The organism is Microbacterium wangchenii (assembly GCF_004564355.1).
Taxonomy (GTDB): Bacteria; Actinomycetota; Actinomycetes; order Actinomycetales; family Microbacteriaceae; genus Microbacterium; species Microbacterium wangchenii.
In genome coordinates this window covers 788,242-902,506 of sequence record NZ_CP038266.1, presented here as the reverse complement: position 1 = coordinate 902,506, position 114,265 = coordinate 788,242, and the positions used below count along the sequence as shown (strand labels likewise).

Here is a 114,265-nt window from a genome sequence, read left to right as displayed (position 1 = left end):
CGACCAGGGCTGGCGCCTGCAGCTGCGCTCCCGCCCCGAGCTGACCGCCCGCGCGGCGGGCACGGCGGTGGGCGGGGACGACGGCGGCTTCTACACGCAGGAGGACTACGCGCGGATCCTCGCGCACGCGGCATCCCGGCACGTCACGATCGTGCCCGAGATCGACATCCCCGGTCACACGCACGCGGTGGGCCTGGCCTACCCCGACATCGCCGCCGACCCCGTTCTCACCGACGAGGTGCGCGCCGACGCAGAGGCGGCCGGCGCGGCGGTGCCCGTCGCCGGGCAGCCCTACACCGGCATCGCGGTGGGATTCTCGTCCCTGCGGATCGGCGACGCACGCACCGACGCCTTTCTCGCCGACGTGTTCGGCGAGCTCGCAGCCCTCACTCCGGGCCCATACCTGCACCTCGGCGGCGACGAGGCACTGGGGACCGACCGCGCCGACTACGCCGCGGTCATCGCGCGCACGGTCGGCATCATCGCCGCCGCCGGCAAGACCGCGATCGCGTGGCACGAGGCCGCCGCCGTCGAGCCGCTGCCGGCCGGGCTCGTCGCGCAGTACTGGGGCTTCGTCACCCCGAGCCCCTCGACGACGGCCGCCCGGGCGTCGTCGGTGATCCTCTCCCCCTCGGATGCCGCATACCTCGACATGAAGCCCGATGCCGACTTCCCGCTCGGCCTGATGTGGGCGGACGGCCCCACGAGCGTTCAGCGCGCCTACGAGTGGGAGCCGGCGGGACTCCTGCCGGGGGTGGAGCCCGGCGACATCCTCGGGGTCGAGGCGCCGCTGTGGACCGAGACGGTGCGGACGCCGGCCGACATCGATGCACTCGTGTTCCCGCGCCTGGCCGCCGTCGCCGAGATCGGCTGGTCCCCCGCCCCGTCGGCGAGCGCCGCACGCACGTGGGAGTCGTTCCGCGCGCGTGTGGGCGGCCTGGGGCCGCTGTGGTCGGCGCTGGGGATCGCCTTCACCGCCTCGCCCGAGATCCCGTGGCAGAGCGAATGAGCACGATCGTCCATTCCGCGTCGCTCATCGACGGCGGCACGCGCACGGATGCGGCGTGGGTGCGCTTCGCCGACGGCCGCGTCGCCGAGCACGGCACGGGAAGCACGTGGCGCCACGCCCCCGCCGACACCGTCGTGGATGCGGCGGAGCTCGCCGGCCCGGGAGCGATCCTCTCCCCCGGGTTCGTCGACATCCACGGGCACGGTGGCGGTGGGTTCGCCTTCGACGACGGGGCCGACGCCATCCGCGCCGCCCGCGCGCTGCACCGCCGCCACGGCACGACGAGCGCCGTCGTGTCGCTCGTGACCGCTCCCATGGAGGACCTCGTCCGGCGCACGCGCCTGATCGCCGAGCTCACCCGCGCCGATGGCGACATCCTCGGCTCCCACCTGGAGGGCCCGTTCCTCGACCCCGGCCACCGCGGTGCGCACGACCCGGCCGCCCTGGCCTCCCCCGTCGTCGTCGACGCCCTGCTGGCGGCGGGCGAGGGCACCGTGCGCCAGATCACGATCGCCCCCGAGCTGCCCGGCGCCTTCGACGCCATCCGCGAGCTGACGGCGGCCGGCGCGGTCGCCGCGATCGGGCACACCGGCGCGGATGCGGCGCTGACGGCTGCTGCGTTCGACGCCGGCGCCCGCATCCTGACGCACGTGTTCAACGCGATGCCGGGTCTGCACCACCGCGCGCCCGGACCCGCCGGCGCCGCCCTGACGGATGAGCGTGTGACCGTCGAGCTCATCGCCGACGGGGTGCACGTGCACCCCGAGCTCGTCCGGATCGCGTTCGCGGCGGCGCCGGGGCGGATCGCCCTGGTCAGCGACGCGATGGCCGCCACGGGGGTGGGCGATGGCCGGTACACCCTCGGCGGGCTCGACGTCGAGGTCTCCGGCGGCGTCGCGCGCCTGGCCGACGGTGGCGCGATCGCGGGGTCGACCCTCACGCAGGACCAGGCGGTGCGCACGGCGGTGGCAGCCGGAGTGGGACTGGCCGACGCGCTGCGCGCGGTCACGGCCACGCCGGCCCAGGCCATCGGCGCGCCCGAGGTGGGACACCTGCGCCCGGGTGCCCGCGCCGACGCCGTGCTCCTGGACGCCGACCTGACCGTGCGCGCGGTGTGGGCCGCCGGGGCACCCGTCCCCTGAGCGTTCGCGCGGCAGGCCCGCCGTAGAATGAGGGCCATGACCGACACCCCGTACGTGCGTCCCGAAGCCCCGGCAGAACCGGGCACGCGGCCCGCCGTCTCGGTCGTGGAGGTCATCTCCGTCCTGTGCGGCCTGGTCGCCTTCGGAACCCTCGCCCTGTGGGGCTTCACCGCCTGGGCCTTCCCCTGGAACCTCGTGTTCGGCATCGGCGCACCCGTGGTCGCGATCCTGATCTGGGCGCTGTTCGTCTCCCCGCGCGCCGTGCTGGCGGTGCATCCCTTCATCCGCGCCGTGGTCGAACTGCTCGTGTACCTGTCGGCCACGATCGCATGGTGGAGCATGGGGCAGCCGTGGATCGGGCTCGGCTACGGCGTCGTCGCCGTGGCGTTCGGGCTGGTCATCGGACGCCGGCGCCTGTCGTGAGCTCCGACGTCGTCGCGCGGCTCGTCGCCGAGCTGGGCGACCGCGTCGACACGACGCCCGACGCGCTGCACGCCGCCCGCGCCGACAAGTCCGGGCACGCCGCCGCCGGCCTGCCGCTGGCCGTCGTGCACGCCGGATCGGTCGCCGACGTGCAGGCGGTTCTGCGGATCGCCTCCGCGACCGGGACGCCGGTGGTCCCCCGCGGCGCGGGGACGGGACTGGCCGGCGCCGCCAACACCGGTGAGGGCGAGATCTCCCTGTCGCTGCGCGGAATGGACCGCATCCTCGAGGTGCGCCGTGACGACCTGCTCGCCGTCGTCGAACCGGGGATCATCAACGCCGATCTGAACGCGGTCCTCGCCGAACAGGGCCTGTGGTGGGCGCCCGACCCCGCCAGCCGCGACATCTCCACCGTCGGCGGCAACATCGCCACGGGCGCCGGCGGGCTGCTGTGCGCCAAGTACGGCGTCGTGCGCGACGCGGTCCTCGGCGTCGACCTCGTGCTCGCCGACGGACGGCTCCTGCGCCTCGGCCACCGCAGCGTGAAGGGCGTCACGGGTCTCGACCTCACGTCCCTCGTGATCGGATCGGAGGGCGTGCTGGGCGTCGTGGTCGCCGCGACGCTGAAGCTGCGGCGGCTCATCCCCGGCGAGGTGCGCACGCTGTCTGCGACCTTCCCCGATGTGCGCACGGCCGCCGTCGCCTCCGCCGCCGTGACCGCCTCGGGTGTGCAGCCGGCGATCATGGAACTCATGGATGCGACGAGCCTCGCCCGCACCCACGCCTACCTGGGGCTGCCCGCCCCCGCCCCCGGCGCCGCGCAGCTGCTCGTGCAGACCGACGGTCCGGCCGCGACGGCCGAGGCCGACGCGATCGCGGCGACGCTCGTGGCAGCCGGCGGCGTCGTCGTGGTCGCCGCCGACGAGGCGCAGGCCGCTCACCTCCTCTCCATCCGCCGCTCGATGCATCCGGCGTGGGAGACGGCGGGCACGACGCTCATCGAAGACGTCTCGGTGCCCCGCAGCGCGCTGCCGGCGATGTTCGACGTGATCGCCGATCTGGAGCGCCGCTACGGCATCGCGATCCCCACCGTGGCCCATGCCGGCGACGGCAACCTGCACCCCAACTTCGTCGTCCCCGGTCCCGAGGTGCCCGAGGAGATCTGGCAGGCGGCGGGCGAGCTGTTCCAGGCCGCCCTCGCCCTGGGCGGCACCCTCACCGGCGAGCACGGCGTCGGCGTGCTCAAACGGCGGTGGCTCGCCGACGAGCTGGGCGGGGATCAGTGGGAGCTGCAGCGGCAGATCGCCCGCGTGTTCGATCCGGCCGGCATCCTCAACCCCGGCAAGGTCTTCGCCCCCTGACCGACGCGCCGCCGGAGCGTCAGAGGCCCTGCCAGGCCGGCTTGTGCGCGTAGGTCTCGCGGTAGTAGTCGGCGAAGCGGAGCCCCGCGGCGGCCTCCTCGTCGATCACGACGGTGACGCGGGGGTGCAGCTGGATCGCGGAGCCGGGCAGCGACGCGGTCACGGGGCCCTCGACGGCTCCGGCGACCGCCTCGGCCTTGCCCGACCCGAAGGCGAGCAGCACGAGGTGGCGCGCATCCAGGATCGTCCCGAGTCCCTGCGTGATGCAGTGCCGCGGCACCTCGTCGACGTCGTCGAAGAAGCGCGCGTTGTCCTCCCGGGTCTGGCGGGTGAGGGTCTTCACGCGCGTGCGGGAGGCGAACGACGACCCCGGCTCGTTGAACCCGATGTGGCCGTCGGTGCCGATGCCCAGCAGCTGGAGGTCGATTCCGCCGGCGGCGGCGATGGCCTGCTCGTACTTCTCCCCCGCCTCCGCGATCCCCTCCACCGATCCATCGGGGACGTGCACGCGCCGCGGGTCCAGGCCCAGCGGCTCGACGACCTCGCGCCGGATCACCGAGCGGTAGCTCTCCGGATGCTGCGGATCCAGGCCGACGTACTCATCGAGGGCGAACGCCTGCATGCGGGAGAGGTCGACGCCGTCCAGGCGCTCGCGCAGCGCCTCGTACACCGGCAGCGGGGTCGAGCCGGTGGCGACTCCCAGCACGGTGTCGGGGCGCTCGCGCACGAGCCGCGCCACCTCGTCGGCCACGAGGGCCCCGGCGGTCCGGCGATCGGGGACGATCACGACTTCAGCCACGACTGAGTACCTCCACTTCTGTGCCGACCAGCGCGGCACCCACCGCGGCCGCCGGCGATCCGGCCGGCAGCACCCTCAGGCGCTCGGCCACCCCCACCGACCGCAGGAACTCCGACCCCGCAGCGCTGTCGTGCAGCGCCGCGGCGACGTCGTCGGTCAGGCGCGGGCCGAGTGCGGTGAGTCCGCCGCCCAGAACGACCGTATCGGCATCCGTGGTCAGCACGAGAATCCGCACCGCCGCCGCGATCCCGGCGACCACGTCGCGGCGCAGCGCGCGAGCGCGTTCGTCACCGGCCTCCGCCGCGTCGAACACCGCCCGCACGGGATGCGCCGCGGCCGTGCCCCACCGTGCGGCCACGGATGCTCCACCGGCGAGCGCTTCGATGCATCCGCGCTGACCGCACGCGCAGGGCGGCCCCGCGGGGTCGACCGAGACGTGGCCCACCTCGCCGGCGGCCCCGCGGGAGCCCCGCCACACCGCCCCGTCCACGATGAGGGCGGCGGCGATGCCCGTGCCGACGTTGAGGTAGGCGAGCGTCTCCCTTCCCCCGTGCAGGTGCCACGCCCCCGCCGCGGCCGCCTTGACGTCGTTCTCCACGCGTACCGGCACGCCGAGCGAGCCGCCGACGCGTGCGGCCAGGTCGAGCCGGTCGATGCCGAGGTTCACCGCGTGCACGACGCGTGCGCCGTCGGCATCCACCTGCCCCGGCACGCCGATGCCGATCGAGGCGACAGTGCGACCGGCCATGCGGGGATCCGCCGTCAGCTCGGCGACGGTGGCGAGGATGCCGCGGACGGTCGCCTCGGCGCCCCATCCGCTCGCGTGCCGCACGCGCGCGAGCACCGAGTCGTCGGCGGCGAGCGCGACGGCGTCGGTCTTGGTCCCGCCCACGTCGAGGCCGATGCGGATGCGGGAAGCCGCCTCCGCCGGTGCGTGTGCCGGCATCAGCCCTTGACCGCCCCGGAGACCAGGCCGCTGGTCATGCGGTGCTGCACGAGAAGGAAGAACACCACCACCGGCACCGCGACGAGCGTGGACCCGGCCATGAGCTCGGCCCAGTTGATGCCGCCGTTGGGGTCGAGGAAGGTGCGCAGCCACACCGGCAGCGTCATCGCGTCGGGACGGGGATTGAGCACGAGGGCGAAGACGAACTCGTTCCAGGCCTGGATGAAGCCGAACACGCCCGTCGCGACGAGCCCCGGCGCCAGGAGCGGGAAGGTCACGCGCCAGAACGCCTGCGCGCGGCTGAGGCCGTCGACCATGCCCGCCTCCTCCAGCTCCACCGGGATCCCCTGCACGAATCCGCGCAGCGTCCAGATCGTGAAGGGGAGCACCGTGGCCACGTACACCGCGGTCAGGCCGATGACGGAGTTGAGCAGGTGCCATCCGTCCACCAGCCGGAAGATCGAGATGATCATCGCCTCGGCCGGGATCATCTGCACGATGAGGATCGCCACGAGGAAGGCCGCGCGGGATCGGAAGCGGAACCGCGAGACGGCGAGGGCTGCCAGGAAGGCGACCACGAGCGCCACGAGCACCGTGAGGAGGGTGACGGCGAGCGAGTTGCCCAGCGCCGGCAGGAACGGCGCGCGGTCGGCACGGAAGATGACGCCGAGGTAGTTCTCCAGCGTCGCGTTCTCCGGCCAGAACCGCAGCTCGCTGCCGCGCACCTGCCCATTGGGCTGCAGTGAGGTGTTGACCATCCAGTACACCGGGAACGCCGAGGCCACGAACACCGCGATCGCCGCGATCCCGGCCGCGATCGAGCCCGCGCGCCGGCGGAGGCGGGGGGTCACAGCGTCTCCTCCTTCACGGTGCGGCGCACGTAGAACGCCGACAGGGCCACCAGCAGCAGCACGACGAGCACCGAGATGGCCCCGCCGACGCCGAAGTCCCCCGACCCCAGGGACACGCGGTAGATGTACACCCCGAGCGTGTTGGTCTGATCGGCGATGCCGCCGATGGACTGCAGCGAATAGATCTGCGTGAACACGCGCAGATCCCAGATCACCTGCAGGATCGTCACGATCGTCAGGAGCGGCCGCAGATACGGCATCACCACGAGCAGGAACCGCTGCGTCGATCCCGCACCATCCAGCTGCGCCGCCTCCATCACCTCGTCGGGCACCTGCGTGAGGCCGGCGTAGACGGTGAACGCGACGAAGGGCACCGCGCCCCACACGATGATGACCGTCGCGACGAGGAAGAAGCTCTCCGGCGCGAGCAGCCACGAGTGCCCCTCGAACGGCAGGCCCAACCAGCGGCTGAGGATGTGATTGAGCACGCCGTACTGCGTGTCGAAGATCCAGCCCCACACGATCGTGGCCGACAGCGGCGGCATCGCCCAGGCCAGCAGGAGGCCGACGGACACGAGCGTGCGCAGCGCCGTCCCGAGGCGCCGCATGAGCAGTGCGACGAGCACGCCCAGGACCATCGTCAGCACGACGCACACCGCCGCGAACGCCAGCGAGCGCGACAGCACGCGCCAGAACTCCGGATCCGTCAGCACCGCGACGTAGTTGCCGGCACCGATGAACTCTGCCGGCGCGCCGAAGACCTGCGCGCGCCCGAACTCCTGGAACGACATGATCACCAGTTGCAGGAGCGGCCACGCCGACAGCGCCGCCAGGACGATGAGCGCCGGCGTCAGCAGCGCGTACGGGGTCCATCCCCCGCGCCTCCCGCGCCGCCGGGCGGGAGAGGCGCGGGGCGTGGGGGCGACCAGCCGCTCCCCGTCCACGCCGCTGACGGCGGGGGCGGGGGCGGTGTGCACACGTGGCATGGCGAGTCCGATGTCGGGTGCGGGGTCAGCCGTTGAGGATGTCTTCGATCTTGGTGTCGACCGCTTCCGCCAGCGCGGGGAGGTCTCCGCCCTGGGCGACCTGGACGAAGAAGTCCTCCAGCACGCGGGAGGCTTCCACCTCGGCCCAGTTCGGCGACGCGGGGGTGAGCTTGGCATTGGCGGCGGCGGCCGTGAAGGCCTGGGCCTCCGGGCTGTCGCCCAGCGTCGCGGCGAGGGACTGCTTGGCCGGGATGAGGCCGTTCTCGCCGTAGATAGTCTGGAACTCGTCGCTCAGGATGATCTGCAGGGCGCTCTTGGCCAGGTCGGGGTTGGCCGAGTTGGCCGAGATGCCGATGTTGGATCCGCCGGCGAACGCCTGCGCGACGTCGCCGTCCGCGCCGGGCAGGGCGTACACGAGCGGAGCGGCGGGCGGGTCGTCGGTCTCGCACTCGCTGGCCAGGCCGAGTGCCCAGTTGGGCGCGGAGAACTGGATCGCCGCCCCCTCGCAGTACGGGGTCCACGGTTCGGCGTTGTCGCCGTCCTTCGGCGCCGTCGAGGCGGTGGTCATGAGCTGCTGCACCTGCGTGAGCCCGGCGAGGGATTCCGGTGAGGAGAACTGCGCATCCCACTCCTCGCCGTCCGGCACGGCGATCTCGCCGCCGTGCTCCCAGATGAACGGCAGTGCGTTGTACCAGTCCTGTCCGGCGAAGTACACGCCCGACATGCCCGGGTTGGCCGCGGCGAGCTCCATCCCTTGGGCGACGTACTCGTCCAGTGTCGCGGGCGGCTCGGACACGAACGCCGGGTCGGCGAAGACGACGCGCGCCCCCGAGTACAGCGGCGCAGCGTAGAACGCCCCGTCGAACGACCCGGCCTCGACGAAGCCGGGCAGCAGGTCGTCCCCGCCGAGGTCTTCGTAGATGTCGGAGATGTCCAGCAGCGCACCCACCGACGTGAAGGCAGGCGCCTGCGTGTTGCCGAACTCCACGATGTCGGGGCTGTCGGAGCTGGACAGACTCGTCGTCAGCTTGTCCACGAGGCCGTCCCACGTCTGCTCCTCGATGACGAGGGTGCTGCCTGGGTTCTCCTCTTCGAAGGTCTCCACGAGATGGTCCCTGGCCGCCTGCGGGGTGTCGGTTCCGACGAGCCACACGCGGATCTCGGCGCCGTCGCCGCCGCCGCCTCCTCCTCCGCCGGCGCAGCCGGCGAGCGCGAGCGCCGACGCGCCGGCGAGAGCGAGGGACGCGAGCTTTCTGTTCATGATGCCTTCCTTCGTCGTTGATGGTGCACGGTGGGAGTGGTCGGGTGAGTTCAGGAGACGCCGAGGCGCGCGGAGAGGACCATGACGGCTGCCCCGCGCAGGACGATGTCGTCGCCGTGCGCGGTCATCCGCACCCGCACACCGTCGTGGAACTGCGCGAGCGTGCGCCCGCGGAGGGTCGATGCGGCCGATTCGGCGAGGGGACCGGCGAGGAGCTCGACCGGCCCCGAGAGCACGATCTCCGACAGGTCGAGTGCTCCCACGACCGGCGCGAGTGCGATGCCCAGGCGCTCGCCGGCGTCACGCAGGACGCCCTCGCGCGCGGAGCCCTGCGCCGACTCCAGCCGCGCCGACAGGGCGGGCACCGACAGCCACGCCTCGAGGCATCCGAGCTTCCCGCACACGCAGCGGGGCCCGCCGTCGGTGCCGACCGTGACGTGGCCGATCTCCCCCGCGGCGAAGCGTCCGCCGCGCAGGGGCCTGCCGCCGGCGAGGAGGCCCGAGCCCACGCCGCGCCCCACCTTCACCAGCAGCACGTCGTCGTGCGCGCCGCCGAAGGTGTATTCGGCCAGCACCGCGGCATTGGCGTCGTTGGCCACCAGAACGGGAAGACCCAGCGCGCCCGTCAGGCGCTGCTGCAGGTCCATCCGCTCCCAGCCGAAATTGGGAGCGGTCAGCACGACGCCGGCGTCGTCGACGACGCCGGGCGAGCCCACCCCCACCCCGAGGACGGGCGCGTGGGAGTCGGCGATCAGTTCCCGCGCAAGGCCGGTGACGACCTCCACGACATCCGCGTCCGCACCGGGGACGGGCACCTCGCGCCGCGCGACGATCTCCCCGCCGAGGGTGAGGACGGCGCCGAGGATCGCGGTGCTGCCGGAGAGGTCGATGCCGACGATGCGGTGGCCGGCGCGGTCCACGTCGACGAGCATGCCCGGTTTGCCGGGACGGGCGCTTTCGCGCATGCCGATCTCGGTGACGTAGCCCTCGGCCATCAGCGCGGCCACGAGGTCGGAGATCGTCACGCGCGTGAGCCCGGTCTCCCGCGCCAGGTCGGCGCGGGACATCGCCCCATCGGAGAAGAGCGTCTGCAGCACGAGCGACCGGTTGTGCGCGCGGGCCTGCTCGGGCAGCACCTTCGCCCGGGGACGCAGGGCGCGCCCCGCTCCGAACGGACGGACGGCGGCACCCGGGATGGTCATGTTTGTTAGTAGACCTTACGAACTAACCCTGGCGCAAGGACTTTCGTCACGCGCGAGCGCGGATTTACCCAGTCGTTATCACCAACGCCGGCCGCCCGCCCGCCGTCACGCCTAGGGTGGTGCACTCCTGGACCGAGGAGACCCCATGCGCCGTCGCCCTGCCCTCCGCGCGCTCCCCCTCGCGGTGGCGATCGCCCTGACCGCGGCGCTCGCCGGATGCACGGCGCCGGCCGCCGACGACTCCCCCGCGGCATCCACGCCCGCCGCCGACGCCGCCGGCAACGAAGGTCAGTCGACGTCCGACGCGTGCGCCATCGTCCAGGAGTCCATCGACGGCGCCACCGCCACGTTCGCCTCCGCCGACCCGTCCGACCCGGCATCCGTCGTCACCGCACTGGAGTCCGCCTCCGCCGAGCTCGGGACGATCTCCGCACAGGTCACGAACGACGACGTCGCAGCACTCCTCCCGCCCCTGCGGGACATGTTCGCGCAGGCGGCGGAGGCGATGGCCGCCATGGCGGAGGGCGACGTCTCCCGCGCGGGCGATATCTCCGCGCTGAGCGCTCGGTTCCAGGAGTCGGCCGCCGCATACCAGGAACTGTGCGAAACGGGATGACCGTGACCGGAATGTTGCGTCCCCGAACGGGCCGCTCCCTTACCATGGAATGACGAGAAGGGGTGCCACGACATGACGGATCTCGCCACGAGACCCGACGCCGACGAAGAGCGCGCGCACGACGCCGCCTCCTCGACCGGCGACGGTGACGCTTCCGAGTACCAGTGGGCCCCGGCCGAACCGGCTGCGCCCAAGAAGCGTGCGCTCCTGTGGATCGGCCTCCCGGCCGGTGCCACCGCCGTCGCGCTCGTGGCCGCATCCCTCGTCCTCATCGCCCCCGGCACGACCGTGGCCGGCGTGAACGTGGGCGGCTTCACCGCCGGCGCCGCCGCCGACGCCATCTCCGAACGCCTGGCCGAGACGACCCTCGTGCTGGAGGGTCCCGCGGGGGAGTTCCAGGTCACCGGCGCCGACCTGGGGGCGACTGTGGACGCCACCGCCGCCGCGGAGGCCGCCTTCTCCGAGCACCCCCTGTGGAATCCGACCACGTGGTTCCCTGCCGGCATCGACGTGCCCGTGACGCTGGACGAGTCCCGCGCGACCGAGGCGCTGCGCGCCGTCGCCGGCGACCTCTACGTCGACCCCGTGGATGCTGCGGTGTCGTTCGATCCGGCGTCGGCGAGCTACGTCGTGACCGAGGCGCAGACCGGCGAAGGCATCGACCTGACCGCCGTCCAGGAGGGTCTGCAGGGAGCATTCGACTCCGGCGCCACCACGACTTCGCTCGAGGCCGCCATCGCCCCCGTGGAAGCGGCCGCCACCACGGAGGAGGCCACCGCGATCGCGACGAGCCTCAACGACATGCTCGATGTCGTCGGCTTCTACGTCGGCGAGGAACGCACGGTCCCGGTCGACCGCGCGGTCGCCGCGTCGTGGCTGAGCGTCACCGCCGAAGACGGCGCCTTCGCCATCGCCGCCGACCCTGCCGCGATCCAGCCCGTCGTCGACGCGCTGCCGGCCGCCGTCAACCGCGAGCCGGTCAACGCGACCGTCATCACCGACACCGCCGGCGAGGTCCTGCGCGAGCAGACCGCCGGCGTGACCGGCCGTGCCCTGGGAAGCACCGACGGGATCGCCGAGCAGTTCGCCGGCATGCTCAACGAGGGCCAGGCCGTCTTCCCCCTCACCGTCACCGAGACCGAATTCGCCACGACGGCGCTCGTCCGCCGCATCGACGTGAACCTCAGCGCGCAGCGCACGACCCTCTTCGAGAACGACCAGGTCGTGCAGTCGTGGTCGATGTCGTCGGGCCTGCCCGGCTCCCCCACGCTTCCCGGCAGCTTCCGCATCGGCTGGAAGACGCCGATGCAGGACATGGGTTGCTTCCCCGGCGCCCCCTACTGCACCGAGAACGTGCCGTGGGTGTCGTACTTCAACGGCGATCAGGCCTTCCACGGTGCGTACTGGCACAACAACTTCGGCAACGTGATGAGCCACGGCTGCGTGAATCTCCCGGTCAGCGCCGCGAAGTTCATCTACGACTGGGCCCCTCAGGGCACGCAGGTCTCGGTTCACTACTGACCCGCTTGCAGCGCGCTATCGTGGCGGGATGCCGCGATTCGACCTGCCGCTGAGCGAACTGGAGCAGTACCGGCCGGAGGTCGCCGAGCCCGACGACTTCGACGCCTTCTGGGGCCGGACGCTCGCCGAATCCCGGGCCGCCGGGGGCGAGGTCATCGTGGTCCGCGCGGCCACGATGCTGCGCACGGCGGACGTATGGGACGTGACGTTCCCCGGCTTCGCGGGCGACCCCGTCAAGGCGTGGTACCTGCGCCCCGCCGGCCGGGCCGAGCCGCTTCCGGTGGTCGTGGAGTTCCTCGGCTACGGCGGCGGCCGCGGGCTGCCCGTCGACCGCCTCGCGTGGTCGGCCGCCGGCTACGGCCACCTCGTCATGGACACGCGCGGCCAGGGGTCAGGCTGGGGCAGCGGCGGGGACACGGCCGATCCGCACGGCGCGGGCCCCGCCACCCCCGGATACCTCACCCGGGGCATCGACGACCCCATCGACCACTACTACCGCCGCGTCTTCACCGACGCGGTGCGCGCGGTCGACGCCGCCCGTCTCCTGCCCGGTGCCGATCCCGACCGCATCGCCGTGACCGGCGGCAGTCAGGGCGGCGGCATCGCGCTGGCCGCGGCAGGGCTGTGCACGGGTCTCGTGGGGGTCATGCCGGATGTCCCGTTCCTGTGCCACTTCGAGCGGGCCGTGGGGCTCACCGATCGCGACCCGTACCACGAGGTCGTGCGGTACCTGGCGGTGCACCGGGGGGCGGAAGCGACCGTGTTCCGCACCCTGTCCTACCTCGACGGGGTGAACTTCGCCCGGCGCGCCGACGCGCCCGCACTCTTCTCCACGGCCCTGCTGGATCAGACGTGCCCGCCCTCGACGGTCTTCGCGGCGTACAACGCCTACACCGGACCCCGCGAGATCGACGTGTTCCCGCACAACGACCACGAGGGCGGTCAGGCGTACCAGCTCACCCGCCAGGTGGCGTGGCTGGCCGAGCGCCTCTCCTGACGAACGCGAAGAGCGGATGCCCCGGGGCATCCGCTCTTCGTCGTACCGGCTCAGGCGATCGCGTCGACGATCTCGTTGAGAGTCGCGGACGGGCGCATGACCGAGACGACCTTGTCGGCGTCGGGGTGGTAGTAGCCGCCGATGTCGACCGGCGAGCCCTGCACGGCGAGGAGCTCGTCGACGATCTTCTGCTCGTTCGCGGCGAGGGACTCCGCCACCGGGCCGAAGACGGCCGCGAGGTCGGCGTCCGCCGTCTGGCGGGCCAGCTCCTGCGCCCAGTACAGGGCGAGGTAGAAGTGGCTGCCGCGGTTGTCGATCGTGCCCAGCGCACGCCCGGGCGACTTGTCGTTCTCCAGGAACGTGCCCGTCGCCGCATCCAGCGTGTCGGCCAGGACCTGCGCCTTGGCATTGCCGGTGGTGGTGGCCAGGTGCTCCAGTGACGCGGCGAGGGCGAAGAACTCCCCCAGCGAGTCCCACCGCAGGTAGTCCTCGGCCACGAGCTGCTGCACGTGCTTCGGCGCGGAGCCACCCGCCCCCGTCTCGAAAAGCCCGCCGCCGGCCAGCAGCGGAACGATGGAGAGCATCTTGGCGCTCGTGCCGACCTCGAGGATCGGGAACAGATCCGTGAGGTAGTCGCGCAGCACGTTGCCGGTCACCGAGATGGTGTCCTCGCCGCGGCGCATGCGCTCCAGCGAATAGCGGGTGGCCTCCACCGGCGGAAGGATCTCGATCGTGAGGCCCTCGGTGTCGTGCTCGGCGAGGGTCGCCGTGACCTTCTCGATGAGCTGCGCGTCGTGCGCGCGGGAGGCGTCGAGCCAGAACACCGCGGGCGAACCCGTGGCCCGCGCGCGGGACACGGCGAGCTTGACCCAGTCGCGCACCGGCACGTCCTTGGTCTGCGTCGCACGCCAGATGTCGCCCGGCTCCACCGCGTGCTCGATGAGCACGTTCCCGGCGGAGTCGCGCACCTGGACCACGCCGGGGGCGGAGATCTCGAACGTCTTGTCGTGGCTGCCGTACTCCTCCGCCGCCTGCGCCATGAGGCCGACGTTGGGGACGGTGCCGATGGTCGCGGGGTCCAGCGGGCCGTGCGCGTTCACGTCGTCGATGACCGCCTGGTACACGCCCGCGTAGGACGAGTCCGGGATGACCGCGAGGGTGTCGTCCTCGCCGCCGTCGGCGCCCCACAGTTTGCCGCCGTTGCGGATGAGGGCCGGCATCGAGGCGTCGACGATGACATCGGAGGGGACGTGCAGGTTCGTGATGCCCTTGTCGGAGTTGACGTAGGACAGCCGCGGACCGCGCTCGATGTCGGCGATGATCGCCGCGGCGATCTCGTCGCCGCCCTCGACCGACGACAGACCCGACAGGATCGCGCCGAGGCCGTCGTTCGCCGTGAGGCCGGCCGCCGCGATGGCGTCTCCGTAGCGGTCGAACACGTCGGAGAAGAACGCCCGGACGACGTGACCGAAGATGATCGGGTCGCTGACCTTCATCATCGTGGCCTTCAGGTGCACCGAGTACAGGACGTCGTCGGCCTTGGCCTGCTCGAGCGTGTCGGCGAGGAACGCATCCAGCGCCTTCGCGGACAGGAACGTGGCATCCACGATCTCGCCGGGAAGCACCTTCAGGTTCTCCTTCAGGACCGTGACGGTGCCGTCGGCGGCGACGTGCTGGATGCTGAGGACGTCGTCGCCGGCGATCACGACCGACTTCTCGTTGGAACGGAAGTCGTCGTGCCCGAGCGTGGCGACGCGGGTCTTCGAGCCTTCGGGGAACGCCTTGTTGCGGTGCGGGTGCTTGCGGGCGTAGTTCTTCACCGACAGCGGCGCGCGGCGGTCGCTGTTGCCCTCGCGCAGCACCGGGTTCACCGCGGAGCCCTTGATGCGGTCGTACCGCGCGCGGATGTCCTTGTCCTCGGCCGAGGCCGGCTCATCCGGGTAGTCGGGGATGTCGTAGCCCTGCGCCTGCAGTTCGGCGATCGCGGCCTTCAGCTGGGGGATCGAGGCGGAGATGTTGGGCAGCTTGATGATGTTCGCCTCGGGCAGGGTGGCCAGGCCGCCCAGTTCGGCGAGGGCGTCACCGACCTGCTGCTCGGGCGCGAGGCGCTGCGGGAAGGCGGCGAGGATGCGGCCGGCGAGGGAGATGTCGCGCGTTTCCACGTCGACTCCCGCCTGCCGCGTCACGGCCTGCACGATGGGCAGGAACGAAGCGGTCGCCAGGGCCGGAGCCTCGTCGGTGTGGGTGTAGATGATGGTGGAGTCGGGCACGTGTCGTCTCTCCAATGGGGCGTCGCGGGGTTGCGCTCAGCCTATCGCACGACGGCAAGATATCTTGACGTCGAGATACTTCTGCCGCGCGGAGTAACGCGCTTTCCTCCGCGCGCGCTTCCCGGCTAGCCTGTGCCTATGGCCGCCCTCCGCCTCGAAGAACTGTCCGCCGCGACGATCGTCGCCGTGAACACCCTGTCGCTCAAGCCGGGGCAGGAACAGTTCCTCGCACCGCTGAGCTACGGCATCGCCGCGACCGTGGTGAATCCGCAGACCTCGTGGCAGCGCGTCATCCTCGACGGCGATGAGGTCGTGGGCTTCGTCAGCGCGAACTTCGACCCGGATGCCCCGCAGGAGCACTTCCGCTCCGTGCTGTGGCGCATCAACGTCGACGCCGACGACCAGGGCCGGGGCATCGGCCGCTTCGCGGTGGAGAGCCTGCTCGCCGAGGCCCGCAACCGCGGTATGGACCATGTCGACGTCATCTACGAGCCCGGCGAGGCCGGCCCGGAGGCGTTCTTCCGCGCCGTGGGCTTCACCCCCACGGGCGAAACGGAGTACGGCGAGGTCATCGCCGAGATCCGCCTCTAACCCCCCGCCCGGCCTCCCTCCGCCCCGTCCGCGCCACCGCGGTCGGAGAATCGCGCCGAGGTCGGAGCATCCGGCGTGCATCGCCCGACCTTGGTGCGATTCTCCGACGCTCGCGCGGCATCATGTCTCCTCCCCAAGGTGCGCCGGGACGCGCTCATCCCCAGGATGCCGCCGGATGCGGCGGACCGGACGTCGTTGCGGCGACGATGGGGCCATGCAGGATCTGGCGGCGTGGCTGCGCGGGCAGGGCGGCATCGCGCACCGCGAGACGGCGCTGGATGCGGGATTCTCCCCCGCCCGGCTGCGCGCCGCGGTGGGCCCGCACACCGGCATCACCCGCGTGCGACGCGTGTGGCTCGCCCTGCCCGAGGCGCCGCCGGCTGAGCTGACGGCGGCTCGGATGGGTGGACGGATCGCGTGCGTCTCGGTCGCCCGGCGCCGGGGCTGGTGGCTGACCGACGACGCGGCCGGAAGGATGCACCTGGCCCTGCGTCCCCACGCCAGGTCCGACGGCCTCAGCGGATTCGACGGCGTGGTGCACTGGGCGGCGCCCATCGCACCGGTGTCGGCCTACGCCCTGGAGGAGTCGGTGGAGGACGCCCTCGCCCACGTGGCATCCTGCCTTCCCCGTGCTGATGCCCTGGCCGTGTGGGAATCGGCGGTGCGGATCGAGAAGCTGCACGTGGAGGCCCTCGCCCGCGTGCGCTGGAGCACGCGGGATGCGGCGTGGTGCGCGAGCCGCGTCACGGGCCTGTCGGACTCCGGGCTGGAGACCTTCTTCACGTACCGGCTGAGCCCGTGGGGCGTCCTGTTCCGCCAGCAGGTGGTCCTCGCGGGGCGTCCGGTCGATGTCCTCATCGGCGAGCGGCTCGTGGTGCAGGTGGACGGGCATCGCTTCCACTCCAGCTCGGCCGACCGCACGCGCGACGTCGCGCATGATGCCGAGCTGCGCCTGCGCGGCTACACCGTGCTGCGCTTCACGTACGCCCAGATCATGCACGACTGGCCCGCGGTGGCGCGCACGGTCGCCCGCGCCATCGCCGCCGGCGCCCACCTGGCCGCCTGATCGCCCGCCGCCGCGTCGGAGGATCGCACGAAGGTCGGAGGATGCCGGGCGCATCGTCCGACCGAGGTGCGATCCTCCGACCTTCGTGCGGCGCAAACCGCACGTGACGCGGGGGCGTGGGTCAGACGAGAGACTCGCGCCACGCGGCGTGCAGCTGCGCGAAGCGACCGGTGCCCGCGATGAGCGTGTCGGGCTCGTCGTCCTCGATGATGCGACCGTGCTCCATCACGAGCACGCGGTCGGCGATCGCGACCGTCGACAGACGGTGGGCGATGATGATCGCGGTGCGGTCGGACAGCAGCGTCTGCAGGGCGTCCTGGATGAGGCGCTCGCTCGGGATGTCCAGCGACGCAGTCGCCTCGTCGAGGATCAGCACGGCCGGGTCGGCGAGGAACGCCCGCGCGAACGAGATCAGCTGCCGCTGCCCCGCCGACACGCGCCCACCGCGCTTGTTGACGTCGGTGCCGTACCCGTCGGGCAGCGCCTCGATGAACTCGTGCGCGCCGACTGCGCGGGCCGCGGCCTTGATCTCCTCCAGCGTCGCGTCGGGCTTGCCGAGGGCGATGTTGTCGGCGACCGTGCCGCTGAACAGGTACGCCTCCTGGGTGACCATCACGATCGCGCGGCGCAGGTCCTTCGGATGCAGCGCCCGCAGGTCCACGCCATCCAGCGTCACGCGTCCCGACGTGGGGTCGTAGAAGCGCGCGACGAGCTTGGCGAGCGTCGACTTGCCCGCGCCCGTCGTGCCGACGAGCGCGATCGTCTGCCCGGCCGGGATGTCGAGGGAGAAGTCGGGCAGGATGACGCGGTCGCCGGAGTAACCGAACACGACGTCTTCGAACCGGACGTGTCCGCGCGCCTTCCACAGGTCGATCGGCGACGTCGGGTCGGGCACGGTCGGCTGCTCCTCGAGCACGCCGGAGACCTTCTCCAGCGCCGCGGTGGCCGACTGGTAGGAGTTCAGGAAGAACGCCACCTCCTGCATGGGCGCGAAGAAGTTGCGCACGTACAGCACGGCCGACAGCAGGAATCCGAGCGCCAGCGCGCCGTCGAGCACACGCAGCCCGCCCCACAGCACGACGACGCCGAGGGTCACCGATGCGACGGCCATCAGGCCGGGCTCGAACGTGCCGAACAGGCGGATCGAGCGCATGTTGATGTCGCGGTAGTCGCTCGCGAGCGCACCGAACTCCTCGTCGTTGCGCGGTTCCTTGCGGAACGCCTTGACGGCGCGGATGCCGGTCATCGTCTCGACGAACTTCACGATCACCTTCGCGCTGATCACGCGCGACTCGCGGTAGACCACCTGCGAGCGCAGGTAGAACCACCGCATGAGCAGGAACAGCGGTACGCCCATGACCAGGAGGATGACGCCGGACTGCCAGTCCAGCAGCAGCAGCGCGATGAGGGTGAACCCGCCGTACAGCAGCCCGGAGACCAGCTCGTTCAGCCCACCGTCGAGCAGTTCGCGGATCGTGTCGAGGTCGCTGGTCTGACGCGAGATGATGCGCCCCGACGTGTACGACTCGTGGAACTCCAGGCTCAGCCGCTGCGTGTGCAGGAAGATGCGCTTGCGCAGGTCGAACATGATCGCCTGCGTGAGGCGCGCGGCCACGACGGCGTACCAGCCGATGAGCGCCGCCCCCGCGATGCCGGTGACCAGGTAGACGGCGACGACGAGGATCGCCGGCATCCAGTCCATGCGGTCCACCACGGCGGGCAGAGCCGTGGTGATGCCGTAGCCGACGAGGGCGGGCCCCGCCACGCGCAGCGCGGTGGAGACGATCAGCACGACGCCGGCGAGCACGAGCTGCCACTTCAGCGGCGACACCAGGGAGCCGAGCAGCCGCAGCGAGCGGCGGCGGATGGCGCGGCTCTCCTCGCGCGTGTAGTCGGAGCGGTCTTCGCCGCTCGTGCCGGTGACGGTCGTCGCGCTCATCGGGCCACCTCCTCCTGGGTCTGGATGCGTCCGGTCTCGGCCTTGCGGAGGGCCTCCACCTCGAGGCTCGAGATGACGTGGCGGTAGTGCTCGCTCTCGCGCAGCAGGTCCGAGTGCGTGCCGACCGCGGTGATGCGGCCGCCCTGGAGCAGCGCGACGCGGTCGGCGAGCATGACGGTCGAGGGACGGTGCGCCACGATGAGCGCCGTGGTGTCGGCCAGCACGCGCCGCAGCGCCTCCTCGACGAGGGCCTCGGTGTCCACATCCAGCGCCGACAGCGGATCGTCCAGCACGAGCACGGCGGGCCGCGCGGCGACGGCACGGGCCAGCGCCAGCCGCTGACGCTGCCCGCCGGACAGGCTCAGCCCCTCCTCGCCGATGACGGTGTCCAGGCCCTCCGGCAGATCGTGGACGAAGCCGGCCTGAGCGACCTCGAGCGCCTCGCGCAGCACCGCCTCGGCCTCGGGAGAGCCGGGTACGAGCTCCTCGCGCCCGAGGAGCACGTTGTCGCGCACGGAGGCGGAGAAGAGCGTGGCGTCTTCGAACGCCATGCCCACGTGCCGCCGCAGCTCCCGCAGCTCCAGGTCGCGCACGTCCACGCCGTCGAGGGTCACGCGCCCGCCGGTGACGTCGTAGAGCCGCCCAGGAAGGGTCGTGAGGGTGGTCTTGCCCGAGCCGGTGAGGCCCACGAGCGCCATGGTCTCCCCCGGCCGCAGCACGAGGTCGATGCCGTCGAGGAGGTCGCGACTGGCGGCCGGCGCATCCTGGTACCGGAAGTGCGCGTCCTCGAACGCGAGCTCGCCTCGGACCTCGGCGATCGTGCGGGGCTCCGCCGGATCGGTGATGGTGTTGCGCTCGTCGAACACCTCGAAGATACGGTCGGTGGCGGTGCGCGCATCGACGAGGAACGAGAACAGGAACCCGATGGACTCCACCGGCCACCGCAGGATCGTCGCCATCGCGAAGAACGCGATGAGCTGGGCCACTTCGAGCTGGCCGAGCTGGACGAGCACGATGCCCGCGCCCAGGCACACCGCGAAGGCAATGTCGGGCAGGAGTACGAGCCAGAACCAGATCCAGCCGACGGCGCGGGCCTTGGCCAGCTCGGTCTCACGGAGGGTCTCGGCCTGGCGGGCGAACTTGTGCAGGGCATGCCGGCCGCGGCCGAACGCCTTCAGGACGCGGATGCCGTGGACGCTCTCCTCGACGGAGGTCGCGAGGTCACCGGCCTGGTCCTGGCTCTGGCGCGACAGCATCCCGTAGCGCTTCTCGAAGAGGTAGCCGGCGATCCACAGCGGCAGCGCGCACACGACGAAGATGGCGCCGAGCACCCAGTGCCACGTGAACAGGATGGCCGAGCCGGCGAGGATCGTGAGGAGGTTCACGATCAGCAGGATGAGGCCGAAGGCCAACCAGCGGCGGATGACGGAGATGTCCTGCATCATGCGGCTGAGCAGCTGCCCCGACTGCCAGCGATCGTGGAAGGAGACCGGGAGGCGCTGCAGACGTGAGTAGAACTCGGTGCGCAGCTCGTACTCGACCTGCGTGGCCGGTCCGAGCACGAACCAGCGGCGCGCCCACACCAGGAGCGCCTCGAGCAGTCCGAGCAGGAGGATCGCGCCGGCGCCCACGGCGATGAGGGCGGGGTCACCGGAGGTGATCGGCCCGCTCTCGCCGACGATGACCTCGAGCACGAGCGGGATGCCCAGTGCCAGGAGGCTCGCCAGGAGCGCGCTGACCGCGCCCAGCGACAGGCGCCCGAGAACCGGCGTGGCGAAGGGCAGGAGCCGCGCGAGAGAGCGGATCGTGGAGGGGGCGGGGGTGGAAGAGCGGGTCATGATCCTCGAAGGGTGGGAGCCGGACGCCGGACCGGGCGTCGAAAGGGGGCCGAGCGTGCTCGACGAGAGGCGGCCGTCAGCCGCATACAGGATGGAACGGAAAGGCGGGCGGCGTTATGCCGCGGATGCTGCGGGGAATGCCCATCCGGCGGTCAGCTCCATGCGCCCGCGGAAGCGGATGCGCAGGGCGACCGGCTGTGCAGCGGAAACGGTCGTGTCCATGGCAACCTCCTCAGGCGGGGCGAGATCGTGCCGCACCTCCGGCGCGACAGCCGCCCAGCTTAACCTGAGAATCTGCTGGGCACAACCGTTCCGCTCATGTGATCGCTTCGCGCGCGAGCAGGCTCCGCTTGACCGGGAGACCCCACGCGAACCCGCCCAGCGAGCCGTCGGTGCGCAGGACCCGGTGGCACGGCACGAACAGCGCGGGGGCGTTGCGCGCGCAGATGGATGCCGCCGCCCGCACCGCGGCGGGCTGCCCCAGCGCGGCGGCGAACCCGGTGTAGGTCAGCGGGTCCCCCGGCCGGATGCGGCGGAGGGCCGCCCAGCCGGCGTTCTGCAGGACGGTGCCGAACTGACGGACCGGCACGTCGTCGATCGCCGCGACGTCCCCGTCGTAGTAGGCGCGGACGGCGGTGGCCGCATCCGTCGTGCCCTCGACCACACGGGCGGGGCGACGGAGTCCGGGCAGCCGGGCGACGACGGCGTCGGCGTCAGGCGTCCAGCCCGAGGCGAGCACGTGACCGGACTCGTCGGCGAGCAGCGTGAAGGCCCCGTCGGGGGTCTGGAGGGTCTGGATGATGGCGGTCGTGGTCATGCGAGGACCTCCTCGGTATCGGCTCCGGCGGACGTGGGCAGCCGGGACGGTTGTTCGGAATTCAGGAGATCCGGCACCTCCGGCGCCTCCCGGAGCCGCCGGACGGCGGTTCTTCCTGAGTTCTGCGCACGAGTCGGGCGGACCGGCGCCGCGCGCCACAGGTGGGCGGTGAGGTACGTGCGCCACGGTGCGACCCGCGCCGACCACGCCGTGAGTCCGGCCGGATCGGCGGGGAGCCCCGCGGCGGCGGCGCCCGCGCGGGCGGCGACGTCGCCGGGCAGCAGCACGTCGGGGTCTGCCAGCACGCGCATGCGCACGTAGTCCGCCGTCCAGGGGCCGATGCCGGGCATCGCGAGCAGCGCCGCGCGCTGCCCGGCACGGTCGTCGCCGCTGGTGAGGACGAGATCCCCTGAGGCGAGCGCGGCGGCCGCGCCGGTGATCGCGCGGATGCGGGCCGCGGGTCCGCGCAGCACCTCGGAGCCGTGTTCGGCGATCGCCGCCATCGTCGGGAACAGCACCGAGGTGCCCTCCACATCGGCGACCCGCTCACCCAGGGCGTCGGCGAGCGCGCTCAGCGCTGTACGGGCGGCAGCCACGGTGATCTGCTGCCCGACCATGGCGCGGATGAGCATCTCGTGCGGATCGGCCGCTCCCGGAACCCGGATGCCGGGGGTCTTCGCTACGAGCGGGGCGAGCTCGGGATGCTGCGCGAGCGCGTCATCGATCGCGACCGGGTCGGCGTCGAGATCGAACAGCCGACGGGCCCGGGTCACCAGCGTCGAGAGGTCGGACAGGCGGGCCAGGCGTGCGCGCAGCCGCACACGTCCGACCTCGTCCACCCGCAGCGCGAACCAGCCCGGGCCGCCGGGAAGGCGCAGCGCGCGGGCGAAGTGCGCAGCATCCGCCGTCTCGACGCCGGGCAGGGCGCGCGCCGCCATCCACGCGAACAGCCCGTCGGCATCCAGCGGACCGCGGTGCGGGAGGACGAGATCGATCGCCCCGCCCACAGAGTCGGTCGACCGGCGGCGGGCGCGCAGCTGCAGCGGCGGCATGCCGAACACCTCCCCGACGGTCTCGTTGAACTGGCGGACGCTGGAGAACCCCGCAGAGAACGCGACGTCGGCGGCGGGCAGATCGGTGCCCACCAGCAGCATGCGCGCGGTGTGCGCGCGGTGCGCGCGACTGAGGGCGAGCGGGCCTGCGCCGAGCTCCGCCGTGAGCAGCCGCGTGAGGTGCCGCGAGGAGTATCCGAGACGCCGAGCGAGGCCCGGCACGCCTTCGCGGTCGACGACCCCCTCGGCGATGAGACGCATCGCACGAGCGGTGACGTCGCCGCGCACGTTCCACTCCGGCGAACCCGGCGCCGCCTCCGGCAGGCAGCGCCGGCAGGCGCGGAACCCGGCCTCGTGCGCGGCGGCCGACGTCGCGAAGAACGTGACATGCGCGGGCTTCGGGGTGCGCGCCGGGCAGCTCGGCCGGCAGTAGATGCCGGTCGTGCGGACGGCGGTGACGAACTGACCGTCGAAGCGGCGGTCGCGCGACTGGATGACGCGATACCGCTCGTCGAAGGTCATTCCGGTGCCCATGCCTCCATCCTGCCACTCCCCGCCCCCACCGGCTGGCGGAATTCGGACATGGCGGCGCGGCGGCTCCGCGGGTCAGCGCGTCGCGATGGCGAGTCCCCCAGGCGGGAGGACGATCGTCGTCCGGCCCTCGTAGGGGTGCGTGCGCAGGAGGGCGCCGTCGTCGTCGTAGACGCGCACGATCCCGCCCCCGTCCACGGTCGCCGGCTGCGGCAGAGCGGCGCTCGAGTGCACGAGCTCCGTGCGGCCACCGGCCCCCTCCACCACGAGTCGCGACACGACCGGGCGCACGATCATCCCGTCCAGCACCACGTCCCCCGACAGCACGTCGACACGCAGGCGGGATCGGTCGCCCAGCACCGGCGCCTGCAGCGACTGGGGCAGCAGCGCGCCGGGGGTGGGCGAGATGCCCTGCTCCGGGCCGGTGAGCCGCAGGAGTCCGCTCGGCAGCCCGCCGCCGCGCCACAGCGACGTGGTGCGCTGACCCGGGGACGACCACACGACCGGCTCGACCCAGCGGCGCGTGGCGTCGGTGCCGATGTCGAACACCGCGCGCTGACCGCGCGTGAGGGTCAGCGCGTCGCCCGACCAGCCGGACTCCCCCGTCCACGACTCCGGCGTGCTCAGCGTCCCGTTCGTCTCGGTCGTGCTCTCCGCCTCGACGAATTCCAGTCCGTCGCGCGCCGTGATCTCGGTGACGGACGTGGCCCGTTGCGCCACGTCGGGCCGCGCGTCGAGGGCGAGGGCCGTGAGCAGCCCGTGGATGGTGGATTCGGCGCCGCTGTTGCGGTTGACGTCGCCGTTGGGCTGCAGGCCGTCGAACGTCACGCCCGTCGCCGGGTCGTACATGCGCGTGCCGGCATGATTGGCTCCGAAGAACCATGCCGCCTGGATTCCGGCGAGCTCGGTGAACGCCGTCGATCCCGTCGCATCCGCCACGGCCAGCAGGGACTGCACGCGCGAGTCCGCGCCGTACGCGATCTGCACGCGGTCGGTAGGCGTGGGGTTCCAGCCGTTGTCGGGACCGCCGGCGGTCAGCAGGGTCGGGGTGAACACGGCGGCGTCGGCGATCGCCGGCGCCGCGAGCGCCGGGTCGCCGAGGGCCTCGGATGCCGCGGCCAGCGCCGCCGGCATCTGCGAGCCCCACGCGTGCCAGATCGCGGGCGACTTCGCCCACGGCAGGATCGCACGGTACGGCCACGCGCGCGTCGTGCCGGAGGCCATCGCGCCGATGCCTTCGGCCAGCTGGCGCAGGGCTGTGGCGGCGGCGGTGTCATCGGGTCGGGCCTGGACGCGCGCGGCCAGTCCGAGCACAGCCTCGGCCGAGGCATCCGCGCCGTCGACGATGAGCCACGTGGGCACGCGCATGCCGTCGGCGGTGGACCACTGCCCGTAGCGCGACAGCACATCACGCTGGAGCGCCGTGAGGGAGAGCGCGAGGCGCTCCTCCAGGAACGCCGCGAAGGCCGGATCGGCGTCGGCGAACGCGGCGTAGCCCTCCCCGAGGGCCCAGATCGTGCGCGCCAGCCAGTAGCTGGGCCCGCTGTCGGAGGGGTCGGGGAGTTCGACCGGCTCCGCGGACGGGTTCAGGGTGCCGTCCGGCTGCATCCACAGCACCACGTTGCCGGCGTTGGGACCCTCGGCGGTCTGCAGGTAGGTGAGCGAGCGCAGCAGCTCGTATGCGGTCTGGCGGCTGTCATCCGCGCCGGTCAGCCGCCAGTGGCGCAGGTAGACCACGGCGGCGCGGGCGGTGTCGTCGGCGTTGAACGCGCCCTGGCCCCACGTGCCGGTGGCGGGATCGAGCGGTCCGCCGCCGACGCGTTCGAACGTGCCGCCGTCACGCGCGTCGGCGTAGGTCCACGGCTGGATCAGCTCCGGCTCCTCCGCGAGCCGGTAGGTCGTGTGGCCGGCCACGCCGGCGGGCGGGGCGGCCGTATCGAGCAGGAAGTCGAGGTGGGCGAGGTTCGCCAGCGGCGCCGCGCCGGCCGTGGCCGCGGGGACCGAGGCTCCGGCCGTGGTCGCGGGGACCGAGGCGGCGGTGTGGGCGGCGGCCGAGGCGGGGGCTGCGACGAGCAGCGGAACGGCGAGCGTGAGGGCGCCGATCACGGCGGTCGCGCGCGCACTCCATCGTGCGGGCATGAGGGGGTGTCCTTCCGGGTCAGGGGGATGAGGTGGCATCGGAGCGTTCCAGCAGCGCGACGCCGATCTTGCTGTCGGCCATGCCGTAGAACACGAAGTGCCGGCCGTCGATCTGCTCGATCGCGGTGGGGAAGACGACGTTGGGCACGATGCCGCTGCGCTCGTCGGCCGTCTCCGGAGCCAGCAGCGGCTCGCTGGTGCGCGCGAGGACGCGGCCCGGGTCGGCCGCATCCAGCAGGAGCGCGCCGGCGGCGTAGTTGACGTTCTGCTGCTGCGCGAACGCGTCGTCGATGACGCCGGTGACCCCGTGGTGCAGCACGAGCCAGCCCTCCGGGACGCGCAGCGGGGGCGGCCCGCCGCCGATCTTCAGCTCCTCGAAGGCGAACTGCGGACCGGCGACGAACCGGTGATGCTCCCACAGCGTGAGGTTGCCGACATCGGCCAGCACGGCGGCCAGCGGCACGTAGCTGATCCAGACGGACTGGCGGGGGTCCTCGACACCCGCCGGCAGCCGGACGCCCTGTCCCGGGCGCGTCTCGCCCAGATCCCACATCGGCCGGTGCAGGACGGCGAGCGCCTCCGTGCCGTCGGGGGCGCGGACCGGCTCGGGGAAGAACACGGTGTCCTTGTTGTGGAACAGGTTCAGGTCGGTGTCGAGGTCGTCCTGGTAGCGGAACAGCGCCGGTCCGAGCCGCCGCCACGTGCGCAGGTCGTCCGACACCGCGAGCGCCGTGCGCGGCCCGAGGGGGCCGAACGCGACGTAGGTCATGACGTGCAGCCCGAGCACGTCGATCCACGTGATGCGCGGATCCTCCACCCCGGCGTGATCGGCGCCCCGCTCCCAGCCGCGGTCCGGCGCCAGCACGACGCCCTCGCGGACCACCCCGACCGGCACGCCGCCCTCGACCACGACGCGTGCCAGGCCCACGCGCGAGACGTTGCCGGCGGCGACCAGGCGCGGCAGGAGGTACAGCTCCCCGTCGGGTCCGCGGCCCGAGCCGGGGTTGAGCACGCCCTCCGCCTCGTTCGGGTCGCCGGGGTCGGGGGTCATCACGATCCCGGCGCGCGTCAGCCGGTAGGGCACGGCACGGGTCATCCCTTCACCCCCGATCCGAGGTCGTTCGAGGTGAAGTACCGCTGGAACACCAGGAACAGGGCGACGGCGGGGGCCGCCAGCACGACAGCACCGGCCATCATCGCGCCGAACGGATTGGACGTGGAGGCGGCGATGTTGGAGATGAAGTTCGCCAGCGACACCGCCAGCGGCTGCATCGACGCCTCCTTCGTGATGAGGAACGGCCACAGGAACTCGTTCCACGGCCCGATGAAGGTCAGCAGCACGACCGTGAGCAGCGCCGGTCGCACGAGCGGCAGCGCCACGTTCCACAGCAGCCGGAATTCCCCCGCCCCGTCGATGCGCGCCGCGTCGAAGAGCTCTCGGGGCAGCTGCATGAAGTACTGCCGGAAGATCACGACCGCGGTGGAGCTGATGAAGAACGGCAGGATCATCCCGAGGTAGCTGTCGGACAGACCGTAGTCGCGCGCGATCATGACGTACAGCGGGATCATGAGCAGCTGGAACGGGATCACCTGCACCAGTAGCGCGAGCGAGAACACCGCGCCGCGGCCGCGCCACTGCAGCACGGCGAGGGCGTACCCGGCGAGCACGCCGAACACGACCGTGCCGAGGATGACGCCGCCGGCGAAGATCCCGGAGTTCACCAGACCACGAAGCAGGTTGATCCGCGCGTTGATGGCGACGTAGTTCTCCAGCGTGAGGTTCGCCGGGTTGGGGAAGGCCCCGGCGGGCGTGGGGTCGACATCCGTCTGCAGCGACCCGATGACCATGTAGTAGAAGGGGAAGAGGAAGGCCACGGCGCCCAGCGACAGCACGACGTACATCGCGACCTTGCCACCCAGTGCGCGTCTCATCGCTCCTCCCCTCCCACGAAGCGCCGCTGGACGGCGGCGATGATCAGCACGAAGAAGATGAGGATCACGCCGATGGCGGCGGCGACATCCGGGTTCTGCTGCTCGATGCCCTTCTGATAGATCAGCAGGACGGGCGAGGTGGACGCCCCGTTCGGGCCGCCCCCGCCGGTGAGCAGATACGGCTCGGTGAAGAGGTTGGCGCCCGTGATGGTGGCCAGCAGCACCACCAGCAGCGTCGCCGGGCGCACCCCCGGCACGGTCACGGAGAAGAACTGCCGGATGCGGCCGCCGCCGTCGACCGAGACCGACTCGTACAGCTCCTTGGACACGTTCTGCAGTGCCGCGAGGTACAGCAGGATGTAGAAGCCCAGCCCCTTCCACGTGACGAAGAGTGCGATCGTCGGCATCGCCAGGGCGGAGTTCACCAGCCACGACGGATCGGGCGCGAGCGGCCCGAGGACGTTGTTGACCAGTCCGTTGTTGGAGAAGAGGAACAGCCACACCGCCACGACGGCCACCGATGCGCTGACGTACGGCACGTAGTAACTGACGCGGAAGAACGTGCGCGCCTTGACCACGCGGTCCAGCGCCGTCGCGAGCAGAAGCGACAGCATCACCGTGAGGGGCACGTTGATGAGAAGGAAGATCCCCACGTTGAGGAACGACCGCCACACCGCGGGGTCGGTCACCGCCGTGACGTAGTTCGCGAACCCGACGAACGGACGATCCACCACCGCGCCGGGCGCGGCGAAGAAGTAGTCCTGGAATGACATCCACACCGCGAAGACGATCGGGTACGCGAAGACCACCGCCACGAACACGATGTAGGGGGCGGAGAAGAGGATCCCCAGCGGGTTCTCCCCCAGCAGTCCGCGCCGGCCACGGCGCTGTCGGCCCTCGCCCGCGGGAACCGCCGGGGCCGCGGCGGCCGGGGCCACCGGCCGCCCCGGCACGACCTCGGTCATGTCAGTTACCCGCCGCCAGCTCGTTGATCTGCTCGGCGCTATCGGTGAGGAAGGTCTGCACGTCGTCCTCGCCGAAGATCACCGCGCGTGAGTACCCGTCGCGGAACGCCTGCCAGATCTCCACGGAGTTGGGCACGTTGGGCACCTCCACCGTGCGGGCGGCCTGGTCGCCGAACAGCGCGTAGGCGGGGTTGGCCTCGAAGAAGTCGGCGTAGGTCTCGCTGAGGTCCTGGCGCAGCGGCATCTGCCCGGTCTCCTCCAGCCAGATGCCGTCCTGCTCCTCACTGGTGGCGAACTTCAGCACGTCCCACGCCGTGGCCTGGTTCTCGCACGCGGTGAACATGCCCACGTTCTTCGCGTCGCTGAAGGTCCACGTCTCTGCGGGGTCGGTGCCGTCCTGGGTGGGTACGGGAACGGCGCCCCAGTCCACATCCTCCCCGTACACGTTGATCGCCCACGGCCCGACGATCGCCATCGCGGCGTACCCGTCGGCGAACGCGTCGCCCTGGTACTGCTCGTTGCCGGCGAGCTGCTCGGCGTACAGGGTGCGCCAGAACTCCGCGACGGCGGTGCCGTTCTCGTCGTCGAAGGTCGCCTCGCCCTCCTCGACGAGCTGCGTGCCGCCGGTCTGCGCGGCATACAGCGGGTAGAAGTCGAACCACGACTGGAAGAACTCGCTCGTGGGAGCGGGGTTGATCGCGAAGTCCGCGACGCCGGACTCCTTGAGAGTGCGCGCCGTCTGCAGGAACTCGTCGTAGGTGGACAGGGCGGGATTCTCCGGATCGAGGCCCGCCTGTTCGAACAACGCCTTGTTGTAGAAGATCACGACGGGGTTGGATTTCCACGGCATCTGGTAGAAGTCGCCGTCCTCCGAGCGGTACTGCTCGGCGACCTCACCGCTGCGCTCGGTGATGTAGTCGTCACCGTCTTCGAACTCCGACAGGTTCACCAGGCCCCCCTGACGCTGGAAGCCGGGCACGGCGGCGGGCGAGGTGTTGAAGATCAGGCACGGCGCGTTTCCGGCCGTGATCGCCGCGCCGATCACCTCTTCGCTGGAGGAGCCGGCCGGGATCTCCTGCGCGCGGATCTGCTCGTCGGGGTTCTCGCTGTTCCAGGCCTCCACCATCTGCTCGCCCCACGCGATCTCCGACTCATTGTTGGAGTACCAGATGGTGATCTCGCCGCGGCCCTCCGTGCCGCCCCCGCCACCGCCGCCCCCGCCGCAGGCGGTGAGAGCGAGGATGCCGGTTGCCGTCGCGGCGGTGATCAGGATGCGTCGTCGCATGTCAATCTCCTTCCAAAGGTGCGGCCGAGGTCGCGGTGTCCGAGGGTGAGCAGGTCGAGGCCCGGGTGACCAGGCGCGGGTCGGGAAGCGTGAGGTGCTCGGCCGCGCCGCCGGCGACCGCCACGAGCAGCGTGCGCGCGACGATCGCGCCCCAGCCGCGCACATCCGTCGCCACGCTCGTGAGCGAGGGATGGACGTGCCGGCCCATCTCGGTGTCGTCGAAGCCGGTGATCGACAGGTCGCGCGGCACCGAGAGCCCGCGCTGCTGGGCGACGCCCATGCCGGCGAGGGCCATGCTGTCGTTGGAGTACACGACCGCCGTGGGTCGCTCCGGGCGGTCGAGCACGTGCGCCGTCGCCCTGGCGCCGTCTGCGGCGCTGAAGTCGGTCTCCACGACGGAGGCACGCAGTCCGAGCCGGGTGGCGGCGACGTCGAAGGCTGCGCGCCGCCGGGCGGCATGGAGGAGTTCGGCGGGACCGGCGACGTGCGCGATGTCGCGATGGCCGAGCGCGGCGAGGTGCTCCACGGCCAGGCGGATGCCTACACCGTCGTCGACGCACACCGAGGAGAACGGGCTCGCTCCGTCGGGCCGGCCGAGGGTCACGGCCGACAGGCCGAGCCCCTCGACTAGGGAGATGCGCGGATCCGCCACGCGCAGGTCGGTGAGGATGACCCCGTCCACGCGCCGATCGGCGGCGAGCCCCCGGTAGGTCTCGGCCTCGTGGCGGCCGGGTGTGGCGACGGCCAGGACGAGCGCCTGACCGGAGACGGAGAAGGCGTCTTCCAATCCGGCGATGAAGGCAGGGAAGAAGGGGTCGGCGGCGATGACGTCGGGGCTGCGGCCGATCACCAGTCCGCACGCGAACGCCCGCCCGACGCTGAGCGAGCGGCCGCGCACGCTCGGAGACCAGCCCAGTTCGCCGGCGGCGGCGAGGATGCGCGTGCGCGTTTCGGGTGCGACACCCGGGCGGTTGTTCAGCGCGAAGGACACCAGGCCTTTGCTCACGCCCGCCCGCCGGGCGACGTCGGCGATCGTGGCTCGCTGGCCGTGTCCCATCCGCACTCCTTCGTGACCGGGCCCGGATCCGCGCGACGGACCCTCGACGCAGTTGATCTAAACCGGTTCAGAGACGCGCCGACAGGCCTTGACAAACCCCGGGATCGCGGATTCCACGGGTAGGGACCCCCGCCGCCGTGGCGCGAGTAGCGTGTCGGGCATGAGTGCGCGCGAGTACGACGTCATCGTGGTCGGGGCAGGACCGGTGGGCGAGAACGTCGCCGACCGTGCCGTGCAGGGCGGGCTGTCGGCCGTGCTCGTCGAGGCCGAGCTCGTCGGCGGCGAATGCTCGTACTGGGCGTGCATGCCCTCCAAGGCGCTGCTGCGCAGCGGCGCGGCCCTGCGGGCGGCCCAGGCGGTGGATGGAGCGAAGCAGGCCATCACCGGCACCCTCGACGTCGCCGCGGTGCTCGCCCGGCGCGACCGCATGGTGCACGACTGGAACGACGACTCCCAGGTGACCTGGGTCGACAAGGCCGGCATCGACCTCGTGCGCGGCCATGGCGCGCTCGCGGGTGAGAAACGCGTGCGCGTCACGGCCGACGACGGCGCGGTCACCGACCTCGTGGCCCGTCACGCCGTCGTAGTGTGCACGGGCTCGGCCGCGCTCCTGCCCGACATCCCCGGGCTCCGCGCCATCCAGCCCTGGACCAGCCGCGAGGCGACCGCCGCGCAGACCGCGCCCGAGTCGCTCGCGATCCTCGGCGGCGGCGTCGTCGCGACGGAGATGGCGACGGCCTACGCGAGCTTCGGCACGCGTGTGACGGTGCTCGCGCGATCGGGCCTGCTGACGAACGAGGAGCCGTTCGCGGGTGAGCTGGTCGCGGCATCCCTGCGGGATCTCGGCGCGGACGTGCGCACGGGCGTCACGATCTCCTCGGCACGGCGCGACGGCGAGAGCCCCGCACGGCTGGAGCTGTCAGACGGCACGACGCTCGAGGTGGAGGAGGTGCTCGTCGCCACCGGCCGCGTGCCGCGCACGGGCGACCTGGGGCTGGAGACGGTGGGCCTGGAGCCGGGCTCGTGGCTCGACGTCGACGACACCCTCCTCGTCCGCGGTACCGACTGGCTGTACGCCGCCGGCGACGTGAACCACCGCGCGCTCCTGACGCATCAGGGCAAGTACCAGGCCCGCGCGGCGGGCGACGTCATTGCCGCGCGCGCGAACGGCGCACCCGTGCAGGATGCGCCGTGGGGGGCGCACGTGGCCACCGCGGACCATGCGGCCGTGCCGCAGGTGACCTTCACCGATCCCGAGGTCGCCTCGGTGGGTCTGACCGCGGCGAGGGCCGAGAAGGCCGGCATCCGCACGCGCGTGATCGACTACGACCTGTCGTGGGTCGCGGGCGCGAGCGAGTGGTCGGACGACTACCGTGGCCAGGCCCGCGCCGTCGTGGACGAGGACCGGGGGGTTCTCGTCGGGGTGACCTTCGTGGGTCCGAGCGTCGCGGAGCTGCTGCACTCCGCGACGATCGCGATCGTCGGCGAGGTCCCGCTGCACCGGCTATGGCACGCCGTTCCGTCGTACCCGACGGTCAGCGAGGTGTGGCTGCGGTTCCTTGAGACGTACGGCCGCGACAGCGCGTCGCACTGACCGCCCGCCGCGGACCGTGCATCAGGATGGGAGCCGCTTTCCTGCACCGCCGCTCCCCCGCACTGCCGCTTCCCGGGTTCCCCGCTTCCCGGGTCCCGCCGCTCCCCGGGTCCTCCGCTTCCCGAACTCCTCAACGATGAGCCGGAGGCGGCCGCTTCCTGCCGGAACCGGGCTGTTTCAGCGCAGTCTTGAGGAGTTCGGGCAGCCGGCGAGGCCCTGACCCCGAGCCTCGACCCTGGCGTGGACCTGGACCCGGGTAGGGACCTGCAACCCGACGTGCGGAGACGGGATAGGAGCTGCGAACGGCGCATCTCAGCTGCTGGCTACTCCCGCTTCCCGAACTCCTCAACGATGAGCCGGAGGCGGCCGCTCCCGGCCGGAACCGGGCTGTTTCGGCGGAGTTTTGAGGAGTTCGGGCAGCCGACGATGCTCCGGGACGGCACACCGCACCCGAACCTGGGCGCGGACGCGTCGAGCCGACGCGGGCGCGGCTCAGCGGTACTCGAAGGTCAGGAGCCCCTTCACTGCTGCGAGAGCTTCCTCGGACAACTCCGGGTGTCGATCGTGGACACCCGCCACCAGCGCGTCGCCCCACGCCGAGAGCTTCTCCGCGGTCCGCGGATCGGCGTCTGCGTCTGCTTCGGCGATGATGTCCAGAACGTGTTGCCGTAGCTTCGGGTCGTCGATGCGGGAGGGGAAACGTCCAGGGACCGCGGCGGCCCGGTCGTATCCGACATACGTCAGAACCGCTGCACTCAGGGTGTCGTCAGCCACTCGCGTTCCTCTCGATCCACGGCCCCGTCCACCGCAGAGCATCGAACTCGGAGAGGTGAGTACTCCGGTGGGATCATGTCGCCTCGGCCTCGTCACGACCAGGCGTGGAGGAACGGAGCTCGCGCCGACGCGCCAGCGGGGCGTCCGCGATGGAGCCCTGTGCCCGAAGCTCGTCGGCCGAGTACACCGCATAGCGGGAGAACGCCGCGGCCGCGATGTCGCTGGAGAACCATATCTGTGCGCCGTCAGGCCCCGTGAGGAGAACGCCGCCCTCGTCGCCGCTCCGTAGATTCCACCCTTCCCTGACCACCGCAGTGCCCTCTGCGTCCAACTCCACCAGTGGCGCCAGCCGACTCAGCCCGCGCGATTCGCGCGCGGATCCCAGGTAAAGCATCACCACGTAGCGCTCAACGTCCTGCCACCGGCGTGAAGACACCTCCCTGAGCGGCTTCGCGTCGCGCAGGCTCCTGCTCAGCACCCATCCGTCGCCTGTCCGATCGATGCGCACACGCGATTCGCCATCGTCCAGGAGGAGATGCGCGTCTTTGGACGGCAGCAGTTCGAGACCTTCGTCCGTCAACCACCGCGCGAGCTGGGCGCATGAATCGGCCGTCTGGCCGTTACGCTCTTCGTGCTCGGCCATGTCTGCGTGTCTCCCCGTTGCACTGCCTGGCCGGGCGGCAATCTACCTCACTGAGGCGGCGACACCCGGCCGGTCACGACGATCTGACCCGGCATGTCGATCACCCGCAAGACCTCCCAGTCCAACCCGCGCGCCAGCAGCAGCGTACCCGGCTCTCCCGGGAGCGACGCATCCTGATAGAGGGCCGGCACGCCGGCCGGTACGTGGAGTTTCACGACCACCTCCGCCTCGGGAGGAAGGACGTCTTGGCCGGCGAGCAGCGAAAGGAGATACGCCGGTTCGTGGATGCGCGTTCCCATCGTGAGGTCGGTGGGCAGCGAGTCCCGAGAACGGACAAGCGTCACGACCACCGGCTCCGGTGTGGGACGAACCTGAAGAGCCGAATCCAGGGCGCGCACGCTCTCTGCGATGCGGGGCGCCAATGCACCCCCCGCTCGCAGAGCCGCGTCGATCTCGGTCCGCTCGGGCCGTTTCGCTTCGGGTTCGTTCCGCCGAGGCGCATCATCCCTGCGCGGTTCGAGCGCTTCCCGTGCGGAGGCCTTGCTCTCGAAGCTCTCGAAGGACGTGTCGGCTGCTCCAGCGTATGCAGGGCCGGCGGTCCCCGCGAGGGAAGCAACGGCTTCGGCAGCGGGCACTCCGTCGTCGTGGCGTCGACGCAGCTCCTCGATCCAATAACCGGATCCCTGTGGTTGGAAGTCGCCCTCGCGACGGGAGATCAGACCGGCTGCATCCTTCTCGTCGCCGTCCACGCCGTGGAACAGGTATGCCTCGACGACCCCCTCCCGACGGATGGCGACGGCACGAATCGGTCCACGCGGCCCGGCATGGTAGGTAGGCAGGTCTCCTGAGACCTTTCCTGAGAAGTCCTCGTCCGAGAACACGCTGGCGATCATCCGATCCTCCCGAAAACATGCCACTGTCCGTCGATCAGAACGGAACGGGTCGCGGTCCACGATAGACCCCTACCCAAGAGCAACTCTCGCTCGGAGCCACCGAACGCCGACACCGACTCCACCCACATCGCCGGGGTCTTCTCCGGCACAGAAAGGTGCAGGACGACATCCTTGCCCTTGAACGAGTCCGCGACACCGCCCAGGGAGGTGGACAGGTAGGACGATTCGTCGAACTTGGTCCCTGGCGCGCTTTGGGGCGTCACCGGCCAGTGGTCCACGTTCATGGCGCGCGTGACGACTACTTCAGAGGGAAGCGGCCGGGAGTTCATGGCAGCGTCGATGTTCTGGATGTGAGGCTGGAGATGAGCGGGGTAGGGATCCCCGGCTCGCAGCGCTCCGTTGATCTCCCGATAGGTCACCCCGCTGGTACCGGGCGCCTCACGGGTGTAGTCCAGCACCGCATCCCGCTGCGTGTCCGTCAGGTCATCCTTGATCCCGGCCCAGTGCTCCTGACCGAACTGGGTTGCCGCAGCATCGTCAGCGAACGTCCGTCCACCCGAGATCTCGTTCATCGCCGCGTCATACTGCTCCTGCGGCGTGAGCTTCGCGAACTCCTCAGGGGTGAGCGGCGCGGAGTCCGGTGCGTCCGCCGGATCTGCGCCTCCTGCCGGCGCATCGCCGGCGTCGGTCGGGTTGCCCGACGGGTCACCCGGCGTGGCCGGGGAGCCGCCCGCGTCCGGCGCATCTCCCGTCACGGGCACGCCATCGGCATCCGGCGTGTGCGGAGCCGGATCGGCACCGCCGTCGGCATCACCCGGGCGGCCACCATCGGCATCACCCGGGCGTCCGCCATCGGCATCACCCGGGCGTCCGCCATCGGCATCACCGGGGCGTCCGCCATCGGCATCACCGGGGCGTCCGCCGTCGGCATCACCAGGGCGTCCGCCGTCGGCATCACCAGGGCGCCCGCCGTCGCCATCGCCCGGGCGTCCGCTGCCGGCAGTCGGCGCGTCGGGATCGCTCGAGGCCGGAGCAGAGTTGCCGGCTCCGCCGGATGAAGCCGGGAATCCGTCGCCGTCGACATCCATCCCGAGGTCGTTCTCGACGTCGTGGAAGATCGGCGTCTCGGGGTCGTACCCGCCCGGGTTCTGGGAGCCGTTACCCGAGCCGGAGCCCGGAGGCAGGCCGTTCCCGCCGCCACCGCCGGTGTTGACCGGCGGGGTCGGGACATCGACCGGGTCGTTGCCGCCACGCGGGCCGCCCCCACCGTTCCCGCCCGGTGAGGGGATACCCTCGCCGCCGGTCGGTGTGGGTGCTTCGCCTTCGGGCACGCGCGGACCGCCGCCGCCGTCGCCACCGCCGCCACTGACCTCGTTGCCGCCCGTGACGTTAGGGCCCTCGTAGTCGGTCGTGCCGGCGGGACCGCCGTCGCCACCGCCGCCGCTGACCTCGTTGCCGCCGGAGACGTTCGGACCCTCATAGTCCGTCGTACCGGGGCGGCCACCGCCGTCGGGGCCGCCGCTGTTGGCGTTGTTGCCGCCGGTGACGACCGGCACGTTCTCGTTGACGTCGATGTTGCCCCGACCCGGGTCGGCAGCCGACGACGAGCCGCGGCCGGAGCCGCTGCGCGATCCTCCGCCGGAGGTCACCACGCCGCCCAGACCACCGATCACGACAGAGCGGGGGTCCACGCTGCCGTCACTGATGAGACCGTCGGTCGCGGCACCCGCCGCTCCCCCGCCGCCGCCGGCAAGAGCCCTGACGACGACATTCTCGCCGTACCGACCGAACGGCCTGGCGATGACGTCCGATACCGCGCCGCCGACGAGGCTGGAGCCGAGAACCGCGAGGAGGTTCGCGTCGCCGCGCTTGACGACCACCTCCGCGGTCAGCGCAGCCGCCGTCCCGGCGGCGAGATCGATGGCGGCCTGGACCTGGCGCTTGTGGCGCAGCGCGAAGGGGATGAGGCTGGCTCGGATGGCGCGGATGCGCACGGCCACGCGGGCAGCCGTACCCCCCACGCGGGTGAGGATCGTGAGGATGCGACCGCCGATCACGGCGATGCGCGCGGTCATGGCTGCAGCGCCGGCAGCGGCGCTGGCGCCGAAGGTGAACGCACTCAGCGCGGCGCTGATGGCCACCGTCGCGGCGATCTCGATCGCGAGCTGCACGAGCATCTCGATGACTTCCTTGTGCGCTTCACGCACGTCATCGGCGTAGTCGCTGCACTGGGTCCCGAGGTCCTCGATGAGGTCGGCCACGTCACCGATGTCGGTCGCGAAGTCGCTCACCTCAGTGCGGGCCTTGACGAGTTCGACGCTGTCCAGGGAGGCCACGGGGTTGTCGCCCTGACGCACGTCCGTCGCCAGGCGGCGGACGTCGCGGGCGATGTCCTTCCACGCCCGTGCGGCGTCGTCGAGCTTGTCGGTGTCGGCATTGGGCCACATCATCCCGACGACGTCCATCACCAGATCCCAGCCCGTGGGCTCGTTGGTGCTGCCGCCGAAGGCGGAGGGGGGCGGTGCGACGCTCTGCGGGCTGCGCGGCGGCCGGAGCGTGAAGCTTCCGGCGTCGAAGGGCTGCCCGGATGCGACCGCCTCCGCCGACGCGGCGTTGCCCCCGCTGGCCATGAAGAGGCGGTCCAGGCTGTTGGCGCGCACGCCGATGTCGAAGATGTTCTGCAGCGCGGCGCCCGCGACATCGTCGTAGGCGCCCGCGAACTGCTCGCCGCCGGGGTCGGAGCCGGCCATGCTCGCAAAGCCATTCGCGGAGGAGCGGGCGGTGCTGCCGACCGTGTCGGCGGACTCGGCCACCGCGTCGAAGGCGTCGGCAGCCTGCACGTACAGGGTCGGGTCGATTCGTCTCGTCGTCATGCGCTGGCCCACATCGTGCGATTGTTGTTCTGGGCGGCCTCGTAGACCGATGCGGCCTCACCGACCCACTTCTTCAGGTCTTCGGCGTGCGTCTTGATCGCCGCCGCGCCGAGCTGCCACGTGCCGACGAGCCCGAGGAACTCCACGCTGGCCACGCCCGCCCACTGGGCGTTGGCTGCGGCGGTGGCGCCGGCGGCGTGCGTCTCGAGGTCGGTGCAGTAGGTGATGAGGTTGTCGAGCGCCGTCTCCAGCTCGCGCAGCTGCGCGAGGTCGAAGGTGTGCAGGCTCACGCGGTTCCCCCACCCTGCCGGCGTGTGCCGACGGTGGATGAACGGGATGCGGCGGTGACCTGCATCTCCGTCATGGTGTAGCCCGTCTCCGCGCCCTGCACACGGGCGGCGATGTCGGTGAGGGCGTCGCGGACCAGACCGGCGTTGGTCTGCCACTCCGCCCAGCTCTCCGCGAACTTCTCCGCGGCGTCGCCGCTCCACGATGCACCCACGATGGATGTCACCACGCCGGAGATCTGAGACACGTGCCCGTCGAACTGGGCGACGGCTCCGACCATCGCCGAGGCCGAATACCCCAGGGCCGGTGTCGATACCGAGAATTGCCCCATCTGCTGCTCCTGCTCCCTAAGCTCTTCCGCCGCCCACCCACGACAGGGGGCGCCGTCAGCCGGCGCCCCCGACGATCATGCTCAGGCGCGGAAGCTGTTGCTGATGTTGTTCTCCGACTCCTCGTAGGCCAGCGCGGCCTTCGAGAGCTGGTCGCTGATCCCGGTGAGGGATTCCTTCAACTGCAGGCCCGCTGCATCCCACTGCTCGTACAGCTCGTTGAACGACTGCGAGGCTGCGCCGCCCCAGTCGCCCGCGATGAGTCCCTGCACGAGCGACTTCAGGTTGCTCAGCTGCGACTCGATCGAAGCGGCTCCCGAAGAGAGCTGGTTCGCGACGCCCGAGAGCGACTCCGAGGTGACTTTGATGTCCGCCATGTGATCCTCCGTGGTTCAGGGCGATCAGCCGCCCGGGTCATAGGTTCCGCATAGTTCTAACACATATACGGCGGTCCGAATATAGCTATTGCGCTTCGGGTGTCAAGTATGAAAGGAAACTCATGTCACGCGTCCCGCCGCATGGGCCGGCCAGTGGCCATGGAGGCGGCCGCGCGGCCGACGCGACGGGCGTCATCGGTCTCCAGGTAACGGACGATTGCCCCCTCCGCCAGCGCGCGGAACGACCCCGCGAGCGCTCTCAGTTGGACGTCGCTGAGGGCCGTGTCCACGGGCAGCGTGAAGCCGCCGAGATCGAACGACGAGCTGAGATACCGCGTGAGCCCGCCGGCGGCCCCTTCACGGAACCGCTTCGGCCGGGCGACGCCCACGACGAGCGTGACCTGGGAACCGCCCGCGCGGTAGGTGAGGCGCTTCATCCAGCGCCCGATCCCCCCGCCGGATGACAGGTTCGCCCGCTCGTCGCAGTAGACGACGCCCAGCACGTCCGCCCACGGGATCGGCGGGATGCCGGCGAAGACGAGCGCGTGCGGGGAGAGCAGCAGCAGCGGATCACCCGCGCGCAGGAAGGTCTGCAGCCGACGGCGGAGGCGCAGGCCCAGCACGACGCTGGCCAGCAGGACGAGGAGGAAGATGCTCAGGAGGAAGTAGGTCGCGAGCCGTCCGATGCCGCTCATCGCGAGGGCGACGATGCCGGCTCCCACGAGCGCGACCAGCGCAAGGTACACCGCGACGTAGACGGTGTTGCGGCGCAGCGCAGCGCGCAGCTGGCCGCGGTCGGCGTCGAACGCGACCGCTTCGGTCAGTCTCTCGGCGGGCGCGCTCTCCGTCATGGCGACGAATCTATCGCGCCGTCCCCACTTCGACCACGACGTCGCCGAGGATGAGGCGGTCGCCGGCGTGGATGGCGATGGGGTCGCGAGGGCGCAGCGGATGCCGCGCACCGCCGCGCTCGAGGAGGGTGCCGTTGCCCGAGCCGGCGTCTTCGGCCGAGGCCTCACCAGGGCCGGAGGGACGCACGATCAGATGCACGCGCGACACCGAGCGCGTGGGGTCGGCCACCTCGATCGGCGCGCCGCCGTGATCGGCCGCGCGTCCGGCGGGGTTGCGTCCGAGGACCAGCACCTGGTCGATGGCGACTTCGGCGCCCTGCGGCATGCGCAGCGCCAGCGCGGCCGGAGCCACGGGCGCCGGCGGGGCCACGGCGGCCGGCCGGGCCACGGGCGGGGCGAGGTCGGGCAGCGGGACGGGCGCCACGGGCTCGGGCGGCGCGACGGGTGCGGCGACGGTCTGCGGTTCGCGCGTGCCGCCACCGGTCGTGCGGAAGGGCGGCGGGAGGACGCTGGCGGTCGCCGCGGGCGCATCCGCCACCACGATCTGACCGCACGACGGGCAGAACATCGTGTTCGGCCGGACGGCCGCACCACAGAACCGGCACTGCGTGCTCATGAAGCGCATCCTCGCATCGGAATGGTGCGGACCCCCGTCCGCACACAACCCCCCCAGCTTACGCGCGCGGGAAGCCGGTTGCGGCCACGGGTCGCGACCGGGTCAGGCGCGCAGATCGGGCACCTGCACCGCGCTGTAGCCACCCGTCGCGAACAGCACGCCCGACCCCGGCGCCCCGCGGCCGACGAAGGGCCGAGGGATCTGCGTGCTGAACAGCTGGGTGCCCAGGATCGTCGACGTGGGCGAGAGCACGAGGCCCGTGCGCCCGCGCTTGGCGTCGGTGACCACACCGCTGATCGCGGTGCCGGCGGAGTCGGCGCCGAGCGAGATGATGAAGCGCAGGCGCGTGCGGGCAGCCACCAGCGCACGCTCGAGCACCGAGTCGCGGATCGCTTCGGCGTCGTCGACGATCACGGTGACCAGGCCCTCCCCCGCGAGAGCCTCCTCGATCTGCTCGGCGGTGGCCGCCGAGGTCAGCACGGGGACGTCGTGGGCCGCGGCGACCTCCGCCAGCACGGATCCGGCGGCGGCGACGACCGCCATCGGCGTGCCCGCCCATCCGAGCTGGTGGGCGATGAGCGCGAGCGCGTCGGTCTTGCCGCTGCGGCGGTCGCCGACGACGATGAAGCCGCCGACTTCCGGCCAGTCGATCGTGAAGCGCGACAGCGTGTCGCCGCCCACGCCGACCACGGGGGTCTCCGCCGCATCCGGCTCGGCCAGCGGCAGCAACGCAGCATCCGACAGTCCGATGTGCGAGGGCAGCGGGTCCACCCTCAGGGCGGAGGGCAGCTCGGCCAGCTGCGGGAACCGGGCGAAGTGCGCGGCGGCGTGCTCGACGGTGCCGCGCAGGTTCGCCGCCTGAGCCTCGCCGGACGTGTCGGCCGACACCACGGCGATCTGGCCCTCGGCTCCGTCGGCGCCGAACAGGACGCGGCCGGCCGGCATGTCGGCCGGGATCTCGCGCACCATGATGCCGGCGCCGCGGTAGTCGTTCACGTCGCGCATGGGGAGTGCATACTGCGTGTCGATGAAGCTCGCGATGCGGTCGGATGGGATGCTGCGGTCAGCCGTCACGACCACGCGGATGCCGACAGCCGGACCCTCGCGCAGCAGGCGCAGCATCTGGTCGCGCACGCTGACCATCTCGTCGGGGCTGAGGGAGGCCGACAGCCGCTCCCAGCCGTCGATCACGACGATCGCGTAGGCGAGCGCCTCACGCGGATCGGCGGTGCGGCGCTGCTCGGCGATGCTGCCGACGGCCGCCTGGGCGAGCACGCCCTGGCGGCGGGACAGCTCGCCGGCGAGGCGTCCGAGCAGGCGCGGCAGCCGCTCGGCGTCCTGCGGGGTGATCACGGCGCCCGTGTGCGGCGCCCCGGTCAGGGGAAGGAGCGCACCGTTGCCCCAGTCGACGACGTACAGGTGCAGGTCGGCGGGGGTGAAGCGCAGCACGGCCTGCGACAGCAGCGTGCGCAGCGCCGTCGTGCGGCCCGAGCGGCTGCCGCCGAACAGCAGCAGGTGCGAGTCGTCGAGGATGCTCCACGCGAGCGGCCGCTGGGTCTGCTCGCTGGGGACGTCCTCCAGGCCCAGGATCACGGCACCCTCGGGCACGGCGCCGTCGTCGAAGCGGTCCAGCGGCAGCACGTCGGGCAGCGGCATGAGCCACGGCGACGGGCTCTTGGGCACGCCCAGCAGCTGCGCGGCCTTCCCGGCCAGCTGGACGAGGGCACGCAGATCCGTGTCGTCCTGGTCGGGGCGGTGCGTGGCCTGCTCGGTCGCGGAGGGGTAGCGCGGCGGGAGGCCGAGCGTCTGCCACTCCACGCGTGCGGCGGGAGGAAGCACCCGCGCGGTGCGCTGGTGCCCGAGGCGGAGGGCGGCCACCCGCGCGGTCTGGAACGGGATGGGCGCCGCATCCAGTCCCGCGCGCACGTACCCGCGACCGGGCGAGCCGGCGGGGATGAGCGCGGCATCGGGGGTTCCGATGACGTCGCCGGAGTCGGCGCGGTCGGTCACGCGCAGCGCGACGCGCAGGTTGATGTTGGACTGCATCTCCGGAGTGATGACGCCGGAGGGTCGCTGCGTCGCGAGCACGAGGTTGACCCCGAGCGAGCGACCCACGCGCGCGATGCGCACGAGGCCGTTGATGAAGTCGGGCAGCTCGGTCTTGAGCTCGGCGAACTCGTCGACGACGATCATGAGGCGCGCAAGGCCCAGCCGTGCCGCGGCATCCGGGTCCTTCTCCCACGCGGCGTCGACGTCCTTCGCGCCGATGTCGTCGCGCAGGACGCGCTCGCGACGCTTCAGCTCCGCGTCGAGGGAGGCCAGGGCCCGCTCGGTCTCGCGCGCGTCGAGGTTGGTCACCATGCCGACGGTGTGCGGCAGGCGGCTGCAATCGGCGAAGGCGGAGCCGCCCTTGTAGTCGATGAGCACGAAGTTCAGCGCGTCCGGGCGGTTGGCCAGCGCGAGGGAGATCACGAGCGTCTGCAGGAACTCCGACTTGCCCGAACCGGTCGTCCCGGCCACGAGCGCGTGCGGGCCGTCGGAGGCGATGTCGATCGCGAACTCCCCCTCGGTGCCGGCACCCACCACGACGTACGACTGGCGCGGCACCAGCTGCCACTGCTCGGCGATCGGCCGCGCATCGTCCAGGTCGATGCCCATGAGCTCGCTGTACCGGACGCTGGAGGGAAGCGTGGCGTCATCGCCGACGCCGCGCACGTGCTCGATGGGGCACAGCGCCCGCGCGACGTCTTCGGCGTACGCGAGGCTCACCTGATCCAGCAGCACCGGCGCGTAGTACTCCTCCGCCGACTCGACGCGGCCCAGGAGCGGATCGACCCCGTCGACGGTCACGACGGATGCGGCTTCCTCGGGCAGGCGCGAGCGGTCGCTGTCGATCGCGAGCACGTGGATGCCGAACAGGGCGCCCTTCTCCAGGATCGTCACCATGCCCGGGAGCATGCGGTAGCGCCGCGCGCCGTCGATGACGAGCACGATCTGCGCGTCCGCTGAGGCGCCGCGGCGTTCGCCGGCGACCCGCATCCGGGCGTCCAGGAGGGCGCCCAGCTCGCGCAGGCGCTCGCGGCGGGTGTGGTCGGTGTTGCCGATGAGGGCGACCGGCCCGGCGCCGGCGTTCAGGTGCGGAAGCCACTGCACCCACGACCACGTGGACTCCTGCTCGCGGTCGCACAGGACGATGAACTGCAGGTCGCGGGGCGAGCGGAGCGTGGCCAGGTCGGTGATCATCGCACGCGCCAGGCCCGCGGTGACGTCGGCGGGGCCGCTCACGCCGACGGGGCCGGCGGCGAGGTCGACCGACACCGGTGCCGGCGAGACGCCCACGCGGCGCTCCAGCGTGCGCTCCTTCTGCGGTCCACCCTCGAACCGCACCTCCAACGGCGTCTCGGCGACGCCGACGCGGACGCGGAGGGCGTCGGTGTCGGTGCGGCGCCGCTCCCACAGCCGCGCCAGCGGGCGCGTGGCGATGTCGCGGATGAGGACCGGATCCAGGTGCCGGTACCACGCGTCCAGGCGCTGATCGCGGGTGAGTTCGGCGATCCGGGCCCGCGCGTCGTGGATGTCCTGCACCCACTCGGCCTCGGTGCGCTGGCCTTTGCGCTCGGCGAGGCGCTTGTTCATGATGAACGACCCGACGACCATGATGGGCGAGGCGGCAGCCATCATGAGCATGATGGGGCGCTGGAACACCACGGCCAGGGTCACGCCCAGCACGATCGGGATGAGCGCCGACAGCCACGGCAACGGCGATCCGTCCGCCTCGTCGGGCTTGTCACCGGGGAGGGCGACGACGGGGACCTGACGCGCCGGGCGGATGCGGGACGGGCGGTTGAACGCGCGCGTGCCGACCTCGTCCACGGTGAGGTCGGCGTCCGGCGCCGGGGCCAGTCCGATGCGGACGATGCTGCTGCCCAGCTGCACCAGGTCGGCGGGGACGATCTGGACGGCGGCGGCCGTCTCGGCGCCGTTGACGACGAGGTGGCCCTGCGGATCGGCCAGCGACACGGTCGCCGTCAGCGGCGCGAACGAGCCGTCCGGCGACATGCCGCCCACCGCCGTGAGGATCGCATGACGGCCCTCCAGGTGCGGGTCGGCGACGCAGATATGCGCGTCGTTGCCGCGCCCGATCGACACCTCCTGGCCGGGTTCGAGTGGCACCACCTCGCCGGCGAAGGGACCGGCGACGAACTCCAGCCGCAGGCGTCCGGGAGAGATCACGACGGGTGAGGCCGCGGGGACGCGCACACCGCTGTGCACGCCGGACTCGGCGAAGCTCTCGGCCGTGTCGGCGCCGGGTGCCAGGAGATCCGGATCGACCTTCAGCGACTCCGCCAGCTCCGACACGGTGGTGGCCGCATCCACCTTCACCACCCACGACTCCGGGCGGCGGGCGGCGTCGGTGGGACGATCGATCGTGAGCCGGAGCGTCATGACGCCGGTACCTCCTGCAGGATGCGGGCGAGCGGGGTGAGAAGCGAGGGTGCGGTGGATTCTTCTTCCGGCGGCGCCGGCACGACGATGCCGAGATCGGCGGCGTCGGTCCACAGCGGCGCCACGGGTGCGGCGGGCAGATCGGGGCCGACCGTGATGCTCCCGAGCGCCTGGCGGCCGTCGGCGTCGATCACGCGAAACGCCGCCTGCACGGCAGCATCCGACTCCTCCGTGAGGGTGAGCTCGCCGTCGGCGCCGCACGACAGGCGCGGGCTGAGAGCGAGGCACGACACCGTGATGTCGTCCCCGGCGACGAGCTCCGCGAGGGGGCGGAGCTCGGGTCCGTTCGCGTGCACGGCGACCGGACCGCCGTCGGTGGCGGCGACGGCGGAGAGGGTCAGCTCGGCGTCGACGGACTGGCCGGCGTCGTCGGTGACGGTCAGCTTCACCGAGATCGGACCGGGCTCGCCCGGCCGTACGGCCAGGTGCGCCGGCCCCACCCCGACCAGCGCGGTGGCCGGCAGGACCTCGCCGATCTCCACGCGCGCGTCGGCGCACAGCACGCACGTGAGCTCGAGCAGGGTCAGCGGGATGAGACTCTGCCGCCCGACGGGGAGCGGCACGTCGATGGCGGATGCCGCGATCTCCGGTGCGGCCGGAGGAGCAAGCCGCACGCGGTACCGCACCTGCGCAGCGGCGTCGCCGGCCCGGAGCGGCACCACGAGCACCTGCTCGGGGTGGTCGGGGTCATAGGGGGCCGAGAGGGTGACACCCTCGTCGGTGCACGCCACATCGACGTCGTCGAGCGTGCCGACGCCCGCGCAGTCGACGGTCCAGCCGGCACTGGGGCGCACGTCGACAGGCTCACCATAGGGGATCTCGATCACCCCGCTGTCGGCGGCGGGATCCTCGGGCGCCGCCGCGGCGACGGAGGTCGCCCCGAGGCCCATGCACACCAGGAACGCCGCGGCCGCGCTGACGATGCGCAGGGGCGAGCGGGGCATAGCGCCTCCAAAGGAAGTGAGGATTCTGACTATGATAAGCGGGTGCCCGGCTCCGAACCGGGGTTCCGGAGCGTGGTATGAGCGAGAGCATCCCGACGCGCCGAGCGCAACGCGACGCGGCCGACGGCCCCGGTGCGGCGCGCTCGGGAGCGGCACTGGCCGACCCCGCCGACCGTGAAGCCGGCCACACCGAGTGGCGACCCGCCCAGGGCATCCCCGCCGCCACCGTGGCCGCCCCCCGCCGTTCGGCGGCGCCGATCACCAGCGCGCCGGTGTTCGCACCCACGCGGTTCGAGCAGCCACCGGCCGACGCCGCTCCCGCCCGCATCGGCTGGGACGCCGGCCGATCGAGCCTGTCGGCGACGGCGGGAGAGATCCGCCCCCTCGAAACCGCCGCGGATGTGCTGCCCGAGCTGGAAGAGGCCCAGATCACGCCGCGGCCCATGTGGAAGCATCCGGCGTTCCTGGTCTCGGCCATCACGACGCTGCTCGCCCTCATCGCCCTGGCCGTCTTCCTCGTGCTGGGCCTGCTGAACCCGCGCCCTGCCGCGACCGGCCTCACCCTCGACGCCGGCGACGACAACGTGCACGTGTCGTGGTCGGGCCCCGACGTGGCCTACCAGGTGATCGTCGTCGGCGGACCGGGCGGCGACGAACTCGACGTGTCGCAGCTGGTCACCGGCACCGAGGCGTGGATCCCGACGGGCATGGGCTTCATCGACGACCGCTCGTGCGTGGTCGTGCGCCCCGCCGAGGGCAACCAGACCGCCGAGGTGGCCCTGGACGCGGCCACGGTGGCCGATCAGGGCGGCGCGTCGGCCTGCGTGGCGGATGACTGACCGCCGCATCCGCGCCCTGGCCGTGCTCGCGGCGACCGTCGCGCTGCTGGCGGGATGCGCCGGGGCGCCCGCCGAGCCGGTGCCCACACCGACCACGGCCGACCTCTCCACCTACGATCCCGCCGACCACGGCAACGGCGTGGCGCTGCTGCCGCCGCCGGGGGCGCGGGACAGCGTGATCCGCGCGATGCGGGCCGCCGGCGCGGTGGAGCTCGCGGGCAGCTACCGGGACGCGGCATCCGGCCGCCAGCTTCAGGTGACCCGCATCGGCGACGAGCAGACGTGGACCGCCGAAGTCACCGTCGACGGCGCCGCGACCTCGATCGTCGTGGACGAGGGCGATGCGTGGGTCCGCCCCTCCCCCGCCGTCGCGGGGCAGCTCGCCCTGCCCGCGGGGCAGTGGTCGTGCGTGTCGCCGGAGGACCCGGCCGTGCAGCGGTGGATGCCGCTCGTGCAGCCGGTCGACCTGGTCACGGAGCTGACGTCGGATGCGTCGGGCCTGACCGCGCCCGCCGACGGCTCCGTGGACCTGCTGCTGGGCGAGGACGGTGCGGCCGGCGTGCTCACCGTGGCGACCTCGGGCCCGGCCCTGCCGTCGCGCCTGGTGCGTGCCGATGAGGTCGGGGCGGTCGACGTGACGTTCACGAACTGGGGCGCCGAGCCCGACGTGACGCCCCCCGGCCCCTGCTGACCCGGCTCGCCCGCACGTCGCCCGCACGTCGCCCGCGTCCGCCGAGCCCTCCCCGTGCCCTGCGAACCCGCCCGCGCCGGCGCTGCTTCCCTTCGCACTTCGCCTGCCCGAACTCCTCAAATCCGGCCGTAAATCCGGCGCAACCGCGCGTCGCAACCGGTTCCCGGGCGCGGTCTTGCGGAGTTCGGGCGGCGGCCCCTGCGAACCCGAGGGCCGCACGCCGCGCCGGCTGATCCGTCGTGGCTCGAGGTGGAGGCGCCCGCTGCGTGTGGTCCCCGTCGACCCAGCCGCCTCCCGCTCGACCCGAACTCCTCAAATCCGGCCGGAAATCCGGCGCAACCGCGCGTAGCAACCGGTTCCCGGGCGCGGTCTTGCGGAGTTCGGGCGGCAGCATCAGCACGCCGACAGCACGCCGACAGCACGCCGCGGCCGGAGCGGCTACAGCGGCCGGGCTACCAGCGGGGGTAGCCCTGGCACGCGGTGCCGACGCGGTGCAGACCCACCTGCGGGTCGGCGAACGCGGTCCAGACGCCCTTCGCGTCGCGGCGCTCGGCGGCCCGCTCCATCGCGGTGAGCACGGCGGGCGCGCCGGTGGCCCACGCGGAGTAATCCGGCTGCGAAATGCCGTCGGCCCCCTGCTCGGCGACGGTGCGCACCTGACCGGCCAGCGCGATCACCCGGTCGAAGGTCTCCGGGTTACCCGTCTGGCACTCGATCGCCGCCGCCATGAGGTCGACAACCGGCTGGGCGAGCGCAGCACACCGCTCTGCGAGGACATCCGACATGGGAACCGCCTTTCGTTTACGTGGATGGATCAGTGGAAGAAGTGACGCTCGCCCGTGAAGAACATCGTGATGCCCGCGGCGCGGGCCGCATCGATGACCTCATCGTCCCGCACGGATCCCCCCGGCTGCACGATCGCGGATACGCCCGCGTCGATGAGCACCTGGGGTCCGTCGGAGAACGGGAAGAAGGCGTCGGATGCGGCGACCGAACCGGCGACGCGGTTCCCGGCGCGCTCGACGGCGAGCCGGCACGAGTCGACGCGGTTGACCTGTCCCATGCCGATCCCCACGGTGGCGGAGCCCTTCGCCAGCACGATCGCGTTGGACTTCACGGCGCGGCACGCCTTCCACGCGAAGATGAAGTTCGTCATCTCCTCCGCGGCCGGGCGCTCGCCCGAGACGAGCTGCCACGCGTCGGCGACCGACTCGATGTCGTCGGGGAACCGGTCGGCGTCCTGCAGCAGCAGGCCGCCCGACACCAGCCGCACATCCATCCGCTCCTGCTGCCAGTCCACGGGCAGACGCAGGACGCGCAGGTTCTGCTTGAGTTTGAACACCTCGAGCGCCTCCGGCTCGAAGTCCGGCGCGACGATGACCTCGGTGAAGATGTCGCGGAGGTTCTCGGCCATCTTCAGCGTCACGGTGCGGTTGGCGGCGATGACCCCGCCGAACGCGGAGACCGGATCGCACTCGTGGGCGCGCAGGTGCGCGCTGGCGATCTCATCCAGCGCGTTGGGCGCCGACACGGCGATGCCGCACGGGTTGGCGTGCTTGATGATCGCGACGGCGGGCTTGACCATGTCGAAGGCGGCGCGCAGGGCGGCGTCGGCGTCGACGTAGTTGTTGTACGACATCTCCTTGCCCTGCAGCTGCGTGGCCTGGGCGATGCCGTGCCCGCCCACGCGCGTGTAGATCGCAGCGCGCTGGTGCGAGTTCTCGCCGTAGCGCAGCGTGCTGAGGCGCTCGGCCTTGATCGTGAGGTGCTCGGGCAGGCCGTCTTCGACGAGCGTCCCCTCCGCGAACCAGGCCGCGACGGCGGCATCGTACGCCGCGGTGTGCGAGAAGGCGCGGGCGGCGAGCTCCTTGCGCTGGGTCAGCGTCGTGCCGCCCCCGCCGATGGCCTCGATGATGGCCGGGTAGCTCTCGGGCGAGACGACGATCGCGACGTTGGCGAAGTTCTTCGCCGAGGCGCGGACCATCGCCGGTCCGCCGATGTCGATCTGCTCGACGACGTCGTCGCCGGCGGCTCCGGATGCCACGGTCTCCACGAACGGGTAGAGGTTGACCACGACGAGCTCGAACGGCGCGATGTGCAGTTCGTCGAGCTGGCGCTCGTGGTCGGAGAGCCGCAGGTCGGCCAGCAGGCCCGCGTGCACGCCGGGGTGCAGCGTCTTCACGCGCCCGTCGAGCGACTCGGGGAAACCCGTCACCGAGGCCACGTCGGTCACGGGGTGCCCGGCGTCGCGGATCGTGGCGGCGGTCGATCCGGTGGACACGATCTCCACGTCGGCAGCGACGAGGGCTTCGGCGAGGCGCAGCAGATCGGTCTTGTCGCTGACCGACACCAGTGCGCGCCGGATAGGGACGACATCGCGTTCACGGTACAGCGTCGGGTCGTGACGGGGTCCAGCCATGGAGGTGTTCCTTCTGGGCGAGGGCGATCAGGGAGCGGGGGCCGAGGTGTCTGAGGGCGCGGAGGTCGAGGGAGCGGGGGCCGAAGGGGCGGGATGCGGTGCACCGGCGATCGCGGCGAGGTCGAGCTCCCCCGTGGCGACCCCGCGGACGACGTCGATCAGGAGGCGCCGCTCGACGATCTTGATGCGTTCGTGCAGCGAGCGCTCGTCGTCGCCGGGGAGCACGTCGATCCGCTCCTGGGCGACGATCGGCCCGCTGTCCACGCCGGGGTCGACGACGATGACGCTCGCGCCGGTGCGCGTCGCGCCGGCCGCCAGCGCGTCGCGGACGCCGTGGGCGCCGGGGAACTCGGGCAGGTAGGCGGGGTGGGTGTTGAGGATGCGGGGCGACCACGCCGCCACGAAACTCGTCGGCAGGAGCCGCATGAACCCGCTCAGGACGACCAGGTCGGGCTGCCAGGCCCGCAGCTGAGCGTCCAGCTCTTCGGCCCATGCCTCGCGCGAGTCGAACGCACTCCACGGCACGAGGAAGGTCGGGATGTCGTATGCCTCGGCGTGGGCGAACCCGTCGGCCTCGCGGTCGGCGCCCACGACGATCACGCGCGCGGGGAAGTCGGGCGCCGCGGCGGCATCCAGCAGTGCGCGGAGGTTGGAGCCCGATCCCGAGATGAGGACGGCGACCGTGAGCACCCGGTCAGTCTAGCGAGCCGTCCGGCTCGGGTTCGGACGCGTCCTCCTGCGCGTCTTCGCGCGGAGCCGACCCCAGCGGGCCGGTGCCGAAGGCGGAGGTCGGCAGGGTGGGGAGCGGAGCCGCGTCGGGCCGGGCCTCCGGCGGCGGGGGCGGCTCCGGCCAGGCCTCGGCCGGCACAGCGCGCTCCCACCCGGAGTAGGAGTTCCAGCGGGCGTCGTGGCGGGGCTCGCCGCCCCACCGCGGACGCTCCGGGGCGCCCTCGTCCCAGCGCGCGTCTTCGTCGCGCCGCTCGTCGTCGCCCGTCGCGCCGAACACCGGCGCGGCGCCGGCCGCCGCACCGAGCCCGGATGACGCGGACCCGCGGTGCGGCGCGAGCATCAGGATGGCCGCGCCCACCGCGATCTCGAGGCCGACCGCGAGAGCCAGCGGCCCGGGCTCGGGTCCCGTCTCGGCGAGCCGGCCCGGGCCGATCGCGCCGCGCGCGCACACCGCCAGGAGCGCGAAGACGGCGCCCGTGAGCGCGCTCATGCCCGCCACCACCACGACGCGCGGTGCGAAGTGCTCGCGGCCCGGATGCTCCGCCACGAGCCGGGAGCGCAGCATCCACCCGGCCAGCGCCCCCACCGCCACGGGCAGGAGTGCGAGCACCAGGAGCCACGGCGACGTGGATTCGGGGATCGCCCCGAGCACCGGGATGCCCGGGATGACGCCGAGTTGCGTTCCCGCCGGGGACACGGCCGTCCCCGTGCCCAGCGCGAAGCCGGGTCCGGCGACGAACGAGGCGCTCCAGATGACGAGCGTCGGCAGGTACGCCAGCTGCCCCACCGCGAGCACCGTCGCGCCCACGGCGTCGACGTTGCCGGCCTCGAACAGGGCCACCACCTGCCCCGCGCGCACGAGGACGGCGACGGCGAACACCAGGGCGCCCACTGCCACGACCCCCAGCACGGAGATCGCGGCGCCCCGCACGAGAAGCCCGGGCACGGCGCCCCATCCACCGCGAGCACTCTCGACGCGCTCGCGCAGCCGGCCGGCGATCCCCTCGCCTTCCGCCCAGGCGCCCACGGCGGTGCCCAGGGCGCACGGCACCGCGTACACGAGGGCGGGGAACAGCAGCGCCTGCCACAGCGCGGGCTCGGCGAACGGCGTCGCGCCGCTCAGCGCCACCACGGCCGTCACGGCGGCGAAGACCAGCGACCCCGACACGGCGCCGGTGAGCGGCTCGCCGGCGCGGGCGGCGCGGCCCCCCGAACGTGCGGCGAACAGGGCGGTGAACACCGCGAAGCCCAGCGGAGCCAGGGAGAGCACGAAGTCGGCGGCCGACGGATCGATCCCCGCCGCGGCGAGGTACGTGCCGGGCAGGTGGATCGTCAGCGGGACGAGATGACCGAACTGCCACACCGCCGCACTCGCCGGCCACAGCGCGGCCCAGTCGGCCCCGCCGCCGAGGGCGAACACCCACAGCAGGGCCAGGGGGGCCAGGGCGATGGCGAGGCCGCCCGCGGCCGCCACGAGGGCGTCGAAGGCGGCCAGGAGGGCGACGAGCAGGCGGTTCATGCGCTGACGACCCTACCCGCGCGGCGGTGCCCCGGCCGGACGGCACCCCGAGCGGCGCCACCTCCGCCCGCGGCCGACCCTCAGCGCCGGTGCGTCGGCGGGCCCGTCACCACCGCCGCATCCGCGGACTCAGTCCTCGACGGGCTCCAGCACGAACAGTGCGATGCGGCGCTCGGTCTTCGTCTGGTACTGGTCGTAGTCGGGCCACGCCTGCACGGCGCGGGCCCACCACTCCTCCCGCTCGGCACCCTCGGCCTCGTGCGCGGTGTAGTCGCGCAGCGTGTCACCGTCCTGCAGCTGCACGTGCGGGTTCTTCACGATGTTCCAGTACCAGGCCGGCGGCTCGGGGGCTCCACCCTTGGAGGCCACGACGGCGTAGCGCCCCTCGTGCTCGACCCGCATGAGGGCGGTCTTGCGCAGGCCGCCGGTCTTCGCCCCGACGGTCGTCAGCACGATGATCGGCTTCCCGCGGAGCTCGTTCGCCTCCGCACCGGCGGATGCTTCGAACGCCTCCGCCTGGCGGCGTGCCCATTCGCTTGTCCCTGGCAGATACTCTCCTGTGAGCGGCATGCGCCCAGACTACGTCCTCGCTCCGCGCCTTCCCACTCTCCCGAACCAGAGGTCCCATGAGCACCAACGCGACCAAAACGCCAGCCTCCGCATCCGCGCCGAAGAACCGGATGGACAAATTCTTCGAGATCTCCGCGCGCGGCTCCACCGTCGGCACGGAGGTGCGCGGCGGTGTCGTCACCTTCGTGACGATGGCCTACATCGTCATCCTGAACCCCATCATCCTCTCCACCCCCGACGTGGCGGGCAACACCCTCAGCGCGAATGCGGTCGCCGCCGCGACGGCGCTGACGGCGGGCGTCATGACGATCCTGTTCGGCCTCGTCACCCGGCTGCCGTTCGCGTTCGCCGCGGGCCTGGGCATCAACGCGTTCCTCGCCTTCTCCGTCGTCGGCGAGGTGACGTGGCCCGAGGCGATGGCCCTCGTGATGATCAACGGTCTCGTCATCGTGCTGCTGGCTGCCACCGGGCTGCGCAAGCTCATCTTCGACGCCGTGCCGGTGCAGCTGAAGCTCGCGATCACGGTCGGCATCGGCCTGTTCATCGCGTTCATCGGGTTCGTCAACGCCGGCTTCGTCACCGCGACCGGCAACCCCTCCCCGCCGCTGGACCTCGGTGTCGGCGGCTCGGTCGCGACCGTGCAGACCGTGATGTTCGTCGTGACGCTGTTCCTGGCCGGCATCCTCATCGCCCTCAAGGTCAAGGGCGGGCTCCTGCTGGGCCTGGTCGGCGGCACGATCCTCGCGCACGTCGTGAACCTCATCTGGCCCTACGGCCTGGCGGTCTCCGGTGAGGGCGGCATCATCGCGATCCCCGATCTGAGCCTCATCGGCCAGGTGGACTTCACCTTCGACCTGGGCAAGGTCGGCTTCATCGCGCTCGTGATGATCGTCTTCACTCTCGTGTTCTCGAACTTCTTCGACGCGATGGGCACCATGACGGGGCTCGCGAAGGAGGCCGACCTCGCCGACGCGAAGGGCGACTTCCCGCGCATCAAGTCGGCGCTCATCGTCGAGGGTCTGGGTGCGGTCGTCGGCGGCGGCACGTCGTCCTCGTCGGCGACCGTGTTCGTCGAGTCCGGCTCGGGCATCGGCGAGGGCGCACGCACGGGCCTGGCGAACGTCGTGACGGGTGTGCTGTTCCTGCTGGCGATGTTCTTCACGCCGCTCACCTCGATCGTGCCCGGCGAGGTGGCCGCCGCGGCGCTCGTGCTCGTCGGCGCGATGATGCTCGCGCAGATCAAGCACATCGATTTCAGCGACTTCCGCGTGCTGCTGCCGGTGTTCCTCACCGCCACGGTGATGCCGCTGACCTACTCGATCGCCAACGGCATCGGTGCGGGCTTCATCAGCTGGGTCGTCGTCAACGCCCTCTCCGGACGCGCCAAGCAGGTGCATCCGCTGCTGTGGGTCGTCGCCGTCGGATTCGTGATCTTCTTCGCCCGCGGCCCCATCCAGGACCTCCTCGGCTGACCCGCCCGGCCCCGGCCCGTCCTGTCCCGTCCCGGCCCATCCCCGCGAGACTGCACGCCACCGGCGAGACCGCGTCATTATGTCGCCGTCTCGCCAGTGCGCTGCAGTCTCGCGGATGGCGCGAGGAGCGCGGCCGGGCCGGGGACGCGCGGGGGACGACGAAGGGCCCGGATGCCTCGCATCCGGGCCCTTCGTCGTTGCGGGTTACAGCGACTCGATGATCTCGCGCATCAGGGCGGCGGTCTCGGACGGCGTCTTGCCGACCTTGACCCCGGCGGCCTCGAGGGCCTCCTTCTTCGCCTGGGCGGTACCGGCCGAGCCGGACACGATGGCGCCGGCGTGGCCCATCGTCTTGCCCTCGGGGGCCGTGAATCCTGCGACGTAGCCGACGACCGGCTTGGTCACGTTCGCCTTGATGTAGTCGGCCGCACGCTCCTCGGCGTCGCCGCCGATCTCGCCGATCATGACGATCGCCTTTGTCTCGGGGTCGGCCTCGAACGCCTCGAGGGCGTCGATGTGCGTCGTGCCGATGACGGGGTCGCCGCCGATGCCGATGGCGGTGGAGAAGCCCAGGTCGCGCAGCTCGAACATCATCTGGTACGTCAGCGTCCCCGACTTCGACACGAGGCCGATCGGGCCCTTGCCGGTGATGTTGGCCGGCGTGATGCCCACGAGCGCCTCGCCCGGGGTGATGATGCCGGGGCAGTTCGGCCCGATGATGCGGGTGGTGCCCTTGGACTTCGCGTACGCCCATGCCTCGGCGGTGTCGCCGACGGGCACGCCCTCGGTGATCACGACGAGCAGCGGGATCTCGGCGTCGATGGCCTCGATCATCGCGTCCTTCGTGAAGGCGGGCGGCACGAACGCGATCGACACGTCGGCGCCGGTCTTCTCCATGGCCTCGGCCACGGAGGCGAACACGGGCAGCTCGACGGTGTTGCCGTCGGCGTCCTGGTGCGACACGGTCGTGCCGGCCTTGCGGGCGTTGACGCCGCCGACGACCTGCGTGCCGGCCTTCAGCATCAGTGCGGTGTGCTTGGTGCCCTCGCCGCCGGTGATGCCCTGGACGATGACCTTGGAGTCCTTGTTGAGGTAGATCGACATTACTGAATCCTTTTCGTCCCGGAGATCAGGCGTTGGCCAGCTCGGCGGCCTTGTCGGCGCCCTCGTCCATGCCCGCGGCCAGGGTCACGAGGGGGTGGTTGGCACCGGCGAGGATGGCGCGTCCCTCCTCGACCTGGTTGCCGTCGAGGCGGACGACGAGCGGCTTGGATGCGGTGTCCCCGAGGATCTCGAGGGCCTTGACGATGCCCTCTGCCACGGCCACGCACGACGTGATGCCGCCGAAGACGTTGACGAAGACGCTCTTGACCTGCTCGTCGCCGAGGATGACGTCCAGACCCGCGGCCATGACGGTGGCGGATGCGCCGCCGCCGATGTCGAGGAAGTTGGCGGGCTTGACGCCGCCGTGCTTCTCACCGGCGTACGCGACGACGTCGAGCGTGGACATGACCAGTCCCGCGCCGTTGCCGATGACGCCGACCTGGCCGTCGAGCTTGACGTAGTTGAGGTCGTGCTCCTTGGCCTTCGCCTCGAGCGGGTCGGCTGCGGCCGAGTCTTCGAGGGCCGCGTGGTCGGGGTGGCGGAACGCGGCGTTCTCGTCGAGGGAGACCTTGCCGTCGAGGGCGATGATCTCGCCGTCTTCGGACTGGATGAGCGGGTTGACCTCGACGAGCGTGGCGTCCTCGCCCTTGTAGACGTTGTACAGCTTGACGAAGACGTCGGCGACCTTGGGGGCCAGCTCGTCGTCGAAGCCGCCGGCCTGAGCGATCTCGAGCGCCTTCTCGGGGGTGATGCCGTCGAGGGGGTTCACCTCGACGCGGGCGAGCGCCTCGGGCTTCTCCACCGCGAGCTGCTCGATCTCCATGCCGCCTTCGACGCTGGCGAGGCTCAGGTAGGAGCGGTTGGCGCGGTCCAGCAGCACCGAGAAGTAGAACTCCTTGGCGATGCGGGCGCCGGCGGCGACCATGACGCGCTGGACGACGTGGCCCTTGATGTCGAGGCCGAGGATCGCCTGCGCGGCCTCGTACGCCTCATCCGGGTTCTTGGCGACCTTGACGCCGCCCGCCTTGCCGCGGCCACCGGTCTTCACCTGGGCCTTCACGACGACGACGCCGCCGAGCTTCTCGGCTGCGGCCTTCGCCTCCTCGGGGGTGTCGGCGATGATGCCGGCAAGCACCGGCACCTCGTACTTCTCGAACAGATCGCGTGCCTGGTACTCGTACAGATCCACAGGGAATCCTCCGCTGGACGGTCAGTGGGTGGGGGCCGGATGTCTTGATATCAAGAGACCGGCCAGTCCCCCACCCTACTACTCGGCCCCGACCGCGGCCGACCCGGGACCCGTCAGATCCAGCCGCGCTCGCGCGCCACGATGGCCGCCTGCTGCCGCGTCGGCACCCCGAGTTTCCCCAGCACCGACGAGACGTGATTGCGCACGGTTCCCGCCGAGAGGTGCAGCGCGGCGGCGATCTGCGCGATCGTCTCGCCGCGCTGTCCGGCCCGCAGCACGTCGAGTTCGCGATCGGTCAGAGGGCTGCGGATGTCGGTGAGCGCGTCGGCGGCGACCTCGGGGTCGACGTAGCGGCGACCGGCCGCCACGTCGCGGATGACCGCGGCGACGTCCTCGGCGCGACGGGACTTGGGCAGGAAGCCGTCGACGCCGACGCTGAGGGCGCGGCGGAGCACACCGGGCCGCGCGTGCCGAGTCACGACGATGCACCGCGAGGGCACCTGGCGGAGGATGCGCGCGGCGGTGTCCACCCCGTCGAGCCCCGGCATCTCCAGATCCAGCAGGCACACGTCCGGACGCAGTCGCACCGCCTCGGCGAGCGCGGTCTGCCCGTCGGGGCATTCGGCGACGACGTCGAGGTCGTCCTCCAGGCGCAGGAGCGACGCCAGCGCGGAGCGGATCATGTCCTCGTCGTCGGCGATGAGCACGCGGATCATCGCGGCACACCCCCCGGGTGGTCGGCACTCGTGGCGGCGGGGATCGTCACCACGACACGGAACGCGTCGTCCGCGGTGCCGGTGTCGACCTGTCCCCCGACCGTGCCGACCCGCTCCGCGATACCCGCCAGGCCCGATCCGGGGCCGGATGCACCGACGCCTGGGCGCGTGTCGTTGGCGACCTCCAGCCGCCACATCCATCCGTCCCGCACGAGCCCGACCCGCGCCCACTCCCCGCCGCCGTGTTTGAGGATGTTCGTCGTGCACTCGCGGATGATCGGGCCCAACACCTCCGCGCTGGCATGGGCGGCGTCGGCGGCGACCTCCAGCTCGACGCGGAGGCCTGCCGCGCGGAGGAGGTCGGCGGCGTTGGCGAGCTCGTCGGGGAGCGGGACGCCGCGGAACCGCGATGCGAGCTCGCGCGTGCCGCGGCGGGCGTCGTCGACGCTGCGGTGCGCGGCGCGCACGTGCTCGGCGGCGGTGGCGGGGTCGCGCTCCATCGTGCGTTCGGCCAGTTCCAGCTGCAGCGCGATCACCTGCAGGTGGTGGCCCTGCAGGTCGTGCAGATCGCCGGCGAGTCGCAGCCGCTCCTGCACCGCCGCGAGCCGGCTTTCGACGGCGCGCGCGTGATCCAGGGCCAGCACGATGTCCCACCACCACAGCGACAGGGCCGTCGCCGGCGCCAGCATGAGGGCGAACAGTGCCGACACGGCGAAGATGCCGTCCTCCCCGGCGGGGACGCGGGTGGCGTCGACGAACCAGGCGGCGACGATCAGGACGACGAGGAGGATCACGAGGCGGATGCGGACCCCCGGCGGCCACGGGCGCACGCACAGCGTGAACGCCACCAGCCCGACGCCCAGAACGACCGCATCCGCCAGAAGTCCCAGCGCGATCGCGGACAGGAGCGAGACGGCCAGGGCGACGGCGCTCCACCGGGGCATGCGCCACCAGGGCTCATCCCCCTCCTGCGCGCGGCGCTCGCGCCGGTACTCGGCCAGGAGCACCCCTCCGGCCGCGACCGAGAGCAGCGCGCACACGAGGAAGCCGACCGGGACGGCACCGCGGAAGCCGTCCACGCGCAGCGCCGCATCCAGCCCCCACAGCGCGAGCATCGTGATCTGGAAGAAGACGACGGAGGATGCGGTGTACCACCAGGTCGCCGTGACACCGCGGGCCAGCGCCGAGGCGGGGGACGGGTCGGGACGACTCACATCCGCCAGCGTACGGCCATGACATTTGTCACCCCGTCGCCAGTGGATCCTCCCGATGGGCGATGACACTCGGCACTCACCCGCGCCCGCGCCATCCGCTGGGATGGAATCACCGCGGAAAGACCGCGCCCATCCCACCAGGAGCAGCCATGTCCAGCCCCCTCGCAGATCTCGTCCTCGGTTTCCAGGATCTCGTCGCACGCGTGCCCGAGGCGCTGCAGCCCGCGATCGTCGCCCTCGCCGGAGCCGTGCCGTTCATCGAGGGCGAGGGGGCGGCCACGATCGGCATCGTCGGGGGCATCCACCCGCTCGTCGCGGCGATCGCCGGCGTGATCGGCAACCTGGCGTGCGTCGCGCTCGTGGTGCTCGTCAGCGCCCGCGTCCGCACGGCCGTGACCACCCGCGGCGGTGGATCGGGCGCCGAGGCGCCGTCACCGCGCCGCGAGAAGTTCCAGCGGGCCTACCACCGTTACGGCACGCCCGGGGTGAGCCTGCTGGGCCCGCTGCTGCTGCCCACGCAGTTCACCGCCGCCGCGCTGACCGCCACCGGCGTCTCGCCGGCGCGCGTGATCGCGTGGCAGGCCGCGGCCATCGTGCTGTGGACGACGATCCTGACGCTGCTCGCGACGGGGCTCGTGCGCCTGGTCGCCTGAACGGCCCGGCTCAGCTCAGCGGCTTGAGGTCGGAGCGCGCGGGCCCTTCGATGCGGGCGCCGTTCGCCTGGAACCGGCTGGCGTGCAGGGGGCAGTCCCACGTGCACTCCTCGTCGTTCCACGAGAGCACCCCGCCCATGTGCGGGCACACCGCATCCACGGCCCGCGTGACCCCGTCCACCGTGGAGATGCCGACCGGACGTCCGCCGCGCTGCGCGACGACCCCGGCGCCTTCGGCGGGCTGGGGCACGGGGACGGGCGTCCGCTCGGCTTCGGCCCAGCCCTGCGCGGCGGCACGGCCCACCTTGGCGTTCTCCGCCACGCCGCGAGCGAGGTCGGACGGCATCGTCATGCGCGTGCCCAGCGCGGTCATCCACTGCGGCTTGTCCTGGTCGCCGAGGATCTCCGCGGCGATGCGCTGCGCGGCGGCGGGACCGTTGGTGAGCCCCCACTTGCCGTAGCCGGTCGCGAAGCGCACGCGACCGAGGGACCGCGGCATCGCCCCGATGAAGGGGATGAGGTTGTGCGACTGGTAGTCCTGCGCGCTCCACCGGTGCGTCTCCTCCCCGACGGGCAGGTGCTGCCGCGCCCACGCGACCAGCTCGTCCACCCGCTCGCGCTCGGACCCGCCGCGGCCCACCGGATGCCCCGCACCGCCGACGATGATCCCGCTGTAGCCGGCTGGTCCGTCGCCGGCCGAGACAGCGCGAACCGACCGGCTCGGGGAGTCGGCGGAGAGGTACATGCCCTCCGGGATCGGGCCGTCGGTGGCGAACGCGACACAGTACGAGCGCGTGCCGTGGACCTTGGCGAAGTAACCGCCGCGATCGAGGATCGGCATGCCGGTGGCCAGCACGATGCTGTCGGCGTAGAGCGGCCCGTCGTCGGTCTGCACGTGCGCGCGGGGCAGCACCTTGGCCCCGCGCACCGTCACGCCGGTGTGCAGCACGGCGCCGGCGGCCACCGCGGCACGGGCCAGCGCCGTGGCGAAGGTCATCGGATCGATCGAGAGCTGGTCGTCCAGCGCCACGGCCGACGCGAGCGGGAACGGCACCGCATCCAATTCGTCCCTCGTCGCCCGCCGCACCGGCACGCCCGCCTCACGGGCGGCGTCCTTCTCCGCTTCGACGGAGGAGAGCGCGTCGTCGCTCTGGGCGTAGGTGAACGCCGTCCGCCGCACCACGGGGACGGACAGCTCGTCGGCGGTGGCACCCAGCCACTCCTGCCCCGAGCGGTTGGCCTCCACATAGGCACGCACGAGGCCGGCGGGATGACCGCTGCGCAGCGTGGAGAGCACCGTCCCCTGCAGAAGGGAGGCCTTGCCGGTGTTGCCGCCGGTGGCGAGGTTGCCTACTTCGCCGGCTTCGACGATCGCGACGCCCATCCCGGCACGGGCCAGCAGGTATGCGGTCGCGAGGCCCGTGATCCCGGCCCCCACGACCACCACGTCGTAGGACCGCCCCGGTTCGAAGTCCGTGCCGGGGACGGGGGTCGCATCCTGTTTCCACAGTGGTGTCGTCATCCCGGCAGTCAAACCCGTCGCCGCCCGATCGCCCCAGCGGTTGACATCCGCGCGCGACCGGTGCAGGTCGCCGCCCGCTAGGCTTCCGGCCATGACCGCCGCGCCCCCGCCGAGCACCAGCACGCGCGTGGTCGCCGCCGCGATCGAGCTCTTCGCCGAGCACGGGTTCGATGCCACGTCGGTCGAGCAGATCGCACGCGCCGCGGGCGTGTCGCGATCGACGTTCTTCCGCCAGTTCGGCGGCAAGGAGGACGTCGTCTTCGCCGATCACGAGGAGCTGCTGCACGCCCTCGAGGTCTACCTGAACGAGCCCCACGACAATCCGTGGACCGCGGTCTGCGACGCATCCATGCAGGTCTTCCGCCACTTCGCGGCCGACCCCGACCTCGCCCGCCGGCGCTACACGATCGTGCGCGAGGTGCCGGTGCTGCGCGACCGGGAGATCGTCACGGTGTTCCGCTACGAGCGGCTCTTCGACGAGTACCTCCGCCGGGCTATACCGGGGCTGGATCCGCTGGACGCCGTCGGATTCGCTGCCCTCGTCACCGCCGTGCACAACCACGTGCTGCGGCGGCTGCTGCGCGGCGAGCGCGTGCCGCACGCGACGCTGCGCCGGGCCCTGGACGACGTGCTCCGCCGCTTCGGCGTGCACCCCGACGCGCCGGCGCCGGCCGACGACGACGTCACCATCGCCGCCTTCCCTCGGGGGATGCCGGCCGCCGAGGTGGCGCGCCGGTTGCAGGCGTTCCTCCCGCGCTGATGTCAACCCCCTAGGACCCAGGGTCCCTCGGAGAGACCCTCTCCTCGACGGCAGGAGGTGGGTCATGCGTCAGCGCCCGAAGATCGCTCTGCGCACCTTCGGCGTGGAGGAGGAGATGCTCCTCGTCGATGCCGACACGGGCGTGCCCGTCCCCGCCGCAGCGGCCGTCATCGCGGGCACCGCGTTCGAGAACCTCCGCTCGGCGGTCGTGCCCGAGATGCATCAGGAGATGATCGAGATCGTCGGCGCTCCGCACCGGTCGCTGACGGACCTGCAGGCCGAAGCCGCATACGCGCGCGCCACCGTCGACCGCGTCGCCCAGGGCCTCGGTACGCGCGTGGCGCCGCTGGCCGCCTCCCCGATCCCGGCCGTTCCGCACCCCTCCCCCGGCAGCCGGCACGAGCTGATCGCCCAGCGATACGGCATCACGCCGACCCAGTGCATGACGTGCGGCCTGCACGTGCACGTGTCGATCGCCGGGGCCACCGAGGGCGTCGCGGTCCTCGACCGGATCCGCGGCTGGCTCCCCGCGCTGCGCGTGCTGTCGGCCAACTCCCCGTTCAGCGCGGGCGTGGACACCGGGTACGACAGCTACCGCTACGAACTGTGGAACCTGTGGCCCTCCAGCGGGCCGGCCGAAGTCTTCGGCGACGCCGAGACCTACCACCGTGCGACCCAGGAGCTGCTGGCCACCGGCGCGGTCCTGGACGAAGGGATGCTGTACGCCGACGCGCGCCTGTCCGCGCGTTTCCCGACCGTCGAGGTCCGCGTGTGCGACGTGCCTCTGACTCCGGCGACGACGGCCCTGCTGGCGGGGCTCGTGCGCGGCATGGTCGCATCCGCCGCCGACGCCGCGCGGCGAGGTGAGGCGCCCGCCGCCATCTCGCTCAACGCGCTGCGCCTGGCGACGTGGGATGCGGCACTGCGCGGGCTGAGCGGCACGCTGCTGGACCCGCGCACGCGCCGTCCGGCACCGGCTGCCGAGGTCGTGCGCGCCATGGTGGACTTCGCGGCCCCGGGCCTGGCGGCCCACGGAGACCTGGCCGTGGTCAGCGAAGGCGTCGAGCGGATCCTCTCCGAAGGCAACGCCGCGACGTGGCAGCGCGCGACCGCGGGCGCCGGCACCGACCTGCGCGGCCTCGTCCTGGCCGCAGCGGATCTGGGCGCAGCATCCGCACACGACGCGGCGTCGACCGCCCTCGCCGGCTCGCGCTGAACTCGCGCCCGCCGCGTCGGCGGCCCCGACGGCCCCGGCCGCCCCGCGTTCGCGCCACAAACGTGCGTTCGCTGCACTTTGATGTGGCGCGGTTGCACGGAAGTGGCGCGGAAGTGGGGACAGCGGCCTCGCCGGCCGGCCGCCGCGCGCCCCTCCTGGAACTGAGTTCCTCTATACGCGATACTCAGTGCATGAGCACTCCGGAGTCCCCCTCCCTTCCCGGCGAGCGCGTCGCCCGCTACGACGTCACCGCGCGCCGCGACACCGACTACTACGCCGTGTTCGCCGATGTCCCCGACGCCGACCGGGCCGCGTGGGAGCGCGCGCGTGCCTTCATCGACGAGGTGGGCCCGCGGATGCAGCAGGAATGGGATGCCGCGACCTACCCCCTCGACCTCACGCGGCGCATGGGCGAGCTCGAGTTGTACACCGATGGGATCGACCACCCCGATCTTCCCGGCTCCTCGCCGCTGGCAGCGGGCCTGGTGAACATGGAGATCTCCCGCGGCGACGGGTCGCTCGGCACCGTGCTCGCCGTGCAGGGCGGGCTCGCCCTGCGCACACTCGCCCTCTTCGGCAGCCCCGAGCAGCAGGCCCGTTGGCTGCAGCCGATCGCCCGCGGCGAGGTCCTCGGATCCTTCGCGCTCACCGAGCCCGACCACGGCTCCGACTCCGTGTCTCTGGAGACCACCGCCATCCGCGACGACGAGGGCTGGGTGCTGCGCGGGGCGAAGAAGTGGATCGGCAACGGCGCGTCCGGCGGCGTCACGTTCGTGTGGGCGCGCGTGCAGGACGAGGGCGCCGATGACCACGGCGCCGTGCGCTGCTTCCTCGTCCAGCAGGACACCCCCGGGTACACCGGCACCGTGATCACCGGCAAGGCGTCGCTGCGCGGTATCCACCAGGCCCACATCGCCCTCGACGACGTGCGCGTGCCCGCCGACGCCGTGCTGCCGGGCACGAAGAGCTTCAAGGATGCCTCGACCGTGCTGTACTCCACGCGCTCGGGCGTCGCGTGGTCGGCGCTCGGGCACGCGACGGCCTGCTACGAGGCGGCGCTGACCTATGCCACCCAGCGGATGCAGTTCGGCAAGCCGCTGGCGAAGTTCCAGATGGTGCAGGAGCGGCTGACGCAGATGCTCGCCGACCTCACCGCGATGCAGCTGTACTGCCGGCGTCTGTCCGACCTGGAGTCCACCGGCGGACTCCGTCCCACCCAGGCGTCGCTCGCGAAGTACCACAACACGCGCACCGCCCGCCGGATCGCCGCGACCGCGCGCGACCTGCTCGGGGGCAACGGCATCCTGCTGGAGAACGGGGTCATGCAGCACATGGCCGACATCGAGGCGATCCACACCTACGAGGGCACCGAGAGCGTGCAGGCGCTGCTGCTGGGCCGCGACATCACCGGCATGAGCGCGTTCGCGTAAACGTCCCGGTTTCGCCGCGGCATCCGGCGGAGGGCATTAGCCTCGTCCCATGGCATGGTTCCGCAACGATCCGCAGCGCGTGCAGCTGGAGTCGAAAGACGTCGAGTTGAAGGCCACCACGGCTCCGTGGAGTCTGTGGGCCGACGCCTTCGGCAAGCTCGGCATCCGCGCCATCCAGATCATCGTCGTGGTAGTGGTGGCAGGCGCGATCATCTTCGCGATCCAGACGCTCACGCTCGTGACGATTCCCCTGGTCATCGCGCTGATCCTCGCGTGCGCGTTCAATCCGGTGATGAGCTGGATGCGGCGGCGCGGCGTGCCCTCGCTGCTGGCGACCATCGCGACCCTGCTGGCGATCGTGGTGATCCTCTCCGCGCTGGGCTGGCTGATCGTGTGGGCCGTGCGCGACCAGTGGAACGACCTCTACGCCCAGGCCGAGGACGGTTTCCGCAAGCTGGTGGCGTGGGTCCAGGACCTCCCCTTCGACTTCGTGCAGCCCGACCAGCTCGACGAGCTGGTCGACACCGTCACCGACTTCGTCACGAGCGCGCAGTTCGGCTCCGGCGCGCTGGCCGGCGTCGGCGCCGTGGCCAACTTCGTGACCGGTTTCGTCCTGCTCGTCACGATCCTGTTCTTCTTCCTCAAGGACGGGCCGCAGATGTGGGAGTTCCTCCTGCGCCCCTTCCGCGGTGAGAACTACGTGCGCGCCCGCCGCATCGGCGACAAGACGGTCACGGTGCTCGGCGCCTATGTGCGCGGCACGGCGACGGTGGCCGCCGTGGATGCCATCGGCATCCTGATCGGCCTGCTGATCCTGCAGGTGCCGCTCGCGATCCCGCTGGCGGTGCTGGTCTTCCTGCTCGCCTTCATCCCGATCGTCGGCGCGACCGTGGCCGGCATCCTCGCGGCTCTCGTCGCGCTCGTGGCCAACGGCCCGCTCATCGCCCTCATCGTCGTGGGGATCGTGGTGCTCGTCAACCAGCTCGAGGGCAACTTCCTGCAGCCGGTGCTGATGGGCCGGTCGATGAAGCTGCACGCCTTCGTCATCCTGGTCGCCCTGACCGTCGGCACGGTCGTCGGCGGGATCGTCGGCGCGGTCCTGGCCGTCCCCATCACCGCGGCGGTGTGGGGTGTCATCCAGGTGTGGGACGGCCCGGACCGCCCGGCCCGCTGGGCGCGCCCGAAGACGCTCGAGGCCTGACCGCCAGGAGATCCCCGGCCTGTCAGTCGCCGAACCGGTTCACCAGGCCGACGATCGTGCGCAGACCGCGCGACGTCGCCGGCATGCCGGTGAACTGCTCCAGCGCGGGCGTGGCGCTGACCCCCTCGTCGCGGTCGTGGGCGGAGACCACCCACCCGTCGCCGGCGCCCAGCACGCGGCATCCCCACCGCTCGGCGTCGCTTCTCAGTCGCGGATCGTCGGCGGCGACGGCGCCCGCCGCGTGCACGGTGAGCTCCCGGCGAGCCGGTTCATCCCCGAAGCGGCGCACGATGACGGAGAGTTCCGCCATCGGCAGGCGCAGGGCGGAGCGCTCCTCCCCACTGCGCACCGCGAGCGCCGCCACCACGTCGGCCACACCCTCGTCGTCGATCTCCGCGTCGACGACGACCGTGCCGTTGCTGCGGTAGGTCGCGGCATCCGGGTACCCCGCGTCGGCGAACGCGGAGAGGATGTCAGCGGTGGAGGGGTGCCCGCGCTGGCCCTGGTTCACGTTGCGGAGGAAGACGACCTGGCGCATGCCCGCACGTCCCGGCAACCGGTCAGGCCTTCGCGTCGCCGGAGTGGATGCCGACGTCGAGCCAGTGCGCGAGGTCGGACTCGTCCTGGACGCGCTCGGAGGGCACGCTGAGCCATCCCGGCCCCATCGGCCGGTCTTTGCCCATGAACGCGGGAACGCCGCCGTCCTCGAGCAGGGCGTCGTAGTCGGCAGGATTCACGCGCACGAGCAGGTCTCCGACGCGGCCAGCGGCCACGGCCATCCGTTCGTTCACCATGAACGACAGACCGCCGAACATGCGCACCTCGCGCACATCCGGGTAGGCGGTCAGGAGGACGCGGATCCGCTCGGCGAGAGCCTGCTGCGACCGCGGGGCGGGTGTGGTCACGAGGGACCTCCCTCTTCGGGGAAGATGGCCGAGAACCGGAAGTCCGCGGCTTCTTCGAGCTGGTCGAACGTGCACGAGCGCGGATCACGGTCTGGGCGCCAGCGGCGGAAGCTGGGGATGTGGCGGAAGCGGTCGCCCTCCATGTGGTCGTACGCGACCTCGACGACGAGCTCGGGGCGCAGCGGCTCGAACGACAGGCTCTTGCCGGCGTTCCATCTGCTGCCCGCGCCCGGCAGGTCGGGCCGGTCGCCCTGCGCGGCCCACCCGCCCCACGGGTGCGCGTCGAGGTCGACGTCTCGGTAGGGCGCGAGTTCGTCCAGGAGGCTCTTGCGCCGAGCCATCGAGAAGGATGCGGTCACCCCGACGTGCTGCAGTTGCCCGGAGTCGTTGTAGAGGCCGAGGAGCAGAGAGCCGACGACGTCGCCGGTCTTGTGCCAGCGGAAGCCGGCGACGACGCAGTCGGCCGTCCGCTCGTGCTTGATCTTGAACATCGTCCGCTTGTTGGGCTGGTACGTGCCCGTCAGCGGCTTGGCGACGACGCCGTCGAGGCCCGCACCCTCGAACATGTCGAACCACTCGCGCGCCCGGGCCATGTCGCCGGTGGCGGGGGTGACGAAGACGGGGGCGGCAGCATCCGCCAGCGCCTCGACGAGCCCGGCGCGACGTTCGGCGAACGGGCGGTCCATGAGGTCGGCGTCGCCGAGCGCGAGCAGGTCGAAGGCGATGAAGGAGGCCGGGGTCTGTTCGGCGAGCATGCGGACGCGGCTATCGGCGGGATGCACCCGCTGCTGCAGCGCCTCGAAGTCGAGACGGTCGCCGGTGACCACGACGATCTCCCCGTCGATGACGCACCGCGGCGGGGTGTTGGCTCGGATCGCCTCGATCAGCTCGGGGAAGTAGCGGGTCATCGGCCGCTCGTTCCGGCTGCCAAGGATCACCTGGTCGCCGTCGCGGAAGACGATCGTGCGGAACCCGTCCCACTTCGGCTCGGTGTGCCCGAGGTCGGGGATGTCCGAGACGGACTTCGCCAGCATCGGGGCGACGGGCGGCATGACGGGGAGCTGCACGTGTCCAGTCTCGCGTGCGGGGAGCCCGATGCGCCAGGTCCGGCTACTCCTTCGGCCAGTTCTCCGGGTTGAGGCGGCTGGGCTGCACGCGCGGGGGCTCGCCGGGCATCTTCGGGAAGTCCGGCGGGAACGGCAGTTCACCCAGCCCGTCGTCGAGGTCGCGCTGCCACCACTCCAGGAGCGTGTCGATGCGGCCGGGCCGCTCGAGGAGGCCCGCCCACGGGTCGCCGACCGTGGCGAGGCGCTCGGGGACCGTGCGGACCGTGAAAGCAGAGGGATCCACCGCATCCAGCTCGTCCCACGACACCGGCGTCGACACGGTGGCTCCCGGCGACTGCCGCGGCGAGTAGGCCCCGGCCATCGTGCGGTCGCGGTTGGCCTGGTTGAAGTCGAGGAAGATGCGTTCGCCGCGCTCCTCCTTCCACCACGCGGTCGTGACGCGGTCGGGCATGCGCCGTTCCAGTTCGCGCGACGCCGCGATGACGGCGTGCCGCACGTCGAGGAATTCGTGCGTCGGCTCGATCGGGCAGAACACGTGCAGGCCGCGGTTGCCGCTCGTCTTGATCCAGGGCTCGAGCTCCGCCTCGCGCAGCACCTCGCGCAGGGCGTGCGCGGCGGTCACGGCCTCGGCGAACCCCGTGCCTGGCTGCGGGTCGAGGTCGATGCGCAGCTCCACGGGGTTGTCGGGGTCGCCGGCGAGCGAGGCCCACGGGTGGAAGACGATGGTGTTCATCTGCGCCGCCCACACGGCGGAGGCGATCTCGGTGACCACGAGCTGCGGATGCTTCCGGCCGCTGTTGTACGTCACGGTCACGGCTTCGACGTAGTCGGGCGCGCCCTTGGGCGGGTTCTTGGAGAAGAAGCTCTCCCCGTCGATGCCGTCGGGGAAGCGCTCCAGCGACACCGGCCGGTTCCCGTTGGCGGCGAGGAACGGCTCGGCGACGGCGATGAAGTACTCCGCCAGCTCGCGTTTGGTGATGCCCTGCTCGGGCCACAGGACGCGGTCGGGGTTGGAGATGCCGACCTCGCGGTCGCCGTGCGGTCCGGGAACGGTCAGCGTGATGCGCGGTGACGCCATGCTCCGACGCTAGCGGGAGCCCACCGCATCCGACAGCCTCCGCAGTGCCGCGTTCGGGTGGGAGCTACTCGGCGAGGGCGAGGAGTGGGGCCAGGTCGGCGCGGCTGAGGCGGATCCAGGGGCCGGCCGGGTTCACCAGCACGCCCGTCAGCTGCGGATCGCGGGCCAGAGCCGTCGCCAGACGTGCCGGCGGGATCGGCGCGGCCGCGTCACCCCGGTTCAGGGCGACGGATTCCAGCGGGTGCGAGAACACCTCGAGGTAGCGCTCGCCCTCGGCGGTGCGCGTTTCGGCGACGCCGAAGGGGCCACCCTCCTGGGTGCGCTGCACGGCGACCCACAGCGGCGCCTCCGTCATGGCGAGGACGACCTCGCTCGCGGTCGCGTCGGTGCGCGGCGCGCTCAGCAGCGTCTTGATGCGCAGCGCCTCGTCGGCATCGTCCACGGCGCGCTGGAGCACCGCGGTGGGCAGCACCGCGCGCGCCGGCGCGGAGGTGTTGTCGAGAATGAGCCCGGCGAAATCGCCGGAGAGGACGTGACGCAGCACGGCGAGGACGGGTTGACCCATCGCGGAGGTCTTCACGTCGCCGTCGGCGCGGACGCTCGCCTGGAGCGCCGCCCCGCCGCTGTAGGCCAGCACGTAGCGGTCGTCTCCGACCGCCGCGACCGACAGCGGCAGCGACTTGCCCGCCGACAGCAGCTCGCGCGCGTCGCCCTGCACACGCAGGAACAGGTGCCCCTGCAGCAGCTGTCGCACGACGTTCATCAGCTCCGGGCCGGTGGGCTTGGATGAGAGCCCGGCCAGCGCCTGGACGAGCAACGTGTTGTCGCGGAGCCCCGGGACGGTGGAGGTGGGCTCGGGCGCCTCAGCCGGCACGGGCCGTCGGGGCGGGAGTCGGCGCGGTGCGTCCGGTGCGGCGGAACCGGATGCTGCAGCCGCTGCCGGCGCACCCTCCGGGGCTGACGCGCCTTCCCCCGGATCGTCGGCGCCGCTCACGGGTGCCGCGGTCGGTGCACCGGCGCCGGCGCCCATTCCGCGGAACGAAGAGACGGAGATCCCCACCGCCGGCGCCTGCGGCGCGTCGGCCTCGGCCGGAGAATTCCCGCCCTCGCGCTCGGGATCGACCGGCTGCTCGCCGGGTTCGATCCCCTCGTCGGGCACGTCGGCGGGCGGGGAGTTCTTTCGGCGGGAGAAGAGAGCCATCCCCGCCAGCCTAACCACCGCGGCGCGGTGGCGTCAGAGCTTGGTGATCGGGGCGATCTTCACGAGCAGCTTCTTGGCGCCCACCTTCTCGAACCGCACGTGCGCGACGCGCTTGGCGCCCTCGCCGGTGATGGCGTCGACCTGGCCCTCGCCGAAGTCGTCGTGGCGGATGCGGTCACCCGGGGCCAGCTCCATGTCGCCGTTGTCGCGCACCTTCGCCGGGATGCGGTTGGGGAATTTGTCGATCGCCGACGACTTCGGCACGAGGTCGTCGCCGTAGCGTCCCTGCCCGGGGCGCCGCGGACGCGCATTAAGCGCCCGCGACTGCATTCCGCCGCGTGAATTCACATCTCCCGGCGACTGCCGCCAGTCCACCAGGTCGGCCGGGATCTCCTGCAGGAAGCGGCTCGGCATGGCCACGGAGACCTCGCCGAACTGCGCGCGCGTCATCGCGAGGGAGAGGTACAGGCGCTTGCGGGCGCGCGTGATGCCGACGTAGAACAGCCGGCGCTCCTCCTGCGGACCGCCGGGCTCCCCCGCCGAGATGCGGTGCGGGAGGAGGTCCTCCTCGACGCCGGTGAGGAAGACCGCGTCGTACTCCAGGCCCTTCGCGGTGTGCAGCGTCATGAGCGACACCGAGCCCGAGGCATCCTCGAGGTCGTCGGCGTCGGAGACGAGGGCGACCTCCGTGAGGAAGTCCACGACCGTGCCCTCGGGATTGTTGCGGGCGAATTCGCGGGTCACCGCGATGAGTTCGTCGAGGTTCTCCAGTCGTGCCTCGTCCTGCGGGTCACGGCTGGCGCGCAGCGCGTCGAAGTAGCCGCTCTTGTTCAGCAGCAGCGTGAGCCCCTCGGCGACGGCCGTGGGCGGCGCCAGCTCACCGGAGGCGGGCAGCATGATCTCCCGCGCTTCGGCGAGGACCGCGTCCAGGTGCGCGATCGCCTGCTGGAGCTTGGGCCCCACGCCCAGTGCGGAGGCGTTGGCCAGCGCGTCGCGGAACGTGATCTGCTCGTCGGCGGCGTACCGCGCGATCGCCGTCTCGGTCACGTCACCGATGCCGCGTCGGGGCCGGTTCAGGATGCGGCGCACCGCCATCTCGTCGGCGGGGTTGGCCACGGCCACGAGGTACGCCATGGCGTCCTTGATCTCGGCCCGCTCGTAGAACTTCGTGCCGCCCATGATCTTGTACGGGATCGCGGAGCGGATGAAGATCTCCTCCAGCGCACGCGACTGGGAGTTCGTCCGGTAGAACACGGCCATCTGGCTGTAGTCGACGCCGCCCTTGCGCAGCGCCTCGATCTCGTCGGCGACGAACTGCGCCTCGTCGTGCTGCGAGTACCCGGTGAACCCGATGATGGGGTCACCGGCGCCCACGTCGGTCCACAGCCGCTTCTCCTTGCGGTCGAAGTTGTTGCTGATGACGGCGTTGGCGGCGGAGAGGATGTTCTGCGTCGAGCGGTAGTTCTGCTCGAGCAGCACGACCTTGGCGCCGGGATAGTCGCGCTCGAACTCGCTGATGTTGCGGATGTCGGCGCCGCGGAACGCGTAGATCGACTGATCCGAGTCGCCGACGACGGTCAGCGACGCCGGCGCCTTGGCCGGATCGTCGGCCGGGTCGGCGTCGAAGATCATCATCCCGCCGCTGGAGGCGATGGGTCCGGCGTCGGATCCGATCGGCCGGGTCAGCTCGTGGATGAGCGCGTACTGGGCGTGGTTGGTGTCCTGGTACTCGTCGACGAGGATGTGGCGGAACCGGCGGCGATACACGTCGGCGACGTGCGGGAACGCCCGGAACAGGTACACCGTCTGGCCGATGAGGTCGTCGAAGTCGAACGCGTTCGCCCGCTGCAGCGCCCGCTGGTACGCGGAGAAGATCTCCACGAAGACCCGCTCGACGGGGTCGCTCATGTTCGCCTGACGCGCGTACGACTCCGCGTCGGCGAGCTCGTTCTTGAGCTTGGAGATGCGGCTCTGCGTGCCGGCGGGGGTGAGGCCGAACGCATCCCCCTGGTGCTCCTTGACGAGGCGCTTGATGAGTGCGCGGGAGTCGCCGGAGTCGTAGATCGTGAAGGCCTTGGTGAACCCGAACTGCTGCGCCTCCCGGCGCAGGATGCGCACGCACGCGGAGTGGAACGTGGAGATCCACATGCCCTCGGCGCGGTCGCCGATCAGCTGCCGGACGCGCTCGCGCATCTCGCCGGCGGCCTTGTTGGTGAACGTGATGGCGAGGATCTGGCTCGGCCACGCCTCACCGCTGCGCAGGAGCGACGCGATGCGGCGGGTGAGCACGCTGGTCTTTCCGGAGCCGGCGCCCGCGACGATGAGCAGCGCCGGGCCGCGATAGGTCACGGCCTCACGCTGGGGCGGGTTGAGCCCGGCGAGCAGATCGTCGTCCGCGCGCGGTGGTTCCACACCGAACTGCGGACCGCGATCGCCGCCGACGATGAGGGGCGTGGATGCGTCGGTCATGGCCCGTTCAGTCTAGGCGGGGGCCCTGACAGCCAGCCCGGTGCCCGGACCGCACAGGCGGCGAACCTGGGCACGCCCGGCTCATGGGTCGGCGCGACGGCGCGCCTCAGGAGGCCGGCGGTCCGGCCGGCGGCGGAGGAGTCTGCGGCGCCGTGGGAGCGGAAGGCGGCGCCGCGGGAGCGGAGGCCGGACCTGCCGGAGCGGCGGCGGGTGCGGGCGGCGCGGATGCGGCGGGGGCGGCGGCGGGCGGTGCGCCGAGCGTGGACTGGGCCTTCAGCAGCTGGTCGGCGTCGACCATGACGTCCCACCGCTCGGCCTCGAGCTTCTGCGTGGATGCGAAGTCGCGGCGGCCGCGCGTGATCCAGTGCCCGATGAACCCGAACACCGCGCCCCAGATGGCGCCCAGCACGAGGCCCCACAGCAGGAGCCACAGCCACGTCAGCGGCGGGGCGAGGAGTCCGAACAGCAGTCCGATCAGCAGACCGAACCACGCTCCGGTGGCGGCGCCGTAGCCGGCGGCGCGTCCGTTGGTCATCCGGCCGGTGACCTGCTCGACGATGCGGACGTTGTGGCCCACGATCGACACCCGCTCGACGGGGAATCCGGCGTCGGAGAGCCGGTCGACGGTGGCCTGCGCGTCGGGGTACTGGGTGAAGCTGGACAGCAGGCGCCGTTCGGGCACCGCGGTGGTGGCGTCGCTCATGACATCCCCTTCCGGGATCGCATACCTCACAGTGGCGTCAGTGTATGCCCGGCCCGGCAGCTCAGCGCCAGGGACTTGCCGGATCGGCGTCGCGCGCCCGTACGAGGCGCAGGGCGAGTCCGACGACCAGCATCAGCACGCCCACCGCCACCGCCCACCACGCGCCGGATGCGTCGCCCAGGACGGCGGCGACGTCGGGGCGGATGCCGGGGAGCTGTCCGCTCCACGCGTCAGCCACGGCCCGCATGCCTGCGATCCCGATGAACGCGGATGGAACAGCGAGTCCGGCACCGAGGCCGGCGAGCACCATGCCCCACGCCTGTCGGCGGCCGAACTGCGCCACGAGGGCCCACACCGCCGCCACGAACGCCCACAGCGCCAGGGCCACCGATGGCACGAGGTACGCCCAGCGCACCGCGGCGTCGGTCCAGAACGACGACCAGAATGCAGCGGGACCGGCGATCGACACCGCGACCAAGGCGAGCACGCATCGCAGCACGACGACGCCGCCCACGGCGGCGATCACCGGCCACGGCGACCTCTGCCGGATGAGCAGCCGCACGACAGTCGCGAAAACGAGCCATCCGCCCAGCGCCACGAGGAGATCCACCCAGCCCAGCAGCGCGGTCTGCACCGCCCGCGTGGCCACCAGCAGCGCTCCGGGCACCAGGATCATGAGCCAGCGGTCCAGCGGCAGCATCCCGAGCGTCGATTCCCGCGCACGCCACGGGCGCGTGGAGGCCAGCCATGCGGCGCGCGCGCCGGCAGCTCCCGGCCGGCGCACCAGCCGGGTGCGGGCCGAGACCATGCCGATCACGACCCACGCCACCGAGAGCACGAGCAGCACGCGCGCCATCCACACCAGGGTGGGATCGGCGAGGCCGGGGACGGGAACCGCATCGGGTGTTCCGTCGGCGGCGAGCGAGGCGTCCACGCCGAACGCCACGGCGACCCCGCTCAGCAGCAGCAGGACGGCGACGACCACCGCCAGAACCCCGTTCCGCGTCGCCGTCGCCATCCCCTAACGCTAGCGCCCTTGCACCCCTGCTTTTGTCCGTCCCGGACGGGGGTTCGGGAGGGGTCAGTGCGAGCGTCGCATCGCCCGGATTCCGACGAGCAGCCCCACCGCCGCGAGCACGAGCGCCGACACCCATCCCCACGCCACGGCCGAGGCGCCGAGGTCGCCTGCGAACAGCGCGCGCTCGCCCTGCACGACCCAGTTGATCGGGTTCACCGCGGCCACCACGCGCATCCAGGAGGGTGCCGCATCCAGGGGCAGGAGCATCCCCGACAGGATCAGCAGGGGGAAGATGAGCGTCTGCTGCACACCCCAGAACAGCCACTCGCGATCCTTCGTCGCCAGGGCAAGGGCGTACGACAGCGACCCCAGGCCCACCCCGAAGACGGCCAGCAGCGCGAGCCCGAGAACGAGCCCGGCGGGGTGGATCGAGAACCCGAACGGCCACGCGATCAGCACGATGAGAAGCGACTGCACGAGGATCGGCACGATCTCCTTGAGCGCGCGGCCCACCAGGAGCGACGACCGCACGAGGGGTGCGACCAGCGTGCGCTCGTGGGAGCCGGTCATCATCTCATACTGCAGGTTCGACCCCGTCGCGCCCGTGCCGAAGAGCACGATCATGACGAGCACGCCGGGCACGAACCACTGCAGGGTCTCCGACGCGGGAGCCCCGGAGCTGCCGATCAGCAGCGGGGCGAAGAGCCCCAGAAACACCAGCGGCTGCACGAGGCTGAAGATGAGGGTGAACGGATCGCGCACGACGGGTTTGAGCTCGCGCGTGAGCACGTGCCACGTGTCGCGTGCGGCGTTGCCGCGCACGGCGGTCTGCGAGGCGGATGCGGTCATCGGGATGCTCCTGTCGGCTGGGCGGGTGCGGCCGGCGCATCCGCGGATTCGGTCTCCTCGGCGTGCTCGCCCTCGCCGGCTTCGCGCAGGGTGCGCCCGGTGAGGGCGAGGAAGACGTCGTCGAGGGTGGGCGGGACGCCCGTGGCCCGCGTGACCGCGAGTCCCGCCGCATCCAGCGCCCGGATGGCCGCCGGCAGCAGCGTGTCGCCCTCCGGGGCGGTGAGGGTGAGGGATGCGCCGCCCTCCCGCCGCACTTCGCGGTCGGTCAGTCGTCCCACGACGGCGAGCGCGGCGTCGGCGTCCGCCGCGGAGCCGAAGCCGAGCGTCATGAGGTCGCCGGCGAGCTCGGCCTTCAGCCGCGCGGCGGTGTCATCGGCGATGACGCGTCCGCGGTCCATCACCATCACGCGCTCGGCATAGCGGTCGGCCTCTTCGAGGTAATGCGTCGTGAGGAACACCGTCGTGCCGTGCGAGACGCGCAGGTCGAGGATGTGCTGCCACAGGTTCGCGCGGCTCTGCGGATCCAGGCCGGTCGAGGGCTCGTCGAGGAACAGCAGCGGCGGGGCGTGCATGAGGCCCAGGGCGATGTCGAGGCGCCGCTTCTGCCCGCCGGACAGCTGCTGCACCGCGCGCGTCGCGAACGGGGTCAGATCCAGCGAGGCGATGAGGTCGTCCGCCCGCGACACCGATGCCGCCCGTGACATGCCGTAGAACGCGCCCTGGCTGAGCAGCTCGTCGCGCACGCGCTGGGAGAAGCTGCCACTGGTGAGCTGGCCGACGTAGCCGATACGCGCGCGGACGCCCGCCGGGTCGCGCAGGATGTCGCGGCCGACCACGCGCGCCGTACCGGCGGTGGGCGGAAGGAGGGTCGTGAGCATGCGCAGACTCGTGGACTTGCCCGCGCCGTTGGGCCCGAGGAAGGCGACCAGTTCGCCGGCGGCGACCTGGAAGGTGAGGTCGGTGACCGCCTCGACGGTCTTCTTCTTGACGGTGAAGCGCTTGGTCAGTCCCTGCGCTTCGAGGATGGGTTCGTTCGCCATGCCGAGAGGGTAGGAGCGGATGCGGACACATGATGTCCGCGATGAATGGCAGAGTGTGCGCATGTCCGACACCACCAGTCGCGCACTCTCGCTGCTCAACCTCCTCCAGACGCACCGGCACTGGCCGGGCCCCGAGCTGGCCGCGCGCCTCGGCGTGACGGAGCGCACGGTGCGGCGCGACGTCGACCGCCTGCGGGAGCTGGGCTACCGCATCGAGTCCACGCCGGGCGCCGCGGGCGGCTACCGGCTCGAAGCCGGCAGCGCCGTGCCGCCGCTGCTGTTGACGGATGAGGAGGCCGTGGCGATGGCGATCGGACTGCGGATCGCCGCATCCCAGCGCCTCGTGGGCGGGGCGGAGACGGCACTGACCGCCCTCGCCAAGCTCGACCAGGTGCTGCCCACCGCCGTCCGCCGGCGCGTCGCGGCCCTCGCCGACGCGGTGCGGCCGGTGGGCGTCGGCGGGGGCGAGGCCGCATCCACCGAGGTGCTCGGCGAGCTCGCCCTGGCCTGCCGCGATTCCGAGCGCGTGCGCTTCACGTACACATCCGCTTCCGGTGAGTCGACCCATCGCCGGGTCGAGCCGCACACCCTCTCCCCCGCCGACCGGCACTGGTATCTGCTGTGCTGGGACCTGGATCGCGACGATTGGCGCACGTTCCGCGTCGATCGGCTGTCGGGGATCGAGCACACCAGGGTGCTGTTCGCCCCGCGCGAGCTCAGCCAGGAGCAGGTCGACGAGTTCATCCTCGTGGCGCGGTCGTGGGTGCGTCAGCCGGTCGAGGCCGACATCGTCATGGAGCTTCCCCTCGAGGACATGCGCGCGCTCTTCGGGCAGTGGGGCCAGGGCGCGACCGCCGAGGACGACGAGCGCACGCGCTGGCCGGTCGGCGGATCCGACTGGCGCGAGACGATGTACGGCATGTCGTGGGTGCCCGCCGGGGTGCCGTACACGACCGACCTCCCCGAGCCGCATCGCGCGGAGATGCGCGAGGCACTGACGCGGATGCTGCAGGCCCTCGCCGCTCCCCCGCCACCGCCCCGGCCGTGAGCGCGCGTCGCTCCGAGGTGACGGATCCGTCGCCTCCGGGCGAGCAGGATGTCATACGGCGGTCGTACGGGATCGAGCCGATCGGCGGATCCGTCCGCGGCATCGGCTTGCCTACCGTCGTCTCATGACCGAATCGAGCTCGTCCGCCTGCGCCCTCTCCGCGGAGGCCACCGGACGCTGGCGTCACGCGGACTCGCGCCGCACCCCTGTCGTCTCGCTGCTCCTTCCCGCCGGCGACGACGATCGTGACCTCGGCGCGCGACTGTCGGCCGCGCTGGCGCAGACGATGCCCGCGCACGAGATTCTCGTGCTCGACACGTCGGGGGATGGCCGCCACTTCGCGACCTTCTCGGTGTGGTCGGAGCAACCCGCCGGGCCGGTGCTGCGCTACCTGCCGGTGCCCGGCGCTCGCCTCCGCGAGGCGCGGAGGCGCGGAAGCCGCCTCGCCGCCGGCAACATCCGCGTGGCCCTCTCCCCCGGCCTCGCCCCCACGAGCACGTGGCTGGCGCAGCTCGTCGCCCAGCTGCGGCGGCGACTCTCGTCCGCGTCGGTCGGCGCAGCGCCCGCGGGTGCGCTCGCGGTGAACGGGCGGCGACCGTGCGGCGCCGTCTCGTGAAACGGACCGTCACATCCTCGACGGCTGCACCCGCAGCGCATAGCGTCGAGGCATCATCGCGGCGTCCGGGCGGTCCCGGTCATCGGCTCATACCCGATCGCGTTGCGGGTTCGACTCCCGCCGTCGCGTCCACTCTCCCCCTCGGTGCCGGATGTCGCAGAGTGACTGAACGTCGCTTTGGTAGCGTGCGTCGTCGGCAAGGAACCCCGGCGGCCGCATCACTCTTTGACCCATATCTCGATCTCGCTCATCGCGGCCGACGTCGGGCCGAACTCAGCGGAAGCCTCCGGTACGTCGGACGCTTGGATCGTGAGCAGGATCTCCTGGGTCATCCCGGGCGCGAACACCAGCGCTTGGTAGTCGAAGATGTTGGCGTCAGTCACTCTCGGGAGCGCCGCGTCTCGGGCGCCGTTCTCCGTAGCCACCTCCAGGACGCGCACGCTGCCGTTGGCGTCATAGAGATCATTCGTCTTCGCATACCCATTGAGGATGCAGATCACCCGAACGTCTTCGCCCGCCGGCAACCGGAGGCTGATCTGCGCTCCGACGCCGCCTCCCGCTTCACCGGCAATCCACGCGGTCTGGCGGCTTCCATCCACTAGTTGTGTCGCGGGGTAGCTGAGGGATTGGCCGCTTGCGTCCTCATACTGGAGCTCGCTCGTAGCGACCGCCTCGATTCGGTCGGCCAGGCGAAGTTGCTGAGGGTTGTCGCACGTGGCGATCGCGGCGGCTTCTTCGGCAATGCCTTGTTGTATCCGAGCCGAGAGGAACACGACTCCTGCGGCCACCACTCCACCGATCAACCCTGTGCCGAGCAACGTGATCCAGAACGAGGGCCAGAAAGTCGACCAGTCTGACCCCGGGCGCGTCTTCTTCGGACTTTCTTCTTGGGGCATCCACCCCTCCCTGCGTCCACGTGGACTTCGGATGCGCACACTGTGCCATATCCGATGCGTCGGCTCAATCAATCCTCGGGCAGAACCGGTCGGTCGTGGCCGCGTGTCAGCCGGCGGCCGGCGGGATCGTCTTGCGCATCACGGTCTTGCTCTTGCCGATGTGACGCTCGAAAGTGAAACCGGCCTTCTCGAACATCGCCCTCGTGCCGTTGTGCAGGAAGGACGACGACGTCCGCTTCCCCGGAGCCAGCTCGTTCGGGAACGAGACGACCTCGCCCCCACCGGCCTGCGCGATCAACTCGAGCGCGCCGTCCAGCGCCTCGCGGGCCACTCCCGAGCGTCGGTGGTCGCGGTCGACGAAGAAGCACGTGATGCGCCACGGCGCGGGGTTCGTCTCCCCGGCGTCGTACTGCTTGCGGTGGTATATGCCCGGCAGCTCGGCCGGGCTCCCGTACTGGCACCACGCGATCGCGGCGTCGCCGTCGAACACGAGCGCGGCGTGCGCGATCCCTTCTGCCACGAGTCGCCGCTTGAACGTCGGGCCGTCGTACTCGCTCTTGATGGTCTCTTCCGTGTCCCCGTGGAAGTACGAGCACCAGCACCCGCCCCACACGCCGTTGTGCTTCTCGGCAAGCGCGAGCCACGCCGGGAAGGTCTCGGGGGTGAGCGGCTTGATCACATGCGACGTCGTCGTGGCCACGCTCCCAGTGTGCCGACCGCGGGGGACGCTCGACAGGGACTCCCCTGCCGGGGTCACGGGACCGCGAGCTCAGGGCCGGTGCGACGTGGAGCGCTCAGTGCCGCGCTTGTAGTTGCCGGTGACGCGCGCCATGACCTGCTGCGGGTCGCCGCGCTCGATGTCGTCGAGGAACTTCGCCGCCGCCGCGGCACGGAGCGTCGCGGCGAGGCGCCCGTGGTGGCGGATCTCCACGCGATCCCCACGCTGCACGAACTCGAAGCCGCTGGGGAGACCTGCCATGGCTACGAGCATGCCGCACCCGGCGCGGCTCTGCGATCGTGCGATCGGGGTCAGTCGGCGGGGAGATCGGATGCGGCGAGCACGCGTTCCGCGGCTTTCACCATCGCGACGTCGATGAACGTGCCGTCCTCGAGCACGAACGCACCGGTGCCGTCGGCGGCGGCGGCTCGCACCCGGTCGACGATGCGCTGCGCGCGGGCGACCTCGTCGGCACCCGGGGTGAACACCCGGCGGATCACCCCGATCTGACGCGGGTGCACGGCGGTGCGTCCCGCGTACCCGAGCGCGCGTCCGGCCCGGCAGCTCAGCTCCAGCCCGTCGAGGTCGGCCACGTCGGCCCACACGGCCATGAGCGGCAGCGGCAGTCCGGCCGCCGCGGCGGCGTTGACGATGCGTGCCCGCGACCACGCCAGCCCCGGCTCCCCCGCCGGCCCGGCGGGAACACCGAGTTCGGCGCGGAGGTCGGCCTCCCCCGCCGCGATCGACGACACCCCGGCCGTCGCGATCTCGAACGCCCGCTCGATCGACAGGGCGGACTCCAGCAGCGCGTGCACCTCGCGGCCGGGCAGCGCGGATCGGATCGCGGCGACATCCTCAGCCGACTCGGTCTTCGGGAGCCGGACGCCGAAGGATGCGGGCAGGCCGGCGAGGGCGGCGAGGTCCTCGTCGTGGGCGGCGGCGCCGCGCGCATTGATCCGCACCTGCACGGCGGGGGCGCGGTCCCCGCGTTCGGTCCACGCGGCTGCGAAGTCGGCGAGCGACTCCCGCGCCTGCGCCTTCCGCGAGAGCGTCACCGCGTCCTCGAGGTCGACGATGACCGCATCCGCCCCCGCATCCAGCGCCTTCCCGAAGCGCTCCGGACGGTCAGCGGGCGCATACAGGGCGACGAGAGTGCGGCCGGTCATGCGATCGATCCTTCCGCACGCAGGCGCGCGATGTCCTCCGCGGCGTAGCCGAGCGACTCCAGCACCTCGTCGGTGTCGGCGGCGTGCGCGCGCCCGGAGAACGCGATGGTCGCCTCGTCGCGGGACAGGCGGAACAGCGGCCCCTGCATGGCCATGTCGCCGAGTTCGGGGTCGTGGATGCGGTGGATCGTGCCGAGCGCCTGGAACTGCGGATCCGCAACGATGTCGGACGGGTCGTACACCGGCGCGACGGCGGCCTGCGCCTGCTCGAACGCGGCCACGACCTCCTCGCGCGTGTGCTGCGCGATCCAGCCGCCGACCGCGTCGTCGAGCTCGTCGGCGTGCTCGGCGCGGCTGGATCCGCTCGCGAACCATGGCTCCGCGGCGAGGTCGGGGCGGCCCACGAGCGCCATCACGCGCTCGGCGATCGACTGCGCGCTGGTGGAGACGGCGACCCAGGAGCCGTCGGCCGTGCGGTAGGTGTTGCGGGGCGCGTTGTTCGTGGAGCGATTACCGGTGCGCGGTTGCACGGTTGCCAGCTGATCCCACCGCGTGATCTGCGGGCCGAGCATCGCGAGGATCGGCTCGATGATCGCCACGTCGACCACCTGCCCGCGCCCGTCGCGCCCGCGCGCATGCAGGGCGGTCATGATGGCGTAGGCGGTCGCGAGCGACGCGATGCCGTCGGCGAGCCCGAACGGCGGGAGGGTCGGGGGTCCGTCGGGTTCGCCGGTCGCGGCGGCGAACCCGCTCATCGCCTCGGCGAGCGTGCCGAAGCCCGGCCGGCTGCGGTACGGCCCGATCTGCCCGAACCCGGTCACGCGCGCCAGCACGAGGCCGGGGTTCTCCGCCGACAACTCCTCATACCCGAGGCCCCACCGCTCGAGCGTCCCAGGGCGGAAGTTCTCGATGACGACGTCGGCGGTGCCGGCGAGGCGGAGGAACGCGTCGCGTCCGTCGCCTGTGTGCAGGTCGATCGCGACGGTGCGTTTGTTGCGCCCCAGGGTCTTCCACCAGAGGTTCTGCCCGTCCTTGCTCGGCCCGTGCCCTCGCGCCGGGTCGGGCCGGGTGGGATGCTCCACCTTGATGACCTCGGCACCCATGTCGCCGAGGTGCATCGCCGCCATGGGGCCGGCGAACAGGGTGGAGGCGTCGATGACGCGCAGTCCGTCGAGCGGGGTCATGCGTTCTCCCCCCAGCACAGCCGGAATCCGATCGACGGCGACGCGTCCTGCCCGAGCCCCGGCAGCAGCAGCTTCGCGGCGAACTCCGGTGCCTGCACCCCGCCGTCGAAGTACCAGTCCGAGCCGTCACTGCGGTGCGCGCTGCCGCCTTTGAGCATGACGAACCGCGTGCGTCCGTCGGAGTGCTCCGACTCGGTCCAGTTCCACACCTCCGGCATGCGACGCCGGAAGGCCGGATCGGATGCGGCGACCTGCCACTCGTCCTCCGTGGGAAGCCGTCCGCCCGCCCAGGCCGCGTAGGCGCGGGCGCGGGCGAAGGTCATCCCGGTCGCGGGGAGCTCGGGATCGCGCGCGTCGGTGTGCTCGCCGAGCGCGTCGAGGAACCGGGCGTACTCCGCCTCGCTCACCTCTGCGGCGGCGACCCGCACGGGATGCGGCACCTCGGCGACGCGCTCGAGCGTGCGCTGGTCGTGCAGGCGCGGCGGCAGCGGCTTCCACTCGTCGACGTACGGGGCACCCTCGTACATGCCGGTCTCACGGGCGCGGAACCGGACCGTCAGCACGTGCGTGCCGGTGGCGACCGTCACGGTGCGAGGCTCCTCAGCATCGTCCCGGACAGGTCCCGTCCATGCCGGTGCGGGCAGTCGCCGCGCCTGGCGGTGCGGAAAGGACGCATCCGCCACCGGCGGCTCGGTGAGCAGCGCGGCGCGCACCTCGTCGACGATCGGCGGGACCGCCGCATCCGCCGGCACCCGGACGACGGCCGCGACACCGCCCGCGGGCACCGTCACCGACGACACCCCGTCGCCGGGTTGGTGCAGCGGGACGTACCGTCCGCCGCCGGGAAGCTCGTGCACGACGTCGGCGTCGGACGTGTTCACCAGACACAGCAGCGTCACGCCGTCGAGCGCGAAGGCCGAGCCGAAGACGGGGGCGTCGTGCACGGCCAGCGGCGTCCACTCCCCCTCGACGAGCCAGCGGTGCAGGCCCCTCTGCACGGGCAGCATGCGGCGGAGCGTCGCCGCGTCGCGCTCGTTCCACCCCACCCACACGCCGAACACGACCTCCCACACCATGACGCCGACCCCGTTCAGCCACGCCGAGCGCAGCTCCTCGGCGTGGTCGCGGTGCCAGCGGCGGATGTGGTGCTGCATGTGACGGCGCTCGAACCAGCGGGCCCGCAGGACGCCGGGAACCTCCGAGTCGGCGAACCACTGCGCCCACGACAGCGTGTGATCGGCGATCCGCTCGGTCGCGAGCTTCGACTCCCCCTCCAGCCCGATGCCCGGGCGCGCTGCGTCGAGCGCGGCCACGAGGTCGGGAGCGGCCTTCTTGAGGGTGTCGAGGAAGACGCCGTCCGCCCCGAGCCGCCGGACCGTCGCGGCGAGCTCGGTCGCGTCGTCGCCCGCCCGCCGGGTGCCGACGTCCCACGGGTTGTAGTCCACGAACACCGCCACTCCCGCGGTGTGCAGCACCTCGGCGGCCTCGGCAAGACCCGGGACGGCGTAGAAGTCCCACTGGTTGCGGTCGTCGATGCCGATGACGGGGTAGGCGTGCCACAGCACGATGCCGTCCAGGCCGCCGAACCGGCGCTGCGCGTCGGCGAGGAAGCGTTCGGGGGTGAAGCGCTGCGCCTCGAAGTCGAAGAAGAGCTCATCCCACTGCCACACCTGCGCCACCGTGAAGCACCGGCTCGCCCACGCCGACGCCGGGTCGTCGTAGCGGGTCGGTGCGCCGTGGCGAGCGCGGGCGCCCTCGCGCCACGCGGTCAGCTGCGCGCGCCACGCGTCGAGGTCGGCGGGATCCGCCGGAGCGATGAAGATCTTCGCGTCGTCGAGCCTCGTCGCCGCATCGCCAGTGGTGACGTCGACGTCCAGCGGAACCGGCGTCGGCCGGTCGATCTCGCGCGGGACGAGGGGATCGAATCCACCGCTCACGGCCGGCTCTCCTTCATGAGGGCGGCGACCTCGCCGGCGGTGGGGACGGCATCCTGCGCGCCGGGGCGCGTGACGGCGAGGGCGGATGCGGCGGCTCCGGCCCGCGCGGCGTCGACGAGCAGGGCGACGTCGACGCTGTCGGGGCGACACCCGGAGGCGGCGAGCGCTGCCGCCAGGACACCGCAGAACGTGTCGCCGGCGCCGGTGGTGTCGACGGCCGTAACCACGTGCGCGGGAACCTCGGCGCGCTCGTCGCCGCATACCACGAGGCAGCCGCGGCGGCCGAGGGTGACCACGAGCGCCCGGACGGTCGAGGCGAGTGCGGCGACGGCGGCGTCCAGCTCGCCGGTTCCGGACACGTCGAGGGCTTCGTGCTCGTTCACCACGAGTACGTCCGTGACCGCCAGCAGCGCGTCGCGGGCTGATGTGAACGGCGCCGACGGCGCGGCGTTGAGCACGTGCCACGCTCCCGCGCCGCGGGAGGCGGCCGCATCCTGGACGAGCGCGACCGGGATCTCCAACTGCGTCAGGAGCACCGCGGCACCGGCGACGACCGCGCGCTGTGCGTCGGTCAGCGTCTCACGGGCGGCGTTGGCGCCGGCGGCGACCACGACGGTGTTCTCGCCGGAGGCGTCGACGGAGATGAGCGCGGTGCCCGTGACCCCTTCGGTCCGCACGAGACCGGAGACGTCGATGCCGTCAGCCACAAGCGCGGCGCGGAGGGTCTCTCCCTCGGCATCCGCCCCCACGGCTCCGACGAACGCGACCGCGGCGCCGCCCGCACGGCGGGCTCCGACGGCCTGGTTCGCGCCCTTGCCGCCGCCCGTGCGCACGAGCGAGGACGCCAGCAGCGTCTCGCCGGGCGCGGGGATGCGGTCGACGCGGGCGACGACGTCCTGATTGATGCTGCCCACCACGACGACGCTCACGACGCCACCTCCCACAGCGCGCACGTGCGCTCGGCGAGCTGTCGGATGGATCGGTGCGAACCGCCGGGCATCGAGGTGGCGATCCGATCCTGCAGGGGCGAGGTCCACTGAGCGCCGATGCCGTCCGCACCGACGAGTCCGCCGACGACCGACCCGACGGTCGCGCCGACGGAGTCGGTGTCCCAGCCGCCGGCGACGGCGAGCGCGACGGCGGCACCGAAATCGCGGCCGTGCGCCTGCAGCGCGCACGCCGTGAGCGCGGCGTTGTTGAGGGTGTGCACCCAGTGCATGCCGGCGTACTCGGCGTGCAGGGCGTCGAGCGCGTCCGCCGTGCTGAGGCGGCCATCGGCGAGGGCGCGACCGGTCGCACGCCCGAATCGCACGGCGTGCGCGAGACGGGAGGCAGGCGGGACCACGGCGTCGGCGGCGTCCAGGACGGCGTCGGCGGTGTCTGCGACGAGGGATGCGGCACAGAGGGCGGCCGCCCACATCTCGCCGTACAGGCCGTTGCGCGTGTGGCTCAGCCGCGCGTCGATCCATGCCGAGCGGGCGGCGGCCCGCACATCACCCGGATGTGCCCACCCGTGCACGTCGGCGCGGATGAGGGCGCCGATCCACTCCCGGAACGGGTTGAGGTGGGTCGCGGTCTCGGGCACGGGGCGCGCGTCGAGGATGTTGCGGTACGCCGCACGTTCGGCCGTGAAGACGCGGCCGGCGGGCAGGGCCGCGAGCCATGCCTCGGCGACGTGGTCGGTCGTCAGCTCCGTCCCGTGCTGCTCGAGCAGGTCGAGCGCCAGGATCGGGAAGTTCAGGTCGTCGTCCTCGGGCATCCCGGCGATGTTCTCGACGAGGGAGGTCGGCGCGGAGCGCCGGTTCCACGGCCAGCGCGCCGCGATGTCGGCGGGAAGGCCGCGGGCGGTGAAGTAACGCCGGATCGGCCAGTTGCCCGTCGCGCGCGCGATCTCCTCGATGCCCTCGCGCGGGATCTTCTCGACGGGTTTACCGAGAAGGCACCCCGCCGACCGCCCGAGCCACGCCCCGTGCACGCGGTCGAACCCGGCACTGCCCGAAGCCGCCGGCGGCTCGGGCGGCAGCAGCGCCTCGATCGCGTCCCACTCGTCGGGTTCGTCCGGGCTCGGCCGCTGCAGCGCCTGCAGTTCGTCGAGGACGGTCCGCGCGAGTGCACGCAGCGCCGCGGGCGCCGGCGTGGCGCTCGCGCCGGACGGGGCCAGCTGCGTCGCGCCACCCGCGTCCGCCCACCGGCGCTCGATCGGCCGCAGTTCCTCCTCGGGCACGCCCTGCTCGCGGAGGGCCGCGAGCTCGGCGGGGACGAGGTCTTCGGGCTGGGCCCAGGTCAGTCTCACGCCGCGGCCTCCGGGGCCAGCAGCGTCGAGAGCGCGGCGGCACGTGCGGCCGCCCGCTCGGCGTCGGCGCGGGCGATGTCGCGGACGACGTCGGTCATCGCCGTGACGACGCCGTCGAGGTCGAGACGGCTGGCGGTGGACACGTCACTCACCCACTCGCTCGGCACGGCGGCGCTGCCGCGCAGGCCGCCGCAGATGGCACCGGCCATCGTCGCGATCGAGTCGGCGTCGCGGCCGTAGTTGACCGCATCCAGCACCGCCGCCCGGAAATCGCCGTCGTGGGCCACGACGAAGCCGAGGGCGACGGGCAGCTCCTCGATCGCTTTCGTGCGCGAGGGGAGCCGCGCGTCCATCGCCGGCGAGCGGTACTGCTCCCCCACGGTGTCGAAGGGCGCGACGGCCTGGCGGATGACGCGACCGAGCTCGCGCGGGTCGTCGGATCCGCCGGCGGCGAGGAAGGCGTCGACGGCGTCGAAGACGGCGCGGATGGCCGCGGCGGTGCCGTCGTGGGCGACCTGCAGCACGGCGCGGCGCACGTCGGCGACGGTCGCGCCGGGGGCGGCGGATGCGGCGACCGCGGCCGCGAACACGCCGGCGGCCTCCCGGCCGTAGGACCACTGGTGGGCGCCGGCGATGTCGATCGCCTCGGCGTACGCACCCTGCGGGTCACCGATGTGGACGAGCCCGACGGGGGCCATGTACATCGTCGCGCCGCAGTTCACGACGTTGCCGACGCCTGCTTCGCGCGGGTCGGCGTGGCCGTAGTGCAGCTTCATGACGAGCCACTTCTCGGCCAGGAACACGCGCTGCAGGATGAGCGCCTCATCCTCCAACTCGGGGATCCAGCGGCGTTCGCCGATCATGAGCGGGACGAGGTCGCTCGCGACGTCGTAGGCGTCGAGGTGGCGCCGCTGCTTGGCGTACACCTCGATCAGCGCATGGGTCATGAGGGTGTCATCCGTCACGTGCCCGTCGCCCTTGTGGTACGGCGCGATGGGCCGCGCCGTGCGCCAGTCGGGGAGGAACGGGCCCACGATCCCCTCGACACGTCCGCCGTGCCGCTCTTCGATCTGCTCGGGCGTCCAGCCCTCGGTCGCTCCGCCGAGCGCATCGCCCACGGCGGCCCCCGCCAGTACTGCTGCCACCCGATCGTGCAACACGTCCATTCGATCCCTCTCTTCGTTCACGCGTGGTGTCGCGGGGGCGGATCGACCGACCCGCCCCCGCGAGGTCATCAACCGGCGACGTCGCCCCAGCCGTCGGTCAGCTGCGTCGCGAGCTGGTCCCGATCGATCTGGTTGGCCAGGTACTGCTGGAAGGCGGGCGTGGCGATCGTGTCCTTCCATTCGGTGTACTTCGACACCTTCAGGAAGGGCGGGCCCACAAGGCCCTCACCGGAGGCGAGCACCTGCTGCCAGGCGGCGTCGTCGCCGGCGAGCTCCTCGACCTCGGCGCGCGCTGCCCCCGAGGACGGGATGAGCGCGTCGGCGTAGGCGATCTTCGCGAGGTTCTCGCCGCTCATGAAGAAGTTGAGGAACTCCGCCGACTCCTCCACGTACTCCGAGTCGATGTTCACCGAGTAGGTCTGCGGGTTCGCGGCCTGGAAAGCACCAGCGGTGCCCTCCAGCGGCGGCAGCGCCACCCAGTTGAAGCCCTCGGGGGCGTCGTTGGCGATGTTCGTCGCCTGGAACGAGCCCTGCACGGTCATGGCGACCTTGCCGCCGTAGAACGAGGGCAGCACGTCCGATCCCGACTGCGTCAGCGAGGTCGGCTCGATCGACTTGTCGGTGTAGGCCATCTCGTGGATGCGCTCGGCCGCGGCCAGCTCGTCGTCGCCCACCTCGATGGTGACGTCTTCACCCTCGCCCTCGAAGAACCCGCCGTCGTTGCCGAGCGAGAGGCTCATCATCGTCGCGGTCGGAGAGCCGAGACCCCAGCCGAGACCGAACTGGTCACCGGTGGTGGTCGCCTTGGCGATCTCCTGCAGCTCGTCCCACGTCATGGTCTCGCCGGAGGGGATCTCCACGCCCGCCGCGGCAAGCAGGTCGGCGTTGGCGAACGCCATGTACGACTGCAGCGTCGAGGGGTACGCGACGATCTGGTCGTCGTGGGTCACCGACTCCCAGATGCCCTCGGAGATGTCGGACTTCAGGTCCGCATCGATGAGGTCGGTCAGGTCTGCGAGGTACCCGTCGGCCGCGAACGAGACGATGGAGCTGGCCTCGAAGTGGATGATGTCGGGCGCCGTGCCGCCGGTGAACTGGGTGATCAGCTTGTCGTACGTGCCGTCCCATCCGGCCTGGACGATCTTGACCTGAACGTCGTCGTTCTCGGCGTTCCAGGCGTCCACGATCTCCTTGATCGCCGCCTGGGTCGTCGGCTGGTCCGACAGTGACTGGAACTGCAGCGTGACGGCGTCGCCGTTTCCGCCCCCGTCGCTGTTGGCGCTGCCCTGCTGGCAGCCGGCCAGCGCGATGGCTGCGACGCCCGCGAATGCGACGGCGCCGATGCCCCGGATTCTTCTCATGATGATCGCCTTTCTCTTTCTCTTGGTTCGTCGTCTCGGGAGGGTCAGCCCTTGACGGCCCCGGCGAGCATGCCGCCGGTGAGTTTCTTCTGCAGGATCCCGAAGATGATGAGCGACGGGATGGTCGCGAGGATCGCGCCGGCCGCGAGGGGCCCGAGCTGCGTCTGCCCCTCGGCGCCGAGGAACGAGCGCAGCGCGATCGGCAGTGTGTACAGCTCCGGGCTCTGGATGAGCACGAGCGCGAGGAAGAACTCGTTCCACGCCGACACGAACGTGAACATCGCGGTGGCCACCAGGCCCGGGGCCAGCAGCGGCAGGACGACGGTGCGGAGGATCGTGAACCGCCCCGCGCCATCCATCTCGGCCGCTTCCTCCAGTTCGGGAGGGATCGCGGCGACGTAGCCCTGCAGCATCCACAGTGTGAACGGCAGCGTGAAGGTGACGTACACGAGGATGAGGCCGAACAGGGTGTCGTTCAGCTGCAGGCTCCGCAGCACGAGGAACAGCGGAATGATGATGAGGATCGTCGGGAACACCTGGCTGACGAGGATCCACACCGTGCCGGCGGCGCGCAGCTTCCCCTTCAGCCGTGCGAGGGCGTAGGCCATCGGCATCGACAGCAGCACCGAGATGATCATCGTCACGACGGCGACGAAGATCGAGTTGCCGGCGGCGGTGAGCAGGTTCTGGCGCTCCAGCGCCGAGGCGTAGTTGCTGAAGTCCCACTGCTGCGGGATGAGGTTCACCGCGAGGGAGTTCAGCTCCTGTGTCGACTTGAACGACGCCGACAGCAGCCACAGCAGCGGGAAGCCGAGGAAGATCAGGTACCCCGCCAGCGCGAGGTACATCAGAACCGTGGCGTACAGGGGCCGTTTCGTGGTCATTTGCTGACCGCCTTGTTCTGTCGGAACTGGTTGATCAGGTAGAGCGAGAGGATCACCAGGATCGCCACGACCAGGACGTTGCCCATGGCCGACGCGTACCCGATCTCGCGGTTGCGGAACGCCTCGAGGTAGGTGAACAGCGGCGGGATCATGGTGCGGCCGCCGGGTCCGCCCTCGGTGAGCACGTAGATGAGGCCGAAGGAGTTGAACTGCCAGATGAAATCGAGCGCCGTGACCGCGATGATGACGGGCCGCAGGGCCGGCAGGGTCACGTGCCAGAAGCGGCGCACGGCACCGGCACCGTCGACGGCGGCGGCCTCGTGCTGCTCGGGCGCGATGGACTGCATGCCGGCCAGGAGCAGCACCGTGGTCTGCGGGATGCCGGCCCACACGCCCACGACGATGACCGCGGGCAGCGCGGTCGAGAAGTCGCCGAGCCAGTTGACGCCGGGGATGCCGAACCAGCTGAGCGTGCCGTTGAGGGGCCCGGAATTGGGGTTGTAGATCATGCGCCACACGATCGCGATGACCACCGGCGGCATCGCCCACGGGATGAGGGCCAGCACGCGGGTGAGGCCCTTCAGCCGCAGGTTGCTGTTGAGCAGCAGGGCAAGGCCCATGGCGCTCACCAGGGTCAGGAGCGCGACCGACCCGGCCCACACGATGCCGATGCCGAACGACTCCCAGAAGCGCCGGTTACCCGCCAGGTCGATGAAGTTGCCGAGGCCGATGAAGTTGATCTCGGCATTGCGCGCGAGCGTCGCATCCGTGAACCCCAGGGCGACACCGCTGAGGAGCGGGATCACCGAGAAGATGATGATCGGCAGGAGCGCCGGCCCGACCAGGGCGATGGCCTCTCTGCGCTGGGCGCGGGCGCGGGGTCCGATCTGCCGGACGCGCGGCGGCGGTGAGGACTTCTTCGTCTTCTCGAGCGTGGTCATCCGTGGGCCTTCTCTTCATCGATGAGCTCAGGTCGGCGCAGGGCGGAGGGGGCGGATGCCGACGACGATCCGCGCACGACCAGCGAAGGCGGCACCGTGACCGTGTGCGCCGGCCGGGCGGGGTCGGCGATGCGCGCCAGCAGCATCTCGGCGGCGGCGCGGCCGCGCTCTTTCGCCCCCAGGTCCACGCTCGTGAGTCCGGGCCGGACGACTTCGGCGAGTTCCGTGTCGTCCACGCCCGTCACAGCGAGGTCGGCGGGGACGGTGATGCCCAGGTCTTCGGCGGCGCGCAGGACGCCGACGCCGATGAGGTCGTTCGCGGCGACCACGGCCGTCGGCCGGTCGGTGCGGTCCAGGAGCGGCAGCGCCGCGTCGTAGCCGGCCGCGATGGTGAAGTCGGATGCGTCGATGTGCCGCGTGCGCAGATCGCGGTGATTCGCCGCCGCCGCGATGAAACCCTCCCGGCGCATCCCGCCCGGCGTGGTGTCGGCGGGGCCGTTGACGAACGCGATGTCGCGCCGTCCTGCCGCGACGAGGTGGTCGACGACGAGCCGCATCGCCGTGAGGGAGTCGGCACGGACGGTGTCGAACTCGGCGGAGTCGGGGAGGCGCCCGAGCACCACGAGCGGAATGGGAGCGGCCGCGAGCGCGGCGAGCAGCTCGTCGGTCACGCGGAGGGGCGAGAGGATCAGGCCGTCGACGTAGCCGCGCCCGAGATCGCGCACCACGTCGACCGACGACGACGCCGTGCCGGTGGACGACAGCAGCAGGCGGTAGCCGGATGCCGACACGACCCGCTCGATGGCGGCCATCATCTCGACGTAGACGGGGTTGCCGATGTCGGCGACGGCGTAGCCGAGCTGCAGGGTGCGTCCGCGCTTGAGCGACTGCGCAGTCGCGTCGGCGACGTAGCCCAGTTCGCGCGCGGCATCCCGCACCTTCGCGACCGTCTCGGCGCTCGCGATCAGACCGTTCAGCGCCCGCGACGCGCTCGCGACGGAGACGCCCGCGCGGGCGGCGACCTGCGTGATCGTGACGCGAGCCATGGCTCTCCTTCGAGCGGTGTAAACGATTCCACCTGGGTGGTGTAAACGTTCTCACCCGACCGGGGAGCTTGTCAAGCGCCGGATGCTCGGCTCACTCCAGCATCGGCGGATTGCCCGAGTCACCGGTGGGCGACGCGCTCCGACGCGCGACAGGGCGACCGACAGCTGCAATTCCGACTAGTTGCTCCCCGCCTCCCCCGCCCCCGTCCCCGTCCCCGCGGCGAGGGCAACGGCGTGGGAGCGGCTTCTCGCCCCCAGCTTCGACAGCACGTTCGACACGTGCGTCTTGACGGTCGCGATGGAGATGCCGAGGTCGTCCGAGATCTGCGAGTTCGACATGCCGGCTCGCATCCCGTCGAGCACCTCGCGCTCCCGCTCGGTGAGCATCTCCAGCCTCGGAGCACGACCTTCGCCGGCCGAAGGGGCGATGAGCGACAACGCCCGACGGGTGACCCGCGGGTCCAGCACGCCCTCTCCCGCCGCCACCCGACGTACGGCGTCGACGAGGGTCGCTGCATCCGCCGTCTTCAGCAGGAAGCCGGCCGCACCCGCGCGCAGCGCACCTGCCACCAGGTCGTCTTCGTCGAAGCTCGTCAGCACGAGCACCTCGGCCCATCCTGCGGCGACGATCTCGCGCGTCGCGGTGACGCCGTCGACGCCGGGCATCCGCAGATCCATGAGCACCACGTCGGGTCTCAGCGCTGCCGCGTTGCGCATGGCGACGGCGCCGTCGGCCGCCTCGCCGACCACGTCGATGCCGTGCGACTCCAGCATGATGCGCAGCGCCTCGCGGATCGCAGCGTGATCGTCGGCGAGCAGCACCCGGGGCGCGCTCATGCCGGCACCTCCACGGGAATCCGTGCGCGCACCGACCAGCCGTCGTCGACCGGTCCCGCGTCGACGGATCCGCCCAGTGCGCGCGCCCGCTCCCGCAGCAGGTCGAGACCCCAGCCGCTGCCTCGCACCGGCGCGGCGGTCACCGGCGCTCCGCCGCGCGAGTCGATCCGCACGCGCACCTCGCCGCCGTCAGCATCCAGCCCCACGTCCACCCGCGCTCCGGCCGCGTGCCGCACGCAATTGGTGAGCGCCTCCTGCACGATGCGCGTGACGGCCTGGTCCACGGGCGACGGGATGCGGGGCGGCAGGGCATCGTCGAGGGTGACGGTGAGCCCGTGCCGCTCCGCGTCGGCGACCAGCTCGGGGAGCGACCCGCGGCGCCGCGCCGCGACCTCCCCATCCCCGGCGCGCAGCACGGAGATCATCGACCGCAGCGCCTGATGCGCCTGCAGGCTCGACTCGCGCACGGCCCGCAACGCGGCACGGTCGGCGTCCGGAGCATCCGGGATCGACAGCGCCGCCTCCGCGCGGATCGCAATCGCCGACACGTCGCCGGCGACCAGGTCGTGCAGTTCCCGCGCCATCTGCTCTCGCTCGCTCCGCACCGCCTCCGCGCGCTCGAGAGCCGAGCGACGCTCCGCGTCCTCGGCACGCGCCCGGTGCAGCACGACGAGCTCGTTCGCCTGCGCCACCGCGGTGGCGTACCAGTAGTCCGTGCCGGCCAGAGCACCCAGCTGCAGGCCGATCAAGACCGCGATACGAGGGTCGTCGGCGCGCAGGAGCGCTGCCGCGGTCGTCACGACGATCGCGAGCGCGATGCCGATCAAGAGGCGACGACGAGTGGATGCCGAGGCCGTCACGGTCGCCGCGTACAGCAGGTCGAGCACCACGATGAGCGTCAGGACCCCGCCGACCGTCAGCAGATCGACGACGAAGATGACCAGCGCGATGCACAGCAGCGGGATGGGCGCCTTCCGCCGGAAGATCACGAGCGCGCATGCCGGGAAAGCGGTGGCGAGCGACCACCACGGAGACACCGGCTCGGGCAGCACCGAGAAGAGCGACCACACTCCGACCAGGCCCAGCGCGCACGCGAGCACGGCCAGCGCGGCGTAGCCGATCGCGTCGGCCAGAGAGCGGTGCGCGCGCACCCACCCGCGGACGGATGCGGGAATCAGCGCCTGCCTCTCGGTCACACTCTCATGCAATCACGCCACCCCTCCGCCGCGCTCGGTCGAAAGGATGAGGCGGCACCGGGGCGGCTCGCTCTTCCGCCCGATCCGCCCGAGCTCGATGACCGCGAGGGTGGTCACATGGACGCCCTCACCGATGCGCCGCTCGCACTCACCCTGGGCGCGCTCGCCCTGCTCGACGGTCTGAGCGTCGGCACTCTGCTCATCCCGGTGTTCTTCCTGCTCGCGCCGGGGCGTGTGCGCTCCGGCCACGTGACGCTGTACCTCCTCACGATCGCCGTCTTCTATCTCGCGGTCGGCATTCTCTTCACGCTCGGCCTGGTGAACCTCGTCGATGTGGCGCAGGACTTCCTCTCGTCGAGCGCCGGGCAGATCGCGCAGCTCGTCGTCGGCGGCGCACTTCTGGTGACCGGGATCCTGATCGGCGTGGGGTCGTCCAGGAAACCCGCGGATGCTGCATCCGACGCCGCCCCATCGCCGGGCGCGACACGCACCACGGCCACCGCGGCCGGCACGAGCACGCAACTGTCGCGGTGGCGCGACAAGGTGCTGTCGCCCGGCGCATCCCGCGGCGCGGTGATGGCCGTCGCTCTCGGCGCGGGCCTGGTCGAGATCGCGACGATGCTCCCGTATCTCGTGGCGATGGGCATGCTGGCCGAAGCGCCGCTTCCGATGCCGACGCGCTTCGCGGCCCTCGCCGCATACTGCGCCGTCATGGTGCTTCCCGCGCTGGTCCTCCTGGCGCTGCGCATCGTCGCGGCGCCGCTCGTCGAGCGCCCTCTCGCGCGTCTGGCCGCCTGGATGGAGCGGACGGGCCGCGAGAACACCGCGTGGATCCTGGGGATCATCGGCTTCCTCGTCGCGCGTGGCGCGGCGACGGAGCTGGGGCTGTTCTCCGGGTTGGTGTGAGGCGGGCGGATACGTGAGGGGCGGGCACGGCAGGGTCGAGGTCCGTGACGAGCCTCCGACTGCTCAGCGGAAGGTGCCCTGCGACACCGATCCTTCCAAACGGCGCTGGAAGATGATGTAGACGATGAGCACGGGGATGATGGTCATCACCACCGCGGCGAACATCGCCCCGTAATCCACCGACCGGCCGGTGCTGCTCGCGAACGCGCTCATCCCCTGGGTCAGCACCCAGTTCTCCTTCTTCGTGTTGAGGACGATCGGGAGCATGAACTGGTTCCACAAGCCGATGAAGTTCAGGATCGCCACCGAGGCCATCCCCGGCGCCGCCATCGGCAGCATCACCGAGAAGAACGCGCGCCACTCCCCCGCTCCGTCGATCTTCGCGGCCTCGTAGACATCGTGCGGGAGCGATTCGAAGAAGGCGTAGAGGAAGAAGACGGTGAACGGCAGGGCGAACGCCACGTAGGTGACGGTCAGGCCGGGCAATGTGTTCAGCAGACCCAGGTTCTGCAGTGTGAAGAACAGTGGCACGATGGCGAGGAAGATCGGGAACGACATCGAGATGAGCATCGCGTAGTAGATGACGCGGTTGCCGGGGAACGAGAACCGGGCGAGCACATACGCGCACATCGCCCCCAGCAGCATCACGATGACCAGCGCGGAGCCGACGACCAGGATGGTGTTGAAGAAGAACTCGCCGATGCCCGCCGTGGTCCAGGCGCGGACGTAGTTGTCGAATCGCCACGTCGTGGGAGGCGCAAGCGGAGAAGCGAGGATCTCGCTGCTGCTCTTCAAGCTGGACATGACCGTCCACAGGAAGGGGACGATGATTAGCAGCGACCAGATCCCCAGCGCCCCGTGTGCCGTCGTCGCGTACGCGATGTCGGCGCGGCGCCGACGCTGCATCGACCCGCGTCGCTGCTCGGGCGGCACGGTGCGCCGGATGCCGCGGGCGCCGGCAGCATCCGCCCGCACGATGGTCTCCGTGTGCGTGATGGTCATGCCCCGGCACCTCTCCTTCTGTCTCCGCCGAGCAGTCGGAAGATCCCGAAGATGATCCCCGAGTAGATCAGGATGACGAGGGCGAGGAAGACGCCCATCGCCGTCGCGTCACCGAACTGTCCCTTGGTGAACGCCGTCATGTAGAGGTACTGCGTCAGGGTGAGGGTCGAATACGCCGGGCCGCCCTGCGGGTTGAGCACCATCATGAAGCCGAAGGAGTCGATCACCATAAGGCCCAGGTACACGTACGAGCTCTGGATGCTGGCGAGGATCTGCGGGAGCGTGATCGACCATGCCGTGCGGGCTCGCCCCGCACCGTCCAGGCGGGCGGCCTCATACGTCTCTCCGGGGATGCCCTTGATGGCCGCGATGAAGAGCACGACGTAGAAGCCGACGAGCGCCCAGAAGATGACGAACATCGACGCCGCCATGGCGGTGTCGGCGTCGCCGAGCCACGCGAAGCTGGCGAACTCCGTGAACCCGAGTCCGGTGAGGACGCTGTTCAGCAGACCCCGGGTCGGATCGTAGACCTGGGCCCAGATCAGGCCCACCACGATCGCGGGGATCGTGTACGGGAAGAAGGTGATGATGCGATAGAAACCGCCGCCTCGCAGCCCGCGGACATGTCCGACCGACGGACCACCGGCCGTGACGGTGAAGGCGATGAGGAACGCGGCGGCCAGCACCGCCGTCGGCAGGACGAGGCACAGGAGCAGCGAGTTGCGAAGAGCCGCTAGGAAGACGGGGTCGCCGAACATGGAGGTGAAGTTCGCCAGGCCGACGAAGTTCATGTCCTGTGAGAACCCGCGCCAGTCGGTCAGCGAGTAATAGAAGGCCTGAAGGAACGGGCTCGCGATGAAGACGACGAAAACCGTCACCGGGAGGACGAGGAAGGCCACGATGAAGGTGGCGCGCTGCACGCGGATCGTGCGGCGCCGGTCGGCCGCCCGCGGCCGCGGGCGGCCGACCGTTGTGTGGGAGGTAGTCACGGCAGCTTCAGAAGGTGAACTCGACCTTGTCGACCGACGCGTCGGCGGCGACCTTGTCGGACATCGCCTGGACCTCCGCCAGATACTCCTTCGCGGTCATGTCGCCGCTGAGGAAGGACAGGAGCGGCACCGCGTGGTCGATCCCGTAGTACTGGAAGTACTTGTTGGACAGCACCCAGTTGAAGATGTCGTCGCCCGCGTTCTCCATCGAACTCATGGTCGACGCCAGCGCCGTCGAGCCGAATCCGTCAGCCGGAACGGTGTCCTTGACGATCGTGGGAGCGAGGGTCGTCTCCGAGAAGTGCGACGCCGCCTCCTTCGAGAGCATCGTGCGCAGCAGCTCCTTGGCCCCCGCGACGTTCTCCGCGTCGGCCGGGATCTCGAAAGGCACGCCCGCACCCGCCTGCACTGCGGAGTAGGGCAGCGCGGAGTCCGACGTCACCGTCGGGAACGGCGCGACCGTCATATCGAACCCGGGCGCCGTGGCGTCCTTCATCTCGTTCTCGATCCAGCTTCCCGACGGATAGAACAGCGCCCCCTGGTCCTGGCTCCACTGCGCCTGCGCCTGGGTGAACTGGGTGCCGGCACCGCCGGGCATCATGTAACCGGCCGCGATCGCCTCCTCCATCGCCTCGTACACCTCGACGACGGCGGGGTGCGACCACGCGTCGGGCTCGAGGTTCGCGATGTCGGCAATGACCTCCAGGCCACCCTCCTTGATCGCGGAGTCCAGCATCATCCACTCGTAGTAGTTGGCCGCCTCCTTGCCGAAGGTGAAGAGGTAGAGCCCCTCCTCCTTGGCCTGCGCCCCGAGATCCAGCAGCTCATCCCATGTATGCGGCACCTCCCAGCCGTGCTCTTCGAGCAGAGAGCTGGAGTACCACAGGCCGATCACGGTCATCACATAGTTCGCCGCGACGAACTTGTCACCGTACGTTCCGTCGTCACGGACGCTGGGGAAGACCGCGTCGGCGATCTTCACGCCGTCGAGGTTCTCGGCATCCCACAGGTCATCGAGCGGTTCGAGCTGGCCGATGATCGTGTCGGTGGGGATGGGTGCGGCGCCGTCGTTGCTGAAGAGGTCGGGCGGGTCGCCTCCGACGAAGCGCGGCTGCAGCTCCTGGGCGATGCCGTTGGAGGGGCTCACGCTGACATCCACGTCAGGGAAGTTCTCCTGCAGGATCTCGCCCGCGGCGGAGACATAGTCGATGCCGTAGCCCCCCTCGAAGACCACCGCCTCGATGGACGAGTCGGCGGCGAGACCGAACGGGTTGTCAGCAGTGACTTCGCCCGCCGGCCCCTCTGGGGATGCGGACCCCGCACAGGAACTGAGCACCAGCGTGAGCGCCAGCGCGCTGGCCGCGCCCACTGCGGCGCGGAATTTGGGAAGAGCCTTCACAGTCTTTCGCCTTTCGATTTCGGGTGTGTGTCGGTGTGGGTGAGTGGGCGGCTATTGGCCGCGCCGTGCCGGCTACGCCGTCGCCGCTTCCTCGGCCGGTGCGACGAACGGGTTGATGCGCTGCCCGTAGCGGGCCTCGATGCGCTGGTTGTGCGCATCGCCACCCGGGATGTTGGCCGAGAGGAAGATCGGCGGTTCGGTGCCCGCCGCGGTCAGCTTCTCGACCGCGCCGAGAGTGAGCAGCTGTGCGATGTAGGCAGCCGTGATGGATGACACGGGCCCCACCTTCGGACCGTCGCCGATCTGGATCGTCGCATCGCCGTAAGGCGCCAGGTTGTCGATCGTCACGTTCGCGACCTCGAAGAGCCTCTTCCCGCTCGGGTGCTTGGACTCGACGCCGCGGCTGTGCTCCAAGCTCGTCACGGCGATCACGGGGTGCCCCTCCTCCTTGGCGCGCAGCGCGAGACCGACGATGGACCCGTTCGCACCGGAGTTTGAGGCGATGAGGAAGCAGTCGGCCGGACGGATGTCGTACATCGACCACAGCGTGTCCACCACATCGGGGCGACGCTCGAACTCCGGCGTACCCAACCACGAGCGATCGTACGCCCCGGTGAGGACGAGGTCGTTGAGGCGCAGCGCGTGCGACGGGATGAAGCCGCCCGCGCGGCCGGCGATCTCCATGGCGAAGGCCTCGGAGTGCCCCGTGCCGAAGGCCTGGGCCACTCCGCCGTCGGCGATCGTGCGCGCCAGGATGGCGATGGCCTCGTCCAATCCTCCCGCCTGCGCCAGCGCGTCGAGGGAACGGAGTCGGTCGGCGACCTGTGCCGAGAAGTCAGCGGATGCATGCACCGGGCTTGCGCCCCTTTCATTGAAATTCACTTCGAGTAAGTCGAACTGATGATGAAAGTATCTTCCGAAAACGAGACTGTCAACCACGGTGGTCGCCTCGAGATTGAAGAAATTGACTTTCATGCGGTTGACATCCAGATGAAAGCATCTCTACGCTCCCACGTAATGCGGGCGCTGGAGCCCCTCAGGACGGAGACCATCGATGCATTCCCCTGCCCTTCCCCGCGCACGACGAACGGTCATGGCTCTCGCCATGGCCGTGGTAGCGACGCTGCTCGCGTCCGCAGTCTCGGCGCTCCCCGCCGCCGCAGAGAGCCGTGACGACATCGCCTCGTATGCGCCACCCGGAACGATCAACGTCGCGCGCGCAGCCGCCGCTTCGGTGAGCAACTCTGAAGCGGCGTGGCCGGCCGACAAGCTCGTCGACGGCAACCCCGGCATCTCAGGAATCAACCTGTGGGTAGCCGCGGACACCGGCGTGGATGCGGGCGGATGGGCGCAGCTCGACTTCGCCGAGCCGGAACCGATCGAGCGGGTCGTGGTGTTTCCGCGTGGCGACCTCTACGGGGCCTACTTCCCCATCGACTACACCGTCACGCTGCTTGGCGACGGCGGAGAGAGCGTCTGGAGCACGCGCGTCACCCACCCCGACCAGTGGACCATTGTGTCCGAGCCCGACGTCATCGATCTCGAGGCGCCGGTCACTGCATCCGCTCTTCGCCTGGATGTGACGAAGCGCTCCGCTCGCGAGGGCGGCATACTCCAGCTGGCCGAGATCGCCGCCTTCGCCGAGGGCGTCGCGAGCGAACCTGAGGAGCCCGAGGAGCCGCAGGGTCCGGAGAACCTGGCGCGCGGGGCGGTCGCCGTGGCCAGCAGCAGCTACGAAATGCCCGGCGAGACGTGGGCCGCGGCGCTCGCCGTCGACGGCTCCCGGGGCACCGGATGGAGCACGAATCCCTACGATCGCGTGCAGGACCCGGCGGCCCCTGCCACGCTGACTCTCGATCTCGCTTGCACCGTCGACGTCACGAGTCTCGTCGTCGCGCCGCGCGAGAAGGCATTCCCGAGGGATTACCGGCTGCAGGTATCTGCGGATGGCGACGCGTGGAGCACCGTGGCGACCAGCACGGGCAACCCGGGCGTGCAGCCGACCGCGCAGGAGTTCGCGCTGGCGAACCCCACCGCCGCGCGATTCGTGCGGCTGCAGGTCGATGTGCGCAACGGCCCCTCCGGCATCGACGGCTACCTCGCCCAGATCTCCGAGCTGGAGGTCTACGGAGAGCGCAACGCGTGCGTCATTCAGCAGAAGCCGGCGCTGCTGCTTCCCCCGGGGGCGACCGACGCGCACTGGTTCTCGGTGGTCGGACCGCAGCCGGAGATCTCGGTCGCGTCGTCGGACCCGAGCGTGGTGACCGTGGCTGCGGACGGCACGGTCACCGCCGTCGCGGTCGGGACCTCGACGGTGACGCTCACCGCCGGTGACACGACACTCAGCCTCCCCGTCGAGGTCAGCGATGACATCGAGCGCATCGGCGACGAATTCGCGATCACCGCATTCTGGCCGCCCACCATCGACTACGTGGGGGACGAGCATTACGACAACCTTGCCGAGGCCGGGATCACCATCGTGCAGAACAACCAGATCGAGACGTCTGCTCGCCACGTGAACCTGGAGATGGCCCGCCTCGCTCATGAGCGCGACATGCAGATCATCGTTCAGGACAGCACCGCCGGATCCCTGGCGACCATGTCCGCCGACGAGGTGAAGGAGTGGGTGAACACCTACCGGAACGTTCCGGGCGTGGGGGGCCTTTACCTCATCGATGAGCCGTCGAACGCCGTCGCGTACGCGACCGCCTTCAACGCGGTCCGCGAGGAGGCACCCGAACTTTACCCGCACTTGAACTTCTTCCCGTACTTCTACTACGGGGGCGAAGCGGGCAACGACAAGGCGATGCAGGACTGGATCGATGCCACGAACGGCCGATCGATCGACGATCGGGACTACCTCATGTACGACATGTATCCCTTCCGCGAGGGCGACACGAACCTCGAGGGCATGTTCACCAACCTCAACACCGTGCGCGAGCTGGGTCTGGAGAACTCAGTGAAGACCGCGATGTACCTGCAGGCCGTCGGCATTCCTGGAAATCTCCGGCGCCCCGTGCCGGCGGAGATCCGCTACGAGGCGAACGTCGCGATGGCCTACGGCTACAAGCAGCTGTCGTACTTCACGTGGTGGACGCCGACGAACCGCGGAGAGCCGTTCACCGACGCGATCATGACCGCCGACGGGAGGAAGACCGACCTGTACGAACCGGTCAAGCAGCTCAACTCGGAGATCCAGGCCCTCGGCGACACGCTCATGCGACTGGATGCCGAGCAGGTCTACCTCAGCGGGACGGCGTACGGACAGCCCACCGTGCCGGCGGATTTCTTCGTCCAGTCGGAGGGAGACGGCGACCTGGTCCTGTCCCGGATGATCGATCGCGAATCCGGCGAGGAGTACTTGTTCGTGGTGAACAACAGCTTCACCGCCGAGCAGAGCATGGAACTGTCGTTCGACGAGACCATCGGAGCGCTGCGCGAGGTGAGCCGGGAGGACGGAAGCCTCGGTGCACCGATCGAGCTCGACGGGCAGACCCTCACCCGGACCTTGTCCGCGTCGGAGGGGGTGCTCTACCAAGTCGCCGACGCGACGGACCCCGAGGACCCGGCCGAGCCGACGGACCCGACCGCGCCGGCAGACCCGACCGCGCCGCCCGCGCCGGTCGACCCGGGGGCGGACCCGGCGGCCGGGGATCAGGTCGGCGGCGACTGGGCGAACGTCACTCTGAGCAACGGCGGACGAGTGGAGCGCGGTGACACCCTCTCGGTGACGCTGACGGAGCTCCAACCCGGCCAGCAGGTCGCCGCGACGCTGTTCAGCGAGCCGATCACGGTGACAGGCATCCCGGCGGCGAATGCGAGCGGCACGGTGACGTTCTCGGTGCCCGTCCCGGCTGACTTCGCGGTGGGCGCGCACACGCTGGCCATCACCGCAGCGGGACTGCCCCAGATCAATGTGGGCGTCACGGTCCTGGCTGCCGGCGCCCTCGCGGTCACCGGAGGGCAGTCGCCCTGGGCGTTCGCGCTGGCCGGCGCGCTCCTCCTCGTCGCGGGCGGGCTGGTGTACGTCTTGCGCCGACGAAGCCGCGTGGCGTAATCACCCGGAAACGGACCGGCCCCCACCGCGAGGTGAGGGCCGGTCCGTTTCAGCGCAGCGACGAACGGACCGCTGCTAGTCCACCGGGTGCCGCCGGTTGCGGCCCAGCACTTTGTGCCGCTGCACCGCCGCGCGGGCATTCTCCGCGTATCGCTGCGAGCGCTCCGGATCGATCCACGAGACGAGCAGGTACAGCAGATCAGCGGCGAACACCTGCGTGTGCGAGGAGGTCAGCGTCCCGAGATCCAAGTAATCGTCTCCCGGCGCCGTGCGGATCACGACGTCGGCCAGATCAGCCAGCTGCGACCGAGGGTCGCTGGTGATCGCGACGGTCTTGGCTCCCGCAGATCGGGCCATCCTCAACATCTCGACTGTCTCTCCTGTCGAACCCGAGGCCGAGACGCCGATGGCCACAGCGGTCGCGTGGAGGGAGGACGCGCTCATGATGCCCAGATGCAGGTCGCTCCAGCTTCGCGCATTGATGCCGATCTGATAGAGCCTCTCGGCGAGCCCGTTCGCGACCGAGCTCGAGCCGCCGACGCCATAGACGTCGATGTGGACGCTGGCCGCGATCATTCCGGCGGCGGTGCGGAAACTTCTCATGTCTACGAGATCTCCGGAGGCCTGCAGTGCCTGGATGTGTGTCGCAAGGAACGTTCGCACCAGCTCCTGGTCGCTCATCGCGGGGTTCACCATGGCTCCGGGTTCCCCCGCCAGGCCGTCCTGACCCACTGAGCGGCCGAGGTCCGCCGCTGCGCCGACTCGAAGCTGAACGTACCCGCCGTAGCCGATGAGCTTGCAGAATCGCGTGATCGTGGGCGCCGAGACCGCGGCGCGTTCTGCCAACTCGAGAATGGATAGATTGACGGGCAGTTCTGGATTCTCGAGGAGGAGGGTGGCGATCTTCTCCATCGACGGCGAGAAGCGCGACTGGGCAGCTTGCAGGCGAGCCCGCATGCCGAATTCGGCGGGGAACGAAGAGGGCTCCGATTGTGGCATTGCGGGTACTTTCGTACAGGGTATGGTGCAGTACATGAAAGATACTTTCATAGCACCTGTGCCGTCAACCGCTCCCACCGGGCGGCACACGTGAGCGTATCGTGACGACTCGCGTATGGGTCGCAGTGGACGCGGGCGGGTCGTCCACGCGCTGTGCAGTCGTCACCGCGGACGGATCGTGCATCGGCTACGCCCGCGCGGGTGGAGCCAACCCGATCTCTCGAGGGATGCCGACGGCGATCGCTGTGATCCGCCAGTGCATCGCAGCTGCCCTCGAGGACGCCGACCGCCCGGCCTCCACTGTGCACGGCGTCGTCGTCGCGATGGCCGGCCTCGGCCTGGCAACCCCGCTGCAGCAATCGGTGGCGGAGTCGCTGCGATCAGACGGGATCATCGCGGACGTCCACGTCGAATCCGACGCGGTCGCAGCGTTTGAAGCGGGAACGCATCGCACGTCGGGATACGTCTTGATCAGTGGGACAGGCGCTGCCGCGCTGCGCATCGAAGAGGGGGGCGTTGCAGCCACCGCCGACGGGCTGGGCTGGCTGCTCGGCGATGTGGGCTCGGGGTTCTGGATCGGGCAGCGTGTGGCGACCGCCGCGCTGGAGGAACTCGACGGTCGCGGGCCCACCACAGCGCTGACCCAGAAGGTCCTCGACCACTTCGGCATCGACGAGGACCGACGTCGGCAGCGTGACGAGAGCCGGCGGCTCGTTTCGGTAACGGACCTGCTCGTCCGCGTGTACGGCGGGCCGGCCATCAGTCTCGCGGAACTGGCGAGGTTCGCCTTCGACGACGTCGACGATGAGGCGTCCCGTGGGATCCTCGCTGAGGCTGCCGCTGGTCTCGCCACGACTCTTTCAGCCGTGATGGCTCCGAGCCTGCCTGGGCCCGTCGTCGTGACCGGCGGGGTTCTCGCGGGCCAGCCGCGCCTGCGCCGCGGCGTGGTGGACGCCATGGCTCTTCGCGGCCACGAGGTCGAGCTCGAGCGGGTGCCCGACGGACTCGCCGGCGCCGTCACGATCGGCCTGCGCCGCGCCGGTGTCGTCATCGACGCCTCCAGGCACGCCCATATCCGGGAGAGCCTGCGGCGATAGTCGAGGGTCGTCAGCGGCAGCGCCGCCAGCACTCTGCCCGAAGGGCGACGCTCGACGACCGGGTGTGTGGGTCGATGCGGCTGTGCGAAATCGACTTATCCACAGGCCGGCTCCGGCGCCCGATCGGGCGGCGTTCGATGTCGGTGGCCCTCGCTAGCTTGGCGGTATGGAATACAGCTCCTCGCCTGGGGAAACCACCGCAGCGGACGCCGCCCGCATGCGGGCCGGTCTGGCCGGGTTGCAGGACGCCGACGCCGCCGTCGCGAAAGCGCAGGCGAAGCGGATCCGCTCGCTCGCCGCCCTCGCCGAGGTGGCCGCCGGCCAGGTGGCACGGATCCGGTCGCGGGACTCGCGGGAGCGGGAGATGCCGGTGCGATCCGTCGCAGCCGAGATCGCGTTCGCCACGCACGTGCACGACATGACCGCGCAGAAAGAACTCGGCGACGCCCATACCCTGGTCACGAGGTTCGCCGCCACCGTCACCGCGCTGGAGGGCGGCCGGATCTCGAAGCGGCACGTGGATGTGATCTTCGAAACCGGGCTGCCGATCGCCGACGACCAGGTCCGCGCGGCGTGGGAGGAGACCGTCCTGGACTACGCCGCGCGGCAGACGCCGGGGCGGACGAAGGCGTACGCCCGGCAACTGGCCGAAGCGGTCAACCCGGAAGGGATGACTCTCCGGCACGCCAGGGCGCTGGAGACCCGGGGTGTGTCGGTTCTCGACCTCGACGACGGGATGGCGCTCCTGCAGCTGCGGCTGCCCGCGGCGGTGGCGTACGGGATCCGCGACCGGCTGCGCCGGCAAGCCCGTGCCATCCGCGACGCCGCGAACACCGAACGCGCACGCCGCGCCGAAGCCGGCGCAGTCGAAGAGGACACCAGTGAGGGCGCCGCCGTTGAGGCAGCCGCTGGGGACGAAGAGCCGGTCATCGACGACACGCGCACCCTGGTCCAGATCGGCGCGGATGTCGCCGCCGACATGCTCCTCACCGGCGCCCCCGCGATCGACCCCACCACCGGAGAACACCTCCCCGGCGGGCTCGGCGCCATCCACGCCCAGATCCAGGTCGTCGTCCCCGTGCTCACCCTTCTCGGAAAGACGGATGCCGGTGCCAGCCTGCACGGGCAGATCCCCATCGACCCCGACACCGCCCGGCACCTCGCCGGCACCACACCCGGATGGGACCGGGTGTTGTGTCACCCGATCACCGGGACCGTGCTCGAAGTCGACCGATACACCCCCGGCACCGACCAACGCCGCTACCTGCAAGCCCGAGACCAGCACTGCCGCGGATTCGGATGCCGACAACCCGCGCACCGATGTCAGATCGACCACAACCACGAACACCACGACGGCGGACCCACCGCACTCAGCAACCTCGCCCACTTCTGCACCCGACACCACACGCTGAAAACCGAAACCGAATGGACCGTGCGGCAGTTACCGGATGGAACGGTGGAGTTCACCAGTCCCCTCGGCAACACCTACACCGACGAACCCCCACCACGGGTCATGTTCATCCCCGACGGAGACCCACCACCGTTCTGAACCGGCTCGCTCAGGGGATGCGGCGACGGGCACGGCCTCAGTCCCCGCCGTCCGGCTGCGCCTCGACACCGCGCGTATGGATCCGCTCCCCCGACGCACTGAAAATGCTCACCACCTCCACCGGGCCCTCCGCCGTCGCACTCAGGCTGTGGGGGGTGCGGGTGTCGAACTCGGCCGCCTCGCCACGCTCGATGAGGTGCTCGTGACCGTCCAGAGCCAGGCGCAGGCGCCCACTCAGCACGAACACCCACTCGTATCCGTCGTGGACGCGCGGGGCGGGAGCCTCCTCCGCCGGCGGAAACGTCACCTTGTACGTCTTGATCGGAGAATGCTCCAGCGTCAGCGGTGCGATCACCATGCCGTCGCGGCGCTCGACCGGGCGACGGATGCGGGGATCCGCCGGCGTCGCGGGCAGCAGGTCGTCGATGCGCAGACCGAGCTGCCGCGTGAGTGGGAGCAGCAGCGCCAGCGACGCCTGACGCTTGCCCGACTCCAGACGCGACAGCGTGCTCGCCGACATCCCCGCGCGCGTCGCGAGGTCTTCGAGCGTCCATCCGCGGTCGCGACGGGCGGCGCGAAGGCGCGGTCCGATCTGGTCCAGGGCGGCATCCATGGTCCGAGCTTGCCATATTCGCAAGAACGTTTGCCATGAGCAACATCCGTGACGACGCTGGAGACATGACGAACGAATGGGATGCCGTGATCATCGGCGGGAGCGTCGCGGGACTGAGCGCGGCGCAGATGCTCGGACGCTCACGGCGACGCACGCTCGTGACCGACGGCGGGCAGCCGCGAAACCGCTTCGCCGCGCACATGCACGGAGTGCTCGGCCACGACGGACTCGACCCCGCGGCGCTGCTCGAGAAAGGACGTGCCGAGGTCCGCGCCTACGGCGTGGAGATCGCCGAGGGCACCGTGACGGCACTGACCGATGAAGGCGACGCCCTGCGCGTGACGCGCGCCGACGGATCGGAGGACACCGCCCGCGCGGTCGTCATCGCCACCGGCATCCGCGACGCGCTGCCCGACGTGCCGGGGCTCGGCGAGGAGTGGGGGCGAACAGTCCTGCACTGCCCGTACTGCCACGGGTGGGAGGTCGCCGGCGGCCGCCTCGGCGTGCTTGCGACCTCGCCGGCGAGCCTGCATCAGGTCGAACTCGTGCGGCAGCTGTCCGACGACGTCGTCGCGTTCACCGCCGAGGCCGAGCCGCTCCGCGAGGAGGCCGTCGCGCGGCTCACCGCCCGCGGCATCCGCATCGTCCCCACTCCGGTGCGGGCGGTTGCGCCCGGCACCCACGGGCTGACCGTGGAGACACAGGACGGCGACGCGCACGTCGTCGACGCGGTCTTCACCGGCGGCGACCCGGTGATCGACCTCGCGTTCGCCGACAGCCTCGACCTCGCCCGCGTCGACCAGCCGGGCGCTCCCCTGGCGGTCGACCTCCGGGGTGCGACGAGCCATCCGCGGGTCTTCGCCGCCGGCAACGTCACCGCGCCCTACGCCAACGTGCCGGTGTCGATGGGAGCCGGGTCGATGGCGGGAGCCGGCGCGAACGCGATGCTCGTGACGGAGGAGGTCGACCGCGCCGTCGCCGAGCGCACCGCGCAGCGCAATGCGGAGTGGGAGGAGCGCTACGCCGCGCAGGATCGGTTCTGGTCGGGCCGCGTCAACGCGACGGTGGCCGAGATCGTGGGCTCTCTCGAGCCGGGGGCGGCGCTGGACGTCGGCTCGGGCGAGGGCGGCGACGTCGTGTGGCTGGCCGAGCACGGCTGGCGGGCCACGGGTGTGGACGTGTCAGCCACGGCCGTGCGCCGCGCGGCGGAGTTCGCTGCGGAACGCGGCGCGGACGTCCGCTTCGTCCACGGCGACGGCGCAGCCGCCGTCGAGGGTCGGTTCGACCTCGTGCTGGCGAGCTTCCTGCACTCGCGGGAGGCGGACTTTCCCCGCATCCGGATGCTGCGAGACGCCGCCGAGCGCGTCGCCCCGGGTGGGCGCCTCCTCGTCGTCTCCCATGCGGCGCCGCCGCCGTGGGCGGCGCACGAATCGTCCGACCACCACCCGGGTATGCGCACGCCCGAGGAGGAATGGGACCTGCTCGAACTAGACCCGGCGGCGTGGCATCCGGAAATCGTGGAGATACGCCGCCGCGAGGCGACCGCGCCGGACGGCGCTCCCGCGCACCTGGACGACGGCGTTCTGCTCGTGCGCCGCGCGGTGACCGGGTGAGTGTGGCGGGATCCGGCCGCCCGGTGACCCGACGGGAACTCGCGGCGGCGGTCCGCACGCATGAGGATGGTGCCATGACCTCCGCCTCCGCCACCGCCCTGCTCGTGATCGATGCGCAGGAGTCCTTCCGTCAGCGCGCCGACGAATGGGCGGAGACGGCTAACCCGCAGGTCATCGCCAACATCGACCGGCTCGTCGAGCACGCCCGCAGCGTGGGCGACCTCGTCGTGTGGATCACGCACGCCGACCCCGGGTCGGGCGGCGTCTTCGATCCGGATAGCGGCCTCGTCCGGGTGATCTCCGATTTGGCGCCGGCCCCCGACGAGCTCCAGCTGCAGAAGACCACGATCAGCGCGTTCGCGTCCACCGACCTGGAACAGCAACTGAGGAGCGCGGGCGTGCGGCGGATCGTGGTCTGCGGCATCCGCACCGAGCAGTGCTGCGAGACGACGACGCGGGCGGCGAGCGACCTGGGGTTCGAGGTCGATTTCGTCACGGACGCGACGACCACCTCCGCCATCGCGGCCGGCGACACGTTCGGAGCGGTGTCGGGCGAGGACATTCTGCGGCGCACCGAGAGCGTGCTCGCCGCGCGCGGGTTCGCGTCGATCCGCACGACCGCGCAGGTCGTGGACGGCGCCTCCATCGGCGTCTGAGGCACGCCGCAAGGCCGTGCGCGCTGCCGTCTCGGGCACGCGCGTAGTGCGGTCGTGAGGGTGATGTCAACCCTCCTCCGCGAACCCCTCACGCCGTCGCATCCTCTCTCCTGAAGCGTCACCGTTCAGGTGAGGAGTCCTCATGACCAGCCTTCAGCCCGATGCCCGAACCACGCGACCCACGTCGCTGCGCCGGGTCGTCCTCTCCGCCTTCGCCGGCACCAGCATCGAGTGGTACGACTTCTTCCTGTTCGGGTCGGCTGCCGCTCTCGTCTTCCCCGCGGTGTTCTTCCCTGAGTCGGACCCGGGAGTGGGCCTCCTCCTGTCGTTCATGACGTACGGCGTGGCCTTCGTGGTCCGTCCGCTGGGCGGAATAATCTTCGGCCGGCTGGGCGACTCCATCGGGCGGAAGAAGGTTCTCATCGCCACGCTCATGCTCATGGGCGTGGGGACGTTCCTCATCGGCTGCGTGCCCGGCTACGACACCATCGGCATCTGGGCGGCGGTCATCCTCGTGCTCCTCCGCGTCACACAGGGGCTCGGGCTCGGCGGCGAATGGGGCGGCGCCGCGACGCTATCGGCCGAGCATGCCGACGGCGCCGGCCGCAGCGTCAGCCGAGGGCTGCTGGCCTCGTGGATGCAGCTGGGCGTGCCGGCGGGGAACCTCCTCGCCGTCGGCGCCCTGTACGTCATGCAGGCGGTCATGCCGGAGGAGCAGTTCCTCGCCTGGGGATGGCGGATCCCGTTCCTCGCGAGCGCGGTCCTCGTCGTCTTCTGCTTCTGGATCCGCGCCGCCGTGGAGGAGTCGCCGCTGTTCGCCGACGAGCAGCCCGATCCGACGCCCCTGCGGACGATGCTCCGCTCCTCGTGGCGGCAGGTGCTGCTGACCATCGGCATCCGCATCGCCAGCGACGTGTCGTACTACGTCTTCGCGGTGTTCGCCCTCTCCTACATAGCCAATACGCTGCAGCTTCCGCCGAGCGTCGGACTGACGGGGGTCATCCTCGGCTGCCTCGCGCAGTTCGCCGTCATCCCGGTGTCGGCGCATCTGTCCGATCGGGTGGGGCGCCGCCCGGTCTACGTCGCGGGTGCGATCGCCGTGGGCGTGTGGGCCTTCGTCGCGTGGCCCCTTATCGACACCACCAACGAGGCGCTGGCCGTGCTCGCCATCGCGGTCGGGATCGCCGCCCAGGGGATCATGTACGGGCCGATGGCGGCGTTCATCACCGAGATGTTCCCCACCAAGGTGCGCACCACCGGCGCCGGCTTCGGCTACCAGGTCGCCGGCATCCTCGGCGGCGCGCTGGCACCCCTCCTGGCCCAGCTGCTCACCCAGTCCTTCGCCACCACGTTCGCGGTGAGCGTCTACGTCGCGATCACCGCCGTGATCGCGGTGACCTCCTCGCTCCTGGCCAAGGAGACCAGCCGAAAGACACTGCAGTGAACCTTCCCGTCTCCGCGCCATCCACCGACACCGCACTCGCTCAGATCCGGGCCCGGCTGCGCGAGCGGGGCCTCGCGGGATACGTCGCTTTCACCCCGTCGAACCTGCTGTACACGACCGGGTTCCGCAGCTACTTCGTGTCGGAGTGGTGGCGCCTGCACGGCACGGTCCTCGCGTTCGTCCCCGCCGACGACGACCTTCCCGTCACCGTCATGCTGGGCGATTTCGAGGAGAAGACGGCGCGTGCCGCCGCCCCTGACGTGAAGATGCTCACCTACCGGCTGTGGGTCGACCTCTCCACGGCCGAGCGGATGGCGCGGGCCGACGGGGCCCGCGAGACCCAGCGCCCCGCCCAGTGGGACGCGGACGAGCTGGATGCGCGGACGCGCGAGGCGCTCCACAGCCTCCGCATGGCCGAGGGCCGGGTCGGCACCGACCTGCCGCACCTGAACCTCGACACGTGGGCGCGTCTTCAGCGAGCCGCGCCCGCCGCGACGTGGGAGGACTTCACCGACGACATCTACGAGATCCGCCTGATCAAGCAGGAGTGGGAGGTCGAGCGCCTGCGCACGGCGGTCGAGCTGTCCGAGCGCGGCATGACCGGCGCCATGGAACTGGCGCGCCGCGGCATGACCGCATCCGACATCCGCGCCGCCTACCAGGTGGCGGTGGCGACGGCGGCGATGTCGGATCGCCGCTTCGCGGGGTACACCGACAACTGGGTGCTGCCCACCGTCGGCGGGACGACCTCGGCCGGCTACGGCAGCGCCGACGGCGGCCTCGCACCGGGTGACCTGGTGAAGTTCGACTGCGGCACGACGGTGCAGGGCTACCGGAGCGACGGCGGCCGCACCTTCGCGTTCGGTACGCCCTCGGCCGAGGCTCAGCGCCTGTACGACGTGCTCGCGGTCGCGCAGAAGCGTGCGAGGGACGCGCTGATACCCGGAGCGCGCATCGGCGACGCCTTCACCGCCGCGATGTCGTACGTGCACGACTCCGGCTATCCGACGTTCAACCGCGGTCATGTGGGCCACTCGATCGGCATCGACACGTTCCACGAGGAGCCGCCCTTCATCTCCCCCGCGTGCGACGTGCTCGTGCGCCCCGGCATGGTGTTCGCCGTGGAGGTGCCGACCTACACCCCCGACGTCGGCGCGATCATGATCGAAGACCTCGTGGTCATCCGCGACAGCGGAGCCGAGCTCCTGCACACGCTCCCCCACGAGCTGACCGTAGTCCCTGTACGCGACTGAGACTGTTGCTTCAGGAACTGCGGGCGGGAGCGGCCACGGGCGCGGGCGTCCCGCCCAGCTGCCGGGTCACGGTGGCGCAGGCGGTGCTGAGCGCCGCCACCGACGCCAGCATGCGGTCGCGGGTGAAGCGCTGGGAGGGACCGGAGATCGACAGCGCGGCGACGATCGCGCCCGTGGCATCCGACACCGGCATCGCGATGGAGTTGACGCTGTCGATCGCCTCGTTGAAGGCGATCGCGAACCCGTCGCGGCGGTATTCGGCGAGGTTCGCGCGGATGGCCTCGTCGGAGAGGGGATGGTCCACCGCGTGATCGAGCGCGCGGTTCGCGAGCACGGCCTCGACCTGATCCTGCGTGAGGGCGCCCATGAGCACGCGCCCGTTGGCCCCCGACCACAGCGGGTAGAGCTTGCCGAGCTCGGGGGCGAAGCGCAGCTCCTGCGTGCTCTGCACCTCCTCCAGGAACACGCGGGTGTGCTCGACCGCGACCGACAGGCCGACGGTCTCCCCCACGGCGTCGCGCAGCGCCACCATCTGTGGACGGGCCGCGGTGATGAGGTTCAGGCCGCTGTTGTAGCCGAGACCGATGAGCAACGCACGCGGGCCGATCATGTACTTCTGCGTGCTCTGATCCTGGGTCACCATGCCCGTCGCGGCGAGCGTCGCGAGGAGGCGCTGGACGGTGCTGCGCGGAAGACCGGCTGAAGAGGCGAGCTCTCGTGCGCTCGCCCCTTCCGACAATGGTCGAAGGGCCCCCAGGACGTGGATCGCTTTGGCCACCGAGTTGTCCAGAGCCGCGTCCACCCGCCCAGAGTAACCGACCGCCTTCGACGTCACTCCGAGGGAAGGCCGCTTCCGCGACGGGCATACAGCTCGAGTACGCGCTCGCGCGGGATGACCCCGCAGCGCGCCGCCCACTCGTCGTACGCGGCACTGAACTCCGCCACGATCTCCGGATGCTGCGCCGCGATGTCGTGCAGTTCGGTGCGGTCCTCGACCATGTCGTACAGCTCCCAGTCGAGCCCGTACTTCTTGACCAGCTTGAGCGCACCCCGGCGCACGCCGCAGTTCCCTTCGTGCTCCCAGAACAGCATCCGGTCCTCGTCCGTGGCGCCCTCCCGGAGGGTGGGCATCATGCTGACGCCCTCCGCCGGCAGCGGCTCACGGCCCGGGTACTCGGTCGGATAGTCCACGCCCGCCACATCCAGCAGGGTCGACATGACGTCGGTCAGCTGATGCGGCTGCGTCCGCAGCGTCGGGTCCGTGCCGAGGCCGGCCGGCCAGCTGACGATGAACGGGGTGGCGATCCCGCCCTCGTGAATCCAGTGCTTGTACTCGCGGAACGGCGTGTTCGACAGGTTCGCCCACGAGCGTCCGTACGTCGCGTACGTGTCTTCGGTCCCGGGCACGATGCTCGGGTCGTTGCCCGGGCGCACCTCGCGACCGTCGCTCGTCTCGGCGTCGAAGGTCACGTACGTGGTGACGAACTCCCGCGCGGTCTCGATCGGCATCTCCTCGGCGCATCCGCCGTTGTCGGAGAGGAAGATGACGATGGAGTCGTCGAAGATGCCCTGCTCTTTCAGCTCGCCGACGATGCGCCCGACGCCCTGGTCCATGCGGTCCAGCTGCGCGGCGTAGACGGCCATGCGGATGCCCTCCCACTCCTTGTGCTCGACGTCGTCCCACGCCGGCACGCGCGGGTCGCGGTCGGTGAGCGGCCAGTTCTCCGAGATGATCCCCGACGCGATGAGCCGCTCGAGTCGCTCTTCGCGCAGCGCATCCCAGCCGGCGTCGAAGCGGCCGAGGTACTTCTTCACGTCTTCCTCGAGCGCGTGCAGCGGCCAGTGCGGCGCCGTGTACGCGACGTAGAGGAAGAACGGATCGTCGGCGTGCTCGGCGCGGTGATCCTCGATGAAGCGCACGGCGTTGTCGCTGATCGCGTCGGTGTAATAGAAGTCCGGGTCGAGCGTCTCGTCCTCCACGTTCGTCTCGCCCCGCGTGAGGGTGCGGGTGCGGAAGAAGCTGCCCGCGCCCTCCAGCGTGCCGAAGAACTTCTCGAAACCGCGACGGGTGGGCCACGCATCCGTCGGGTTGTGGATGTCGCCGGCCATGTGCCACTTACCCGAGACGTAGCTGCGGTACCCCGCCGGCTGCAGTGCTTCGGCGATAGTCACGCACCGGTCGTTGAGGTTCCCCGGGTACCCGTCAGGGGCATCGTCGTAGTTCAGGATGCCGATGCCGGTCTGGTGCGGATGCAGCCCCGTCATGAGAGAGGCGCGCGAGGGGCTGCAGCGGGCGGTGTTGTAGAACTGCGTCAGCATCGCCCCGTTGGCGGCGAGCGCGTCGAGGTTCGGCGTCTCCACCTCACCGCCGTAGCATCCGATGTCGGAGAAGCCCATGTCGTCCACGAGGATCAGGACGATGTTGGGAGTTGAGCGGGTCATTGCGGTGCTTCCTGCTTTCACTGGGCTGCGGGGGCGGGAGCGGCCTGCGCTTCGGCGCGCGCCCGCAGGTCGGTGTCGACCTCCTGGTGCGCCGTCTCCTTGGCGAAGTACAGCGCCACGAGGGCGATGGCGGCGGCGACCATGACGTAGATCGCGACCGGCCACGACGACCCCGAGATCGACACGAGCCACGCCGCGATGATCGGCGCCACGGCACCGGAGGGGAGGACGCCCAGCTGGTACACCAGCGACATGCCGGTGTAACGCACCCGGGCCGGGAACAGCTCGGCGAAGAAGGCCGCCTCGGCACCGAACATGGTGCACGCTCCCATCGACCAGCCCAGCACCGTCGCGAGCCAGATGAACACGGCGACACCGGAGTCGATGAGGCCGAAGATCGGAAAGGCGGTGACGAGGGCGACGGCCGCACCGGCCGCGAAGACGGGCCGGCGGCCGAACTTGTCGGAGAGCTTGCCTGCGATCGGGATGATGAAGAACCCGATGACGCTCGCCACGAGCAGGCCGTTCAGCGCGTAGGAGCTCGACAGGCCGAGGACGGTCGTGGTGTAGGTGAGGAGGAACGCGTTGTAGACGTTGAACGTGATGCTCTCGCTGAAGCGCGCACCGAAGCCGACGAGCAGCTGCTTGGGGTACTTGCGGATGACCTCGAACACGGGGACCTTGACGACCTCGCCGGTCTCGACCATGTCCTTGAACGCCTGCGGCTCCTCCACCTTCAGGCGGACGATGAGGCCCACGACCACGAGGACGATGCTCGCGATGAACGGGATGCGCCATGCCCACTCGACGAGCGCCTCTTCACCGGCAAGGCTCGCGAGGTTCACCGCGACGGTGGACAGCAGGAGGCCCAGCGGCACGCCGGTCTGCGGCCACGACGAGAAGAGGCCGCGCTTGCCGCGCGGTGCGTGCTCGAAGGTGAGGATGGCCGCGCCACCCCACTCGCCGCCGAGGCCGATGCCCTGCAGCATCCGCAGGATGAGCAGCAGGATCGGCGCGGCGATGCCGATCTGGGCGTACGTGGGCAGCACGCCCATCAGGAACGTCGAGATGCCCATGATCAGCATCGTGATGACGAGGATCTTCTTGCGACCGATGCGGTCGCCGAAGTGGCCGAAGATCAGCCCGCCGATGGGGCGCGTGACGAAACCGGCGGCGAACGTGCCGAAGGCGACGAGCGTGCCGATGAGCGGATCGAACTGGGGGAAGAACTCGCTGTTGAAGACGAGGGCCGCCATCGTGGCGTAGAGGAAGAAGTCGTACCACTCGATGACCGAGCCGAAGACGCTCGCCAGAACGGTATTGCGCTGCTGCTTCTTCACGCGCAGCTGATCGGTGTTCGCCATGACTCTCCTTTGAAGCGACGAATGGGGTGATGCGGATGGGGCGGCGTCGGGCGTGTCCCAATATGCGGGACAACGTCCCACATTTGCCTTCACGACTGTAGGGTGAGAAGCGTAGGTGCGTCAATGCGGCCGCGGGAGGAAGCGACGATGGAGATGCAGATCGCCGGCGCGCGGCCGTCCACCGGGTGCGGATGCGGCTGCGGTTCCCCGTCGCGTTCGACGCTGCTGCAGATCCCGCCGGCTCGACGCCCAGATCCCATCGTGGCCGACGGCGGGGCGCACTCCGTGCCGCAGGCTTTTGTTCCGGCCGGGGAATTCGTCATGGGCGACTCCTCGGGAGACGAGAACCCCGGTGACGGGGAGCTCCCCCGCCATGTCGTGCGACTGGGCGCCTTCTCGATCGACGCCACGACCGTCACCAACCGCGCCTTCGCGGAGTTCGTCGACGCCACCGGCTACTGGACGGAGGCGGAGACGTTCGGGTTCTCCGCCGTCTTCCACCTCGCCGTCACCGCGCCCGGCGACGACATCGTCGGCGTGCCGCCGGGCACGCCGTGGTGGCGGGGCGTGCGCGGCGCCGACTGGCGGCATCCCGGCGGCGCCGGGTCCTCGCTCGACGGCCTCGACGACCACCCCGCCGTGCACGTCAGCTGGAACGACGCCCAGGCGTACTGCGCGTGGGCGGGCCGGCGCCTGCCGACCGAGGCGGAGTGGGAGTACGCCGCCCGCGGCGGG

Annotated in this window: 101 protein-coding genes and 1 tRNA gene (2 of these 102 running past the window's edge); 30 read left to right on the top strand and 72 right to left on the bottom strand. The window is 71.3% G+C overall.

What is annotated here, in order from left to right:
* The 4 genes in view from E4K62_RS04240 to E4K62_RS04225 are tightly spaced (at most 36 nt apart) and all read left to right on the top strand, a layout consistent with a single transcriptional unit that may run on beyond the window.
* A protein-coding gene (locus E4K62_RS04240) for a beta-N-acetylhexosaminidase (RefSeq protein WP_135063945.1) crosses the window boundary here: on the top strand, positions 1–1,009 show its 3' portion. The gene continues 497 nt to the left of window position 1, outside the view; only the last 1,009 of its 1,506 coding nucleotides appear in the window; its start codon lies beyond the left edge, outside the window; it ends in the stop codon at positions 1,007–1,009.
* Positions 1,006–2,151: an N-acetylglucosamine-6-phosphate deacetylase gene (gene nagA / locus E4K62_RS04235; RefSeq protein ID WP_135063942.1), complete on the top strand. Its 1,146-nt coding sequence runs from the start codon at positions 1,006–1,008 to the stop codon at positions 2,149–2,151. The genes E4K62_RS04240 and nagA overlap by 4 nt, the downstream gene beginning before the upstream one ends.
* 36 nt (positions 2,152–2,187) lie before the next feature.
* Positions 2,188–2,574: a YrdB family protein gene (locus E4K62_RS04230; RefSeq protein ID WP_135063939.1), complete on the top strand. Its 387-nt coding sequence runs from the start codon at positions 2,188–2,190 to the stop codon at positions 2,572–2,574.
* The gene (locus E4K62_RS04225) at positions 2,571–3,935 is read left to right on the top strand and encodes an FAD-binding oxidoreductase (RefSeq protein WP_240742813.1); all 1,365 of its coding nucleotides are present in this window, start codon (positions 2,571–2,573) and stop codon (positions 3,933–3,935) included. Before E4K62_RS04230 ends, E4K62_RS04225 begins: the two co-directional genes overlap by 4 nt.
* 19 nt (positions 3,936–3,954) lie before the next feature.
* Here E4K62_RS04225 and nagB read toward each other — a convergent pair whose 3' ends face one another.
* From nagB to E4K62_RS04195, 6 genes are read right to left on the bottom strand one after another with little or no spacing between them, the layout of a single operon-like run.
* Entirely contained in the window at positions 3,955–4,734 is a 780-nt protein-coding gene (nagB, locus tag E4K62_RS04220) for a glucosamine-6-phosphate deaminase (RefSeq protein WP_135063933.1), read from the bottom strand.
* Positions 4,727–5,680 (bottom strand): ROK family protein, encoded by a 954-nt coding sequence (locus E4K62_RS04215; protein WP_240742812.1) that lies wholly within the window; start codon positions 5,678–5,680, stop codon positions 4,727–4,729. The genes nagB and E4K62_RS04215 overlap by 8 nt, the downstream gene beginning before the upstream one ends.
* The gene (locus E4K62_RS04210) at positions 5,680–6,531 is read right to left on the bottom strand and encodes a carbohydrate ABC transporter permease (RefSeq protein ID WP_240742811.1); all 852 of its coding nucleotides are present in this window, start codon (positions 6,529–6,531) and stop codon (positions 5,680–5,682) included. The genes E4K62_RS04215 and E4K62_RS04210 overlap by 1 nt, the downstream gene beginning before the upstream one ends.
* Positions 6,528–7,517, bottom strand: a complete 990-nt coding sequence (locus tag E4K62_RS04205; RefSeq protein WP_135063930.1) for a carbohydrate ABC transporter permease — start codon at positions 7,515–7,517, stop codon at positions 6,528–6,530. The genes E4K62_RS04210 and E4K62_RS04205 overlap by 4 nt, the downstream gene beginning before the upstream one ends.
* Before the next feature lie 25 nt (positions 7,518–7,542).
* Entirely contained in the window at positions 7,543–8,778 is a 1,236-nt protein-coding gene (locus tag E4K62_RS04200; RefSeq protein WP_135063927.1) for an extracellular solute-binding protein, read from the bottom strand.
* A gap of 50 nt (positions 8,779–8,828) precedes the next feature.
* A complete protein-coding gene (locus E4K62_RS04195; RefSeq protein ID WP_135063924.1) occupies positions 8,829–9,980 on the bottom strand; it encodes an ROK family transcriptional regulator in 1,152 nt (383 codons plus the stop codon).
* A gap of 145 nt (positions 9,981–10,125) precedes the next feature.
* Between E4K62_RS04195 and E4K62_RS04190 the strand changes: the two genes are divergently transcribed.
* From E4K62_RS04190 to E4K62_RS04180, 3 genes are all read left to right on the top strand, one after another.
* Entirely contained in the window at positions 10,126–10,596 is a 471-nt protein-coding gene (locus tag E4K62_RS04190) for a hypothetical protein (protein ID WP_135063921.1), read from the top strand.
* A gap of 72 nt (positions 10,597–10,668) precedes the next feature.
* Entirely contained in the window at positions 10,669–12,117 is a 1,449-nt protein-coding gene (locus E4K62_RS04185) for a L,D-transpeptidase family protein (protein ID WP_135063918.1), read from the top strand.
* Positions 12,118–12,145: 28 nt separating this feature from the next.
* The gene (locus tag E4K62_RS04180) at positions 12,146–13,114 is read left to right on the top strand and encodes an acetylxylan esterase (RefSeq protein WP_135063915.1); all 969 of its coding nucleotides are present in this window, start codon (positions 12,146–12,148) and stop codon (positions 13,112–13,114) included.
* 50 nt (positions 13,115–13,164) lie between these two features.
* On the opposite strand, the gene E4K62_RS04175 is transcribed toward E4K62_RS04180, so the two are convergent.
* The gene (locus tag E4K62_RS04175; protein WP_135063912.1) at positions 13,165–15,384 is read right to left on the bottom strand and encodes an NADP-dependent isocitrate dehydrogenase; all 2,220 of its coding nucleotides are present in this window, start codon (positions 15,382–15,384) and stop codon (positions 13,165–13,167) included.
* A 138-nt stretch (positions 15,385–15,522) separates the two neighbouring features.
* Here E4K62_RS04175 and E4K62_RS04170 point away from each other — a divergent pair, with 138 nt between their 5' ends.
* Entirely contained in the window at positions 15,523–15,975 is a 453-nt protein-coding gene (locus E4K62_RS04170) for a GNAT family N-acetyltransferase (protein ID WP_135063909.1), read from the top strand.
* Between the two features lie 214 nt (positions 15,976–16,189).
* A complete protein-coding gene (locus E4K62_RS04165; protein ID WP_135063906.1) occupies positions 16,190–17,041 on the top strand; it encodes an endonuclease domain-containing protein in 852 nt (283 codons plus the stop codon).
* A 121-nt stretch (positions 17,042–17,162) separates the two neighbouring features.
* Here the strand turns inward: E4K62_RS04165 and E4K62_RS04160 are convergent, their stop codons facing one another.
* The 10 genes from E4K62_RS04160 to E4K62_RS04115 form a co-directional block, all read right to left on the bottom strand.
* Positions 17,163–18,980 (bottom strand): ABC transporter ATP-binding protein, encoded by a 1,818-nt coding sequence (locus E4K62_RS04160; RefSeq protein ID WP_135063903.1) that lies wholly within the window; start codon positions 18,978–18,980, stop codon positions 17,163–17,165.
* Positions 18,977–20,818: an ABC transporter ATP-binding protein gene (locus tag E4K62_RS04155; protein WP_135063900.1), complete on the bottom strand. Its 1,842-nt coding sequence runs from the start codon at positions 20,816–20,818 to the stop codon at positions 18,977–18,979. Before E4K62_RS04155 ends, E4K62_RS04160 begins: the two co-directional genes overlap by 4 nt.
* Positions 20,819–21,134: 316 nt before the next feature.
* Positions 21,135–21,635, bottom strand: coding sequence for a methylated-DNA--[protein]-cysteine S-methyltransferase (locus tag E4K62_RS04150; RefSeq protein WP_135063897.1), 501 nt, complete (start codon positions 21,633–21,635; stop codon positions 21,135–21,137).
* Positions 21,632–23,221, bottom strand: a complete 1,590-nt coding sequence (locus E4K62_RS04145) for a DNA-3-methyladenine glycosylase 2 family protein (RefSeq protein ID WP_135063894.1) — start codon at positions 23,219–23,221, stop codon at positions 21,632–21,634. The genes E4K62_RS04150 and E4K62_RS04145 overlap by 4 nt, the downstream gene beginning before the upstream one ends.
* A 72-nt stretch (positions 23,222–23,293) precedes the next feature.
* Positions 23,294–25,357, bottom strand: a complete 2,064-nt coding sequence (locus tag E4K62_RS04140) for a hypothetical protein (RefSeq protein ID WP_135063891.1) — start codon at positions 25,355–25,357, stop codon at positions 23,294–23,296.
* A gap of 19 nt (positions 25,358–25,376) precedes the next feature.
* The gene (locus E4K62_RS04135) at positions 25,377–26,453 is read right to left on the bottom strand and encodes a glycoside hydrolase family 130 protein (protein ID WP_135063888.1); all 1,077 of its coding nucleotides are present in this window, start codon (positions 26,451–26,453) and stop codon (positions 25,377–25,379) included.
* The gene (locus E4K62_RS04130) at positions 26,450–27,289 is read right to left on the bottom strand and encodes a carbohydrate ABC transporter permease (protein WP_135063885.1); all 840 of its coding nucleotides are present in this window, start codon (positions 27,287–27,289) and stop codon (positions 26,450–26,452) included. The genes E4K62_RS04135 and E4K62_RS04130 overlap by 4 nt, the downstream gene beginning before the upstream one ends.
* Positions 27,286–28,254, bottom strand: a complete 969-nt coding sequence (locus E4K62_RS04125) for a carbohydrate ABC transporter permease (RefSeq protein WP_135063882.1) — start codon at positions 28,252–28,254, stop codon at positions 27,286–27,288. Before E4K62_RS04125 ends, E4K62_RS04130 begins: the two co-directional genes overlap by 4 nt.
* 1 nt (position 28,255) lies before the next feature.
* Positions 28,256–29,539, bottom strand: a complete 1,284-nt coding sequence (locus tag E4K62_RS04120; protein WP_135063879.1) for an extracellular solute-binding protein — start codon at positions 29,537–29,539, stop codon at positions 28,256–28,258.
* A gap of 1 nt (position 29,540) precedes the next feature.
* Positions 29,541–30,596 carry a LacI family DNA-binding transcriptional regulator gene (locus E4K62_RS04115; protein WP_135063876.1) on the bottom strand — a complete coding sequence of 352 codons (1,056 nt, stop codon included), beginning with the start codon at positions 30,594–30,596 and terminating at the stop codon, positions 29,541–29,543.
* A gap of 160 nt (positions 30,597–30,756) precedes the next feature.
* On the opposite strand from E4K62_RS04115, the gene E4K62_RS04110 reads away from it, so the two are divergent.
* Positions 30,757–32,190 (top strand): dihydrolipoyl dehydrogenase family protein, encoded by a 1,434-nt coding sequence (locus E4K62_RS04110; protein ID WP_135063873.1) that lies wholly within the window; start codon positions 30,757–30,759, stop codon positions 32,188–32,190.
* A 492-nt stretch (positions 32,191–32,682) separates the two neighbouring features.
* Here E4K62_RS04110 and E4K62_RS04105 read toward each other — a convergent pair whose 3' ends face one another.
* The 11 genes from E4K62_RS04105 to E4K62_RS04055 all read right to left on the bottom strand — a co-directional run bounded on the left by E4K62_RS04105 (position 32,683) and on the right by E4K62_RS04055 (position 45,284).
* Complete coding sequence (locus E4K62_RS04105) at positions 32,683–32,964, bottom strand: hypothetical protein (RefSeq protein WP_135063870.1); 282 nt, start codon at positions 32,962–32,964, stop codon at positions 32,683–32,685.
* 73 nt (positions 32,965–33,037) lie between these two features.
* The gene (locus E4K62_RS04100; RefSeq protein ID WP_135063868.1) at positions 33,038–33,607 is read right to left on the bottom strand and encodes a hypothetical protein; all 570 of its coding nucleotides are present in this window, start codon (positions 33,605–33,607) and stop codon (positions 33,038–33,040) included.
* A gap of 47 nt (positions 33,608–33,654) precedes the next feature.
* The gene (locus E4K62_RS04095; protein WP_135063865.1) at positions 33,655–34,500 is read right to left on the bottom strand and encodes an ADP-ribosyltransferase family protein; all 846 of its coding nucleotides are present in this window, start codon (positions 34,498–34,500) and stop codon (positions 33,655–33,657) included.
* On the bottom strand, positions 34,497–37,373 hold the full coding sequence (locus E4K62_RS04090; RefSeq protein WP_135063862.1) for an ADP-ribosyltransferase: 2,877 nt from the start codon (positions 37,371–37,373) through the stop codon (positions 34,497–34,499). The genes E4K62_RS04095 and E4K62_RS04090 overlap by 4 nt, the downstream gene beginning before the upstream one ends.
* Entirely contained in the window at positions 37,370–37,663 is a 294-nt protein-coding gene (locus E4K62_RS04085) for a hypothetical protein (RefSeq protein ID WP_135063859.1), read from the bottom strand. Before E4K62_RS04085 ends, E4K62_RS04090 begins: the two co-directional genes overlap by 4 nt.
* On the bottom strand, positions 37,660–37,992 hold the full coding sequence (locus E4K62_RS04080; RefSeq protein ID WP_135063856.1) for a WXG100 family type VII secretion target: 333 nt from the start codon (positions 37,990–37,992) through the stop codon (positions 37,660–37,662). Before E4K62_RS04080 ends, E4K62_RS04085 begins: the two co-directional genes overlap by 4 nt.
* Positions 37,993–38,073: 81 nt before the next feature.
* Positions 38,074–38,367, bottom strand: a complete 294-nt coding sequence (locus tag E4K62_RS04075) for a WXG100 family type VII secretion target (protein ID WP_135063853.1) — start codon at positions 38,365–38,367, stop codon at positions 38,074–38,076.
* 125 nt (positions 38,368–38,492) lie between these two features.
* Positions 38,493–39,218, bottom strand: a complete 726-nt coding sequence (locus tag E4K62_RS04070; RefSeq protein ID WP_135063850.1) for a hypothetical protein — start codon at positions 39,216–39,218, stop codon at positions 38,493–38,495.
* Positions 39,219–39,228: 10 nt separating this feature from the next.
* Positions 39,229–39,834, bottom strand: a complete 606-nt coding sequence (locus tag E4K62_RS04065; protein WP_135063847.1) for a zinc ribbon domain-containing protein — start codon at positions 39,832–39,834, stop codon at positions 39,229–39,231.
* Positions 39,835–39,936: 102 nt separating this feature from the next.
* Complete coding sequence (locus tag E4K62_RS04060) at positions 39,937–44,280, bottom strand: FtsK/SpoIIIE domain-containing protein (RefSeq protein WP_135063844.1); 4,344 nt, start codon at positions 44,278–44,280, stop codon at positions 39,937–39,939.
* Positions 44,277–45,284: a hypothetical protein gene (locus E4K62_RS04055; RefSeq protein ID WP_135063841.1), complete on the bottom strand. Its 1,008-nt coding sequence runs from the start codon at positions 45,282–45,284 to the stop codon at positions 44,277–44,279. The genes E4K62_RS04060 and E4K62_RS04055 overlap by 4 nt, the downstream gene beginning before the upstream one ends.
* Before the next feature lie 77 nt (positions 45,285–45,361).
* On the opposite strand from E4K62_RS04055, the gene E4K62_RS04050 reads away from it, so the two are divergent.
* Together E4K62_RS04050 and E4K62_RS04045 are read left to right on the top strand one after the other, a co-directional pair.
* A complete protein-coding gene (locus E4K62_RS04050) occupies positions 45,362–46,123 on the top strand; it encodes a hypothetical protein (RefSeq protein WP_135063838.1) in 762 nt (253 codons plus the stop codon).
* Complete coding sequence (locus tag E4K62_RS04045; protein ID WP_135063835.1) at positions 46,116–46,814, top strand: hypothetical protein; 699 nt, start codon at positions 46,116–46,118, stop codon at positions 46,812–46,814. Before E4K62_RS04050 ends, E4K62_RS04045 begins: the two co-directional genes overlap by 8 nt.
* A gap of 452 nt (positions 46,815–47,266) precedes the next feature.
* On the opposite strand, the gene E4K62_RS04040 is transcribed toward E4K62_RS04045, so the two are convergent.
* The 5 genes from E4K62_RS04040 to E4K62_RS04020 form a co-directional block, all read right to left on the bottom strand.
* Positions 47,267–47,599: a hypothetical protein gene (locus tag E4K62_RS04040; RefSeq protein ID WP_135063832.1), complete on the bottom strand. Its 333-nt coding sequence runs from the start codon at positions 47,597–47,599 to the stop codon at positions 47,267–47,269.
* A gap of 29 nt (positions 47,600–47,628) precedes the next feature.
* Positions 47,629–49,233, bottom strand: coding sequence for a bifunctional phosphoribosylaminoimidazolecarboxamide formyltransferase/IMP cyclohydrolase (gene purH, locus E4K62_RS04035; protein ID WP_135063829.1), 1,605 nt, complete (start codon positions 49,231–49,233; stop codon positions 47,629–47,631).
* A gap of 27 nt (positions 49,234–49,260) precedes the next feature.
* Complete coding sequence (gene purN, locus E4K62_RS04030; RefSeq protein WP_135063826.1) at positions 49,261–49,923, bottom strand: phosphoribosylglycinamide formyltransferase; 663 nt, start codon at positions 49,921–49,923, stop codon at positions 49,261–49,263.
* 4 nt (positions 49,924–49,927) lie between these two features.
* Positions 49,928–51,481 (bottom strand): cell division protein PerM, encoded by a 1,554-nt coding sequence (locus E4K62_RS04025; RefSeq protein ID WP_187270396.1) that lies wholly within the window; start codon positions 51,479–51,481, stop codon positions 49,928–49,930.
* 129 nt (positions 51,482–51,610) lie between these two features.
* Positions 51,611–52,051: a nitroreductase family deazaflavin-dependent oxidoreductase gene (locus E4K62_RS04020; RefSeq protein ID WP_135063823.1), complete on the bottom strand. Its 441-nt coding sequence runs from the start codon at positions 52,049–52,051 to the stop codon at positions 51,611–51,613.
* 110 nt (positions 52,052–52,161) lie between these two features.
* Between E4K62_RS04020 and E4K62_RS04015 the strand changes: the two genes are divergently transcribed.
* Positions 52,162–53,523, top strand: a complete 1,362-nt coding sequence (locus E4K62_RS04015) for an NCS2 family permease (protein WP_374108130.1) — start codon at positions 52,162–52,164, stop codon at positions 53,521–53,523.
* 204 nt (positions 53,524–53,727) lie between these two features.
* Here E4K62_RS04015 and sucD read toward each other — a convergent pair whose 3' ends face one another.
* The 4 genes from sucD to E4K62_RS03995 form a co-directional block, all read right to left on the bottom strand.
* Positions 53,728–54,627, bottom strand: a complete 900-nt coding sequence (gene sucD, locus E4K62_RS04010) for a succinate--CoA ligase subunit alpha (RefSeq protein ID WP_135063817.1) — start codon at positions 54,625–54,627, stop codon at positions 53,728–53,730.
* A gap of 25 nt (positions 54,628–54,652) precedes the next feature.
* Positions 54,653–55,816 carry an ADP-forming succinate--CoA ligase subunit beta gene (gene sucC / locus E4K62_RS04005; RefSeq protein ID WP_135063814.1) on the bottom strand — a complete coding sequence of 388 codons (1,164 nt, stop codon included), beginning with the start codon at positions 55,814–55,816 and terminating at the stop codon, positions 54,653–54,655.
* A 113-nt stretch (positions 55,817–55,929) separates the two neighbouring features.
* A complete protein-coding gene (locus E4K62_RS04000; protein ID WP_135063811.1) occupies positions 55,930–56,532 on the bottom strand; it encodes a response regulator transcription factor in 603 nt (200 codons plus the stop codon).
* Positions 56,529–57,746 (bottom strand): sensor histidine kinase, encoded by a 1,218-nt coding sequence (locus E4K62_RS03995; RefSeq protein WP_135063808.1) that lies wholly within the window; start codon positions 57,744–57,746, stop codon positions 56,529–56,531. The genes E4K62_RS04000 and E4K62_RS03995 overlap by 4 nt, the downstream gene beginning before the upstream one ends.
* 149 nt (positions 57,747–57,895) lie before the next feature.
* Between E4K62_RS03995 and E4K62_RS03990 the strand changes: the two genes are divergently transcribed.
* Complete coding sequence (locus E4K62_RS03990) at positions 57,896–58,399, top strand: small multidrug efflux protein (RefSeq protein ID WP_135063805.1); 504 nt, start codon at positions 57,896–57,898, stop codon at positions 58,397–58,399.
* Between the two features lie 10 nt (positions 58,400–58,409).
* Here the strand turns inward: E4K62_RS03990 and E4K62_RS03985 are convergent, their stop codons facing one another.
* Positions 58,410–59,921: an FAD-dependent oxidoreductase gene (locus E4K62_RS03985; protein WP_135063802.1), complete on the bottom strand. Its 1,512-nt coding sequence runs from the start codon at positions 59,919–59,921 to the stop codon at positions 58,410–58,412.
* A 91-nt stretch (positions 59,922–60,012) separates the two neighbouring features.
* On the opposite strand from E4K62_RS03985, the gene E4K62_RS03980 reads away from it, so the two are divergent.
* The 4 genes from E4K62_RS03980 to E4K62_RS03965 all read left to right on the top strand — a co-directional run bounded on the left by E4K62_RS03980 (position 60,013) and on the right by E4K62_RS03965 (position 64,528).
* A complete protein-coding gene (locus tag E4K62_RS03980) occupies positions 60,013–60,681 on the top strand; it encodes a TetR family transcriptional regulator (RefSeq protein ID WP_135063799.1) in 669 nt (222 codons plus the stop codon).
* Positions 60,682–60,745: 64 nt separating this feature from the next.
* Positions 60,746–61,897, top strand: coding sequence for a carboxylate-amine ligase (locus E4K62_RS03975; RefSeq protein WP_135063796.1), 1,152 nt, complete (start codon positions 60,746–60,748; stop codon positions 61,895–61,897).
* A gap of 191 nt (positions 61,898–62,088) precedes the next feature.
* The gene (locus tag E4K62_RS03970; RefSeq protein ID WP_135063793.1) at positions 62,089–63,327 is read left to right on the top strand and encodes an acyl-CoA dehydrogenase family protein; all 1,239 of its coding nucleotides are present in this window, start codon (positions 62,089–62,091) and stop codon (positions 63,325–63,327) included.
* Between the two features lie 49 nt (positions 63,328–63,376).
* Positions 63,377–64,528 (top strand): AI-2E family transporter, encoded by a 1,152-nt coding sequence (locus E4K62_RS03965; RefSeq protein ID WP_135063790.1) that lies wholly within the window; start codon positions 63,377–63,379, stop codon positions 64,526–64,528.
* A gap of 22 nt (positions 64,529–64,550) precedes the next feature.
* Here E4K62_RS03965 and E4K62_RS03960 read toward each other — a convergent pair whose 3' ends face one another.
* From E4K62_RS03960 to E4K62_RS03915, 10 genes are all read right to left on the bottom strand, one after another.
* Entirely contained in the window at positions 64,551–65,066 is a 516-nt protein-coding gene (locus E4K62_RS03960) for a DUF1697 domain-containing protein (protein ID WP_135063787.1), read from the bottom strand.
* Between the two features lie 22 nt (positions 65,067–65,088).
* Complete coding sequence (locus E4K62_RS03955; RefSeq protein ID WP_240742810.1) at positions 65,089–65,433, bottom strand: TfoX/Sxy family protein; 345 nt, start codon at positions 65,431–65,433, stop codon at positions 65,089–65,091.
* Positions 65,430–66,500 (bottom strand): ATP-dependent DNA ligase, encoded by a 1,071-nt coding sequence (locus E4K62_RS03950; protein WP_135063784.1) that lies wholly within the window; start codon positions 66,498–66,500, stop codon positions 65,430–65,432. Before E4K62_RS03950 ends, E4K62_RS03955 begins: the two co-directional genes overlap by 4 nt.
* A gap of 43 nt (positions 66,501–66,543) precedes the next feature.
* Entirely contained in the window at positions 66,544–67,578 is a 1,035-nt protein-coding gene (gene ligD / locus E4K62_RS03945; protein WP_135063780.1) for a non-homologous end-joining DNA ligase, read from the bottom strand.
* Positions 67,579–67,642: 64 nt separating this feature from the next.
* Complete coding sequence (locus E4K62_RS03940; RefSeq protein WP_135063777.1) at positions 67,643–68,779, bottom strand: SseB family protein; 1,137 nt, start codon at positions 68,777–68,779, stop codon at positions 67,643–67,645.
* Between the two features lie 33 nt (positions 68,780–68,812).
* Positions 68,813–71,248, bottom strand: coding sequence for an ATP-dependent helicase (locus tag E4K62_RS03935; RefSeq protein ID WP_135063774.1), 2,436 nt, complete (start codon positions 71,246–71,248; stop codon positions 68,813–68,815).
* 106 nt (positions 71,249–71,354) lie between these two features.
* Positions 71,355–71,951, bottom strand: a complete 597-nt coding sequence (locus E4K62_RS03930; protein WP_240742809.1) for a general stress protein — start codon at positions 71,949–71,951, stop codon at positions 71,355–71,357.
* Positions 71,952–72,012: 61 nt separating this feature from the next.
* Positions 72,013–72,969, bottom strand: a complete 957-nt coding sequence (locus E4K62_RS03925; protein ID WP_135063771.1) for a hypothetical protein — start codon at positions 72,967–72,969, stop codon at positions 72,013–72,015.
* A 63-nt stretch (positions 72,970–73,032) separates the two neighbouring features.
* Positions 73,033–73,818, bottom strand: a complete 786-nt coding sequence (locus E4K62_RS03920) for an ABC transporter permease (protein WP_135063768.1) — start codon at positions 73,816–73,818, stop codon at positions 73,033–73,035.
* On the bottom strand, positions 73,815–74,858 hold the full coding sequence (locus E4K62_RS03915; RefSeq protein ID WP_135063765.1) for an ABC transporter ATP-binding protein: 1,044 nt from the start codon (positions 74,856–74,858) through the stop codon (positions 73,815–73,817). Before E4K62_RS03915 ends, E4K62_RS03920 begins: the two co-directional genes overlap by 4 nt.
* A gap of 61 nt (positions 74,859–74,919) precedes the next feature.
* Here E4K62_RS03915 and E4K62_RS03910 point away from each other — a divergent pair, with 61 nt between their 5' ends.
* The 3 genes from E4K62_RS03910 (at position 74,920) to E4K62_RS18650 (ending at position 76,654) form a co-directional block, all read left to right on the top strand.
* The gene (locus tag E4K62_RS03910) at positions 74,920–75,906 is read left to right on the top strand and encodes a helix-turn-helix transcriptional regulator (protein ID WP_135063762.1); all 987 of its coding nucleotides are present in this window, start codon (positions 74,920–74,922) and stop codon (positions 75,904–75,906) included.
* 124 nt (positions 75,907–76,030) lie between these two features.
* Positions 76,031–76,522, top strand: a complete 492-nt coding sequence (locus E4K62_RS03905; protein ID WP_135063759.1) for a hypothetical protein — start codon at positions 76,031–76,033, stop codon at positions 76,520–76,522.
* Between the two features lie 57 nt (positions 76,523–76,579).
* Positions 76,580–76,654 (top strand) — tRNA-Met (locus E4K62_RS18650).
* A gap of 86 nt (positions 76,655–76,740) precedes the next feature.
* On the opposite strand, the gene E4K62_RS03900 is transcribed toward E4K62_RS18650, so the two are convergent.
* The 15 genes from E4K62_RS03900 to E4K62_RS03830 all read right to left on the bottom strand — a co-directional run bounded on the left by E4K62_RS03900 (position 76,741) and on the right by E4K62_RS03830 (position 92,147).
* Positions 76,741–77,418, bottom strand: a complete 678-nt coding sequence (locus E4K62_RS03900; RefSeq protein ID WP_135063756.1) for an NADase-type glycan-binding domain-containing protein — start codon at positions 77,416–77,418, stop codon at positions 76,741–76,743.
* A 106-nt stretch (positions 77,419–77,524) separates the two neighbouring features.
* Entirely contained in the window at positions 77,525–78,118 is a 594-nt protein-coding gene (locus E4K62_RS03895) for an N-acetyltransferase (RefSeq protein WP_135063753.1), read from the bottom strand.
* Between the two features lie 69 nt (positions 78,119–78,187).
* The gene (locus E4K62_RS03890; RefSeq protein WP_135063750.1) at positions 78,188–78,397 is read right to left on the bottom strand and encodes a hypothetical protein; all 210 of its coding nucleotides are present in this window, start codon (positions 78,395–78,397) and stop codon (positions 78,188–78,190) included.
* 50 nt (positions 78,398–78,447) lie between these two features.
* Positions 78,448–79,302: an HpcH/HpaI aldolase/citrate lyase family protein gene (locus tag E4K62_RS03885; protein WP_135063747.1), complete on the bottom strand. Its 855-nt coding sequence runs from the start codon at positions 79,300–79,302 to the stop codon at positions 78,448–78,450.
* Positions 79,299–80,486: a CaiB/BaiF CoA transferase family protein gene (locus E4K62_RS03880; RefSeq protein ID WP_135063744.1), complete on the bottom strand. Its 1,188-nt coding sequence runs from the start codon at positions 80,484–80,486 to the stop codon at positions 79,299–79,301. Before E4K62_RS03880 ends, E4K62_RS03885 begins: the two co-directional genes overlap by 4 nt.
* Positions 80,483–82,423 carry an SUMF1/EgtB/PvdO family nonheme iron enzyme gene (locus tag E4K62_RS03875; RefSeq protein ID WP_135063741.1) on the bottom strand — a complete coding sequence of 647 codons (1,941 nt, stop codon included), beginning with the start codon at positions 82,421–82,423 and terminating at the stop codon, positions 80,483–80,485. Before E4K62_RS03875 ends, E4K62_RS03880 begins: the two co-directional genes overlap by 4 nt.
* A complete protein-coding gene (locus E4K62_RS03870; RefSeq protein ID WP_135063738.1) occupies positions 82,420–83,352 on the bottom strand; it encodes a ribokinase in 933 nt (310 codons plus the stop codon). The genes E4K62_RS03875 and E4K62_RS03870 overlap by 4 nt, the downstream gene beginning before the upstream one ends.
* Complete coding sequence (locus E4K62_RS03865) at positions 83,349–84,716, bottom strand: ADP-ribosylglycohydrolase family protein (protein WP_135063735.1); 1,368 nt, start codon at positions 84,714–84,716, stop codon at positions 83,349–83,351. Before E4K62_RS03865 ends, E4K62_RS03870 begins: the two co-directional genes overlap by 4 nt.
* Entirely contained in the window at positions 84,713–85,882 is a 1,170-nt protein-coding gene (locus tag E4K62_RS03860; RefSeq protein WP_135063730.1) for an ADP-ribosylglycohydrolase family protein, read from the bottom strand. The genes E4K62_RS03865 and E4K62_RS03860 overlap by 4 nt, the downstream gene beginning before the upstream one ends.
* Before the next feature lie 68 nt (positions 85,883–85,950).
* Complete coding sequence (locus tag E4K62_RS03855; RefSeq protein ID WP_135063728.1) at positions 85,951–87,243, bottom strand: ABC transporter substrate-binding protein; 1,293 nt, start codon at positions 87,241–87,243, stop codon at positions 85,951–85,953.
* A gap of 44 nt (positions 87,244–87,287) precedes the next feature.
* Positions 87,288–88,127 (bottom strand): carbohydrate ABC transporter permease, encoded by an 840-nt coding sequence (locus E4K62_RS03850; RefSeq protein ID WP_135063724.1) that lies wholly within the window; start codon positions 88,125–88,127, stop codon positions 87,288–87,290.
* Positions 88,124–89,068 (bottom strand): carbohydrate ABC transporter permease, encoded by a 945-nt coding sequence (locus E4K62_RS03845; RefSeq protein WP_135063721.1) that lies wholly within the window; start codon positions 89,066–89,068, stop codon positions 88,124–88,126. Before E4K62_RS03845 ends, E4K62_RS03850 begins: the two co-directional genes overlap by 4 nt.
* Positions 89,065–90,114, bottom strand: coding sequence for a LacI family DNA-binding transcriptional regulator (locus E4K62_RS03840; protein WP_135063718.1), 1,050 nt, complete (start codon positions 90,112–90,114; stop codon positions 89,065–89,067). Before E4K62_RS03840 ends, E4K62_RS03845 begins: the two co-directional genes overlap by 4 nt.
* Positions 90,115–90,291: 177 nt before the next feature.
* On the bottom strand, positions 90,292–90,951 hold the full coding sequence (locus E4K62_RS03835; protein ID WP_135063716.1) for a response regulator: 660 nt from the start codon (positions 90,949–90,951) through the stop codon (positions 90,292–90,294).
* Complete coding sequence (locus tag E4K62_RS03830; RefSeq protein ID WP_240742808.1) at positions 90,948–92,147, bottom strand: sensor histidine kinase; 1,200 nt, start codon at positions 92,145–92,147, stop codon at positions 90,948–90,950. The genes E4K62_RS03835 and E4K62_RS03830 overlap by 4 nt, the downstream gene beginning before the upstream one ends.
* 117 nt (positions 92,148–92,264) lie before the next feature.
* On the opposite strand from E4K62_RS03830, the gene E4K62_RS03825 reads away from it, so the two are divergent.
* The gene (locus E4K62_RS03825; RefSeq protein ID WP_135063713.1) at positions 92,265–93,053 is read left to right on the top strand and encodes a GAP family protein; all 789 of its coding nucleotides are present in this window, start codon (positions 92,265–92,267) and stop codon (positions 93,051–93,053) included.
* A 63-nt stretch (positions 93,054–93,116) separates the two neighbouring features.
* On the opposite strand, the gene E4K62_RS03820 is transcribed toward E4K62_RS03825, so the two are convergent.
* The 4 genes from E4K62_RS03820 to E4K62_RS03805 form a co-directional block, all read right to left on the bottom strand.
* Positions 93,117–93,959, bottom strand: coding sequence for a carbohydrate ABC transporter permease (locus E4K62_RS03820; protein WP_135070875.1), 843 nt, complete (start codon positions 93,957–93,959; stop codon positions 93,117–93,119).
* A gap of 92 nt (positions 93,960–94,051) precedes the next feature.
* Positions 94,052–95,044, bottom strand: coding sequence for a carbohydrate ABC transporter permease (locus E4K62_RS03815; RefSeq protein WP_135063710.1), 993 nt, complete (start codon positions 95,042–95,044; stop codon positions 94,052–94,054).
* A gap of 7 nt (positions 95,045–95,051) precedes the next feature.
* Positions 95,052–96,443 (bottom strand): N-acetylglucosamine/diacetylchitobiose ABC transporter substrate-binding protein, encoded by a 1,392-nt coding sequence (gene ngcE, locus E4K62_RS03810; RefSeq protein WP_240742807.1) that lies wholly within the window; start codon positions 96,441–96,443, stop codon positions 95,052–95,054.
* 72 nt (positions 96,444–96,515) lie between these two features.
* The gene (locus tag E4K62_RS03805; protein WP_135063707.1) at positions 96,516–97,418 is read right to left on the bottom strand and encodes a sugar isomerase domain-containing protein; all 903 of its coding nucleotides are present in this window, start codon (positions 97,416–97,418) and stop codon (positions 96,516–96,518) included.
* A 118-nt stretch (positions 97,419–97,536) separates the two neighbouring features.
* On the opposite strand from E4K62_RS03805, the gene E4K62_RS03800 reads away from it, so the two are divergent.
* Positions 97,537–100,500, top strand: a complete 2,964-nt coding sequence (locus tag E4K62_RS03800; RefSeq protein WP_167747733.1) for a discoidin domain-containing protein — start codon at positions 97,537–97,539, stop codon at positions 100,498–100,500.
* Between the two features lie 75 nt (positions 100,501–100,575).
* Here the strand turns inward: E4K62_RS03800 and E4K62_RS03795 are convergent, their stop codons facing one another.
* Positions 100,576–101,550 (bottom strand): MurR/RpiR family transcriptional regulator, encoded by a 975-nt coding sequence (locus tag E4K62_RS03795; RefSeq protein WP_135063701.1) that lies wholly within the window; start codon positions 101,548–101,550, stop codon positions 100,576–100,578.
* A gap of 50 nt (positions 101,551–101,600) precedes the next feature.
* Between E4K62_RS03795 and E4K62_RS03790 the strand changes: the two genes are divergently transcribed.
* Positions 101,601–102,596, top strand: coding sequence for an N-acetylglucosamine kinase (locus E4K62_RS03790; RefSeq protein ID WP_167747732.1), 996 nt, complete (start codon positions 101,601–101,603; stop codon positions 102,594–102,596).
* Between the two features lie 166 nt (positions 102,597–102,762).
* Positions 102,763–104,145 carry an HNH endonuclease signature motif containing protein gene (locus E4K62_RS03785; protein ID WP_135063695.1) on the top strand — a complete coding sequence of 461 codons (1,383 nt, stop codon included), beginning with the start codon at positions 102,763–102,765 and terminating at the stop codon, positions 104,143–104,145.
* A 37-nt stretch (positions 104,146–104,182) separates the two neighbouring features.
* Here the strand turns inward: E4K62_RS03785 and E4K62_RS03780 are convergent, their stop codons facing one another.
* Positions 104,183–104,758, bottom strand: a complete 576-nt coding sequence (locus E4K62_RS03780) for a helix-turn-helix domain-containing protein (protein ID WP_135063692.1) — start codon at positions 104,756–104,758, stop codon at positions 104,183–104,185.
* A gap of 35 nt (positions 104,759–104,793) precedes the next feature.
* Here E4K62_RS03780 and E4K62_RS03775 point away from each other — a divergent pair, with 35 nt between their 5' ends.
* The 4 genes from E4K62_RS03775 (at position 104,794) to E4K62_RS03760 (ending at position 109,724) form a co-directional block, all read left to right on the top strand.
* Complete coding sequence (locus E4K62_RS03775; RefSeq protein WP_240742806.1) at positions 104,794–106,371, top strand: FAD-dependent oxidoreductase; 1,578 nt, start codon at positions 104,794–104,796, stop codon at positions 106,369–106,371.
* A gap of 74 nt (positions 106,372–106,445) precedes the next feature.
* Positions 106,446–107,027, top strand: coding sequence for an isochorismatase family protein (locus E4K62_RS03770; protein WP_135063689.1), 582 nt, complete (start codon positions 106,446–106,448; stop codon positions 107,025–107,027).
* Positions 107,028–107,169: 142 nt separating this feature from the next.
* On the top strand, positions 107,170–108,471 hold the full coding sequence (locus E4K62_RS03765; RefSeq protein WP_135063686.1) for an MFS transporter: 1,302 nt from the start codon (positions 107,170–107,172) through the stop codon (positions 108,469–108,471).
* Positions 108,468–109,724, top strand: coding sequence for a M24 family metallopeptidase (locus tag E4K62_RS03760; protein WP_135063683.1), 1,257 nt, complete (start codon positions 108,468–108,470; stop codon positions 109,722–109,724). The genes E4K62_RS03765 and E4K62_RS03760 overlap by 4 nt, the downstream gene beginning before the upstream one ends.
* A 10-nt stretch (positions 109,725–109,734) precedes the next feature.
* Here E4K62_RS03760 and E4K62_RS03755 read toward each other — a convergent pair whose 3' ends face one another.
* The 3 genes from E4K62_RS03755 to E4K62_RS03745 are packed head-to-tail and all read right to left on the bottom strand — an operon-like array spanning position 109,735 to position 113,530.
* On the bottom strand, positions 109,735–110,526 hold the full coding sequence (locus E4K62_RS03755) for an IclR family transcriptional regulator (RefSeq protein WP_167747731.1): 792 nt from the start codon (positions 110,524–110,526) through the stop codon (positions 109,735–109,737).
* Positions 110,527–110,555: 29 nt separating this feature from the next.
* Positions 110,556–112,166: an arylsulfatase gene (locus E4K62_RS03750; protein ID WP_135063678.1), complete on the bottom strand. Its 1,611-nt coding sequence runs from the start codon at positions 112,164–112,166 to the stop codon at positions 110,556–110,558.
* 17 nt (positions 112,167–112,183) lie between these two features.
* Entirely contained in the window at positions 112,184–113,530 is a 1,347-nt protein-coding gene (locus E4K62_RS03745) for an MFS transporter (RefSeq protein ID WP_135063676.1), read from the bottom strand.
* 147 nt (positions 113,531–113,677) lie between these two features.
* Here E4K62_RS03745 and E4K62_RS03740 point away from each other — a divergent pair, with 147 nt between their 5' ends.
* On the top strand, positions 113,678–114,265 hold the 5' portion of the coding sequence (locus E4K62_RS03740; RefSeq protein ID WP_374108162.1) for a formylglycine-generating enzyme family protein. Its footprint extends 396 nt past the window's final position; 588 of the gene's 984 nt are visible here — the first part of the coding sequence; the start codon lies at positions 113,678–113,680; its stop codon lies beyond the right edge, outside the window.

Excerpts from the sequence above, each read along its gene's own strand:
- nagA (WP_135063942.1), top strand. The coding sequence starts at position 1,006 with ATGAGCACGATCGTCCATTCCGCGTCGCTCATCGACGGCGGCACGCGC.
- E4K62_RS04230 (WP_135063939.1), top strand. The coding sequence starts at position 2,188 with ATGACCGACACCCCGTACGTGCGTCCCGAAGCCCCGGCAGAACCGGGC.
- E4K62_RS04215 (WP_240742812.1), bottom strand. The coding sequence starts at position 5,680 with ATGCCGGCACACGCACCGGCGGAGGCGGCTTCCCGCATCCGCATCGGC.
- E4K62_RS04205 (WP_135063930.1), bottom strand. The coding sequence starts at position 7,517 with ATGCCACGTGTGCACACCGCCCCCGCCCCCGCCGTCAGCGGCGTGGAC.
- E4K62_RS04200 (WP_135063927.1), bottom strand. The coding sequence starts at position 8,778 with ATGAACAGAAAGCTCGCGTCCCTCGCTCTCGCCGGCGCGTCGGCGCTC.
- E4K62_RS04195 (WP_135063924.1), bottom strand. The coding sequence starts at position 9,980 with ATGACCATCCCGGGTGCCGCCGTCCGTCCGTTCGGAGCGGGGCGCGCC.
- E4K62_RS04190 (WP_135063921.1), top strand. The coding sequence starts at position 10,126 with ATGCGCCGTCGCCCTGCCCTCCGCGCGCTCCCCCTCGCGGTGGCGATC.
- E4K62_RS04185 (WP_135063918.1), top strand. The coding sequence starts at position 10,669 with ATGACGGATCTCGCCACGAGACCCGACGCCGACGAAGAGCGCGCGCAC.
- E4K62_RS04180 (WP_135063915.1), top strand. The coding sequence starts at position 12,146 with ATGCCGCGATTCGACCTGCCGCTGAGCGAACTGGAGCAGTACCGGCCG.
- E4K62_RS04170 (WP_135063909.1), top strand. The coding sequence starts at position 15,523 with ATGGCCGCCCTCCGCCTCGAAGAACTGTCCGCCGCGACGATCGTCGCC.
- E4K62_RS04165 (WP_135063906.1), top strand. The coding sequence starts at position 16,190 with ATGCAGGATCTGGCGGCGTGGCTGCGCGGGCAGGGCGGCATCGCGCAC.
- E4K62_RS04160 (WP_135063903.1), bottom strand. The coding sequence starts at position 18,980 with ATGAGCGCGACGACCGTCACCGGCACGAGCGGCGAAGACCGCTCCGAC.
- E4K62_RS04155 (WP_135063900.1), bottom strand. The coding sequence starts at position 20,818 with ATGACCCGCTCTTCCACCCCCGCCCCCTCCACGATCCGCTCTCTCGCG.
- E4K62_RS04150 (WP_135063897.1), bottom strand. The coding sequence starts at position 21,635 with ATGACCACGACCGCCATCATCCAGACCCTCCAGACCCCCGACGGGGCC.
- E4K62_RS04145 (WP_135063894.1), bottom strand. The coding sequence starts at position 23,221 with ATGGGCACCGGAATGACCTTCGACGAGCGGTATCGCGTCATCCAGTCG.
- E4K62_RS04140 (WP_135063891.1), bottom strand. The coding sequence starts at position 25,357 with ATGCCCGCACGATGGAGTGCGCGCGCGACCGCCGTGATCGGCGCCCTC.
- E4K62_RS04135 (WP_135063888.1), bottom strand. The coding sequence starts at position 26,453 with ATGACCCGTGCCGTGCCCTACCGGCTGACGCGCGCCGGGATCGTGATG.
- E4K62_RS04130 (WP_135063885.1), bottom strand. The coding sequence starts at position 27,289 with ATGAGACGCGCACTGGGTGGCAAGGTCGCGATGTACGTCGTGCTGTCG.
- E4K62_RS04125 (WP_135063882.1), bottom strand. The coding sequence starts at position 28,254 with ATGACCGAGGTCGTGCCGGGGCGGCCGGTGGCCCCGGCCGCCGCGGCC.
- E4K62_RS04120 (WP_135063879.1), bottom strand. The coding sequence starts at position 29,539 with ATGCGACGACGCATCCTGATCACCGCCGCGACGGCAACCGGCATCCTC.
- E4K62_RS04115 (WP_135063876.1), bottom strand. The coding sequence starts at position 30,596 with ATGGGACACGGCCAGCGAGCCACGATCGCCGACGTCGCCCGGCGGGCG.
- E4K62_RS04110 (WP_135063873.1), top strand. The coding sequence starts at position 30,757 with ATGAGTGCGCGCGAGTACGACGTCATCGTGGTCGGGGCAGGACCGGTG.
- E4K62_RS04100 (WP_135063868.1), bottom strand. The coding sequence starts at position 33,607 with ATGGCCGAGCACGAAGAGCGTAACGGCCAGACGGCCGATTCATGCGCC.
- E4K62_RS04095 (WP_135063865.1), bottom strand. The coding sequence starts at position 34,500 with ATGATCGCCAGCGTGTTCTCGGACGAGGACTTCTCAGGAAAGGTCTCA.
- E4K62_RS04090 (WP_135063862.1), bottom strand. The coding sequence starts at position 37,373 with ATGACGACGAGACGAATCGACCCGACCCTGTACGTGCAGGCTGCCGAC.
- E4K62_RS04080 (WP_135063856.1), bottom strand. The coding sequence starts at position 37,992 with ATGGGGCAATTCTCGGTATCGACACCGGCCCTGGGGTATTCGGCCTCG.
- E4K62_RS04075 (WP_135063853.1), bottom strand. The coding sequence starts at position 38,367 with ATGGCGGACATCAAAGTCACCTCGGAGTCGCTCTCGGGCGTCGCGAAC.
- E4K62_RS04070 (WP_135063850.1), bottom strand. The coding sequence starts at position 39,218 with ATGACGGAGAGCGCGCCCGCCGAGAGACTGACCGAAGCGGTCGCGTTC.
- E4K62_RS04065 (WP_135063847.1), bottom strand. The coding sequence starts at position 39,834 with ATGAGCACGCAGTGCCGGTTCTGTGGTGCGGCCGTCCGGCCGAACACG.
- E4K62_RS04060 (WP_135063844.1), bottom strand. The coding sequence starts at position 44,280 with ATGACGCTCCGGCTCACGATCGATCGTCCCACCGACGCCGCCCGCCGC.
- E4K62_RS04055 (WP_135063841.1), bottom strand. The coding sequence starts at position 45,284 with ATGCCCCGCTCGCCCCTGCGCATCGTCAGCGCGGCCGCGGCGTTCCTG.
- E4K62_RS04050 (WP_135063838.1), top strand. The coding sequence starts at position 45,362 with ATGAGCGAGAGCATCCCGACGCGCCGAGCGCAACGCGACGCGGCCGAC.
- E4K62_RS04045 (WP_135063835.1), top strand. The coding sequence starts at position 46,116 with ATGACTGACCGCCGCATCCGCGCCCTGGCCGTGCTCGCGGCGACCGTC.
- E4K62_RS04040 (WP_135063832.1), bottom strand. The coding sequence starts at position 47,599 with ATGTCGGATGTCCTCGCAGAGCGGTGTGCTGCGCTCGCCCAGCCGGTT.
- purH (WP_135063829.1), bottom strand. The coding sequence starts at position 49,233 with ATGGCTGGACCCCGTCACGACCCGACGCTGTACCGTGAACGCGATGTC.
- E4K62_RS04025 (WP_187270396.1), bottom strand. The coding sequence starts at position 51,481 with ATGAACCGCCTGCTCGTCGCCCTCCTGGCCGCCTTCGACGCCCTCGTG.
- E4K62_RS04020 (WP_135063823.1), bottom strand. The coding sequence starts at position 52,051 with ATGCCGCTCACAGGAGAGTATCTGCCAGGGACAAGCGAATGGGCACGC.
- E4K62_RS04015 (WP_374108130.1), top strand. The coding sequence starts at position 52,162 with ATGGACAAATTCTTCGAGATCTCCGCGCGCGGCTCCACCGTCGGCACG.
- sucD (WP_135063817.1), bottom strand. The coding sequence starts at position 54,627 with ATGTCGATCTACCTCAACAAGGACTCCAAGGTCATCGTCCAGGGCATC.
- E4K62_RS04000 (WP_135063811.1), bottom strand. The coding sequence starts at position 56,532 with ATGATCCGCGTGCTCATCGCCGACGACGAGGACATGATCCGCTCCGCG.
- E4K62_RS03990 (WP_135063805.1), top strand. The coding sequence starts at position 57,896 with ATGTCCAGCCCCCTCGCAGATCTCGTCCTCGGTTTCCAGGATCTCGTC.
- E4K62_RS03985 (WP_135063802.1), bottom strand. The coding sequence starts at position 59,921 with ATGACGACACCACTGTGGAAACAGGATGCGACCCCCGTCCCCGGCACG.
- E4K62_RS03980 (WP_135063799.1), top strand. The coding sequence starts at position 60,013 with ATGACCGCCGCGCCCCCGCCGAGCACCAGCACGCGCGTGGTCGCCGCC.
- E4K62_RS03975 (WP_135063796.1), top strand. The coding sequence starts at position 60,746 with ATGCGTCAGCGCCCGAAGATCGCTCTGCGCACCTTCGGCGTGGAGGAG.
- E4K62_RS03970 (WP_135063793.1), top strand. The coding sequence starts at position 62,089 with ATGAGCACTCCGGAGTCCCCCTCCCTTCCCGGCGAGCGCGTCGCCCGC.
- E4K62_RS03965 (WP_135063790.1), top strand. The coding sequence starts at position 63,377 with ATGGCATGGTTCCGCAACGATCCGCAGCGCGTGCAGCTGGAGTCGAAA.
- E4K62_RS03960 (WP_135063787.1), bottom strand. The coding sequence starts at position 65,066 with ATGCGCCAGGTCGTCTTCCTCCGCAACGTGAACCAGGGCCAGCGCGGG.
- ligD (WP_135063780.1), bottom strand. The coding sequence starts at position 67,578 with ATGGCGTCACCGCGCATCACGCTGACCGTTCCCGGACCGCACGGCGAC.
- E4K62_RS03940 (WP_135063777.1), bottom strand. The coding sequence starts at position 68,779 with ATGGCTCTCTTCTCCCGCCGAAAGAACTCCCCGCCCGCCGACGTGCCC.
- E4K62_RS03935 (WP_135063774.1), bottom strand. The coding sequence starts at position 71,248 with ATGACCGACGCATCCACGCCCCTCATCGTCGGCGGCGATCGCGGTCCG.
- E4K62_RS03930 (WP_240742809.1), bottom strand. The coding sequence starts at position 71,951 with ATGAGCGACGCCACCACCGCGGTGCCCGAACGGCGCCTGCTGTCCAGC.
- E4K62_RS03925 (WP_135063771.1), bottom strand. The coding sequence starts at position 72,969 with ATGGCGACGGCGACGCGGAACGGGGTTCTGGCGGTGGTCGTCGCCGTC.
- E4K62_RS03920 (WP_135063768.1), bottom strand. The coding sequence starts at position 73,818 with ATGACCGCATCCGCCTCGCAGACCGCCGTGCGCGGCAACGCCGCACGC.
- E4K62_RS03915 (WP_135063765.1), bottom strand. The coding sequence starts at position 74,858 with ATGGCGAACGAACCCATCCTCGAAGCGCAGGGACTGACCAAGCGCTTC.
- E4K62_RS03910 (WP_135063762.1), top strand. The coding sequence starts at position 74,920 with ATGTCCGACACCACCAGTCGCGCACTCTCGCTGCTCAACCTCCTCCAG.
- E4K62_RS03905 (WP_135063759.1), top strand. The coding sequence starts at position 76,031 with ATGACCGAATCGAGCTCGTCCGCCTGCGCCCTCTCCGCGGAGGCCACC.
- E4K62_RS03900 (WP_135063756.1), bottom strand. The coding sequence starts at position 77,418 with ATGCCCCAAGAAGAAAGTCCGAAGAAGACGCGCCCGGGGTCAGACTGG.
- E4K62_RS03890 (WP_135063750.1), bottom strand. The coding sequence starts at position 78,397 with ATGGCAGGTCTCCCCAGCGGCTTCGAGTTCGTGCAGCGTGGGGATCGC.
- E4K62_RS03885 (WP_135063747.1), bottom strand. The coding sequence starts at position 79,302 with ATGACCGGCCGCACTCTCGTCGCCCTGTATGCGCCCGCTGACCGTCCG.
- E4K62_RS03880 (WP_135063744.1), bottom strand. The coding sequence starts at position 80,486 with ATGACCCCGCTCGACGGACTGCGCGTCATCGACGCCTCCACCCTGTTC.
- E4K62_RS03860 (WP_135063730.1), bottom strand. The coding sequence starts at position 85,882 with ATGGACGTGTTGCACGATCGGGTGGCAGCAGTACTGGCGGGGGCCGCC.
- E4K62_RS03855 (WP_135063728.1), bottom strand. The coding sequence starts at position 87,243 with ATGAGAAGAATCCGGGGCATCGGCGCCGTCGCATTCGCGGGCGTCGCA.
- E4K62_RS03850 (WP_135063724.1), bottom strand. The coding sequence starts at position 88,127 with ATGACCACGAAACGGCCCCTGTACGCCACGGTTCTGATGTACCTCGCG.
- E4K62_RS03845 (WP_135063721.1), bottom strand. The coding sequence starts at position 89,068 with ATGACCACGCTCGAGAAGACGAAGAAGTCCTCACCGCCGCCGCGCGTC.
- E4K62_RS03840 (WP_135063718.1), bottom strand. The coding sequence starts at position 90,114 with ATGGCTCGCGTCACGATCACGCAGGTCGCCGCCCGCGCGGGCGTCTCC.
- E4K62_RS03835 (WP_135063716.1), bottom strand. The coding sequence starts at position 90,951 with ATGAGCGCGCCCCGGGTGCTGCTCGCCGACGATCACGCTGCGATCCGC.
- E4K62_RS03825 (WP_135063713.1), top strand. The coding sequence starts at position 92,265 with ATGGACGCCCTCACCGATGCGCCGCTCGCACTCACCCTGGGCGCGCTC.
- E4K62_RS03820 (WP_135070875.1), bottom strand. The coding sequence starts at position 93,959 with ATGCAGCGTCGGCGCCGCGCCGACATCGCGTACGCGACGACGGCACAC.
- E4K62_RS03805 (WP_135063707.1), bottom strand. The coding sequence starts at position 97,418 with ATGAAAGTCAATTTCTTCAATCTCGAGGCGACCACCGTGGTTGACAGT.
- E4K62_RS03800 (WP_167747733.1), top strand. The coding sequence starts at position 97,537 with ATGGCTCTCGCCATGGCCGTGGTAGCGACGCTGCTCGCGTCCGCAGTC.
- E4K62_RS03795 (WP_135063701.1), bottom strand. The coding sequence starts at position 101,550 with ATGAAAGTATCTTTCATGTACTGCACCATACCCTGTACGAAAGTACCC.
- E4K62_RS03785 (WP_135063695.1), top strand. The coding sequence starts at position 102,763 with ATGGAATACAGCTCCTCGCCTGGGGAAACCACCGCAGCGGACGCCGCC.
- E4K62_RS03780 (WP_135063692.1), bottom strand. The coding sequence starts at position 104,758 with ATGGATGCCGCCCTGGACCAGATCGGACCGCGCCTTCGCGCCGCCCGT.
- E4K62_RS03775 (WP_240742806.1), top strand. The coding sequence starts at position 104,794 with ATGAGCAACATCCGTGACGACGCTGGAGACATGACGAACGAATGGGAT.
- E4K62_RS03770 (WP_135063689.1), top strand. The coding sequence starts at position 106,446 with ATGACCTCCGCCTCCGCCACCGCCCTGCTCGTGATCGATGCGCAGGAG.
- E4K62_RS03765 (WP_135063686.1), top strand. The coding sequence starts at position 107,170 with ATGACCAGCCTTCAGCCCGATGCCCGAACCACGCGACCCACGTCGCTG.
- E4K62_RS03750 (WP_135063678.1), bottom strand. The coding sequence starts at position 112,166 with ATGACCCGCTCAACTCCCAACATCGTCCTGATCCTCGTGGACGACATG.
- E4K62_RS03745 (WP_135063676.1), bottom strand. The coding sequence starts at position 113,530 with ATGGCGAACACCGATCAGCTGCGCGTGAAGAAGCAGCAGCGCAATACC.